The following is a 112,591-nucleotide window of genomic DNA, read 5'->3' as shown; positions in this document are numbered from 1 at the left end:
TGGGTGCGCGCCGCCACCGGCTACGTGACCCAGCCCTTCTCCACGCTGTTCCTCAGCCTGATCTTCATGATGATCGTGCCGCTGCTGTTTTCGGCGCTGGTGGTGGGCGTGTCGGAAATGGGCGACGTCGCCTCGCTGGGCCGCATCGGCTGGCGCACGCTGGGCTACACCATCCTGCTCTCGGCGCTGGCCGTGCTGCTGGGCCTGGTGATGGTCAACCTGCTCAAGCCCGGCGTCGGCGTGGACCCCGTCCTGGCCCAGCAGCTGCTGACCGACGGCGCCGAGCGCGCGCAGGCGATCGTGCGCGACAGCCAGACCCAGCCCAGCGGCATGGCCATGCTGCTGTCGATCGTGCCGCAGAACGCAGTGCGCGCGGCCTCCGACAACGGCACCATCCTGGCCCTGATGTTCTTCTCGCTGATGTTCGGCGTGGGTATCGTGGTGAGCAAGGCCACCCCGGCCATCGCGACGCTCAAGCACGGCATCGAGGGCCTGTTCGAAGTCTCCATGACCCTGATCGGCCTCATCATCCGGCTGGCGCCGTATGCGGTGTTCTGCTTCATGTTCAACCTGGCGGTCCTGTTCGGCTGGGACCTGCTGGTGCGGCTGGGCGCCTACGTGCTGGTGGTGGTCGGCGCGCTGGCCGTGCACCTGTTCCTGGTGTATCCGGCGGCGCTGAAACTGCTGGGCGGGTTCTCGCCGGCGAAGTTCTTCCGGGGGGTGCAGGAAGCGATGCTGATGGCCTTCAGCACCGCCTCGAGCAATGCCACGCTGCCGACTGCGCTGCGCATCGCCGACGAGAAGCTGGGCCTGCCGCGACATGTGTCCCGGTTCGTGCTGACCATCGGCGCCACCGCCAACCAGAACGGCACGGCGCTTTTCGAGGGCGTCACCGTGATCTTCCTGGCGCAGTTCTTCGGGGTCGAACTGACCCTGCTGCAGCAGTTCACGGTGATGCTGGTCTGCATCCTGGGCGGCATAGGCACCGCCGGCGTGCCCTCGGGCTCGCTGCCCGTGGTGGCGCTGATCTGCGTGATGGTGGGCGTGCCGGCCGAGGGTATCGGCCTGGTGCTGGGCGTGAACCACTTCCTGGACATGTGCCGCACCACGGTGAATGTCACCGGCGACCTGGCCATTGCGGCCCTGGTGTCCAAGGGCGAGAGCCACCGGCCCGAGCGGTCCGACACGGCCGACGCGGCCGCGCTCTGACCCGGGCGCGCCCGGCCTAGCAGCGGCCGGGACCGGCCGCAACCGCGACAGCGCGCCGACGGGATGGGACAATGCGCGGCCCGCAACCGGCGGGCGTCCGCCCCGATCGCCATGACGACCCCGACCCGCCGCGAACTCGCCAACGCCATCCGCTTCCTGGCCATGGACGCCGTCGAGGCGGCCAAGTCCGGCCACCCGGGCATGCCGATGGGCATGGCCGACATCGCCGAGGTGCTCTGGAACGACTTCCTGCGGCACAACCCCAACAATCCCAAGTGGTTCAACCGCGACCGCTTCGTGCTGTCCAATGGCCACGGTTCGATGCTGGTCTACGCCCTGCTGCACCTGAGCGGCTATGACCTGCCGATCGAGCAGCTCAAGCGCTTCCGCCAGCTGCACAGCAAGACCGCCGGCCATCCCGAGTTCGGCCACACGCCGGGCGTGGAAACCACTACTGGCCCGCTGGGCCAGGGCCTGGCCAATGCCGTGGGCATGGCGCTGGCCGAGCAGCTGCTGGCTCAGCGCTTCAACCGTCCTGAATTCGAGATCGTCGACCACACCACCTGGGTGTTCATGGGCGACGGCTGCCTGATGGAAGGCATCTCGCACGAGGCCGCCTCGCTGGCCGGCACCTGGGGCCTGGGCAAGCTGATCGCGTTCTGGGACGACAACCGCATCTCGATCGACGGTGACACCGCCGGCTGGTTCACCGACGACACCGCGGCGCGCTTCGAGTCCTACGGCTGGCAGGTGATCCGCAAGGTGGACGGCCACGATCCGGTCGAGATCAGCCAGGCCATCCGCACCGCCCAGGCCGAAACCGGCAAGCCGACCCTGATCTGCTGCCGCACCACCATCGGCTTCGGTTCGCCCGGCAAGGCCGGCAAGGAATCCAGCCATGGCGCCCCGCTGGGCAAGGACGAAATCGCCGCCACCCGTGCGGCGCTCGGCTGGCCGCATGCGCCGTTCGAGATCCCGCAGGCCATTTCCGATGGCTGGCGCGCCGGCAATACCGGCCTGGTGCGCGAGGAACAGTGGAACCGGCTGTTCGACGCCTATGCCAAGGCCCATCCCGAGCTGGCGGCCGAACTGGTGCGCCGCTCCCATGCCGAGCTGCCCGAAGGCTTTGCGGAAGCCGCGCAGGCCTACATCGCCAAACTGCAGCTCGATGGACCGGTGGTCGCCTCTCGCAAGGCTTCGCAGATGGCGCTGGACGCGTTCGGCCCGCTGCTGCCCGAGCTGATCGGCGGCTCGGCCGACCTGGCCCATTCCAACCTCACCCTGTGGAAGGGCAGCAAGTCGGTCACCAGCCGCGATGCCAGCGCCAACTACGTGCACTACGGCGTGCGCGAGTTCGGCATGAGCGCCATCAGCAACGGCATCGCGCTGCACGGCGGCTTCATTCCCTACGACGCCACCTTCCTGGTGTTCTCCGACTACTCGCGCAACGCGCTGCGCATGTCGGCGCTGATTCCCACCCGCGCCATCCACGTGTTCACCCACGACTCGATCGGCCTGGGCGAAGACGGCCCCACCCACCAGCCGGTGGAGCACCTGGCCTCGCTGCGCTACATCCCCAACAACGATGTCTGGCGCCCCTGCGACGCCGTGGAATCGGCGGTGTGCTGGCAGGCCGCGATCGAACGCGCGGACGGCCCCAGCTGCCTGGTCTTCAGCCGCCAGAACCTGGCCCACCAGCCGCGCACGCCGCAGCAGCTGGGCGATATCGCCCGCGGCGGCTACGTGCTCAGCGATCCGGGCGAAGCGCAGTTCGACGTGCTGCTGATCGGCACCGGCTCGGAGGTGGAGCTGGCGATGGAAGCCATGCGCCAGCTGGCGGGCGAGGGCATCAAGGCGCGCGTGGTGTCCATGCCCTGCGCGGAGGTGTTCGACCGCCAGCCGCTGGAATGGCGCGAGGCCGTGCTGCCCTCGTGGTGCCGCAAACGCGTGGCGGTGGAAGCCGGCGTCACCGGCTACTGGCGCAAGTACGTGGGCCTGGACGGCGCGGTGATCGGCATCGACAGCTTCGGTGCGTCGGCGCCGGCCGACCAGCTGTACGTGCATTTCGGGATCACGGTGCAGGCCGTGGTGGACGCGGCCAAGGCGATGCGCTGACTCAGCGCTTCAGCGTTCCGGCGATCCAGAACCCGAAAAACATCACCGGAACCACCAGCAGGGACTCGGGCGCGAGCCGCCCGAGTCCGGCCAGCGCAGGCCCGGGGCAATAGCCCGCCAGGCCCCAGCCGACCCCGAACAGCACGGCTCCCAGCAGCAGATCGCGGTCCACCGTGCGCTTGCCCGGCAGCTGCAACGGACCGCAGACCGCACGACCGCGCCGCCGCACCAAGGCGAACCCGGGCACGGCCACCGCCAGCGCGCCGCCCATCACGAAGGCCAGGCTGGGATCCCAATTGCCCAGCACATCCAGGAAGGCCAGCACCTTCTCCGGATCGGCCATGCCCGCCACGGCAAGTCCCAGCCCGAACAGCAGGCCGGCGATTCCGGCGAACACGACCGGCCTAGCCGATGACATGGCGCACCACCGTCGTCGTGGCCACCGCCGTGCCCATGAAGACCACCACCGCCGCCAGCGACCTCGGCGAAAAGCGCGCCAGCCCGCAGATGCCGTGACCGCTGGTGCAGCCGCTGCCCAGGCGCGTGCCGATGCCGACCAGCAGCGCACCCGCCAGCAGCAGGGGCAGGGGAAAACCGCTGCGCGCCGGCGCGACCCCGGGAGCCATCGCAAACCAGAGGCCCGCGCCGATCACCAGGCCGGCCAGGAAGGCCCGGCGCCAACGGCGTTCCGCGCCCGTTTCCACCAGGGCGTTCCAGGCGATGCCGCTGATGCCGGCGATGCGGCCATTGAGCCCCAGCAGCACCGTGGCCGCCAGGCCGATCAGGGCGCCGCCCGCCAGCGCAGGGATCCAGGCGCTCACAGGGCGTCCAGCGGAATCTTGAGGTAGCGCACGCCATTGGCTTCCGGCGGCGGCAGCGCGCCCGCGCGGATGTTGACCTGCACCGAGGGCAGGATCAGGTTCGGCATGGCCAGGGTGGCATCGCGCGCCTTGCGCTGCTTCACGTAGTCGGCCTCCTCCACGCCTTCGCGCACGTGCACGTTGCTGCGCTTCTGCGCGCCGATGGTGGTCTCGCATTCGATCGCGCGCCCGCCCGGACCGTAGTCGTGGCACACAAAGACGCGCGTGTCGTCTGGCAGCAGGTAAAGCCGGTGGATGGAGCGGAACAGCTTGCCGGCATCGCCGCCCGGGAAGTCGCAGCGCGCGGTGCCGCCATCGGGCATGAACAGGCTGTCGCCGGTGAACAGGGCGTCGCCGATCAGGTAGCTGACGCTGTCGTTGGTGTGGCCGGGCGTGGCGATCACGCGTCCGGTCAGCCCGCCGATGGCGAAGACCTCGCCGTCGGCGAACAGATGGTCGAACTGCGATCCGTCGGTGGCGAAGTCGGCTTCCAGATTGAAGATCGGCTTGAACGTCGCCTGCACTTCGCGGATGCCGGCGCCGATGGCGATGCGTCCGCCCAGCGTGCGCTGGATGTGCGGGGCGGCGGTCAGGTGGTCGGCGTGGGCATGGGTTTCCAGGATCCAGTCCAGGTGCAGCCCGCGTTCGCGCACCCAGCGCAGGATCGCGTCCACGGCGGTGGTGCCGGTGCGCCCGGACTTGGGGTCGTAGTCGAGCACCGGATCGATGATGGCGCATCGGGCGGCGGGCAGGTCCGCGACCACGTAGCTCCAGGTGCCGGTTTCCTCGTGCAGGAAGGCTTGGACGGTGGGCGTGTTCATGGGCGTGTCTCCTTGGGGTCAAATTAGCACTTGCTAATTTAGATTGCAATAATATAATTGCGGCATGCCCGTGAAGTCCTCCCCTCGCCAAACCTCCTCCAGCGCCCGCCTGAGCGACATGGCGGCGGCCGCCCAGTCCGCCTCCGCGCTGATGCGGGCACTGGGCAACGAGCAGCGGCTGCTGGTGCTGTGCCACCTGTCCGAGGGCGAGGCCTCGGTGGGCGCCCTGCTGGAACGGCTGCCGCTCAGCCAATCGGCGCTGTCCCAGCACCTGGCCAAGCTTCGGGAAGGCGGCTTCGTGAAAACCCGCCGGGAAGCGCAGCAGGTCTTCTATTCCTTGCCCAAGGGTCCGGCCCGGTCGCTGGTGGCGATGCTGCACAAGCTGTACTGCCCGCGATGACACCGGAACAGGACGAGGAGGCCATGCCTGCGCTGCCGTTGGCGGACATTCCGGGCTTTCGCCGGCTGGAACCGACCTTGGCCAGTGCGGGACAACCCGAGCCGGCCGATTGGCCGAGGCTGGTCGCCGCTGGCTTCCGCGGCGTGCTCAACCTTCGTCCTGGCACGGAGCAGCCCGGTTTTGACGAAGCCGAGGCCGTTGCCGCCCTCGGCATGGTCTACGCGGCGCTGCCGGTGGCCACCAGCGCGGATCTCACGCCTGCGCTCGTGGCCCGTTTCGACGAGCTCCTGCAACGCTTGCCTTCGCCCTGCCTTGTGCACTGCGCCAGCGGCAACCGGGTCGGGGCGCTGTTCGCGCTGCGCGAAGCGTGGCTTCGCGGGGCAGGGGTCGAAGCCGCCGTGGAAAAAGGCCGGCAGGCCGGGCTTTCCGGACTGGAAGCCCCGGTGCGGGCGCTACTCTCGCGTTAGGACCGGCGCGTTTCCGACAGCGCTAATCGCAACAGCCTGCCCTGCAGGCGATCCCCGAAACCGGACGGTGCGTTGAGGCCCATGCGCGCCAGCGCCTCGTCGTCGGCAGGCGACCGGGTTGCGATCGCGCGGGCCAGGGTCAGGAACTTCCGTCCACCGGTCGTGTTCGATTTCAGCCAAGCCAGGGCTTTCGCCAGGCGCTGCTCGACCGGTGTGAAATCGCTGCCCATCGGGTAGTCGGGCAGCACGCCGCTCCGCCGCAGCGGACGCAGCCGCGCGGCCAGGTCGTCGCAATCATTGCGGGCCCAAGCTTGCGGCGGCGCGAAGCCGGCGTCGATCTTGCCAGCGGCCTTCGCGGCCGCCAGCAGCGTGGCCTGGTGGCGGACGTCGGCCAGGCCCAGCATCGCCTGCGCGCAATCGCCGTCGCTGCGGCCGCGCAGGTCGGCGATACCGTACTCGGTAATGGCCAGGTCGCGCAGGTGGCGCGGGATGGTCACGTGGCCATAGTTCCACAGGAGGTTGGAGGCCGCGCCCGCGCCGCGCACCGCGCGCAGCATCAGCACCGAACGCGCGTCGTGCAGGGCATGCGCCATCGCCACGAAGTTGTACTGGCCGCCGACGCCGGACACGACGCGGCCGTCCTCCAGCGCGTCCGACACTGCCGCGCCCAGGCCGGTCATCATCATGCAGGTGTTGAAGAAGCGCGCGTCGCGGCGCTGCTCGCGCTCCAGGGCTTCGTTGTTTCCGTAGAGCTCGTTGATGTGCGACACGCGGGTCATGCCGATGCCGCGCGCCTGCGCCGGCGACAGGCCGCGCAGCCAGGCGTACAGCTCGCTGGAGCCCAGGTAGAAGGCACCGTCGAGGTAGCGTCCGTCGCGTTCGAGCGCGCCGCGGTCCGCGTCGGTGGGCGTGCCGGCGTTGATGCGCGCCATCGCGGCGGGATCGTCCACCACGCGTCGCGACAGGATGCCGGCCTGCGCCAGGCAGCGGAAACCGTCGTTGACCATTTCGCTGGCGCCGTACAGGCCCTGCACGAAGGGCGCGACGCCGCCGGTGGCCTGCACCAGGCGGGAGCTCGCGAGCCCGGGCGAGAGCGCCTCCAGCGCCGCCAGGTAGTCGGCGTTGCGCGTGTGCCGCAGCACCAGCGCGTGGCACAGCGCATCCGACAGCGAGCCGATGCCGATCTGCAGCGTGCCGCCGTCGCGCACCAGGGTGCTGGCGTACAGGCCGATGGCGTAGTCGGCGTCGTTCACCGGCTCGCGCGGCAGCGCAAACAGCTTCGGCGCCGGGCCCGGCAGGTCCAGCACCAGGTCGAAATAGTCCTGCGGGACCGCGCACGGGCCATCGAGCCAGGGCAGGTTCGGGTCGATCTCGGCCACCAGCAGCGGGCGGGGCTTGCCCAGCCGCGCCATCTCGTCCACCAGGTCGAAGGTGAGGTCGGGATTGCAGCTCAGGCTCAGGCGCGTGCCGCCCGGTTCGCGCGCCACTTTCTGCACCAGAGCTTGGGCGCCGCGCTCGGCCACCGCACGCGCCACGTGGGTGTAGTTGAGGCTGACGTAGTCACGCTGGGCCACGTCCGAGCGCAGCAGGGCGCCGGACTGCATGTAGAACTCCTCGACGCGCACGTTGGCCGGCAGCGTGCCGGCGCGCAGGGCCAGCGCGTAGTCGAGCGCCGGGAAGTCATCGCCGAACTGGCGCGACAGGAAGGGCGCCAGGAAACGCCGCTGCAGTCCCTGGCCTGGGGCCGGCGGCGTCAGCGACAGCGCGGTGAGCAGGTGCAGCGACCGCGCCGGGTCGGCGGCAATGCGTCGCGTCAGCGCATTGAGCAGCCGGTGCGGCTTGCCCAGCCCCAGCGGGGCCGCCAGCACCAGGGCCGGCCCAGCATGGGCCAGCAGCCGGTCCACGGCGGCATCGAGGGAGTCGAGCTGGAGCGGTGGGGCCATCGGAAGTGCCTGTGGAATCGAGCCCCAGTATCGCACTGCAGCCAGCGCTTGACATTTTCGATTACGGGCGTAAATTCAGAAAAAATTACGGACGTAATCGGGATGCAGATCAGCGAAGCCGAATCGGTGGTGATGCAGGTGCTGTGGAAACGCTGCCCGCTGGCCGCCGAAGACGTGCACAAGGCGGTCGCCGCCCGCCAGGGCTGGCAGGAGGCGACGGTGAAGACCTTGCTCAACCGTCTGCTCAACAAGGGCGCCATCGCGGCGCGCAAGGAAGGTCGGCGCTATCTCTACAGCCCGGTGCTGGCGCGGGAGGACTGGCTGCAGGCGGAAAGCGAAAGCCTGCTTGATCGCCTCTTCGGCGGTCGCGTGGCCCCGATGGTGGCGCATTTCACCGAGCGGCGCCGGCTGGGCAAGAAGGACATCGCCGAGCTCAAGAAGCTGGTGCAGGAGCTCGACGATGAGCCGTGACCTGCTGCAGCTTCTGATCGAGGGGACCCTGTCCACCAGCGCCGCCATCGTGCTGGTGCTGCTGCTGCGACAGCCGCTGCGTGCGGCCTTCGGGGCCGGCGCGGCCTATGCCGCCTGGAGCCTGGTGCCGGTTGCCCTGCTGGCCGTGGCCTTGCCTGCCGCGGTCGTTCCGGTCGCACCCTCGGCTGGCATCGCACTGCCTGCCATCGCGACCATCGCAGATACCGCAGCGCCGGCGGCGGCGATCGATGTACGTCTCGCGTGGCTGGGGCTGTGGGCCTTGGGCGCGCTCGGCATGGCGGCCTTTCTCCTGCGCCAGCAGCGGCGCTTCACCGCCAGCCTGGGTGCGCTGGTCACGCGTTCCGATGGCCTGCTGCAAAGTGACAGCGCCGCGGGCCTGCCGGCGGTGATCGGCTGGCGGGCGCGCATCGTGCTGCCCGCCGATTTCGAAACCCGGTATGACGCGGCCCAGCAACAGCTGGTGCTTTGCCACGAACAGGTGCACCAGCGCCGGGGCGATCTGCCGGTGAACGCGGGGGTGTCGCTGCTGCGTTGCCTGCTGTGGTTCAACCCGCTGGTGCACCACGCGGCCGAACGCCTGCGCCAGGACCAGGAACTGGCTTGCGATGCCGCCGTGCTCGCGCGGTTCCCGCGTCATCGCCGCGCCTACGGCGAGGCCCTGCTCAAGACCCAGCTCGCCGACCGGCCACTGCCCGTGGGCTGCCACTGGTTTGGTTCCCATCCGCTCAAGGAGCGCATTGCCATGCTCAAACGTCCTCTTCCCGGCCGCACACGCGTCTTTTCCGGATTCATGATCGTGTTTGCGCTGGCCACCGCAGGCGGCTGGTCCGCCTGGGCGGCGCAGCCCGCGCGCGCCATCGTGGTGGCACCGGCCGAGGGCGAGCTGGGCGTGACGATGACGGTCCGCATCGACGGGCAACAGGAAAGGGTGCAGTCGCTCAACCTGCGCGCCGGTGAAGCGCATCGTTTCGAATTCGAGCAGTCGGGTGCCGCCTGGGTGGTGGAGCTGGCCCTCACGCCGCGCGAGGATGGCACCGTGTTCGCCGATGCCGAGATCCTTCGCGACGGTGTCAGCCAGGGGAGTCCGAAGCTGATCTTCAAGCCGGGTGAGCCAGGCGCCGCGATGAGCGTGGGTGAGCAGGATGCGGGCGGCGGATTCCGTGGCATCGCACTGGAGCTGGTGGTTCGCCTGCCTGAGGCCAAGGTGGCGGCGGAGGTCGCCCCGGTGTCCGGGCCGATGCCGTGGACGGCCTCGCTGTCGCGCTGGACCGGGGCTGCCCCGCCTGAGCCGGCGTGCTGAGATCGCGGCTTACGGGCGCGGCGGATCCAAAGCAGCGTTGATCAACTCCGCAAGCCGCGCCCCGGCCTGGCGCACACGCCGCTCGGCCAGTGGACGGTGCTGGTCCAGGTAGGCGTCGGTGATGCGGCGCCGCGGCGGGTAGATCGCCTGGCTCTCGATCAGCGCGCACGATTCCAGCGCCCACTGCAGCGGCCGGTGTTCGGCGCCCACGGTGGGATCGGGCGGCAGCGGCAGTTCCAGCAGCCGTCGGGTGTAGCGGGTGTTGTCGAGCTCAGCGCTTTGCAGCAGCCAGTAGTCCCAGACGCCGTGCAGGTTGGTGCCTTCGCCCTGGCGCGCGCCCTTGCCGCGGTAGTTGAGCTGGAAGTTGTTGCCCCCGCGGTCCGAGGCCAGGCCCGCATGCATGGGCTGGTGCGCATCGCCGACGAAATGCACGATGAACTTGAGGGCGTTGCGGCGGTCCTCGTCACTGCGCCCGCGGTCGGCCAGGGTGGCGGCCTGCGCCTGGATCGCGCCGATCACGCAGTTGCCGTCCGGGCAGTTGCGGGCCGGCACGTAGTCGCAGCCCTTGCCGCTGAAATTGACGTAGTGCCACTTGCTGCTCAGGGTGCCTAACGCATTGCCCGCGCCGCGGCTCTCGGCACGGATCTCGTCGGCCCAGGTGGCCACGCCGGCCAGTGTCGGCACCGGCTCGCCGGCCAGCAGGCGATCAACCTCGCGCTGCGCCGCGGGCGTCAGGTCGCGCTGGGCCAGCTCGCCTACCAGCTGGTGGCCCTGCTTGCTCCAGGCCAGCGCCGCGCCCGAGGCGAGCAGCAGCGCCGAAAGCAGCAGGGACGTGGAAACGGCGCGGGGCAGGATGATTTTCATGGCCGCCGACTTTACGCCAGCGGCCATGGCAGCCGCCACCCGCGGGGCTCAGAAGGCCCAGACGAAGGCCGCGCCGTACACCATCGGGTCGATGTTCACGCTGCCCACGCCGGTGCCATCCACCTTCACATCGGTGTCGATGTCGATCCAGCGCGCGTCCAGGCGCAGCCACTTGCCTTTGCCGACCGCGAAGTCCAGGCCCGCGTGCGCGGCCAGGCCCAGCGAGTTGTCCAGCGAGAGGTCGGTGCCGGCCAGCGGCCCGGTGGTGCTTTCGCTGAAGAAGATCGTGTAGTTCAGGCCCAGGCCGACGAAGGGCTTGACCCGCTCGCCGCCGTTGAAGTGGTACTGCACCGACACCGTGGGCGGCAGGTGCTTGGTGGAGCCGGCGCGCACGCCGTTGAGCTCGATGTCGTGCTGGAAGGGCAGGGAGGCCAGCACCTCGACGCCCCAGTGTTCGCTGAAGAAGTACTCGGCGGTCACGGTCGGGCGCCAGTTGTCGCCGACGTCGGCCTCCAGGGCGCCACCGGCCAGGCTGCCGTTGTCGGAGGTGGGCAGCACGCCGTGGGCGCCCAGGCCGAAGGTCCAGTCCCCGGCCTCCTGGGCCAGCACCGGCGGGGCGAGCAGCAGGGCCGCGGCGGCGGCCAGGGGGGCGAGCTTGGCAAGGATCTTCATGGCATCACTCCTGGGGAAAGTGGCGCCAGTCTCCGCCGGGGCCGCCGGGACCGCCTTGAGGCAGGTCAAATCGCCCGCCGCTGGGAGTGGGGGCCCGGGGTTGCTAAAATGTCGGGCTTACCAGCCCATCCCCGGCCCCGCGCCGGCTCCAGGAGACACCATGTCCATCAAGGTCGCCATCAATGGCTACGGCCGCATCGGTCGCAACATCCTCCGCGCGCTGTACGAAGCCAAGCGCACCCACGAGATCACCATCGTGGCCATCAACGACCTGGGCGATGCCGAGACCAATGCGCACCTGACCCGCTACGACACCGCCCACGGCAAGTTCCCGGGCGACGTGGAAGTGGACGGCGGCGACCTGATCGTCAACGGCGACCGCATCAAGGTCTGCGCCGAGCGCGACCCGTCCAAGCTGCCCTGGGGCGCGCTGGGCGTGGACGTGGTGCTGGAGTGCACCGGCCTGTTCACCAGCAAGGCCAAGGCCTCGGCCCACCTGGCCGCGGGCGCCAAGAAGGTCATCATCTCGGCCCCGGGCGGCAGCGACGTGGACAACACCGTCGTGTTCGGCGTCAACCACGACACGCTCAAGGCCTCGGACACCGTCATCTCCAACGCCTCCTGCACCACCAACTGCCTGGCGCCGCTGGCCAAGGTGCTGCACGAGAAGATCGGCATCGTGCACGGCCTGATGACCACCATCCACGCCTACACCAACGACCAGGTGCTCACCGACGTCTTCCACAGCGACCTGCGCCGCGCCCGTTCGGCCACGCAGTCGCAGATCCCGACCAAGACCGGCGCCGCCGCCGCGGTGGGCCTGGTGCTTCCCGAGCTCAACGGCAAGCTCACCGGCTTCTCGATGCGCGTGCCGACCATCAATGTCTCGGTGGTGGACCTGTCCTTCGTGGCCGCGCGCGAGACCAGCAAGGAAGAGATCGACGCCGCCATCAAGGCCGCGTCCGAGGGTGCGCTCAAGGGCATCCTGGGCTTCAACACCAAGCCGCTGGTTTCGATCGACTTCAACCACGATCCGCGCAGCTCGGTCTACGACTCCACGCTGACCCAGGTGATGGGTGGCACGCTGGTGAAGGTCTGCTCGTGGTACGACAACGAGTGGGGCTTCTCCAACCGCATGCTCGACACGACCCTGGCGCTGATGGCCGCCAAGTAAGCGCCCACGGCCCTGCATTGGAAGCCCCGGCTTGCCGGGGCTTTCTTTTTGCGCCCCTTGGTTTATGGCGCCGGCGTCACCGCGGAAGCGAAGGTCACTTTCTGCTCAGAGAAGCCTTTTATTTCGCAGAAAGTGACCTTCGCTTCCACGGCGCCGCCGGTCCATCTGCCGCGGGTGCTCAAAGGAAGGCCCGTGACCGCGCGCTCCGATGCTTGCGCGTGTGATATCCGGACCAAGGCGGACCATCTCTCCTGCTGACCGCGCGGTTAAGCAGATCCTTACACCTGCCACCAGCATGTCAGCGGGTGCGCGTCCACCTGGACACGCAGCCGACGTGGTCGCGAACTGGATGGACGTCGAGATCGAGACACCTATCCGCCCGGCGGCGGGGGTGGGTTCTGCGCGATCTCGAGACGCGCATCTGGCCGGCAAAGCTGAAAGCCCGCGCTCCCGCGCGGAGCGCCGCACGCGCTTTTTGCTCGTCCCCCCAGTGAGCATTGGACGATAGGCATCCGACGCGGGCCAAGTACGGTCCTTTCAGGTTGCGGCACGGCCTGTGGGATGCCGGGGCGCTTCTCACGCTCGACGCGAACTCACCCCCGCCGCCGCCGCGAATCCCAGACGGCGGTGGCGAGTTTGCCGAGGCAGAGCAGGGCGAAGTAGAGCGCGCCGGCCGCCACGACGCGGTGCGGCTCGTCGACCCAGAGGCCGCCGCTGGCGTCGCCGAGGCCGAAGCGCGGCTGCAGTTCGGCGGCCATGCCGCCGCGCGGGAAGCTTTCCGGGATCGAGGTAATCATCACCGCGGCCAGGTACGCCGCCACCGACGCGGCCCAGGCCGCCATCAGCGAAAACATCTGGTCGTCGGTGGCGACCGGCCGCCGCAGCGTCCATACGATCTTGCCGACCAGCAGCCAGGCAAAGGCCACGAACGGCCACCAGGCGTCGAAGGCCAGCGAGAAGGCTGCGATCATCAGCACGTAGAACAGCGACAGCCCGAACATGCCCAGCACGCGCGTGGACTTCTTCATGTCGCCGGCGTTGGACAGGGCATTGAAGAATCCGGTGCCGTGGATGAGCAGGAACTCCACCAGCATCGTCACCAGCGCGGTCTTCACGCCGATGCCGCCGAACGCGAAGGGAGAGGCCCAGACCCAGGCGAAGCCCAGCGCCGTGATGCCGTCCGGCAGGGCCGCCCAGGCGCTGGCCCCGGGCGACGGCTTCACGTCGCGTCCTGGCCCGCGCCCGCCGCCGAGCGGCGCAGGCGGTCGTGCACCGCCAGCCAGTCTTCGGATTCGGGCGGACGCTCCGCCAGCAGGAGGTTCACGCCGCGTGCGTCGAGCTCGCGCAGTGCGGCATACAGGCCGTGTTCGTAGTCGCTGGCGCGTCGCGGCAGCGCGAGGCCCGGCAGGCCCTCGGGCAAGGTGTCGAGGCAGAGGACTTCCACGCGCTTGCCCAGCACCTGCTGCTGCAACGCCTCCGATTCCAGCGCCGCGCGCGGCAGCATCAGCAGCGGCGTGCGCGGCGCGTAGTGCGCCTCCAGCGTGCCCGAAGCGCGCGGGCTGTCGCCGCTGGCACCCTCGGCGACGAAGCCGACCAGGGCTTCAAGCTGGGCGCGGCCGATGCGGCCCGGGCGCAGGATGCGCGGCAAGTCGCCCGACAGGTCCACGATGGTGCTTTCGATGCCCACCGCGCAGTCGCCGCCGTCCAGCACCACCGGCACCGACTCGCCGAACTCGGCGCGCACGTGTGCGGCCGAGGTGGGGCTGATGCGGCCGAAACGATTGGCCGACGGTGCTGCCAGGCCGCCACCGAACGCCTGCAGCAGCTGCAGCGCCAGCGGATGGTCGGGGCAGCGCAGGCCCACCGTGGACTGGCCGCCGGTCACTTCGTCGGGCACCTGGGGCTGCTTGCGCAGGATCAGGGTGAGCGGCCCGGGCCAGAAGGCCTTGGCCAGCACGCGCGCCGACTCGGGGATGTCCACGGCCCAGTCGTCCATCTGCGCCGCCGAACCCAGGTGCACGATCAGCGGATGATCCGCGGGCCGGCCCTTGAGCGTGAAGATGCGCCGCACCGCGTCGGGCCGCGAGGCATCGGCGGCCAGGCCGTAGACGGTCTCGGTGGGCAGGCCGATGGCCTCGCCGCGGCGCAACGCCGCCAGGGCGGCCTCCAGCTCGGTGTTCATGCCCCGCTCCGGTGTTCGGCCCGCAGCAGGCCGTAGATCCACGAATCGGCGAACTCGCCGCCGACCCGCCAGCGGTTGCGCAGCAGGCCCTCGCGGCGGAAGCCGAAGTGTTCCAGCAGGCGCCAGGACGCCTCGTTGCGCGGATCCACGTCGGCCTCGACACGTTCCAGGGCCAAGTCGCCGAAGGCGTAATCCAGCGCCAGTCCCACCGCAGCGCGCGCCAGGCCGCGGCCCTGGCGGGCCGGAAGCAGTGAATAGCCCAGTTCGGCGCGGGCATTGGGACCATTGAGCGAAAACAGGGCGGTGGTGCCCACCAGCCGGTCTTCCAGGGGCTCGGTCAAGGCCCAGCCGTAAACCGCCGGCGGGCGCATCGGGATGCGTTCGGCCAGCCAGGCCTCGGCCTGCGCGGGGTCGGTCCAGGGCGCGAAGCTCCAGTAGCGGCACACCTCCGGATCCCGGTAGAGCGCAAAGACATCGGCCGCGTCGCGGCTGCGCAGGGGCCGCAGGCGCACGCGGTCGTTCTGAAGTACCGGCGGATCGATCGGTTCGGAAGCCATGCCGCATTCTCCCACGCGCCCACGCGGTTTGCCCCGGGCTGCCCGCGCGGGGGAAAATGCCCGCCATTCCCGCAGACCTTCCCGGAGCACCCCATGTCCATCCTTCGTATGGCCGACCTCGACCTGGCCGGCAAGCGCGTGCTCATCCGCGAAGACCTCAACGTGCCGGTGAAGGATGGCCGCATCACCTCCGAGCAGCGCATCACCGCCGCGCTGCCGACGATCCGCCTGGCGCTGGAGAAGGGCGCCGCGCTGATGGTCACCTCGCACCTGGGCCGGCCCAGGGAAGGCGAGTGGACCGCCGAGGATTCGCTGGCTCCGGTCGCCGCGCGCCTGTCCGAGCTGCTGGGCCGCGAAGTGCCGCTGATGAAGGACTGGGTGGACGGCGTGGACGTGCAGCCCGGCCAGCTGGTGCTGCTGGAAAACTGCCGCATGAACGTGGGCGAGGCCAAGGACGACGAGGCGCTGTCGAAGAAGTACGCGGCGCTGTGCGACATCTATGTGATGGACGCCTTCGGCACCGCGCACCGCGCCCAGGCCTCCACGCATGGCGCCATCCGCCACGCGAAGGTCGCCTGCGGCGGTCCGCTGCTGATGGCCGAACTCGATGCGCTGGGCAAGGCGCTGCTGGCACCGGCGCGCCCGATGATCGCCATCGTCGCCGGCTCCAAGGTCAGCACCAAGCTCGAGCTGCTGTCCAACCTGGTGTCGAAGGTGGACCAGCTGATCGTCGGTGGCGGCATCGCCAACACCTTCATCGCAGCCGTCGGGCATCCGGTCGGCAAGTCGCTGTGCGAGGCCGACCTGCTCGACACCGCGCGCCAGATCCTGGCCGATGCCAAGGCACGCGGCGCCGACATCCCCATTCCCACCGACGTGGTGGTGGCGCCGGCTTTTGCCGCCGACGCGCCGGCGACCGTGAAGCCGGTGGCCGAAGTGGGCCCGGACGACATGATCCTGGACATCGGCCCCGACACCGCCGCGCGCTACGCCGACATGATCCGCCTGGCGGGCAGCGTGGTCTGGAACGGCCCGGTCGGCGTGTTCGAGTTCGACGCCTTCGGCAAGGGCACCCAGACCCTGGCGCGCGCCATCGCCGATTCGCCGGCCTTCTCCATCGCCGGCGGCGGCGACACGCTGGCGGCGGTGGACAAGTACGGCGTCGAGGCCGGCATCAGCTACATCTCCACGGGTGGCGGGGCCTTCCTTGAATTCTGCGAGGGCAAGGTGCTGCCTGCGGTGGCTGCGCTGGAGGCGCGGTCGCAGTAGTTTTTTTGCCGCGGATTTACGCGGATGAACGCGGATAAGTGCCGATAGGTGCCGATCAATTGAATGCAGGTCGGTTCCTTTCAAAGGACACTTTCGTATGACTGTGGCCTGTGCAACGAGCACTCCAATCCGACGGTTCAACAGTCCGACCGCTCTATCCGCTCTTATCCGCGTCAATCCGTGGCCAAAACAATGAAAACCCTCTTCTTCGACCTCGACGGCACGCTGATCGATTCGGCCATCGGCATCACGCGCTGCGTGGCCCACGCGCTGCAGGCGATGGGCGAACCGGTGCCGCCGGCGCCGGCCTTGCGGCGCTGGATCGGCCCTTCGCTGCGCGACAGCTTCGGGCCGCTGCTGGGCGATGCGGCCCGCACCGAACAGGCGGTGCTGCACTACCGCGATCGCTTCGAAACCCACGGCTGGGCCGAGCACGAGGTCTATCCCGGCATCGGCGAAACGGTGCTGGCGCTGTCGCAGGCGGGCCACCGGCTGGCCGTGGTCACCGCCAAGAACGAACCGCATGCGCGCAAGATCATTGCGCACCTGCCGTTCGGCCATGTCTTCCAGGACATCATCGGCGCCACCGCCTGTGGCCGCCTGAGCCACAAGCCCGAGCTGATCGGCGAAGCCTTCGCGCGGCTGGGGCGGTCGTCGGGCGACACCTGGATGATCGGCGACCGGCACATGGACATCGAGGGCGCCAACCACCACGGCATCGGTTCGGTGGGCGTGCTCTGGGGCTTTGGCGAAGAGGCCGAACTGCGCGCCGCCGGCGCCACCCACCTGGCCGCGCGGCCCGATGACCTGCGTGGACTTTTCTCGGCCTGAAATCGATTGCAGGACACGTCGGGACAGGTGATGGGCTGTGCTAGCGTTGGCACATCGTCCCCACGCCCGAGCCCCATGAGCAACGTCCTGCGCCGCACCAAGATCCTGGCCACCCTCGGTCCGGCCACCGACGCCCCCGGCGTGCTCGACGAACTGCTGCGCGCCGGTGTCAACGTGGTGCGCATGAACTTTTCCCACGGCACGCCCGAGCAGCACGGCGCGCGCGTGGCCGCCGTGCGCGAGGCGGCGGAGCGGCAGGGCCGCGAGGTCGGTATCCTGGCCGACTTGCAGGGGCCGAAGATCCGCATCGAGAAATTCGCGGCCGGCAAGGTCGAGCTGCGCACGGGCCAGGAGTTCACCCTGGTCTGCCGCGCCGACGCCGAGCCGGGCGACCAGCACCAGGTGGGCGTCAGCTACCTGGGCCTGGTGAACGACGTGCTCGCCGGCGACACGCTGCTGCTCGACGACGGCCTGATGGCGGTGTCGGTCCTGGCCATCGAAGGCGACCGCATCCGCACCCGCGTGCTCACCGACGGTTTCCTGTCCAACCGCAAGGGCCTCAACCGGCTCGGCGGCGGACTTTCGCTCGGCGCGCTCACCGACCAGGACAAGCAGCACATCCGCATCGCGGCGCAGCTGGGCGTGGACTTCATCGCGGTCTCGTTCTGCCGTTCGGCGGCCGACATGGAGGAGGCGCGCGCGCTGGCCCGCGAGGCCGGCAGCGACGCCTTCCTGGTGGCCAAAATCGAACGTGCCGAAGCCATCGACAACCTGGTCGAGATCACCATCGCCTCGGACGTGGTGATGGTGGCGCGCGGCGACCTGGGCGTGGAGATCGGCGACGCCGAGCTGCCCGGCCTGCAGAAAAAGATCATCCGCACCGCGCTCGAACACAACCGCGTGGTCATCACCGCCACCCAGATGCTGCAGTCCATGGTGGACAACCCCATCCCCACGCGCGCCGAAGTGCTGGACGTGGCCAACTCGGTGATCGATGGCACCGACGCGGTGATGCTGTCGGCGGAAACCGCCTCGGGCAACTACCCGGTCAAGTCGGTGGAGGCGATGGTGCGCATCTGCCTGGGCGCCGAGCGCCAGTTCGACCACGACACCGACTTCGAGAAGGCGCCGCGCAACCTGCAGGCCGCCGACCAGGCCATCGCCATGGCCAGCATGTTCCTGGCCGAGCACATCAAGGTGCGCGCCATCATCGCGCTGACCGAATCCGGCGGCACCGCGCGCTACCTGTCCCGGTTCCGCTCGGCGGTGCCGATTTACGGGCTGTCGCGGCATGCGGGCGCGCGCCGCCGCATGGCGCTGATCCGCGACGTGTTCCCGATCGATTTCGACAGCCGCGACCTGCCCACCCGCGAGGCCGCGCGCGGCGCGATCCGGCAGCTGTTCGACGCCGGGCTGCTGGAAGAGGGCGACAGCGTCATCATCACCAGCGGCGACCACATGCAGCTGCACGGGGCCACCAACACCCTGCGCCTGCTCAAGGTCGGACCGGCCGGAAAAGCCGAGGGCCTGGGCGAGCTCTAGCCCCGGGCCCCGCCAAGTCATTGATTGGGCAGGGGGTCGCGGGTTCAGCTATAATCCCGGGTCTTTCAACACACCCCGGGAACCCGACCATGAGCATCGACCAGCTCGCCGAAACCGCCCAGGCCATGGTGGCCGCGGGCAAGGGCATCATCGCCATCGATGAGTCCACCGCCACCATCAAGAAGCGCTTCGAGGGCGTGGGCATCGAGTGCACCGAGGAAAACCGGCGCGCCTACCGCGAGATGCTGCTCACCACGCCCAAGCTGGGCGATTACATCTCCGGCGCGATCCTGTACGACGAGACCCTCCGCCAGAGCACCAAGGCCGGCGTGCCCTTCACCAAGGTCATGATGGACAACGGCATCCTGCCGGGCATCAAGGTCGACCTGGGCGCCAAGCCGCTGGCCGGCTTCCCGGGCGAGCTGGTCACCGAAGGCCTGGACGGCCTGCGCGAGCGCCTGAAGGAATACGCCAAGCTCGGCGCCAAGTTCGCCAAGTGGCGCGCCGTGATCACCATCGGCGAGGACGCGCCCTCGGGCACCTGCATCGAAGCCAACTGCCACGCGCTGGCCCGCTACGCCGCCCTGTGCCAGGAAGCCGGCATCGTGCCCATGGTCGAGCCGGAAGTGCTGATGGACGGCGAGCACGACATCGAGACCTGCTACGAAATCACTGAAGTGACGCTGCGCTCGCTGTTCGGCGCCCTGTACGAGCAGAACATCCTGCTCGAGGGCACCATCCTCAAGGCCAGCATGGTCGTGCCGGGCAAGGACTGCCCCGAGCAGGCCAGCGTCGAGGAAGTGGCCGAGCTGACCCTGCGCTGCCTGAAGTCGGCGGTGCCGGCCACCCTGCCGGGCATCGTGTTCCTGTCGGGCGGCCAGAGCGACGACGACGCCACCGCCCATCTCAACGCGATGAACCAGCTGGGCCCCAAGCCCTGGCCGCTGAGCTTCAGCTACGGCCGCGCCATGCAGTCGGCCGCCCTCAAGCTGTGGTCCAAGGACCTCACCGGCAACGTCGCCGCCGCGCAGCAGACCGTGTACGCCCGCGCCAAGGCTAATGGCCTGGCCGCGCTGGGCAAGTGGAGCAAGGGCGCCTGATACATCGGGCCCTGCTGCGCTGACCCGAAACGCCGGCCCCAGGGCCGGCGTTTTTCATGGCGCGTCCGTCGGCGCCGGCGCCGGCCTGCGGCCCTGCAGCCAGCGGTGTTCGACCACGTGCATGAAGGCATCCGCCGCCGTCTTGAGCCCGCCGAACAGAAGCATCACCAGGGCGGAGCTGCCCCCGGTGCCGCCGCTGAGGATCACCAGGTGCATGGGCACGATGCGCACGTAGGGCAGGAACATCAGCGCGCCGATATTCCGCTTCGTGCGGGTATCCGCGTCAACGTTCAGCCTGTGCGAGCGTTGGTGTCCCAGCCAGAATCCCACGCCGCTGGCCCCGATCAGCAGCCAGTCCAGGCCGGAGATGGCCGGCGACTTGGCCACCAGGAACACGAGATAGCCCGCATGGAACGCGCCGTAATGCAGCACCAGGAAATTCGCGGTTTCGCGCTGGGTCTGCGGCGTGGCCTCGGCCTGACGCCCGTTGATCTTGAAGCCCTCGACGCTGAATTCCTTCAGCGCCAGGATGCGCTTGCGCGAGAACCAGCCGATGATCATGCTCTGGATCCAGAACGGCCACAGCATCAGGGCCAGCGGCCAGTCCTGCGCCATTGCAATCAGCACGGTCACGCCGTTGGCCGCGAGGATGCCCCCCAGCCCGGCCCGCCCGGATGCCTTGCCCGCCCCTTCCGACATGCGTCCCCCGTGGACCGTGCACACTGGCGTTACGCCCGGCTCGTACAATCGAACTCTTGGCCCCGGAGTGTATTCCAAGGCTCCGCCGGGCTCCCCTGCCAAGGATATGCCACCCGATGATGCCTCCGTCGCGCAAGCTGCTGTCCCTGATTTTCGCCGCCGTCCTGCTGCTGGCCGGCTGCGGTTCCGAGGAGGCCGCCGCGCCCAGGAATCCTCCCGCCACGGTGACCACCACGGCCGTCGCCCAGAAGCCCTGGGCCGACACCATCGAAGCCCTGGGCACCGCGCGCGCCAATGAATCGGTGATGGTCACCGCCAAGGTCACCGAAACCGTGGTGCGGGTGAACTTCGAGGACGGCGACCTGGTCGAGGCGGGCAGCGTGCTGGTGGACCTGTCGGGCCGCGCCGAAGTGGCCGGCCTTGAGGAAGCCGCGGCGGAATACCGCGAGGCGCAGCGCCTGTACCAGCGCCAGCAGCAGCTCACCGCCCAGAAGCTGATCCCCGCCAGCCAGCTCGACACCCAGCGCGCGGCGATGGAATCGGCGCGTGCACGCCTGGATGCCACTCGCGCCCGTCTTGCCGACCGCGTGATCACCGCGCCCTTCGCCGGCGTGCTCGGCTTCCGGCAGGTCAGCCCGGGCACCCTGGTCACCCCCGGCACCACCATCGCCAGCCTCGACGACGTGTCCGTGATCAAGCTGGACTTCGCGGTGCCCGAATCCTTCCTCTCGGCCCTGAGTCAGGGCCAGGAAATCACCGCCAGCAGCGCCGCCTATCCCGGCCGCCAGTTCAGTGGCCGCGTCACCACGGTGGACTCGCGCATCGACCCGGTCACCCGCGCCATCACCGTGCGCGCCGAGATCGCCAACCCCGAGCGCGAGCTGCGCCCGGGCATGCTGCTCACGGTGCAGGTGTACCGGCCCGAGCGGCAGGCGCTGGTGATCCCGGAGATTTCGGTGGTGCAGGTGGCCCAGGCCGCGCACGTGTTCCGGGTCAAGGACGACGACACCGTCGAACAGGTGGACGTGAAGCTGGGCGCCCGCCGCGATGGTGAAGTGGAAGTGCTCGAGGGCCTGGCCGCCGGCGACCGCATCGTGGTGGACGGCACCGTGAAGCTGCGCGCGGGTGCCACCGTGACCGAAGCCGAGCCGACCCCGGCGCCGGCCGCCGCGCCCACCGGCGAAACCGCCGCCCCCGACAAGGCCGCCTGAGGGCGCCCCGGAGCCAGCCATGGTCCTGTCCGATCTCTCGATCAAGCGCCCGGTCTTCGCGACCGTCATGAGCCTGCTGCTGGTGGTGCTGGGCGTCATCGCCTTCACCCGGCTCACGCTGCGCGAACTGCCCAACATCGACCCACCGATCGTGTCGGTGCAGGTGGCCTATCCGGGCGCGTCGGCCGCGGTGGTCGAAACCCGCATCACCCAGATACTGGAAGACGCGGTGGCCGGCATCGAGGGCATCGAGACCGTGGAAAGCCGCAGCCGCAACGGCGAGGCCAGCGTCACGATCGAGTTCTCGCTCAGCCGCGACATCGAGGCCGCCGCCAACGACGTGCGTGACGCCATCAGCCGCGTCGGCGACCGCATGCCGGACGAGGCCGATCCGCCGGAGATCGAGAAGGTGGAGTCTGACGCCGAGGTGATCCTCTGGCTGAACATGAACTCCAAGAACATGGACACCCTGGCGCTGAGCGACTACGCCGAGCGTTACGTGGTGGACCGACTTTCCAGCATCGACGGCGTCGCCCAGGTGCGCGTGGGCGGCCAGCAGCGTTATTCGATGCGCGTCTGGCTGGATCGCGAGGCGCTGGCCGCGCGCGGGCTGACGGTCAACGACGTCGAGAACGCGCTTCGCCGCGAGAACATCGAGCTGCCGGCCGGCAGCATCGAGTCGCGCGACCGCGACTTCACCCTGCGCGTGATGCGCGGCTACGAGCAGGCCGAGGATTTCGCCAGCCTCACCCTGGCCAAGGGCGACGACGGCTACCTGGTGCGGCTGGGCGACGTGGCGCGGGTGGAGCGCGGCTCGGCCGAGCGCCGCGCCTACTTCCGCGGCAACGGCCAGCCCAACGTCGGCCTGGGCATCGTCAAGACCTCGACCGCCAACAGCCTGGACGTGGCGCGCGGCGTGCAGGACGCGCTGCCCGCCATCCAGGACACGCTGCCGGAAGGCACCGACATCTTCGTCGCCTTCGACAGCACCACCTTCATCGACGCCGCGGTGAACCGCGTCTACATGACCCTGATCGAGGCCGTGCTGCTGGTGCTGGTGGTGATCTACCTGTTCCTGGGCAGCGTGCGCGCGGCGATCATTCCCGCGGTGACGGTGCCGGTGTGCCTGGTCACGGTGTTCATCGCGCTGTGGGCCTTCGGCTTCACCATCAACCTGCTCACGTTGCTGGCGCTGGTGCTGTGCATCGGCCTGGTGGTGGACGACGCCATCGTGGTGCTGGAAAACGTGCAGCGCCGCGCCGACCTGGGCGAGCCGCCGCTGGTGGCCGCGCGCCGCGGCACGCAGCAGGTGGCCTTCGCCGTGATCGCCACCACCGCGGTGCTGGCGGCGGTGTTCCTGCCGGTGGGCTTCATGGAAGGCAATACCGGCCGGCTGTTCCGCGAGCTGTCGGTGGCGATGGCGGCGGCAGTGCTGATCTCGGCCTTCGTCGCGCTGACGCTGACGCCGATGATGTGCTCCAAGCTGATCCGCCCGCACGAGGAGCCCAAGGGCCTGAACAAGTGGGTGCAAAAGCGGCTGACGGCGCTGGGCGACGGCTACCGCGGCGCGCTCAAGCGCACGGTCGGCCGGCCGCTGCTGTCGGGCGTGCTGCTGCTGGGCAGCCTGGGCCTGTCCTTCTTCCTGGTGCAGCGCATCCCCGCCGAGCTGGCGCCGCCCGAGGACCGCGGCTCGTTCTTCGTCAGCGTGGTGGGCCCGGAAGGCGCCGGCTACGACTACACCGTGGCGCAGATGCAGCAGGTGGAGCAGAAACTGTTCAAGTACGTGGGCGAGGGCCAGTCGATCGATCGCGCCAACACGCGCGTGCCGGGCGGCTTCGGCGCTGGTGGCGAAATGCACACGGGCCAGGTAATTGCGCTGCTCAAGCCCTGGAACGAGCGCGAGGACAGCACCGCCGACCTGGTGGAGAAGATACGCAAGGACATGGCGTCCCTGCCCGGCGTGCGCGCCAATCCGCAGGTGCGCAGCGGCCTGGTGCGCAGCGGCGGCCAGCCGCTGCAGGTGGTGCTGGGCGGGCCGGACTACGCAGAGCTGGCGCAGTGGCGCGACCGCCTGCTGGCCCGCATGGAGCAGAACCCGCAGATGTTCTCGGCCGACTCGGACTACAAGGAAACCCGGCCGCAGCTGCGCGTGGAGATCGACCGCGCCCGCGCCGCCGACCTGGGCGTGTCGGTGCAGGAAATCGGCCGCACGCTGGAAAGCATGATGGGCTCGCGGCGCGTCACCACCTACGTCGAGGACGGCGAGGAATACGACGTCATCCTGCAGGCGCAGAAGGAAAACCGCAGCTCGCCTTCCGACCTGAGCAACCTGTACGTCCGCTCGCAGGTCAGCAACGAGCTGGTGCCTCTCTCAAACCTGGTCACGCTGAGCGAGCTAGCCGAGCCGGGCCAGTACAACCGCTTCAACCGGCTGCGCGCCATCACCGTCACCGCGGGCCTGGCCCCGGGCTACACCCTGGGCGAGGCGCTGGAATGGATCCGCCAGGTCGCCGACGAGGAGCTGCCCGAGCGCGCCCAGATCGACTACAAGGGCGAGTCGCGCGAGTACCAGAGCGCGGGCAGCGCAGCGCTGTTCACCTTCCTGATGGCCCTGCTGGTGATCTACCTGGTGCTGGCGGCGCAGTTCGAGAGCTTCCTGCATCCGCTGGTGATCCTGCTGACCGTGCCGCCGGCGGTGCTCGGGGCGCTGTTCGGCCTGTGGGCCTTCGGCAGTTCGCTCAACCTGTTCAGCCAGATCGGCATCGTGATGCTGGTGGGCCTGGCGGCTAAGAACGGCATCCTGATCGTGGAGTTCGCCAACCAGCTGCGCGACGAGGGCATGGCCATCGCCGAGGCCATCGTCGAATCCGCGGCCGTGCGCATGCGGCCGATCCTGATGACGTCCATCGCCACCATCATGGGCGCCGTGCCCTTGGTGGTGGCCGGTGGCCCGGGTTCGGCCAGCCGCGCCACCATCGGCATCGTGGTGATCGCGGGCGTGGCGTTCTCGACCGTGCTGTCCCTGTTCGTGGTGCCGGCCTTCTACATGCTGCTGGCGCCGTTCACGCGCTCGCCCGAGGCGGTGTCGCGCAAGCTCGAGCAGCTTGAGCGCGAAACGCCGGCGGTGGGGGGCCATGCTTGATGTCCTGGCGTTCGCCAGGACATCCCCACGATTCGCTGTGCGAATCGCGGGCCCCGGCTCACACTTTCCAATCCCCGCGCCTTCGGCGCGCCCCCTTACCAAGGGGGAGGTAACTCCAGCATTCGCTGGAGTTACCCCACGATTCGCTGTGCGAATCGCGGGCCCCGGCTAACACTTTCCAATCCCCGCGCCTTCGGCGCGCCCCCTTACCAAGGGGGCTTTCCTCCAGAGGGTTCGGTGAGGGGTGGTCTGGGCCTTGGTCGTTTGGGTTGGGCTTGAGGGGTAGAATCCGGGGGATTCCGGAGGGCTGGCATGGGCGATTCACCGTATCGAGGGCCGCAGGGCAAGCCGCGCGACAAGCGGGAGCGGGAGCGGGATCGGCAGGCGCGGCCGCCCGGTGAGCGCGGCGACGGGGTGCGGAGGCCGACGGCGCGCGACCACGCGGTGGCCGAGGCGGATGCCGATGCGCTGCGCGCTTATTCCGATGCGCCGCGGCCGCCGCGCGAGCAGCGCATCCATGGGCTCAATGCCTGCCTGGCGCTCTTCGCGAAACGGCCGGCCGACCTTCGCAAGGTCTGGCTGCTGGAGTCCCGCATCCCGGCGCTGAAGGCGGTGCTGGCGCACTGCGTGGCGCACCGCATCGGCTACACCGTGGTCGGCGACGAGGACCTGCACAAGCTGTCGGGCAGCGCCCATCACGAGGGCGTGGTGTTCGGCGCTGTTCCCGCTGCCGAGGCCAACTTGTCCGACTGGCTGCGCACGCTGCCGCCCGGGCCGCAGCTGGCGATCTGGCTCGATGGCGTCGGCAACCCGCACAATCTGGGCGCGATCCTTCGCTCGGCGGCGCATTTCGGCGCGGCCGGACTGCTGCTGCCGAAGGAGTCGCCGCTGGCCCTGTCAGGCGCGGCCGCGCGCGTGGCCGAGGGCGGTGCCGAGCAGGTGCCGATGGTGCGGCTGGGCCGCGCTGACAACAGCCTGGCCCAGCTGGCCTCGGCCGGCTTCGTGGCGGTGGCCACGGTGGTGCGCGGCGGCCAGCCGTTGTACGGCAGCGCGCTGCCCCCGCGCCTGCTGCTGATGATGGGCGCCGAGCAGGCGGGCGTGGACCCGCAGCTGGCCCAGGCCTCGACCCTGCGCCTCGCCATCCCCGGCAGCGGCGCGGTCGAAAGCCTCAATGTCGCCGCGGCCACCGCTGTGTTCCTGGGTGAATGGTGGCGCCAGCGGCGCGCGTGAGCGCGGGCGCCGCCGTGCGATGTTCAGACCGGAGCCGGCATAATCTCGCCATGAAAAACATCACCTTGACCGGCCTGCTGATGGCCCTGCTGTTCGCCGCCACGTCGACCTCGGCGCTGGCCGCGACCGCCCGCACCGAGTACGACGTGGTCTACACGGTGCAGTTCCTGCCGGCCTCGGGCGAAGCCCAGGTCAGCCTGCGCCTGGTGCCCGGCAAGGACGGCAGCGGCCTGCGCCAGCTGCAGCTGGCGATGCCCAGCGCGCGCTACAGCCAGGTCAAGGGCGACGGCGAGGTGGTGCGCAAGGGCAGCACCGTCACCTGGACGCCGCCGCGCGACAAACCCTCGCGGCTGGCCTGGCGCTACAAGATCGACCACCAGCGCAGCGACGGCGGCTACGACGCCCGCATCACCGCCGACTGGGTGATCGTGCGCGGCGACGACCTGATCCCGCGCGCCAGCGTGCGCGCCACCAAGGGCGCCGATTCGCGGGCGCGCCTGCGCTTCGTGCTGCCCAAAGGCTGGACCAACGTGGACACGCCCTTCCTGATGAGCCGCGACGGCAAGTCCTTCGTGGTGGTCAACCCCGAGCGCAATTTCGACCGGCCGATCGGCTGGGTGATCGCAGGCGCGGTCGGCACGCGCCGCGAACAGCTGGGCGACATGGAAGTGAGCGTGGCCGGTCCCAAGGGCGACGTGATCCGCCGCAACGACATGCTGGCCTTCTTCAACAACCTGGTGCCCGAGTTCCGCCAGGCCTTCGGCGAGCTTCCGCCCAAGCTGCTGATCGTCAGCGCCGGCGATCCGATGTGGCGCGGTGGCCTGTCGGGTCCGCGTTCGCTGTTCCTGCACGCCGATCGCCCGCTGATCAGCGAGAACGGCACCAGCACGCTCACGCACGAACTGACCCACGTGATCACCCGCATCCGCGGCGCCGACGGCGACGACTGGATCGCCGAGGGCCTGGCCGAGTTCTATTCCATCGAGCTGCTGCGCCGCGCCGGCCTGCTCAGCGAGGCGCGTGCCGACAAGGCCCAGGCCTGGATGGCCAACCATGGCAAGGCGGTGAAGACGCTCACCCGCAACCGCTCGGCCGGGCCGCGCACCGCGCGCGCGGTGCAGCTGTTCAACGCGCTCGACGCCGAGATCCGGGCGCGCACGAAAGGCAAGCGCAGCCTGGACGACGTGGTGCGCGCGCTGATACCGCTGCGCGAGGTCTCGCGCGAGGACCTGCGCGAGCAGGTGCAGCGCCTCACCGGTGCGCCGAGCAAGGTGCTCGCCACGCCCCTGCTCGACTGATGGCGCTGTTCGACCGCTTCCGCCCCGCCCCCCGCTGGCTTCCCGGCGCGCCGTCGGGCGAAGCGCCGGCGTCGGTGGCCTATGACTCGCACGCCGCCTTCATCGCGGTGCTGGACGGCCAGCGTGCGCGTTTCGATGCGCAGTGGCGCCTGCAGTGCGAAGTGGCCGCCGCCACCGGCACCTCGGGCTGGCCCGGCTGGTGCGGCCTGTGCAGCCAGCCCGTGGCCTTCGCGCTGCCGTCGACCGAGCACGGCGCCGCCGCCAACCTGCGCGAAGAGCTGGTCTGCCCCGGCTGCCGCCTCACCGCGCGCAACCGCGCCGCGCTGGCCCTGCTGTGCCACGGGCTGCCGCTGGACAGCGCGCGCGTATATCTCACCGAGCAGGCTTCGGCCGCGTATGTCTGGCTGCAGCAGCGCTGCCCGGGCCTGATGGGCAGCGAGTTCGGCTTCGATGACGCTGGCCACGCCCGACTTACGACCGCCTACCGCGCGCTCGGCGGCCGCGGCGACATCGTGGCGCGCGACGTTACCGCGCTGGACTTCGCAACCGGCTCGCTGGACGCGATCGGCTGCTTCGACGTGCTCGAACACGTGCCCGACTATCGCGCCGCACTGGCCGAGTTCGCGCGCTGCCTGACGCCCGGCGGCCGGCTGGCCCTCACGGTGCCTTTCCTGGAACGCGACGAAGCCACGCTGGTGCGCGCGCGCCTGGACGCGCAGGGCGCGGTGCAGCACCTGTGCGAGCCGGAGATCCACGGGGACCCGGTGAACGGCGGCGTGCTGTGTTTCTACCACTTCGGCTGGGACCTGCTGGCCAGCGTGCGCGCGGCGGGTTTCCGCGACGCGCAGTGGGTGCGCACCTGGTCGCCGCGCGAAGGCCTGTTCGGGCTCTTCACGCTGATGGCGGTGCGCTAGCCGCGCTCAGTTGGCGGGCTTTACCGGCACGGCGCCAAAATCCACGTCGGTTTCCGCGGCCAGGTAGGCCAGCACCGCGTAGGCCGCCACCTGCTGGTCGAGCGCCTTGGGATCGATCTTGTCCAGGGTGTCGTTGGCGGTGTGGTGGTAATCGAAGTAGTCGGTGCCGTCCTGTGCCAGCTGCGCCCAGGGCGCGCCGAGCGCGACGATCGGACCGACGTCCGGACCGGGCGAGCCGCCGGTGGCCTCGGTGGCGATGCCCAGCGGCGCCAGCACCTGGCCGATGCGTTCGATCACCGGCCACGCGGCCGGATCCACGCCGGCACGCAGCGCATAGATGCGGCCCGCACCGAAGTCGCTTTCGGCGCTGAGCTGGTGGCCGGGAATCTGGCCGGCGGCGGCGCGCGCCGCGGCGTAGGCCTTGCCGCCGTACAGGCCCTGTTCTTCGTTGGCATACGCGATCACGCGCACGGTGCGGCGCGGCGCGCGCTCAAGCTCGCCGATCAGCGCGCCGGCCGCCATCGTCAGGCCCACGCCGGCGCCGTCGTCGATCGCCCCGGTGCCCTGGTCCCAGGAGTCGAGGTGGCCGCCGATGGTCACCACTTCATCGGGCAGGTCGCGGCCGCGGATTTCGCCGATCACGTTGTGCGAGGTGTAGTCACCGCGGGTTTCGGTGGCGATGTCCAGGCGCAGTCGCACGGGCTGGCCGCGCTGCACCATGTGGCTGAGCAGGTCGGCGTCGGGATTGGACAGCGCGGCCGCGGGAATGCGCGGCACCTCGGGCAGGTAGCGCATGGTGCCGGTGTGGCCGAAGCGGTCGTTGCTGGTGCCGATGGAGCGGATGACCACCGCCAGCGCACCCTTCTTCGCGGCCTCGACCGCGCCATTGGCGCGCGCGCCGACGGCCGGGCCGTAGCCGCGCCCGTCCTTGAAGCGGACCATGCGGTTGGAGATGTAGGCGATCTTGCCCTTCAGGCTGCCCTCGGGCGCGGCCGACAGCGCGGCCAGGTCGGCGAAGGCCACCACCTCGGCCTCCACGCCGCCGGCGGGCGTGCCCACGCTGCCGCCCAGTGCGGTGATCACCAGCGGCTGCGGAAACGGGGCCAGCACTTCGGCGCGCTCATGCCCGCGCACCCACACCGGAAACGTCACCGGCTCCAGGTAGACCTTGTCGAAGCCCAGAGCTTCGAACTTCGCCTTGGCCCAGGCCACGGCGCGCGCGTCGGCCGGCGAGCCGGCGATGCGCGGACCCACTTCGGTGGTCAGCGATTCCACCAGCGCCCAGGCCTGGCTGCCCTGTATCGCGCGGTCGCGCAGGCCTTCGGCCGCGGCGATGTCGGCCGCGTCCAGGCCGCTGCCGGGCGTGCTGGCGTGGGCAGGCAGCGCAAGCAGCGCGGCGGCGATCAGGCAGGGCAAGAGGCGCATTCGATGGCTCCGGAAAAAAGGACGCCGGCCACGGGGCCGGCGTCGGATGGGCGGGCTGCGCTCAGCGCTTGAGCGCGTCGCGGATCTCGGTGAGCAGCTTGGCTTCCTCGCTCTGCTCGGCGGGCACCGGCGGCGCCTCGGCCTGCTTGCGCTTGAGCGAGTTGATCACCTTCACCGCCACGAAAATGGCGAAGGCGATGATCATGAAGTCCACGATGGTCTGGATGAAGGCGCCGTACTTGATCAGCACCGCCGGCACCTCGGCGCCGGCCGCGTCCACGGTGGCGGCCTTGAGCTCGATGGCCAGGTCGTTGAAGTTGACGCCGCCGACCAGGAAGCCGACCGCCGGCATGATGATGTCGTTGACCAGCGAGGCGACGATCTTGCCGAAGGCGGCGCCGATCACCACGCCGACCGCCAGGTCGACGACATTGCCGCGCATCGCGAATTCCTTGAACTCCGAAACCATGCCCATGGCGCACTCCTGGTGGGTGGGGATGCTGCTGTGGCGAATTTACAACGGCCGGCGCATCAGGCGATATGCCCGGACAGCTCGACCAACCCGTCCACGCCGGCGAGGAAGCGGTCGCCGGGCGAGAGCGCGGCCACGCCCGCCGGCGTGCCCATGAAGACCAGGTCGCCGGCCTTGAGCGCGTACAGCTTCGAGAGCTCGTGCAGCACTTCGGCCACGCTGAACACCATCTCCTGCAGCGGCGACTGCTGGCGCAGTTCGCCATTGACCTGCAGCCACAGCCGGCGCGCGAACACGTCGCCGGCCTCGGCCACCGGCACCAGTTCACTGGTCGGGGCCGAATGGTCGAAGCCCTTGGCGGTGTCCCAGGGCAGGCCCTTGGCCTTGGCCGCGGCCTGCAGGTCGCGCCGGGTCAGGTCCAGGCCCACGCCGTAGCCGTAGACCAGGTCCAGCGCGGTGGCCACGTCCACCAGGCCATCGGCATCGCGGCCCAGGGCCACCACCAGCTCCACCTCGTGGTGCAGGTCGCGCGTGCCGGGCGGGTAGGGCACGGCGCCGCCGTCGGCCACCACCGCATCGCCGGGCTTCATGAAGAACACCGGATTGCCGCGGTCCACGCTGGCGCCCATTTCCTTGGCATGGTCGGCGAAGTTGCGGCCCACGCAGTAGATGCGGCGCACGGGAAAACGGGCCGCGCTGCCGCGCACGGAAAGCGTCGGCGGCGGGGGCAAGGCAATCACGGTGGGAATCATGGCGCGCTCCGGAACGGGAACGCCCAGTCTAGCGATGGCGAAGCGACTTGCCGACCCGGATCAGCGCAGGCCCAGGCGGGTCTCGTTCTTGGGCACGTGCACGAATTCGCCCTCGATCACGCCCTCCGACGCACGAGCGGCCGGCGCGGTGGGGCGCATCAGGCGGCGCACCGCCGCGAACAGCAGCATGCCCAGGCCGATGACCAGGCCGAACACCACCAGCAGCACCAGCAGCGCCAGGCCGAGCAGGCCCACCAGCACGCGCAGCAGCGGGTGCCGCGGCTTGCTGGGGCAGTAACTGAAGAAGCGCTGGAAGCGGAAGGGCATGGGTCGCGTGGCAGAATGCTGGGAGACGAAGTATGGCGAGGCCCGGCGTGGAAAGTGTAAGCGGTTCGTTAATCCTGCCCGGCCTGCCGCCGGAGGGGCTGTCGGAAATCGAAGCTGCCATTGATGGCGAAACCCAGTCGCTGGTGCTGCTGCGGCGCGGCGAGCGCCTGCAGGCCTGGCTGAACGTTTGCCCGCATGCGGGGCGACGGCTGGACTGGGCGCCGGGCAAGTTCCTGGTGGACCAAGGCCGCCTGGTCTGCGCCGCGCATGGCGCCAGCTTCGAGCTGGAACAGGGCCTGTGCGTGGCCGGACCCTGCCGCGGCGCCTCGCTGGTGCCGGTGGCCGTGCGCGTGGCCGGCTAGAACATCAGGTTGACCACCAGCAGCACGATCGCTAGGTAGGCCAGGGTCAGCGGTGCGCCCACGCGCCACAGGTCGCGCGAGCGGTAGCCGGCCGGCCCCGTCACCATCGCCAGCACCGGGTTGGACACGCTGAGGAAATTGTTCGAGGCCGACAGCGCCACGATCAGCGCGAAGGCCAGCGGACTGCCGCCCGCGGCCAGCGCCACGTTGATCGAGATCGGCACCATCACCACGGTGGCGCCGACGTTGCCGATGACCAGCGCGAACGCCGTGGCCAGCAGCCCGATCGCGGCTTCCATCACCCACACCGGCACGTCGGGCCCGAGGCGGTCCAGCGTCATCTGCGCCAGCCAGCCGGCGGCGCCGGTGGAGTCCATGGCCCAGCCCAGCGGAATCAGGCAAGCCATCAGGAACACGGTCTTCCAGCTGACCGCGGCGTAGGCCTCGTCCATGTTCAGCACGCCGGCCAGCATCATGCCGGCGGCGCCGGCCATCAGCGCGATCGGCACCGGCACCAGGGTGGTCAGGGCCAGCGCCATCGCGGCGACGAAGACGCCCACCGCCCACCACAGCTTGTGCGGCCGCTGCTCGCCCTTGGGGTAGTCGGTGACCACGACGAAGTCGCGGCTTTCGCTGGCCTGCGCCAGGTCGGTCCAGATGCTGTGGAAGACCAGCATGTCGCCGGCCTTGAGCGGCATGCGGCGGATGTCCTCGCGCCAGACCTGGTTTTCGCGGTTGATCGCCAGCAGGCTGATGCCGAAGCGCTTGCGCAGCTGCAGCTGGGCCTGGGCCTTGCCGATGAAGGAGGAGTTGGGCGGGATCACCGCTTCGGAAATGCCCGAGCGGCTGGGGTTGAACAGGTCGGCGAAGTTGCGCAGGCGCGCCGACATCTTCAGCAGGTTCTTCTGCGCGTAGTCCTGGATGGCCTCGCGCGGGCCCATCACGCCCAGCACGCTGCCCACCCAGATCATCTGGTCGGCCGGCGGCGACAGCCGCGCCTCGTTGCCGCTGAGCAGGGCCAGCAGCAGCGGCGCATCGCGCTGCGCCTCGGCCTCGCCCACCGACATGCCCACTAGCGGGCTTTCGGCCGACACGCTGAGCTCGAACACGTCGCCCTCGATGCCGTAGGAGCGCGCGAAATAACTCTGCGTGCGGCTGGGCGCCACGCCCTTTTCCTCGCCGCCGCCCAACAGCCGCGGCCCGAAGAAGCGGAAGTACACCAGGCCCAGCGCCAGCAGCAGCAGGCCGATCGGCAGCGGCGCGAACATCGGCAGCGGCTGCAGCGTGGCCGCGCCCGAGGGCAGGTTGCGGTTGGCCGCCACCAGCAGGTCGTTGAGCAGCATCAGCGGCGAGTTGCCGATCATGGTCAGGCCGCCGCCCATCACGATGGCCGCGGCCACCGGCATCAGCAGGCGCGACAGGCTGATGCCGGTGCGGCCTGACACGCGCGAGGCCACCGGCAGGAACAGCGCCATCACCGAGGGGTTCTGCATGAAGCCCGAGATCAGGCCGGCCACACCGGAGGTGAGCAGGATCAGCCGCTCTTCCATTCCCTTGGACACGCGCAGCAGCCACACCGCCAGGCGGTTGAGCGCGCCGGTGCGGTCCAGGCCTGCGCCCAGGATCATGGTGGCGATGACGGCGATCACCGCGTTGCCCGAGAAGCCATCGAACAGCTGGCTGGCCGGCACCAGGCCGGTCAGTCCCAGCAGCACCAGCACCACCAGGGCGGTGGCGTCGGCGCGGATGCGCTCGATCATGAACATCACGATGGTGAAGCCCACCAGGCCCAGCACGAGGATCATGTCGCGCGTGAGGGCGAGGCCGGTCTCCATCGTCGCCTCAGGCCTCGCTTTGGCGGTCGTACAGCAGGTCCCAGACGCCGTGGCCCAGCTTCAGGCCGCGGGACTCGAAGTGCGTCTGCCGGCGCCAGTCCGGACGCGGCACGAAGCCGCGTGCGCCGGCGCGATTGCGCAGCCGCGGCTCGGCGTCCAGCACGTCCCACAGGTGCTCGGCATAGTTTTCCCAGTCGGTGGCCACGTGCAGCAGGCCGCCCGGACGCAGCCGGTCGCACAGCAGGGCCACGAAGGCCGGCTGCACCAGCCGTCGCTTGTTGTGGCGCTTCTTGTGCCAGGGATCGGGGAAGTAGATGCGCACCTCGTCCAGCGAGGCCGGCGCCACTTCATGCTGCAGCACTTCCACCGCATCGTGCTGGTACACGCGCAGGTTGCGCAGGCCTTCGGCCGCCGCGGCGTTGAGCAGGCGACCCACGCCGGGGCCGTGCACCTCCACGCCGATGAAATCACGGGAAGGCTCGCGCGCGGCGGCGAACAGCAGCTGCTCGCCATTGCCGAAGCCGATCTCGAGCACGCGCGGTGCGCTGCGGCCGAAGGCGGCGTCGTAGTCACGCTGCTCGCCGAGGTAATCGAGGCCCAGCGCGGGCCAGTGCAGGTCGAAGGCACGCTTCTGGGCCTCGGTCTGGCGGCCCTGGCGCAGCACGAAGCTGCGGATGGGGCGATGGCGCAGGGCCGGATCCGGGCTGGCCTGGTCGCTGTCGCCGGACATGCCCTGGCCCATGCTCAGAGGAAGTGGCCGTCGATCGGCGAGGAGGCGTTGGCCGTGCGCCGCTTGGCGATGCGGCCGGCCAGGAAGGCTTCGCGCCCGGCCTCGACCGCCTTGCGCATCGCGCTGGCCATCAGCACCGGATTGCGGGCGCCGGCGATGGCGGTGTTCATCAGCACGCCGTCGCAGCCCAGCTCCATCGCGATCGCGGCATCGGAGGCGGTGCCGACGCCGGCATCCACCAGCACGGGCACCTTGGCGTTCTCGACGATCTCCAGGATCGACCAGCGGTTCTGCACGCCCAGGCCAGAGCCGATCGGCGCGGCCAGCGGCATCACCGCCACGCAGCCGATCTCTTCCAGGCGCTTGGCGACGATCGGGTCGTCGGAGGTGTACACCATCACGTCGAAGCCGTCGGCCACCAGGATCTCGGCCGCCTTGAGGGTCTGCACCACGTCCGGGTACAGCGTGCGCTGGTCGCCCAGCACTTCGAGTTTCACCAGCCGGTGGCCGTCAAGCAGTTCGCGCGCCAGGCGGCAGGTGCGCACCGCGTCGTCGGCGGTGTAGCAGCCGGCGGTGTTGGGCAGCAGGGTGTAGCGGTCGGGCGGCAGCACGTCGAGCAGGTTGGGCTCGCCCGGATTCTGGCCGATATTGCTGCGGCGGATGGCCACGGTGACGATCTGCGCGCCGGCGGCCTCGGTGGCGGCCCGGGTCTGCTCGAGGTCGGTGAACTTGCCGGTGCCGGTGAGCAGGCGCGAATGGTAGGTCTTGCCGGCGATCACCAGGGGATCGGCGGGCGAGGGGTCGGTTGCGCGATTCATGGCCTGATTATGGCCCGATTCGGCGTGCGGGTTAACCCTTTTTTAAGGAGGTGTTCAGTTCAGCCGCCGCCAATGGCGTGGATGATCTCGACCCGGTCGCCTTCGGCAAGCGCGTGGCTGGCATGCAGGCTGCGCGGCACGACGTCCAGGTTCACTTCCACCGCCACCTTGCGTTCGCCGTAGCCCGCCTCGCGCAGCAGGTCGGATACGCGGGACCCGGCGGCGATGTCCCGGGGCTGGCCATTGAGCAGGATTTGCATGCCGGGATTTTATCGCGTTGCGGCCCATCGCGCCGGCCCGCATAATCGCGGCGTTCGCGGGTGTAGCTCAATGGCAGAGCTGTTGCTTCCCAAGCAACTGACGAGGGTTCGATTCCCTTCACCCGCTCCATGCCTGGCCTCGCGCCAGCGACCCACCCCCCGGAGGCCGTGATGCCGCACCGCGTCCTGCTGGGCTGGCGCGAGTGGCTGTCGTTGCCCGACCTGGGCATCGTGCAGGTGCGCGCGAAGGTCGACACCGGCGCGCGCTCGTCGGCGCTGCACGTACTCAGCCATGAAATATTCCTGCGCGATGGTGTCGAGCATGTCCACTTCCTGCTCGACAGCGGCGTGCCCGGTGCAGCGCCGCAGCATGCGCAGGCGCCGGTGCTCGACCGTCGCCGCGTCACCGACTCCGGCGGCCATGTCACCGAGCGCATCTTCATCCGCACCCGGCTGTTCCTGGCCGGTGTCAGCTGGCCGGCCGAAGTGAACCTGGCGCAGCGCAAGAACATGCTCTTTCCCATGCTGCTGGGCCGCACCGCGCTGGCCGGCCGCTTCCTGGTCGACCCGGCCAGCTCCTTCCTGCAGGGCGAACCGCCCGAAGGCTTGAACCCCCCGTGAAGCTCGCCATCCTCTCCCGCAACGCCAAGCTCTATTCGACCCAGCGCCTGGTCCAGGCCGGCCGGGAACGCGGCCACGTGGTGCGCGTGCTCGACCCGCTGCGCTGCTACATGCAGATCGCGCCGGGCCAGTTCCTGCTGCGCTACAAGGGCAAGCCGCTGCTGGGCATCGACGCGGTGGTGCCGCGCATCGGCGCCTCGGTCACCTTCTACGCCACCGCGGTGCTGCGCCAGTTCGAGCTGATGGGCGCGTACACGCCCAATGGCTCGGACGCCGTGCTGCGCGCCCGCGACAAGCTGCGCTGCCACCAGATCCTGGCGGGCGAAGGCCTGGGCCTGCCGGTCACGGTGTTCGGCGACAACCCCGACGACACCGGCGACCTGCTGGGCATGCTGGGCAAGCCGCCGCACGTGATCAAGCTCAACGAAGGCACCCAGGGCGCGGGCGTGATCCTGGCCGAAAACGCCGGCGCCTCGCGCAGCGTCATCGAAGCCTTCCGCGGCCTGTACGCCAATTTCCTGGTGCAGGAATTCATTGCCGAGGCCAAGGGCGCCGACCTGCGCTGCTTCGTGGTCGGCGACCGGGTGGTGGCGTCCATGCGCCGGCAGGCGGGAGAGGGCGAGTTCCGGTCCAACCTGCACCGGGGCGGCAAGGCCAGCCCGGTGACCCTGACCGAGGCCGAGACCGACACCGCGCTGCGCGCCGCCAAGGCCATGGGCCTGGGTGTTGCAGGCGTGGACCTGCTGCGCTCCAAAAGGGGGCCATTGGTGCTGGAAGTGAACTCTAGCCCCGGCCTGGAGGGCATCGAGGGGGCCACGGGGGTGGATGTGGCGGGCGCGATCATCGACCACGTGGTCGCCGGCGCCCGGCCCCGGCCGACCCGCCGGGCCCGCCCGGCGGCCCCGGCCCGGAGCCGGAAAAAGAATTAACCAAAGCCTGAGCCGGATTTAACGGGTCTTTAATACCTTCCCCCCTAGGCTTGGCCTGCCGGTAAGCCTGCAAGGTCCTCCTCGTCAGAGCGGCATCCCGCGGATTACGGCAATCGGGGCAGTAGCAACCTTTCGGCCCGGGCAGGCGCCTTCAAACGCGTCCCCCGGGCCATTTTCTTTCGGCGGCTGTACAAGCCGCCGGCCTCTGGCAGAATCAATCGCTCCAACCCCGAACAAAGGAAGCACGTCGATGGTCCGTACGCTGGTCTGCACCCTCCTGCTTGCGGCGGCTCCCGCCGCGGTCGCCAACTATCAGCTTGCGCTGGACGAAGGCAGCTTCGCCGAGCAGCGCAGCGAGATCGAGAAGGGCCTCGCCGACGGCAAGACCTACGCCGAGATCAGCCAGGCCGACCGCGCCAAGGTGCGTGAGTCGCTCGAGCGCATCTCCGGCCGACTGGAAGGCGTCGAGTCGGTCGACAGCCTATCCGAGCCGGCCAAGGTCGCCGTGTTCAACGACCAGGAACTGATCAACACCATCCTGACCCAGGCCGAGGCCGACAGCCGCATGGTCTGCACCCGCACGGCCCGCACCGGCAGCCACCGCAAGACCAACGAGTGCCAGACCGTGGCCGAGCGCCGCCGTCGCCAGGAACTGGACCAGGAAAACCTCCAGAAGATGCAGAAGGGCCGCATGCCCTTGAGCAACTGATTGATGCGAATCCTGGTGGTCGAGGACAATCGCGACATCGCCGCCAACCTCGGGGATTACCTCGAGGACCGCGGGCACACGGTGGATTACGCGGCCGATGGCGTCACCGGCCTGCACCTGGCGGTGGTGAATGATTTCGATGCCATCGTGCTCGATCTCAACCTGCCGGGCATGGACGGGCTGGAGGTCTGCCGCAAGCTGCGCCAGGAAGGGCGCAAGCAGACCCCGGTGCTGATGCTCACCGCGCGCGATTCGCTGGACAACAAGCTCGAGGGCTTCGAGTCCGGCGCCGACGACTACCTGGTCAAGCCCTTCGCACTGCAGGAAGTGGAAGCCCGCCTGGCCGTGCTGGCCAGGCGAGGCAAGGCTGCCCAGCCGCGCGTGCTGGGCGTCGCCGACCTGGAGTACAACCTCGACACGCTGGAAGTGCGGCGTGGCGGCAAGCTGCTGCAGCTCAACCCCACGGCGCTGAAGATCCTGCAGTCGCTGATGGAATCCTCGCCCTCGGTGGTCACCCGCCAGGAGCTTGAAACGCGCGTCTGGGGCGAGGAACTGCCCGACAGCGACTCGCTGCGCGTGCACATCCACGGCCTGCGCGCCGCGGTGGACAAGCCCTTCGACAAGGCCTTGATCCAGACCCGCCACGGCATCGGCTACCGGATCGCCGATCCCGAAGCAGGCTGAGCCATGCGCTACCGGCGCAGGCTGCGCAGCCGGATCATCCTGTCCTTCTTCCTGCTGGGCTTCGGCCTGACGGCGATGTTCGCCACGGCCACCGTGCTGCTGCGCGAGCGGCTGGAGGACCAGCTGATCGGCGAAGCGCTGCTGGGCAACGTGGGCGACTACGCCGAGCAGTTCTACGCCGACCCGGAAAACCCGCTGGTCGAATTCGAGAAGATCAAGGGCATCGTCTTCAGCGAGCGCCGCTTCGGCAACGTGCCGCTGAACTGGCGCAACCTTCCGTCGGGCGTGCACGAGCTGTCCGAGCAGGATCCCGACGGCCGCACCCGCACCTACAAGCTGGCGGTTAAGAAGGACCCGGACTACTGGTTCTTCCTCAGCTACGACATCGCCCAGGAGCGCGCCAGCCAGCAGCAGCTGATGTATGCGCTGATCGGCGTGGTGTTCCTGTTCTCGCTGATGTCGCTGGTGATCGGATTCTGGTCGTCCAAGCGCGTGATCAGCCCGCTGACCGACCTGGCCCGGCGCATGCGCGGCATGGCCGGCAGCGAGCGCCCGGAGAAACTGGCGCCGCACTTCGCCAACGACGAGGTGGGCCAGCTGGCGGCCACGCTGGACGACTACGCCGAGCAGATGACCGCGCTGGTGAAGCGCGATCGCGAATTCAATTCCGACGTCAGCCACGAGCTGCGCACGCCGCTGGCGGTGATCCGCGGCGCCACCGAGCTATTGCTGGCCAACCCCGACCTGCCGGAAAAGACCCGCCAGCGCCTGCTGCGAATCGAGCGCGCCGCGGTGCAGAGCACCGACTTGACCACCGCGCTGCTGCTGCTGTCACGCAACGAGCGCGGCGTCGGCAGCACGCCGCTGCTGCGCCTGTGCCGCCAGCTGGCCGAAGCCAGCCGCACCCAGCTGGGCGGCAAGCCGGTGCAGGTGCACGTGGAAGGCGACCCCGAAGCCCGCGCCGAAGCCCCGGAAGCCGTGCTGGCCGTAGCCTTGGGCAACCTGATCGGCAACGCCTGCAAATACACCACCGAAGGCGAAGTCCGCATCGTGGTCGAACCCGGCCAGGTCCGCATCGAGGACACCGGCCCGGGCCTGAGCGAAGAAGACGCCGCGCGCCTGTTCGAACGCGGCTACCGCGGCTCCGGCGCCGGCGGCACGGTGGGCGGCGGCATCGGCTTGTCCATCGTTCGTCGCCTGTGCGAGCTCTACGGCTGGCACGTGTCGATCGCGCCTCGGCCTGAACTTGGGGCCGTCGCGATTCTTCGGTTTTCGGCGGGGGGGTAGGGTTTCTTTTGCCGCGGATTTTCGCGGATGGCGCGGATTTGCGCGGATGAGAGCGGATTTTTGGACGCGGATTAACGCGGACTGGCGCGGATGGAGCAAACAGATTGGAGTTTGGACGCGGATCAACGCGGACTAGCGCGGATAAAAGCAGTCAGGATTATTGGGAGAGCCTCGCGCCGTCACGGGATATGTCGCCAATCCCCCTTGCCGCCTCGCCCCACCTTCAACGCTCCATCCGCGTCACTCCGCGTTAATCCGCGTCTAAAAATCCGCTCTTATCCGCGCCATCCGCGAAAATCCGCGGCAAAATTCAAACCTTCTCCAGCCACCCGTGAACATCCGGCGTGCGCCCATCGAACAGGCCGAAGAAGAGGTCCTGGATGCGGCGGGTCATGGGCCCGGGCTTGCCCGCACCGACCTGGCGACCGTCGACCGAGCGGATGGGCGTGATCTCGGCGGCGGTGCCGCACATGAAGAGTTCGTCGCACAGATACAGGTATTCGCGCGGGATGTCGCGTTCGACGCATTCGATGCCGTTGGCCTTGGCCAGGGTGATGATCGAGTTGCGGGTGATGCCGTTGAGCAGGGCGGCGCTGATCGGCGTGGTGTGCAGGGCGCCGTCGATGACCAGGAACAGGTTCTCGCCCGCGCCTTCGCTCAGCAGGCCGGTGGAGGCCAGCGCGATGCCTTCGCCAAAGCCCAGGCGGCGTGCCTCGCGCGCGACCAGCTGGCCGCTGAGGTAGTTGCCGCCGGCCTTGGCACCGGCCGGGATGGTGTTGGGCGCGAAGCGCTGCCAGCTGGACACGCAGGCGTCGATGCCGGCTTCCAGCACGTCGGGGCCGAGGTAGGGGCCCATGTGCCAGGCGGCGATGGCCAGGTCGGTGGGCGTGTCGGCCGAGAGGCCGAAGCCGCCGAGGCCGCGGTAGGCGATCGGGCGCAGGTAGGCCTTTTCCAGGCCATTGGCGGTGATCACGTCGCGGCAGGCCTGGGCCAGGGTGGGCACGTCGTAGGGCATGGCCATGTCGTAGATCTTGGCCGAGGCGTACAGGCGCTTGAGGTGGTCGGTGAGCCGGAAGATGGCCTGGCCGTCGGGCGTGGCGTAGCTGCGGATACCCTCGAACACCGACGAGCCGTAGTGCAGGCCGTGCGCCATGACGTGCACGGTGGCTTCGGCCCAGGGCTTGATGCGGCCGTTGTGCCAGATGTGTTCGGGGTACTTCTGCGACATGGCGGACTCCTGCGGACAGGCCGGCAGTTTATCCGTTCAGCGCGTCCGCGGCCTCAGAGCTGGATCCACCAGCAGCCGGCATTGCGCCGCAGCTGGAAGCGGACCTGGGCGCTGCCGGCGTCCTGGGCGCCGGACATCTGCTGCACCAGCAGGGACTCGGGCGGCGGGCCTGCGGCGGCGGTGATGGTGGTGTCCGGGGTGCGGGCGCCGGGGTCCGTCGTGTACGGGCCCGGGCCGGTGTCGGTCGTCGCTTGGGTCGAGTCCGGGTCGGCCGCGGCATTGCTCGCGCCCAGGTTGGCGTTGAGGCCTGCCCGCGCTTGCGGGCGTCCGGCGTAGCGGTCGTCGGAAGCCGCGGGGCCGTAGCCGGCGGTTCCCTCCGGCCCGCTCGTCGTCGATGCCTCCGCGTAGACCGGAAAGCCGGTCTCGTCCAGCTCGGGCAGCATCGCGGGGTAGACCAGCTGCGCGTTGACCAGCGGCCGCGCGGCGATCGCCTCCAGGCTGTCCATCAGGCTGCGGGCGGTGCCGCTGCCGGTGCCGGTCCAGTGGTAGTAGTTTGCCAGGCGGTTGACGTCGCGGGCCTCGAGCGCGCCGCGCACACCGTCCAGCAGCTGGCCGGGACTGCGGGCGCAGCCGCGCGCGGCGAAGCCGCTGGAGTACGCTCCCGCGTGCGACACCGGCGCCTCTTTCGGGGTGGCATCCATGGCGGCGCAGGCGCGATCGGTGTAGACGGTGTTGCCCTGCGCGTCCACGCAGCGGCGCACCTGGGCCGCCGATCCGGTCGGCGTGGCCAGGGCAGCCAGGGGCAGCAACAGCAGCAGGGCGCTACGCATCGCTCCAGCCTAGCGCGAAGCTCAGTCCAGGCGCGACAGCACCGCTTCGGTCGGCTTGGCAAGGTTCAGGGTGTAGAAGTGCAGCTCGGGCACGCCGGCATCCAGCAGGCGGCGGCACATGCCGGCCACGATGTCGGCCGCGAACTCGCGCACGCTGTCGGCATCGTCGCCGTAGGCCTGCATGCGCTTGCCGATCCAGCGCGGGATCTCGGCGCCGCAGGCTTCCGAGAAGCGCTTGAGCTGGCTGAAGTTGGAGATGGGCATGATGCCGGGGATGATCGGCGTGCCGATGCCGGCCTTGCGCACGTCCTCGACAAAGCGGAAGTAGGCATCGGCGTTGAAGAAGTACTGCGTGATCGCCGAATCCGCGCCGGCCTCGACCTTGGTCTTGAAGTGGCGGATGCAGGCCACGGCGTCTTCCGACTGGGGGTGGGTTTCCGGGTAGCAGCCGACCTCGATGTGGAAGTGGTCGCCGTGCTCCTCGCGGATGAAACGCACCAGGTCGGAGGCGTAGTGCAGGTCGCCGGCGCGCGCCATGCCCGAGGGCAGGTCGCCGCGCAGGGCCACGATGCGGTCGCAGCCCTGGGCGCGGTAGTCGGCCAGCAGCTGGCGGATCTCGTCGCGGGTGCCGCCAACGCAGCTCAGGTGCGGCACGCCATTGAGGCCGTGGTCGTCGCGCAGCCGGCGCACGGTTTCCGCCGTGTAGGACAGGGTGGAACCGCCGGCGCCGAAGGTGACGGAGACGAACTCCGGCGCGTAGCCCTTGAGCTTGCGCACGGTGCGGTCGAGCTGGGCACGCTGGTCGTCGGTCTTGGGCGGATAGAACTCGAAGCTGTACTGGGGCATGGCGGCGAAGGATGGCGGGACCTGCCCCCAATATATCTCTTTGTCGGGATGAAAGGATAAAGTCCAATCCGGGGTCAGAGTGCATTTATGTGGCACCGCCACATAAATGCACTCTGACCCCGGATTGGCTCCCGGATTGGCCGCGGGCCGGCTGGGCAGGGGCGCTGGCGCATGACATGCTCCCGCCGAATGACCGACGGACAGGCCAAGGCGCAGCCCGACAGCACCCAGCAGCAGCGGGCGGAGGACCTGCACGAGCGGGCCCTGATCGGGGGCCTGTTCTACGTGCTGTCCTGGCTGCTGGTGTCCTGGCAGGGCGGGGCCTGGACGCGGCATCCCGGCCTGGCGGGGCTGGTCACCGGGATCCTGCTGGCGCTGGCCCTGGTGCGGCTGGTGATCCGGCGCTGGTCGCAGGGCCGGGCCGACCGTGCCGCCGCCAGCCTGCGCGCGCAGTGGACCGTGCTGCTGGCGACGGCGGCGCTGTGGGGCGGGCTGTCGGGCTGGGCGCTGTGGGACCGCACGTTCGCCAACGCCGACAATGTGACCCTGCTGGCCACCGCTGCCCTGGCGATGGCCTTCGCACAGATCTTCGCGGTGAACAAACAGATCGCGCTGGTCGGCACCGGCATGCTGTTCCTGCCGATGCTGAGCATCGTCGCACTGCGCTACGAGCAGCCGGGCGTGGCCATGGTGCTGGTGCTGAACCTGATCTACCTGGTGGCCGTGATCGCGCGCAGCCACCGCGAGTACGAGGGCAAGCTGGCCCTGGAGTCCGCACTGCGCGAACAGCGCGACCGCTTCGCCACCCTCAGCCGCACCGATGCGCTGACCGGCCTGTCCAACCGCGGCCACTTCCAGCAGGGCCTCGAGCAGCAGGTGGCGGCCGCGCGCGCCGACGGCAGCGCGCTGGCGGTGGCCTTCCTGATCGCCGACCTGGACCACTTCAAGTCCATCAACGACCGCTACGGCCACGCCGCCGGCGACCGCTGCCTGCGCGAGGTGGCGACGCGGCTGCGCGAGTGTTTCGTCGGCAGCGAGGCGCTGGTGGCGCGGCTGGGCGGCGAGGAATTCGGCGTGCTGGTGGCGGGCGAAGATGTGGCACGCATCGCGCACCTGGCCGAGGCCTTCCGCGCCAGCCTTGAACGCGCGCCGATCGCGCTGCCGGACGGCTCGCAGTTCGAAGTGACGGTCAGCGTGGGCCTGGCGCAGTTTTCGCCCGAGACGCACCGCGATGGCGATGCGCTGTACGCCGCCGCCGACGAGGCGCTGTATCGGGCGAAGAAGGGCGGCCGCAACCGCATCGAAGCGGCGTAGCGCAGGCGGCGCGTCTGGCGGCGGCGCGAGCCGGCGGCGCACTCGGACGCGGGTGTTACTGCGCCGCCTCCAGCCGCGACTGCATCGCCTGCGCGGCGGCACGGTTGGCCGCGATCATCTTCGCGGCCACCGCCTGGTTGCTCATCCAGAAGCGCAGCTCTTCCATCAGCCGGGGGTCGCGCAGGTAGGCGTCCAGCACGGCCTGGGCCTCGGCTTCGGTGACCGGCGCGTCGCAATCGAGCAGCTGCTGGTTGCCGTACTCCTCTTGCCGGTGGCAGTGGGCCCAGATGTGCCGCGAAACCCGCGACGGCGTCAGGCCGCGCACGATCTTCCGGTACTCGGGGATCATGCCCAGGATGTAGTCGGTGTCGGCGCTGTTGCCTTCGCGGTAGTAGGTGGACAGCGCACCGCGCAGGCCCTGGTCGCGGATCAGGCCCAGCTCGCCGCCGCTGCGCAGCTCCTGGTAGGTGGTGTCGTCGCTGGCGTAGAGCCACATCTGGCTGGCCTGGTAGAAGGCCAGCGCGGTTTTCCAGGCCGAGCCGTCCACCAGCGTGCCGTCTTCGGCGTAGGCCACCGCCTGGTCGCCGTAGTCGGCCACCTTTTTCCAGAAGGCTTCGCGAAGGTCGATGGACTGCAGGTCGGTGCCGAGGTTGTCCTGGAGGCGGGCCAGGTAGGCCTGGGCGCGCACGTCCTCGAGCCGCGTCTCGTTCCAGTTGGCCACCTGGATGCCGATGAACACGCCCACGATCACGATCACCAGATCGATGCCAATCGCCGTCCAATTCTGCTCCCGGACGTGCTCGATGACGCGGCGCAGGCGCATGGCGCAGTCCCCCAGACTTGGCTGCGTCGGATCATCCCACGGCCGGTCCGATCGCGGCACAATGGCCGCATGAGCATCGCCATGACCGAGTTCGCCCGCGTGCGCCTGTTCCCCGCCGACGGCCGCCGCACCGCCATCCAGGACATCACTGCCGAGGCCTTCACGGCCCGGCTCAACGCCGAGGCCCCGGCGCGGGTGATTCCGGGCTATGCGCCGTTCTGCGTGCTGCATGCGCACCGCAACTGGACCACCACGCGCTGCTCGGTGATCCCGATCACCGACGCCAACCGCCACCAGCTGCGCAGCGCCTACGAGGCCCGCACGCGCGAGGAGCTGCCGGTGCTGGTGCGCTGGTTCGAAGGGCTGGAGCCGCCGGTGGCCGAGTACCTGGTGCCCATCCTTTACAGCCGCGAACAGCTGGCGAAGGAGGGCACGCCCATTGACGCCGACTGGGGCATCGTCGGCTGCCTGTACACCATGACGCCCGACGAGATCCCGATGGTGCCGATCACCATGATGCGCAATGCGCTGGGCGTGGAGGAGGGCGGCAGCGGCGTGCCGATGGACCGCGAGGCCTATCGCCGCAGCGTGGCCTTCTGGTCGCAGCACGCCAACTGGCGCTGAGCGCCGCGCTCAGGGTTCGGCGTGCCGGCGCAGCAGGTTGAAGTAGGACTTGTTGATCAGCTCGACCGCACGGGCGCTGCCCTCGAGGCCCGCCAGCTGTTCGCGCGCTTCGGACAGGTCGTGCAGCATCTCGCGCACGCTGGGCTCGCGCACCAGGCTCTGGATCCAGCCCACCACCGCCAGCCGCTCGCCGGATTCCACCGGCCGTACGCGATGCAGCTGGCCGGTGGGATAGCAGATGGCCGAACGCGCCGGCAGCTTGAACGCGGTCTCGCCGCTGCCTGACTCGAAGGCCAGCTCGCCGCCCTCGTAGGTGTCGGGCTCGTTGAGGAACAGGGTGAAGGACACGTCGCTGCGCACGTGGTTGGGCTCGGCCATGATCGGCGCGTCCACGTGCAGGCCGTAGTGCATACCGGGCTGGTAGCGGCTGACCAGCATGGTGGCCAGGCGCCGCGGCTGCGCGCCGCTCATGAAGGCATCGCAGCGGCCCAGCGCGGCCATCACCAGGGTGGCGATGCGCTTCATCACCGGGTGGTCCCAGGGGATCTGCTCGTTGTGCTTGGCCTTGCGCAGCAGCTCGCCCGCGGTGGCCCGGCCGTCAGTGAACTCGGCCAGCGAGGCCAGCCGCTTGATCTGGCTGAGCTCGTCGGGGGTGATGAGTTCGGACACGGTCAGGATCAAGGCGGGCCCCGGGGTACGGATTCGTGAATACCCCCGGAGTCTAGTTCTTTCGGCCCGGAAAGCAATGCGGTTTGCAAGCCCCAATGGTCACGAGGGCAAATCCGGGGTCAGAGTATCTTCAGGTTCGGAAGCCCCACGCGGATCGGCGCGAGGGCTTCCGAACCTGAAGATACTCTGACCCCGGATCGGATAAGGAATGCGTTGGTTTTGGGCTGTGGTCAAAAATGGAATGCCCCGCCAAGGAGTGCGCCCATGCACGGCCCCGACCACGAGACCACCCACGCCTGGCTCCGCATCGAGGACCACGGCAGCCTGGAACACGCCCGCCTGCAGCCCGCGCCTGACGGCTGGCGTGCCGATGGCACGGTGCTGGCCATCGACGCGGGCTCGCCCTTGCGGGTGGATTACCGGCTGACGCTGGATGCCCGCTGGCGCACGCGCGAACTCTGGCTGGAACAGACCTGGCACGGCGCCCGCAGCACCCTGCGCCTGCAGCGCGCCGACGACGACAGCTGGCAGCAGGACGGCCAGCCGGTACTCGCGCTGCAGGGATGCCAGGACGTGGACCTGGGCCTGAGCCCGCTGACCAACACCCCGCCCATCCGCCGGATGCTGGCCGACGGCCTGGACCGCGCCTCGTTCGACATGGCCTGGGTCCAGTTCCCCGGCCCGCGAGTGACCCGCGCCGCGCAGCGCTACACCCGCCTGGACGCAGGCCGCTGGCGCTACGAAGGCCTGGGCAGCCACTTCGAAGCCGAGCTGGACGTGGACCCCGAGGGCATCGTCACCCGCTACGGCCAGCTCTGGCAACGCATCGCCCAGGGCTGAACTCCGGGGTCAGAGTGCCTTCAGTTTCGCGACGCGGCGTCCGGCTCGAGCCTGGCCAGCAGCGCCACTGCGCGCTGGTCCGCCGAATCGATCTGCACGATATGGATGGTGGCCCAGCCCAGCTGCGACTCGATCGTCGCGGCGAGGTGTTTCGACTCCCGCACCATCGCGACCAGCTCGGATTCGTCCACGCGGCCGAAGGCGCCCAGTCCGGCCGCTTCACCCACCCCGCGCGCGGTCAGCGCCACGGGTCGCAGGCCATTGTCCTGCGTCGAGTCCAGGCCCTTCAGCGCCAGTCGGTAGCGCTGGATTTCATGCACCAGCGCGTCGTCGCGGATAAGGCCCAGGTCGCCGGCGCTGAGGAGGGAATCGAAGGCCGTCGTGCTGGGCTGCGGGTAGAGGCCATAGGTGATGCGCGTCCACAGGCCCTGGCGATCCACCGCGTCGAGCGGGGCGGTCGCCGGCACGGCCATCTGCCGGGGCAGGTCGAAGGAGCTGGTGGTCACGCCCGGCACCTGGATGTTGGTGACCGGCTGCCCGCGGGCCAGCGTAAGCACGTGGTTGGCCGCGGCGATGCGACCCAGCGCGACCTGCCGCCCGGCGGCGTATTCAGCGCGGTCCTGGCGAAGGTCGGCGGCGATTTCGCGCAGCAGCCCGGCTTCGCGCAGGCGGTCGCCGCGGTCGGTGTTCCAGTTGGCTACCTCGATGCCGATGTACACGCCGACCACCACGATCACGAGATCGATCGCGACGGCCGTCCAGTTCTGCGTGCGCAGGCTTTCCATCAAGCGGCGATAGCGCATGGTCCCCACCCCTGTTTCCCCGCCCCGATCATGCCACGGGGCAGCAACTCCGGGGTCAGAGTGCCTTCAGGTTTGCGCCGCCGCCGTGGCATGCCGCGACGCGGCGCAAACCTGAAGGCACTCTGACCCCGGACTCGTCATGGGCTGGCTTCGGGCTTGGCCTGCGGCGCGCGCGGTGCGTGGTGGGCGGCGATCTGGCCGGGCGTGAGGCGCAGGAAGCGCGCGGCGTTGTTGTACAGGATGTCGCGCTTCTGGCCCGCGTCCAGGAAGGGCGCCGTGTCGACCGCCCTGATCGCTTCGCCGATGGCGCCGGGCCAGTACATCTGGTCGCTTCCGAACAGGATGCGCTTGCCCAGGCCCGCCTCGACCATGCGCCGCAGCGCCTCGTGGAACTGCGCACGCGGAAACGCCCAGTTGTTGCAGGCGATGTCCACGTAGAGATTGGGGTAGGCGAACATCATCGCGATCATGTCGTCCACGAACGGCGAGCCGTAGTGCATCACGTAGATCCGGAGCTTCGGATACTTGCGCAGCACGGGTTCCAGCAGCAGCGGCGAGCCCATCGCCACCCGGTAGTCTTCATAGCCCGGGAAGCGTGCGGTGGCGGGCGGGCCTTCGCCCAGGTGGATGCCCACCGGGATGTCGAGCTCTTCCGCCAGCGCGAAGTAGTCCGCATAACGCGCGTCGTCGGGGGCATGGCCCCGGTACTGGATGTAGACCTCGCCCAACACCGCAAGCTGCCCCGCGCCGTGAAGCCGCCGCATCTCGGCGACCGACAGGTCGCCATCTGGCTTGGCGAAGCCAGCGCCAGGCAACACCAGGTCAGGAGCCAGCGTCCGCCACTGCGCCACCCGCTCAGGCGATCCCTCGGTCATGGCCAGCCGCACGTCATGCCGACGCAGCTCGGCAAGCGTGCCGTCGCGCAGGTCGTCGTCGTCTTTGGCGGCAAGCAGCGGGTCCTTGCATGCACCCACCTGCGAGAAATCCAGGTCCTCGCGCGGGTCCACGGTGGGTACCGGGGGCGCCCGGTCGCCGGGGCAGGCCGGGGTGCCCGGCGGCAGCTCCAGCGCGTAGGCGTGCAGATGCATGTCGATCACCGGGCCGGGGGTCGCGGCGACCGGGGCGGGCGGCCCCAGCATCGCTGCTGCCAGCAGCCACAGCCAGGACGGGGACGGCTTTGCCATGCGGGAGCTCCGGCGTGGGTTTTCAGTAGCTTGAAAGGGCAATCCGGCGGCAATCCGGGGTCAGAGTATCTTCAGGTTCGCGCCGCCGTCGCGGCAAGTCGCGGAGACGGCAGCGCGAACCTGAAGATACTCTGACCCCGGATTGGAGTTGCCCCGGATTGCCGAAACGGAAACGGGCACCCGAAGGTGCCCGTTTCTTTTACGCGATGAGGCGATGACTCAGTAGCGGTAGTGATCCGGCTTGTACGGGCCTTCCTTCGACACGCCCAGGTACGCCGCCTGGTCGTCGGTCAGCTCGGTCAGCACCACGCCGATCTTCTCCAGGTGCAGGCGCGCCACTTCCTCGTCCAGCTTCTTGGGCAGGATGTAGACCTTGGCCTCGTAGCTGTCCTTGTTGGTCCACAGCTCGATCTGCGCCAGGGTCTGGTTGGCGAACGAGTTGGACATGACGAACGACGGGTGGCCGGTGGCGCAGCCCAGGTTCACCAGGCGGCCTTCGGCCAGCAGGTAGATGCAGTTGCCGTTGGCGAAGGTGTACTTGTCCACCTGCGGCTTGATGTTCAGGCGCACGGCGCTGGACTCGTTGAGCTTGTCCACCTGGATCTCGTTGTCGAAGTGGCCGATGTTGCAGACGATGGCCTGGTCCTTCATCTGCGACATGTGCTCAAGCGTCAGCACGTCCTTGTTGCCGGTGGTGGTGACGTAGATGTCGCCACGGCCCAGGGTGGACTCGACGGTGTTGACCTCGAAGCCCTCCATGGACGCCTGCAGGGCGTTGATCGGGTCGATCTCGGTGACCACCACGCGGGCGCCGTAGGCGCGCAGCGAATGGGCCGAACCCTTGCCCACGTCGCCGTAACCGCAGACCACGGCCACCTTGCCGGCCAGCATCACGTCCATCGCGCGCTTCAGGCCATCGGCCAGCGACTCGCGGCAGCCGTAGAGGTTGTCGAACTTGGACTTGGTGACCGAGTCGTTGACGTTGATGGCCGGCACCAGCAGCTTGCCCTGTTCCAGCATCTGGTAGAGGCGGTGCACGCCGGTGGTGGTCTCTTCCGAGACGCCCTTCCAGTCCTTCACCACGTTGGTCCAGAAGCCCGGGCGCTCGCGCGCAACGCGCTTGAGCAGGTTCTTGATCACCTGCTCCTCATGGCTGCCCGACGGGGTGTTGACCCAGTCGCTGCCCTTCTCGAGCTCGTAGCCCTTGTGGATCAGCAGGGTCACGTCGCCGCCGTCGTCCACCACCAGCTCCGGGCCCTTGCCGCCCGGGAAGCTGACCGCGTCCAGGGTGCAGTCCCAGTACTCTTCCAGGGTCTCGCCCTTCCAGGCGAACACCGGGGTGCCGGTGCGGGCAATGGCCGCCGCGGCGTGGTCCTGGGTGCTGAAGATGTTGCAGGACGCCCAGCGCACGTCGGCGCCGATGTCCTTCAGGGTCTCGATCAGCACGGCCGTCTGGATGGTCATGTGCAGCGAGCCGGTGACCCGGACGCCCTTGAGCGGCTTGCTGGCCGAGTACTTCTTGCGGATGGACATCAGGCCCGGCATTTCCTGCTCGGCGATGTCCAGCTCCTTGCGGCCCCAATCGGCCAGGGACAGGTCGGCGACCTTGAAGTCGTGCTTTAGGTTGGTGACGGCGTTCATATAGGTATAGCTCCGTTGTTGGCGACACCGGCCGGGCCAGGGGCCTCGGGAGTCGCGCGTTAACGGGCGCGGTTGGTGCGGGAACCTTCGCCGAGCCTGATCCCTTGCCCCCTTGCGGGGCCGGGCTTGCAGCGCCCCTCGGCGGGGTGGGCCTTTGGGGCCGGGCGGCATTATAGCGGACTGGCGTGAAGGCGGCGATTGGCCTGTTTGGCGTGTTCATGTACGTATGCTTCGACAACGGGCGCCCACCGGGGCGAAACATGGGGCAGAGGATGCTGATCTACCAATCGACCAAGACTGGATTCCTTTCGGACTGTCAGGACAGGGTGATCGAAGACGTCGTCGCGGCCGGATACATGGAACGCACCGGTCGCTACGCGCCCGAGGGTGACTTCCGTGCTTGGAGGGGTTCATTGCCGTCGATGCAGCGCGTGCTACATGACCCCGACATTCCCGATGACGCCGGCGTCGCCATCGAATATGGCATCCCCGGGTCCAGCAAGCGCATCGACTTCCTGATTTCCGGGCGCGGAGAAGACGATGCGGCCAGCCTGATCATCGTCGAGCTCAAGCAGTGGTCCTCCTCAAAACTCAGTGACAAGGACGGACTGCTGATCGCTAACCGAGGCGGTTATGCGGAGGTCGAAGGCACGCATCCAAGCTATCAGGCCTGGTCGTATGCTGCGTTGTTGCGAGGCTTCAACGATGCGGTGCACGACCCGGCGATCGGCCTGCAGCCCTGCGCCTACCTGCACAACCATGCTGACGATGGTGTTATCAATGATTCGCGCTACAAGCCCTACCTCGACCGGGCGCCGGTGTTCCTGCGTGGTGAGTCCGAACTGCACCGGCTGCGCGCGTTTGTTCGCACGCATCTTGCCAAGGGCGATGGCGGCGCACTGCTGTGGGCGGTAGAGAACGGCCGGCTGCGGCCCTCGAAGATCCTTGCCGACAGCTTGGCGAAGATGCTGAAGGGTCATCCGGAGTTCGTGCTTATCGACGACCAGAAGGTCGTCTACGAGAACGCGCTGGCCGCGGCCCGTGCTGCCGGTCCCGGCCACAAGCGGGTGGTGATCGTCGACGGCGGCCCCGGAACCGGCAAGTCCGTGGTGGCGCTGAACCTATTGAGCCGGCTGAGCGGCGAGGGCAAGGGGGTGCGTTACATCTCGCGCAATGCCGCGCCGCGCAAGGTCTACGAGAGCAAGCTGACCGGCGAGTTTCGCGCCACGCAGATTCGCGGCTTCTTCGGCGGTCCGAACTTCCACGATGCCCCCGCAGGCGCCTTCGACGTCCTGGTCGTCGATGAGACACATCGGCTCACCGCAAAGGGCGGCTTCTACGGCAACCAGGGCGAGAACCAGCTGAAGGAACTGATAGCTGCGGCCCACTGCGGCGTCTTCTTCGTCGACGATCGCCAGCAGGTGACGTTGGCCGACATCGGTACCCGTGCCGAGGTTGAGCGCTGGGCGCAGGCGGCGGGCGCCGCCGTGCATCGCTATTCGCTGAAATCGCAGTTCCGGTGTTCGGGATCGGACGACTATCTGGCGTGGCTCGACACCTCGCTTGGCCTCGACGACACGCCGGTTGACTTCGATCCGGCTTCGTTCGACTTCCGCGTCGTGGATTCGCCCGTTGAACTGCACCGGATGATCGAGCAGCGAAATGGCGACAATCGTGCCCGCATCGTTGCCGGCTACTGCTGGGATTGGGCCAGTAAGAAGAACCCGGAAGCGTTCGACATAGTGATTCCGGAATTCGGCTATGCGCGCCAGTGGAACCTGACCGAGGACGGCAGCTTGTGGCTGATAGCGCGGACGTCCGTCGAGCAGGTCGGCTGCATCCATACCTGCCAGGGGTTGGAGGTCGACTACGTAGGTGTCATCATCGGCCCGGACCTGCTGTATCGGGGCGGACGACTGATCACGCGGGCGGAAGGTCGTTCGAAGCATGACCGGTCGATTCGTGGCTGGAAGAAGCAGGCGAAGTCCGATCCCGCGGGCACTGAAGAGCGGGTCGGCCGCATTATCCGCAACACCTACCGCACATTGATGACCCGCGGAATGAAGGGCTGCTACGTCTTCTGCACGGATCCTCCGACCCAGGAGTATTTCCGAAGTCTGCTGCAGCGAACCTGACTCGATTTTCTTGCCTGAGTGTCCGTAGAGACGTCGGCCCGTTACGTTACTGGCTACTTGGGATGCCAGAGCTCGACCCGGCCTGGAGCAGTCGGGTTGATTTCCAACTCTTTCGCCGAAGCGCGATAGACCTTGGCGATGTAAGGGCGCTGATGCTTTGCAACGAAGTCCATGATACGGGCTTGTGTTGCGAAAATTGACGATGCCAGCGCAGGGAAAGACGCGGCGCCGATCACGGTTGGCGGTGGTGCGCAAGGATGCGTCGCATACGGCATGAATTGCACTGCGGTGGGCGGCGACCTCAGCCAGCCGCCGGCACCTGGAAGAAGTACCGGCAAAGGTGGAAAAACACCGGCGCCGCAAAACACACAGAATCCAGCCGATCCAGCATGCCGCCATGCCCTTCGATCATCTGGCCCCAGTCCTTGGCGCCGAGGCTGCGCTTAACGGCCGACAGCGCCAGCCCGCCAAAGAACCCCGCCATCACGATCACCGTGGACATCGCCGCCGCCTGCCACGGCGAAAACGGCGTGGCCCAGTACAGCGCGGTACCCACGCCTACGGCCAGCAAGCCGCCACCCACCAAGCCCTCGACCGTCTTGGACGGACTCACCTTCGGCGCCAGCTTCGTGCGCCCAAACAGCTTGCCCACCACGTACTGCAGCACGTCGCTGATCTGCACCACCAGCAGCAGGTAGAACAGCAGCATCAGGTTCTCGCCCAGCCCGCCTTCCAGATCCAGCAGCAGCAAGGCCGGCGCGTAGCTGATGAAGTACACCGTGATCAGCACGCCCCACTGCAGCTTGGTGATGCGCTCCAGGAACTGTTCGGTATCACCCTGCAGCGCGGCCAGGATCGGCAGCCCCAGCATGCCGTACACCGGGATGAAGATGGCGAACAGCCCGTACCAGTCGCTGTAGATCAGCCAGTACTGCACCGGCAGCAGCACGTAGAACGCGGCGACCAGCGCCCAGTGATCGCCCGCCCGCGTCGGCGTCAACGTCACGAACTCGCGCAGCGCCACCAGCGACGCAAACGCAAACAGCACCACTGTCGCCCCCGCACCCAGCCAGAAGCACGTTGCCAGCACCGCCACCATCCACCACCAGGCCACGATGCGCTGGTTGAGGTTGGTGATGGTGTTGCTGGGATTGCCGCGCTGGCGCAGGTGCAGCACGCCGCCGATCAGCGAGGCCACCACCAGCAGCGCAACCACGCCGCTGAGCAGCTGGAGGATGGGGTTGGAGAAATCCAGTTCCAGGGACGGCATCGTCGGGCCTCAGGCCAGGGCGACCACGGCGGCCCGGGCGCGTTCCAGGAACGCCGCCTTGGTTTCGCCGGGCACGTGGGACAGCGGCGCGCCGAAGCGCACCGCACAGGTCAGCGGCACCGGGATGTGGGCGCCCTTGGGCATGGAGCGGTAGAGGTTTTCCAGATACACCGGCACAAGCTCGACGTCGGGGTGGCGCATGGCCAGGTGGTAGAGGCCGCTCTTGAACTCGGCCGGCAGGCGCTCGCCGCGGCGGGTGCCTTCGGGGAACAGGATCAGCGAGTCGCCGTGGTTCAGGGCCTCGCTCAGCGGGGCCAGCGGGTCGCTGTCGGGGTCGGTGCGCTCGCGGTCGATCAGCAGGGCACGGAAGGTCGTGTCGGCAAACCATTTGCGCAGGCCCGGCTTGCCCCAGTAGTCCTTCGCGGCCACGGGGCGGGTGATGCGGCGCAGGAAGCCGGGCAGGGCGGACCACAACACCGGCGTATCCAGGTGGCTGGTGTGGTTGGCGAAGTAGATGCGCGTGTTGGGCAGCGGCTGGCAGCCCAGCCAACGCGGGCTGGCGCCGACCAGGCCTCGCAGCAGCAGGATGAGCGGGGTGCCGAGCATCAGGCCTTGGGCCCCGCGGCGGCGGCGCGTTCGCGCAGCAGGCGCGCCAACTTCAGCGTGCGCGTCACGCAGGTCACGGCCGAGCCGACCACGATGATCCACAGGGCCACCTGCAGCGCGTACCAGGCCTCGCCCCACCACGGCCACAGCGCCGCCACCAGCAGGCCCACCGTCATCACGAACATGCGCTTGGGCTTGGACTGCACGCCGCTGAAATCCTGCGCAAAGCCCAGCGCGCCGCCGGTGGTGCGGATGTAGGCGGTGACCGCTGCGAGCAAGGCGCCGGCCCAGCCGAGGATGGGTTCGCCGGCGGCCATGCCCAGCGCGACGATGAACACCGAATCGGCGATGCGGTCCGGCAGTTCATTCCACAGCGGCCCGGTCGGCCCACCCAGCCCGCCTTCCACCGCCACCATGCCGTCCAGCAGGTTGCACAGCAGCCGCAGCTGCACGGCCACCGCGCACAGCACCAGCCCTGCGGGGCCGGGCACGTGCAACAGCGCCGCCATGCCCGCGAAGGCGATCGGAATGCTGATGGCCGAAATCAGGTCCGGGCTGACACGGGCCTTGGCGAGGGCCGCGGCCAGGGCGCGCGCCCAGCCGGCGCTGCGAGTGGCCAGGGGACGGCGGGACTCGGTGGGATTGGGCATGCGGGCAAGATGCCAGATCGGACGTCGTCCCGGATAGATGGCCTCGAAGTAGGATGGCCGCATGCGCCCCCCATCGCGACTGCTGTCCGTCCTGGCCTCCGGCTTCTTCGTTCCCGCCACCACCCTGCTGGTCGGCGTGCCGATCGCCCACGCCTTGTCGCATGCGCAGGCGCGCGACCTGACGCGCGGCGCCGCGCCGCACCGCGCGCTGGAGGTGCCGCTGGTGGACCGCAAGGCGCCGGGGTTCGCGCTGGCCTTCGACGCCGGGGGCGTCGAGGCGGCCCTGCGGCAATGGCCCGGGCTGACCGTGCGACTGCCCCCGTCGGGCAACCTGGCCGGCCAGAAGAAGGGCGAGCGCCTGGAATGGCGCGTGGTGTCCGACCGGCCGGCGGGGCAGCATGTACAGCTAGTTCGCCAGGGCGGCCGCTACACGCTGACGCTGGACTACGTGGCCACCGAATCCGGCATCGTGCCGCTGCGCTCGCGCGAGCTGTCGTTGGCGCATGCGGTGCAGGGCATGGCGCTGGGCCTGCTGGTGGCGCTGGTGTTCCAGCGCGGCATGCGTCGGTGGCAGCAGGGTCGCACGAGGCCCGGAGTGGGAGCGGCCTGAAAAACCCCGGCGCCCGGCACGCCAGCCGCAGGCCAAGTCCTGCGGGTTAGCATGGGGCCGCCATCCCCGCCGGAGCTGGTGACCATGCCACGCCTGTCCATTGACGAACTCGTCGCCATCGAAGACGAGGAGGATCTCAACGAGGCCTTCTTCTGGATCGACTGGCGATCCATGGAAAGCGAAGTGGTCGAAGCCTTCGCCGAGCGGCTGGATGCAGGCGACGAGCTGGGCTTCCGCGAAGAGGACTGGCGCACGATCCCGATCTACAACGGCGTGGAATACCCGGTGCCCCTGACGCAATCGGGCAGCGACCGCTACGTGATGATCTTTTCGCTGATGGAGATACTGAAGGACCGCTACACCGTGCTGCGTGATGCCAACTGCTGCGGCGACACCCATGGCTTCCTGCTGCTCAGCCACGAAGAGGCGGCGGACCTGACGAGTCGTTTCCCGAAGTGGAAGCGAAAGCACCTGGACACGATGACGCCGGGCGTGGATGGCTTCAGCGGACTGGACGTGCCCTGGTACGGCCATGAGGCCCACGCGCCGAAGTTCACCCAGGAGCGGGCCAGACTGGATGCGGAAAGCGCGCGTGTGCGTGAGCGGTCGCATCGCTTCGCGCAGGCCGTGGCCGATGACTACGCCGTGGGCGGCGAGGGCGAGGAAGGTCTGCTGTCCGTGCTTTCGCGTCAACATGCCGCAGCGGGCGCCTACGCGGTGGGCAGCGTGCTTTGCGCCCTGGCCGCCGCGATGGGTCTGGGCGTGGCCGCGTCCGCAACGCGCACGCTTTGGATCGCCGCGGGTCTGTTCGCGCTGGCCGGCGTGCACCACGCCGTGCTGGCCTGGCACGTTCGCGGCGGCTACCGTCCTAAGCTGTGGCAGCGGATCCTGCCGGCCGTGGTCATCATCGGGCTGATGCTGGTTGCACCGCGCTTGTTGCGGGGCGGCTGAGGGCGCAAAAAGAAACGGGCCGCTTTCGCGGCCCGTTTGCTTGAAGCCTGGGACAGGTCCCGGTTACTTCTTGAGGCCCGCCGCCTTGCGCAGCGCCTCGGCCCGGTCGGTCTTCTCCCACGAGAACGTCGTCGCGGTGTGCTTCTTGCCCGCGGCGTCGGTGTAGGTGATGTCCTTGGGCTTGCGGCCGAAGTGGCCGTAGCTGGCGGTCGGCTGGTAGATCGGGTGCAGCAGGTCCAGCATCTTGGTGATGCCGTACGGGCGCAGGTCGAAGTGGGCGCGGATCAGCTTCTCGATCTTCTCGTCGCTGATCTTGCCGGTGCCGAAGGTGGTGACCGAGATCGAGGTCGGCTCGGCCACGCCGATGGCGTAGGACACCTGCACTTCGCAGCGGTCGGCCAGGCCGGCGGCGACGATGTTCTTGGCGACGTAGCGCGCGGCGTAGGCGGCCGAACGGTCGACCTTGGACGGATCCTTGCCCGAGAACGCGCCGCCGCCGTGGCGGGCCATGCCGCCGTAGCTGTCCACGATGATCTTGCGGCCGGTCAGGCCGCAGTCGCCCACGGGGCCGCCGATCACGAACTTGCCGGTCGGGTTGATGTGGATCTTCGACTTCGGCAGGTCCTTCAGCCACTCCTTGGGCAGCACCGGCTTGAGGATGTGCTCGTACACGGCCTCGACCAGCGCCTTCTGCTTGATGTCCTCGTCGTGCTGGGTGGACAGCACCACGGCATCCAGGCCCAGCACCTTGTTGCCTTCATAGCGCAGGGTGACCTGGCTCTTGGCGTCCGGGCGCAGCCACTTGAGCTTGCCGCTCTTGCGGACCTTGGCCTGCTGCTCGACCAGGCGGTGCGAGTAGTACAGCGGCGCCGGCATGAATTCCGGGGCCTCGTTGCAGGCATAGCCGAACATCAGGCCCTGGTCGCCCGCGCCCTGTTCTTCCGGCTTCTTGCGGTCCACGCCCTGGTTGATGTCGGGCGACTGCTTGCCCAGCATGTTGATGATGGCGCAGGTGTGGCCGTCGAAACCCACGTCGGAGTTGTCGTAGCCGATGTCGTTGATCACCTTGCGGGCCAGCGACTCGATGTCCACCCAGGCCGAGGTGGTGACTTCGCCGGCCACGATGGCGGCGCCGGTCTTCACCATGGTCTCGCAGGCGACGCGGGCGCGCTTGTCCTGAGCCAGGATGGCGTCGAGGACGGCGTCGGAAATCTGGTCGGCGATCTTGTCCGGGTGGCCTTCGGAAACCGACTCGGAGGTGAAGAGGTAGCTGGACATCGTTGCTTATATCCTTTGATTGCGATGAAAGGATGGAGTGAGGGGCGGCATGATACACGGCCGGGGGCCCAGGTGCATCCTGCACCGCCACGTGTTGCCCTGTCGTTAAGGCCCGGCCGGCCGGCGCTTTCACGCCTCGCTGGCCCGCGGGCAGGCTAGCCTAGGCCGATGGATTCCCTCAGCCAGATCGTGCTCGGCGCCGGCATCGCGGCCGCCCTCGTGCCCGCGCGCCACCGGCGCGCCGCGCTGCTGGCCGGCGCGGCCCTGGGCACGGTGCCGGACCTGGACGTGATCCCGCTGGCGCTGCTGGCGCCCGACCCGGTGGCCAACATGACCTGGCACCGCACGGTGTCGCATTCGCTGTTCGTGCTGGTGCCGGCGGCGGTGCTGCTGTGGGCCTGGCTGCGCGGGCGCGGCGGCCGCGTGGCCGAGGCGCCGCGGCGCTGGCTGTGGGCCATCGTGCTGGCGCTGACCACGCACCCGGTGCTGGATGCCTTCACCGTGTACGGCACGCAGCTGTTCTGGCCGCTGCCGGTGCGGCCTTCGATGTGGTCCAGCGTGTTCATCATCGATCCGCTGTACACGCTGCCGCTGCTGGTGGCCTGCGTGGTGGCCGCGTTCGCGGGCGTGCGGCCGGTCGCGCAGCGCGCGCTGGTGCTGGGCCTGGCGCTGAGCACCGCGTACCTGGGCTGGTCGCTGGTGGCCAAGGCGCTGGTGGAGCGCCAGGCCGAACGCGCGCTGGCGGCGCAGGGCCTGCAGGACGCGCCGCGCTTCTCGGTGCCGCTGCCCTTCAACACGCTGCTGTGGCGCGTGGTGGTGATGACGCCGGAAGGCTACCTGGTCGGCGACCGCTCGCTGGTGGCCGACACCGGGCCGATGCGCTTCACCGCCTACCCGTCCGACGTGCAGTCGCTGGCCGAGGTGGGCGATTACCTGGCGGTGCGCCGGCTGCTGTGGTTCAACCACGGCTTCATGAAGGCGCAGGTGGTGGACGACTCGCTCGTGCTGAGCGACCTGCGCATGGGCGTGGAGCCCGACTACACGTTCCGCTTCGAGGTGGCGCGTCGCGAGGGCGACGGCTGGCGCGAGGTCGTGCCGGTGCAGCAGACCTGGCCCTGGGACGCGGCCGAGCGTTTGCCGCTGCTTTGGCGCAGGATATGGGACGCGTCCGCCGACCTTTCCGGATCCCCGCCATGAGCCAGAACGCGCTCGACCTGTCCAACCTGCCCGAGGAAATCCGCGGCCGGGTGGAGATGGCCCTGATGAAGCTGCCGCCCGACCAGCGCCAGCAGTTCCTCAAGCACGGCTCGCCGCTGCTCAATCGCATGATCAACAAGATCGAGCAGAGCGCCGGCACGCGGCCCGGCGCCGGCCAGCACACCGGGCGCGGCGGCCCGCCGCCGCTGCCGTCGCGCATCGAGACGCCCACGCGCGGCGAAACGCCGTCGCGGCCCGTCACCATTGCGCGGCAGGCGCCCAGCGGGCACTACAACCAGACCATCCAGCCGGGCGATCGCGCGGGCTTCGGGCTGCTGTGGGTGGTGCTGCCGGTGGTCGTGGCGCTGGGCTGGCTCTGGCTGCGCTGAAGTTCACGCAGGCCCGCACGGGTCACGCCGCGGCGGTATCCCAGGCCACCCCCGCTTCCAGCGCATCGAAGTAGTCGCGGGTCAGGCGCAGCTGGTCCTGCGCCGACTCGGCGCGGTTGACCACGTGGCGGAACGAAGCGTTTTCCGGCCGGTCCTTCGCGTACCAGCCCAGGTGTTTGCGGGCGATGCGCACGCCGGCCACTTCACCGTAGAAGGCATGCAGGTCGGCCAGGTGGCCCAGCAGCACGTCGCGCACTTCGGCGATGCCGGGCTCGGGCAGGCGCTGGCCGGTGGCCAGGTAGTGCGCCACTTCGCGGAAGATCCAGGGCCGGCCCTGGGCCGCGCGGCCGATCATCACCGCGTCGGCGCCGGTGTGGCGCAGAACGAAGGCCGCTTTTTCCGGTGAGTCGATGTCGCCGTTGGCCAGCACGGGAATGCGCAGCGCGGCCTTCACCGCGGCGATGGTGTCGTACTCGGCCTGGCCGGTGTAGTGCTGGTCGCGGGTGCGGCCATGCACGGCCAGCGAGGCGATGCCGCTGTCTTCGGCGATGCGTGCGATGGTGAGCGCGTTGCGGTGCTCGCTGTCCCAGCCGGTGCGGATCTTCAGCGTCACCGGCACGTCCACCGCCTGCACCACGGCCGACAGGATGCGCGCCACCAGGGCCTCGTCGCGCATCAGTGCCGAGCCGGCCCAGGTGTTGCACACCTTTTTAGCCGGGCAGCCCATGTTGATGTCGATCAGCTGGGCGCCGTGGTCGACGTTGTAGCGCGCCGCATCGGCCAGCACTTCGGGAATCGTGCCGGCGATCTGCACGCTGATCGGGTCGGGCTCGCCGGCGTGGTCCATGCGGTGCAGCGATTTGCTGGTGTGCCAGAACTTGGGGTCGGAGATGGTCATCTCCGACACGCACAGGCCCGCGCCCAGGCGCTTGCACAACATGCGGAAGGGCTTGTCGGTGACGCCGGCCATCGGCGCCAGCACCACGTTGGGCGCGATGGTGTAGGGGCCTAGCTTCATCTCAGGCCTGCCGCACACGTTCGGCGTGGTTGGCCAGGTGCATCAGGTGTGCGCGCGTGTACTGCGCCTTGTCCAGCGCGCCATAGGCGAAGTGCGGCGACAGCGGGCCGGTGTGCGCTTCGAAGGCGGCCAGCGCGGCGTCGAGCCGCTGCGCGGCGACCGCGAGGTCGGTGGCGACCAGGGCAGGCGCACCGGGGATCGGCTCTTCCAGGTCGTGCTGCATCCGGCCCACGCGGGTGAAGGTGGCGAAGGCCAGCGACCCGGCCGTGTGCTGGAACGCGGCCGAGTTGGCCTGCGGGAATCCCGACAGCGAGTACTCGATGCTCTGCGCGCAGTGTTCGAACACCTGCGCCACCGGCCATCCCGCGGTGGCGCTGGCCTGCCCGCTGCCGATGGCCTGCACCCAGCGGCGCGCGTGCGCGATCGTGGCGAAACCCGACACCGGCGCCGCCGGGCCCGACAGCCACAGCGCGCCGCCCGCGCCCAGCGCCGCGACAGTAAGCGTGCCGGCGGTGGCCAGCCTGACGAAGGTGCGGCGCTTCATGACGGAAAGCGGGCGGCCACGTCGGCACGACGCGGCATGGCCAGGGCGGCACCGGCGCGTTCGGTGGACAGCGCCGCGAAAGCGGTGGCAAAGCGCACGGCCCGTTCGAAGCTGCCGTCGGCGCGTGCCAGGGCCGCGGCCAGGGCGCCGCTGAAGGCATCGCCGGCGCCGGTGGTGTCCACGGTGGCGACCTTGTGGGCGGGCAGCCGGTAGTGCGCGTGCGCATCGCCGCGCAGGTGTTCGCCGTGCGACACGAAGGCGCCGTCGGCGCCCAGCGTCAGCACCACGGTGGCGCGCGGTGCGAGGGCGCGGCACAGCGCGTGCAGCTCGGCATCGGGCAGGCGCGCCAGCGTGTCCGCGTCGACCTTCCGGTCTTCGTGCCGGGCCACCATCGCCGCGAATTCGGTTTCGTTCGGCGTCAGCACGTCGGCTGCGGCCAGCATTGCATCGGTGGTGGGCGCATTGGCCGGTGCAGGGTTGAGCAGGGCCATCGCGCCCGCCGCCCCTGCCGCGTCGAGCGCGGCCTGGACGGCGTCGGCGGCCACCTCGAGCTGCGCCAGCACCACGTTCGCCGCGCGCAGCGCGATGCCCTGCGCCTGCACGAACTCCACGCCCAGCTCGGCGTTCGCGCCCGGCGCGACCACGATCACGTTGCGGCCTTCCGCGTCCACGAAGATGCCTGCGGTGCCCGTGGACAGGCCGGCGTGCACTTCATCGCGCAGGTCGATGCCTTCGGCGGTGGCCAGCGCACGCGCGCCGGCCGCGGTGTCATCGGCCCCGAGCGCGGCGATGAAGACCGTGTCCGCCCCGGCGCGCACGGCGGCCACCGCCTGGTTGAAGCCCTTGCCGCCGGGCCCGCCGCTGAAACGGCCCAGGCGCGTGGCGCCAGGCTGGGGCAGGGCGTCGCTGGTCCAGACGAAGTCCTGGTTGTACGAACCAACGACGACGACGCGACCGGCCAAGGCTCAGGCACCCAGGGTGGTGAGCACGCCGGCGATGGTGGCGGTCATGAAGGTGGCCAAGGTGCCGCCCAGTACCGCGCGCAGGCCGAACTTGGCCAGGTCCTGGCGACGTTCCGGGGCCAGGCCGCCGATGCCGCCGATCTGGATCGCGATCGAGCTGAAGTTGGCGAAGCCGCACAGCGCGTAGGTGGCGATCAGCTTGCCCTTGTCGGTCAGGGCCACGCCTTCGACATTGCCGTTCACGATCTCGGCCAGCTGCAGGTAGGCCACGAACTCGTTGAGCACGATCTTCTGGCCGATCAGGCCGCCCACGGTGGTGGCGTCCTGCCAGGGCACGCCGATCACCCAGGCGATCGGGGCCAGCACGTAACCCAGCAGCGTGGCCAGGTCGGTCGGACGGCCCAGCGCGTCGGCCAGGCCGGTCACTTCGCCGACCCAGGTCAGCGGCCAGTTCAGCAGCGCGATCAGGGCGATGAAGGCCAGCAGCATGGCGCCGATGTTCAGCGCCAGGCGCAGGCCGTCGCCGGCACCGGCGGCGGCGGCGTCGATGATGTTGCTGGTGGTCTTCTCCACTTCCATCTTCACCGTGCCGCGGGTGAGCGGATTGCCGGTTTCCGGGATCAGCAGCTTGGCGATCACCAGGGTGGCGGGCGCGGCCATGATGGACGCGGCCAGCAGGTGCTTGGCGTAGTAGGCCGATTCCACCGGGTCGCCGCCGCCCAGCATGCCCACGTACGCGGCCAGCACGCCGCCGGCGATGTGGGCCATGCCGCCGATCATCATGGTGATCAGCTCGGACTCGGTCATGCGGCCGATGTAGGGGCGCACGGTCAGCGGCGCCTCGGTCTGGCCGATGAAGACGCTGGCGCAGACGCTGGTGGTCTCGGCGCCCGACACGCGCATCACCTTGGTGATGGCCAGGGCCATGATGCGCACGATGAACTGCATCACGCCCAGGTGGTACAGCACGCCCATCAGCGCGGCGAAGAAGATGATGGTGGGCAGCACCTGGAAGGCGAAGATGAAGCCGAACTTGGTGGTGTCCATCAGGTCGCCGAAGATGAAGCGCGACCCCTCGCCCACGAAGCTGAGGATCTTGACGAAGCCGTCGCCCAGCCAGTTGAAGACGTCGCGCCCGCCGGGCACCAGCAGCACCAGGGCCGCGAAGGCGATCTGCAGGGTGATGCCGGTCACCACCAGCTTCCAGTCCACCGCGCCGCGGTTGTTGGAAAACAGCCAGGCGATGCCGATCAGCACGGTGAGGCCGAACAGGCCGAAAAGGACGTCGATCATTGTTATGTGAATCCCCGGGAGATGCGGCAGGGTAGTGCAGGCCCCCCGCCCCGGCAAGGCGGACTCAGCGGTCGTCGCGGGCCACCACCCGGTTGCGGCCGTCGGCCTTGGCCTTGCCCAGGCGCTGGTCGGCGCGCTTCATCAGGCCCGACAGGTCGTTGGCGTCCAGCGGGCAGCTGGCCACGCCGGCGCTGAAGGTCAGCTTGCGCGGCTCGAAGCCGGGCTCGGGCACGAAGGGCTCGGCCTCGAGCTTGCGCCGCAGCACCTCCAGCCGCTCCCAGGCCGCGCCGATGGGCAAGTGCAGCAGCAGCACGAACTCCTCGCCGCCGACCCGGATCAGGGGTTCCTCGCGGCCCAGTTCCCGGCGCAGCACCTTCACCGCGTGGCGCAGGGCGCGGTCGCCGGCCAGGTGGCCGAGTTCGGCATTGATGTGGCGGAAGTGGTCCAGGTCGATCAGGGCCAGGCTGAGCGTGTGCCCGCCCTCGCGCGCCTCGGCCACCAGCGGCGGCACCCGAGTGTTGAGGTAGCTGCGGTTGGGCAGGCCGGTCAGGCCGTCGGTGCCCGACAGCTGGGTCAGGCGCTGGGCGCGGAAGACCACGATGGCGGTGACCAGGGTGACCGAGAGCAGCAGCACGAAGCGCTGCAGCTGGGTCGAGGTGCTGACGGTGCCGTACATCGCCGACACCATCGGCCCGGAATGGAACATGGCCATGCCCAGCCACAGCAGGCCGGTCTGGGCCAGGGCCAGGCTGCCGGCGAACAGGGTGACGCGCACATCGTGGCGCAGCGCGGTGGCGAACACGGCCAGCGGGTAACAGCACCACACCACGGCGCTGTTGAGCGCCGCGGCCGGTGAATCCACCAGGCCCAGCAGCAGCAGGACCAGGCTGACCATGCTCACGTCGAAGCTGGCCGACACCAGCGGCAGCCAGCGGTAGCGGCGCCGGCGCAGCGCCAGCCGCAGCCACAGCGTGCTCAGCAGCAGCACCAGGCCCGCGCCCACGAAGCCGGCCGCCGACTCCAGCCGTGTGCCGCCGGCCAGCATGTTCAGCAGCGGCAGCAGGATCAGCAGCGAGGCCACGCCCAGCCGCAGGCGGGCGACCAGCAGCTCGCCGCCGGCACCGACCTCGAGCAGGATTTCATCCGGCCGCTCGCGCAGCGAAGCGGCCACGTCTTCAAGCGTCTCGCGCAGGGTACTCACGCCGGGGGCCGTGCCTGTCCGCCAAACCCCGAGAATATCCCGATAACCGTGAAAACATACCAGGTATGTTTTCAGCCTGGATGAGACTCGCGGCGGACGTCACCGAATACATACCTGGTATGTTTTCAGGGTGGGTGAGACGGGGTCAGGCGGGGAGGCCGCGGAGGGCGACCCAGAGGCCAAGGGCGGCGAAGACGGCGGCGGCGGTCCAGCGGGCGGCCTTGAGCGGCAGCCTGGCGGCGAACTTCGAGCCCAGCAGGACCACGGGCACGTTGGCCACGGCCATGCCCAGGGTGGTGCCGGCGATCACCTGCCACAGCGGCGAGTACTGCGCGGCCAGCACCACGGTGGCGACCTGGGTCTTGTCGCCGATCTCGACCACGAAGAAGGCCAGCACGGTGGCGATGAACGGCCCGAAGCGCGCGGGTTTGGCCTCGTCGTCCTCCAGCTTGTCGGGCACCAGCGCCCAGGCCGCGACCGCCAGGAAGGACAGCACCACGCCCCAGCGCAGCACCTCCGGATGCAGCCAGGCGGTGAGCAGGGCGCCCAGCCACGCAGCCAGGCCATGGTTGGCGACGGTGGCCACCAGGATGCCGGCGATGATCGGCCAGGGTTTGCGGTAGCGGGCGGCCAGCAGCAGGGCCAGCAACTGCGTCTTGTCGCCGATCTCGGCAACGGCGACGGCGAGGGTGGAAACGAGCAATGCGTCCAAGGAACACTCCGGGGCCGGGACGCAGGGCGGACGAAGGCCAGCATTCGCGGCCCGGCCCGGGTGCGCGACATGCCGGCCTTCGGTCTTGCCCGCAAGCGCTGGGCTTGCCCGCGCACCATGGCGATGGTCGCCAAGTGTGTTGATGCGCGGTCCCGCGGGGCGGGTGGGCTACTCCCCGAAGCCAGGGAAAGCGGGGGGATTATAGCGTGGGGTGACCGTCAGGGGGCCGCGGCAAGGCCCGCGCAGAAGCCGCCATTGGGCAAGCCTTCAGGGGTGATGGGCACCGCCCAGTAATTCATGGGTGGCGAGAATCGACGGCCATCGAAGTGGTCGCGGACGCTGCTGCGATCACCGCACCGCTGGCTTTTGCGGACGGGTCGGCTGAGGCGGGCCCTTCGTCCGGCGCCGACGCCTTTCGCCACACCACCAGGCCCAGCAGGATCGCGCCTGCCACGATCATGGCCCAGGCGCGCAGGGGAGGGGACTTCACCGTAGAGACGTCCGCTGCGGGGGGGAAGCGGAAGTAGACCTGCTGCGCGTGATTCCATCAAGACCGCATGCCGAGCGCTCACGCGCGCAGGCCGGCACGACGTGAGCGCCCGGGCATCGGGCCCGGGCGCGGGGACTTCAGTCCGTCGTGGTGTCGCGCGTCCTGATCACGACGTGCTGCACGCCCTGTTCGTCCACCCAGCGCTGCTGGCTCACCACTTCGACGTCGCCCTCGGCGAAGGCCAGCGTGCTGCCCGCCGGCGGCGCGGGCGGGGCAGGCGGCGCAGGTGGTGCACCGGTGGGCGGTGCCGGTGGCGCCGGCGGTGCACCCGTGGGAGGCGATGGCGGCGCAGGCGGCGCCTTGGGTGCGCGTGCCGGCGGTGCAGGCGGAGCGGGCGGTGCAGGCGGGGCCGGCGGCGCGAACCAGCGAAGGGTCGGCGCCTCGGGCACCACCACCACCACGGTGCGGGCCTTGCGGTCGCGCAGCACGTCCACGCTGACCTTGTCGCCGGCGTCCTGTTCGCGCAGTTCGGCCATGGCCTCGCGCGGGGTGCGCACGGGTTGGCCATCGATCTTCTGGATCACGTCGCCCGGCTCCAGCGTGGCGAGGGTGTCGCCGCCGCTGAGCACCAGCACGCCGCGGTCGGTGCCGAAGTAGCGGCCCAGCTTCGCGTCCACCGAAGCCAGGTTCAGGCCATTCCAGCGGAAGGCCTGCGACAGCGTGGGGATTTCGCAGTCGTCATTGCCGGGCGTGCAGCCCCCCTTGCCGAGGCGCGCGATTTCCAGCTCCACGCGCGGGTCCAGCAGCGGCAGCGCGTTGGCGCCCTCGCGGCGGAAAGTGAAGGCCATCGGCGCTTCCTTGCCGCTGTAGACGGTGAAGCTGCGGATCGTGTCCACGGTGACGCTGGCATTGGCGGACTTGCCTTCGCGGGCGTAGCCCAGACGCAGGACCTGGCCCGCCTTGAGATCCTGCAGCAGTTTGCGCGCGCTCACGATGGCCGCTTCGCCTTCGCCGCTGATGGCCTGGCCATCCACGCTGCGCAGTACGTCGCCGGTGCGCAGCCCCGCCTTGGCTGCGGGGCTTTCCGGGGTGACGGCGGCGATGCGGACACCGGGTCCGTCCTGACTCACGGCCATCACCACGCCGATGCCAGGACGTTCGACCTGGATGCGCTCGGCATGCAGCCGCGTGCCGCCGGCCTCCTGCAGCCCCAGCTCACGGCTCAACTCAGCCACGCGCTGGGCATTGCGCGCCAGCTCCGCGCGCGCCTTCGCCAGCTCCGCCTGGCGGGCGGCGTCGGCTTCGGGCGTGTCCGCCGCCAGGCCGGGCAGCGGCAGCAGGGCGACGGCGATCATCAGGGCAACAAGACGCAGTTTCATCGGTGGGTCCTCGTGCGGAAGGTGGGCGGGCTCAGAACGTGGCGACCAGGGCGCCATCCAGGTTCTGGCCCTGGGAAACCAGGGATTGGGTGGTGGCCTGCAGGCCGGCGTAATCGCGCAGCAGCGACACGCGGCGCTGCCACAGCTGTTCGCGCGAAGGGCGGTCGAGCGTGGGGTCGGCCAGTCGGCTGTCGAGCAGCTGCAGGCCGTCCTCGAACTCCAGGCTCAGCATCGTCGCGTTGGCCGAGCCCAGGTCGGGATTGGACACGCGCGTGATGAAGCCTTCGAGCTGGGCCGATTCGGCCATCAGGGCTTCCAGCCCCGGGGTCTGCACAGGCGTGTCGGCGACGACGGGCGTGGCCGGCGCGGGAGGCGGCGTGATCAGGCGCGGCATCACTGCAGCAACCGCCAGCACCGCGGCCGCGGCCAGCAGCAGCGGCCAGCGCGCGCGATGGCGAGGCTGCCGCGCGGCGATGCGCTGTTCCAGCAGCGGCCAGGCGCTGCGCTCGGGCGCTTCCTGCGGCAGGCCGGCGAAGGCTTGGGCGACCGTCAGCTCCGGCGCGCGCTCGGGGAGGCGGGCATCAGGCATGGGTGATCTCCTTCTCTATGTTCAGCAGCTCGCGCAGCTTTCGGGTGCCGCGCGCGAGCTGGGATTTGGAAAAGCTGGTGCTGCGGCCCATCAGCCCCGCGATTTCGTCGTGGGTATAGCCCTCGGCGTGGTACAGCCAGAGCACGCTGCGGGTGGCGTCGTTCATGCGGCCCAGGGCGCGGGTGAGCAGGGCGGCGTCGGCGGCGGCCGGCGGCAGCATCACGTCGTGGCCTTCGAGCTCGGCGTCCACCGCTTCCTCGGTCAGCGGCAGCCGGCCGCGGCGGCGCAGGCGCATCAGCGCCTCGTTCACCGCGATCTGCCGCAGCCAGCCCCAGAACGGCGACTCGGCGCGGAATTCGCCGATTCGGTCGAACAGCTTGAGCATCGTGTCCTGCAGCACGTCCTGCGCTTCCTCGCGCTCGCCGGTCAGGCGCAGGGCCAGGGTGAACACGGGCCGCTCGAACTTGCGGTAGATCTGCTCGAACGCACTGGCCTCGCCGCGGCGGGCGCGGGCGAGCAGGGTGTCGGGCACATCGATGGCGAAGGACGAGAGGCTGCTCACATCGGACTAGGATGCGGCGGACGGGAAAAGGGTCGCAGCGGCATGCGCATGCGGCCAGACTGGCCCCGCCACGGGGGCCTCGCAAGTGCAGGCGGTAGCGGCCGCACGGTGGGGTACGGCCGCGGCCAGGCCATCGGGCCCGGGGCCACGGCTTCCCAGGCAAGCCTCAGAAGGAGAGACGCACCCCGAGGAATCCGCTGCGCGGCTGGCCCGGACGCGCCCCGGCCGGGCGGCGCGCCACGACGTAGGTTTCGTCGGTCAGGTTTTCCACGCGGGCGTACAGCTCGACCTGCTCGGTCAGACGGTAGGCCGCGCTCAGGTCCCAGACCAGGGCCGAATCGGTGCGCTCCGCGGCCGGCACGTCGCCGCGGCCGGCCACGGTGCGCATGTCGTCGAGGTAGTTGGCGGCCAGGTTCAGGCGCCAGCGTTCGCCGACCACGCCGGCTTCGGCATGCAGCAGGTGCTCGGGCAGGTAGGGCAGGCGGTCGCCGCTTTCGATGGTGCCCCACTCTTCGAAGCTGGAGCTGAAGCTGTTGCGGAATTCGGCCCGGGTGTAGGTGTAGGCCAGCGACACCGGCCACGACAGCGCGCCGCCTTTGCCGAAGTCATGCGACAGGCTGGCCTCCAGGCCGCTCACGCGCGCCTCGCCACCGTCGAACTGGTCGCCGATGTTGCAGTTGCCGCCGCTGGAGCCGGTGCAGGTGCCGACCAGGTTGGAGTAGTCGTTGACGAAGGCCACCAGTTCCATTGCCAGTGCGTCGCGGCCGTACCGCAGCCCGAACTCGCCGTTGACGCTCTTCTCCGAGGTGGAGCCCGAGGCCGGGCCCGGCGGATTGAAGCCGCGGTGCACGCTGCCGAACAGGGTCACGCGGTCGTTGAGCAGGTAGGTGGCGCCGAAGCCGGGGATCACCGCGCTGACGTCGGTTTCGTTGACCGACAGCACCCCGTCGCGGCGGCCGGTGGCGGTGGAGTAGTTGGTGCGGCTCAGGTCGATGCGCTCGTAGCGCACGCCGGGCGTCAGTATCCAGTTGCCGAAGCTGACGGTGTCCTGCACGTAGACCGCCAGTGCCTCGGCGTCGCCGACGCGGTTTTCCTGGGTGCCGGGGGCGCCGTCGCGGGTCAGCACCAGGCGGCCGTCGACCATGCGGTAGCGGTCGTCGTCCTGATAGCGGTCTTCCTGGTCGCGGTGCAGGCGCAGGCCGAACTCCAGCGCATGGCTCACGCGGTCGCCCGAGAGGTCCATCGACAGCTCGGTCTGCAGGCCCTGGGCGTAATAGCGGCGGTTGTTGTTGCGCAGGCGCAGCGCGTCGGCCGGGCTGTCCTGGCCGGTGAGCCAGCCGTACTGCGCGGCGTACAGTGTTGGGTTGGCCAAAATGCTGCTGATGCCGATGTAGCTGCCGTTGCCGGGGTTGAGCACGTCGTTGAGCTTGTACCAGTTGCGTGCGAATTCGGTGCGGTAGGCCACCGTGGTCAGGTCCACGCGACCGGACAGTTCGATCAGGTGGCGCAGCTCCCACAGGTGCTGCTCGGTCTGGATGTTGTCCAGGCGCGAGGCGGCGTAGCGGCGGTTCGGGTCGCGGTCGAAGTCGGCGTCGGTCAGGCCCAGGTAGGTTTCCTGGCTGTCCTGGGTGTTGCGGCCGAACTTGAGGTCCACCTGCTGGTAGCGGGCGGCGTCGGGCGCGCTCACCCAGCGCAACTTGCCGACGAAGTCGTTGAGGCCGAAGCCGGCGTCGCCGCCGCCATCGATGGTCTTGAAGCCGTCGCTCTGCTGGCGCACGCCTTCCACCAGCACGCCGAAGCGCTCGCCCATCACGCCGGCCCAGCCGTGCGCGAGCAGGGTGGCATCGCTGCCCACCGACAGGTCCACTTCGGCCGAGGCCTCGCTCGGGATCGGGGTGGACAGCAGGTTGAGCGCGCCGCCGGTGGTGCGCGGGCCGGCCTGCACCGAAGCCGAGCCCTTGCGGACTTCGACCGCGTGGATGCGGCTCATGGTCGGGAAGTAATAGGCGGCCGGGGCGGCGTAGGGCGCGGGGGCGATCAGCACGCCGTCCTCCATCACCGTGATGCGGCTGTTGCGGTCGGTGCCCGAGCCGCGGATGCCGATGTTCGGGCGCAGGCCGTAGCCTTCCTCTTCCACCAGGTAGACGCCGGGCACCTGGCGCAGCACGCGGTGGATGTCGCGGTAGTCGAACTTCTCCAGCGTGTCCTGGTCGAGGTAGTGCGCCGAGCCGGAAGCCTTCTTCACGTCCTGGGCCTGGCCGAAGACGTTGACGCTGTCGAGCCGGACCATGGTCTGGCCAGGGTCTTCAGAGGCCTGGGCGGCGATCGGGGTCAGGGCAAGGGCAATGGCGCAGCGGAGCAGTCGGGACATTTTCATGGGGATTCGGGCCGCCGGGATCGGGCCTGGGCGGGCGAATGGTATTGCAGGCGAGAATGATTCGCAATAACGATAAACCGCGCAGGCACCAAATACCCGCCGGGCGATAGACTGTGGGCATCACCCTGGGGGAGCGGCAGACATGGACATCCTGGCAATCATCATCGTCATCGCCGGCATCATCGTGCTGATCAAGACGGTGCGCATGGTGCCGCAGGGCTACGAATGGACGGTGGAGCGCTTCGGCCGCTACACCCACACCATGAGCCCGGGCCTGCACTTCCTGATCCCGATCATGCAGAACGTGGGCCGCAAGGTGAACATGATGGAGCAGGTGCTGGACGTGCCTTCGCAGGACGTCATCACCCGCGACAACGCCGTGGTGAAGGTGGACGGCGTGATCTTCTTCCAGGTGCTCGACGCCGCGAAGGCCGCCTACGAGGTGAGCAACCTCGAGCAGGCCACCATCGCCCTGGTGATGACCAACATCCGCACCTCGATCGGCTCGCTGGACCTGGACGAGTCGCTGAGCAAGCGCGACGAGATCAACGCCAAGCTGCTGAGCGTGGTGGACGTGGCCACGCACCCCTGGGGCATCAAGGTCAACCGTATCGAGCTCAAGGACATCCAGCCGCCGCGCGACCTGGTGGATTCGATGGCCCGGCAGATGAAGGCCGAGCGCGAGAAGCGCGCCAACATCCTGGAAGCCGAGGGCCAGCGCGCCGCCGAGATCCTGCGCGCCGAGGGCGACAAGCAGTCGGCCATCCTGGAGGCCGAAGGCAAGCGCGAAGCCGCCTTCCGTGACGCCGAGGCGCGCGAGCGCCTGGCCGAGGCCGAGGCTAACGCGACGCGCATGGTGTCGGACGCGATTTCCAACGGCAACGTGCAGGCCATCAACTACTTCGTGGCCCAGAAGTACATTGAGGCGTTCAAGGCCCTGGCCGAGGCGCCGAACCAGAAGTTCGTGATGATGCCGATGGAGTCGAGCGGCATCATCGGCTCGCTGGCGGGCATTGCCGAGCTGGCCAAGGAAAGCCTGGGCATGCAGGGCCGTCCGGCCGCAACCCCGGCCGCCAAGCCGCAGCCGCAGCCGCAGCCGCAGCCGCCGCGCCTCGGGGGCTGATCCATGCGCACCGAGCTGATCGTCTGGGCCTGCCTGTCGCTGGTGCTGATCGCGCTGGAGGCGATGGCGCCGGGCGTGTTCATGCTGTGGCTGGGCTTCGCGGCCGCGGCGGTGTTCGCGATCCTGCTGTTCATGCCGCTGCCGGTGATCGGGCAGGCGCTGGCCTTCATCGGCCTGTCCTTCGTCTCCATCTTCCTTTACATGAAGTTCTTCCGAGGCGAGGAGAAGGAGAGCGACCAGCCGCTGCTCAACCGTCGCGGCGAGCAGCTGGTGGGGCAGGTGTACGTGCTGGACCAGGCCATCGTCGACGGACGCGGCCGGCTCAAGATCGGCGACGCTTTCTGGGCCGCCGAAGGTCCGGACCTGCCGCAGGGCACGCGGGTGCGGGTGGTGGCGGCGCGCAGCATGTCGCTGCAGGTGCAGCGGGCCGACTGAGGCTGCGGGAGGGGAAGGGCACGCTCCCTTCCCTTTACTGATGAGAATCATTAGCATTTGGGCATTCCGCTGACGGAGAGCCCCATGACGCGTACCGCCCTGTTCCTGCTGCTGGCCGCCCTGGCCGCCCCCGCCGTGCAGGCCGCCGAGCTGGTGGTCTATACCGAGCGCAAGGAACCGCTGGTCAAACCCATCTTCGACCGCTACACGCAGGAAACCGGCAACACCGTGCGCCTGCTGTCCGACGGCGCGCCGGTGCTGATCGAGCGCCTCGCGGCCGAAGGCGCCAATACGCGCGCCGACATTTTCATGGCCGTGGACGCCGGCAACCTGTGGCAGGCGGCCGAGCGCGGCCTGCTGGCGCCGACGAAATCGCCGGCGCTGGAAGCAGCCATCCCCGCCAACCTGCGCGATCCGCAGGGCCGCTGGTTCGCGCTGTCGCAGCGCGCGCGCACCATCGTCTATTCCACGGATCGGGTGAAGCCGGCCGAGCTGTCCACCTACGAGGCCCTGGCCGACGCGAAGTGGAAGGGCCGCCTGTGCCTGCGTTCGTCCAAGAAGGTCTACAACCAGTCGCTGGTGGCCACCATGATCGAGCGCCTCGGCGCCGAGCGCACCGAAGCGATCGTGCGCGGCTGGGTCGCCAACCTGGCCACCGCGCCCTTCGCCGACGACACCCTGCTGGCCAATGCCATCGCCGCCGGCCAGTGCGATGTCGGCGTGATCAACACCTATTACTTGGGCCGCCTGCAGCACGACACCGCCGGTTACCCGGTGCAGGTGTTCTGGGCCGACCAGCAGGGCGCGGGTGCGCACGTGAACGTGTCGGGCGCCGGCATCGTCGCTGCCTCGCGGCACAAGGAAGAGGCGCGCAAGTTCCTGGAGTGGCTGGCCTCGGACGCGGTGCAGGCCGACTTCGCGGGCGTGAACTTCGAATACCCGGCCAAGCCCGACGTGAAGCTGGACCCGGTGGTCGCGGCCTGGGGCCGGTTCAAGGCCGACCGCGTCAACGTCTCGGTGGCGGGCCATCGCCAGGCCGAGGCCGTGCGCCTGATGGATCGCGCCGGCTGGCGCTGAGCCCATGACCCCCGGCGTCGCGCGCCGCACCTGGCCGCGGGTGCTGGCCTGGGCTTTGGCGCTGCCGATGCTGCTGCCGGCGCTGTGGCTGGCGTCGGCGCTGGGCGTGCCGCAGCCCGAGGTGTGGCCGCACCTGGTGGATCAGGTGCTGCCGCTGGCGCTGCGCAACACGCTGTCCCTGCTGATGCTGCTGTCGGTGTTCGCGCTGGTGCCGGGCGTGGGTTTCGCCTGGGCCAGTGCCCGCTACGAATGGCCGGGCCGCCGCTTCTTCGACTGGGCGCTGGTGCTGCCGATGGCGTTGCCCGGCTACGTGGTGGCCTTCGTCTACGTGGGCCTGGCCGATTACGGCGGTCCGCTGCAGACCATGTGGCGTGCGCTCGGCGGCGCGCCCGCGTCCTTCCCCGAACTGCGCAGCGTGCCCGGCGCCGCGGCGGTGCTGGCGCTGGTGCTGTATCCGTATGTCTACCTGATCGTGCGCGCGGCCTTCCTGCGCCAGGGCAGTGCGGCAATGGATGCGGCGCGCTCGCTGGGCCACGGTCCGCTGGCGGCCTTCTTCCGCGCCGCGCTGCCGATGGCGCGGCCGGCGTGGGTGGCAGGCCTGACGCTGGTCCTGCTGGAAGCACTGGCCGACTTTGGCGCGGTCAGCATCCTGGGCGTGGATACGCTGACCACCGCCATCTACAAGACCTGGTTCGGGCTGTACTCGCTGACGGCGGCGGCGCAGCTGGCCTTCGGCATGGTCGGCCTGGTCGCGCTGGTGCTGGTGCTGGAACGCGTGGCGCGCGGCCGCGCCCGCCACGCGGGTCCGCAGCTGATGGCGCCGCCGCGGCGGCCGCTGCGCGGCTGGCGCGGCTGGTCGCTGACGCTTGCGGCGGCGGCCACGGTCGGCCTGGGATTCGTGGTGCCGCTGCTGCAGCTGGGCGCGTGGTCGTGGTCGATGCGCGGGTCGCTGCCCGAGGTGGGCGAGGCGGCCTGGAACACCGCGTGCCTGGCCGCGATGGCGGCCGCGCTGGTGCTGGCGGTGGCGATGGCCTTCGCCTGGCTGGGCCGGCGCAGCGGCGGTGATCGCGCGGTGCATGCCGCCGGCTTCACCGCCGGCCTGGGCTATGCGGTGCCCGGCACGGTGCTCGCCGTGGGCGCGATGTGGATGCTGGTGGCCGCCGAACGCGCCGTGCCCTGGCTGTCCGGCCTGGCGCTGAGCTCGAGCCTGGTGGCGGTGCTGATGGCGCTGTCGGTGCGCTTCTTCCGCGTCGGCCACGAGGCGACCGAGTCGGCTTTCCAGGCGCTGCGGCCGTCCCTGCTCGAATCCGCGCGCCTGCTCGGCGTGCCACCGCTGCAGCGCCTGCGCCGCGTGGTGCTGCCGCTGCTGCGCCCGGGCCTGGTCGCGGCGGTGCTGCTGGTGCTGGTGGAAACGGTAAAGGAATTGCCGGCCACCCTGATGCTGCGTCCCTTCGGCTGGGACACGCTGGCGGTGAAGATCTACAGCCACACCACCGAAGGCCTGTGGGCGCAGGCCGCGTGGCCGGCGCTGTGGCTGTGCGCGGTGGGCCTGCTGCCCGTGTGGTGGCTGGTGCGCCAACAGCGGTAGGCCGTCCGCGTTCGTGCTTCGGTCGCTTTGGACCGGAGCGCGCACGTCCGTGTCGGCGGTGGGCGGCTCTGCGATAATGCCGGCTTCCGGTCAGCCAGGGTCCTCCATGAGCAGCAAGACGGTCTTGAACGAAACCCATCGCGCGCTGGGCGCCAAGATGGTCGACTTCGGCGGTTGGGACATGCCGATCAACTACGGGTCGCAGATCGAGGAGCACCACCAGGTGCGCCGCGACGCCGGCATGTTCGACGTCTCGCACATGACCATCCTGGACCTGCGCGGCGAGCGCGTGCGGCCCTTCCTGCGCCAGCTGGTGGCCAACTCGGTGGACAAGCTCAAGGTGCCGGGCAAGGCGCTGTACGCCTGCATGCTGGACGAGAAGGGCGGCGTGATCGACGACCTGATCATCTATTTCCTGGCCGAGGACTTCTTCCGCCTGGTGGTCAACGCCGCCACCCGCGACAAGGACCTGGCCTGGATCCGCGCGCAGGCCGCGCCCTTCGGCATCGACATCCGCGAGCGCCGCGACCTGGCCATCATTGCCGTGCAGGGTCCGAACGCGCGCGCCCGGGTGATCGGGCTGCTGGGTGCCGACGCGGCGCAGGCGGCCGGCAAGCTGGCCAAGTTCGTCGCCTGCGAGGCCGACGGGCTGTTCGTCGCGCGCACCGGTTACACCGGCGAGGACGGCTTCGAGATCATGGTGCCCGAGGCGCAGGCGGTGGATTTCTGGAACCGCCTGCTGGCCGCCGGGGTCAAGCCGGCCGGCCTGGGCGCACGCGACACGCTGCGGCTGGAAGCCGGCATGGCGCTGTACGGCCAGGACATGGACGAGCAGGCCACGCCCTACGAAGCCGGCCTGGCGTGGACCGTGGCGCTGGACGAAGGCCGCGACTTCACCGGCCGCGCCGTGCTCGAAGCGCAGAAGGCCGCGGGCGCCGCCCGCCAGATGATCGGCCTGGTGCTGGACGAGAAGGGCGTGCTGCGCCACGGCCAGGCGGTGTTCACCGCCGCCGGGGAAGGCGAGATCCTTTCCGGCACGTTCTCGCCGACCCTGGGCAAGGCGATCGCGCTGGCGCGCGTGCCGGCCGGTGCCACCGGCGACACCGCCGAGGTGGACATCCGCGGCAAGCGCCTGCCGGTGCGGGTGGTGAAGTATCCCTTCGTCCGGGACGGCGCCGCCCAGCCCGGCGTGCTCGGATGACGGCGGCGGATGCCACGACGCCTGCACCCCGCTAGACTACCCACACCCCCCAGCCGCACACCGACCACCGAGGCCTGTCATGAGTGAGATTCCCGGCGACCTGAAGTTCCTCAAGTCCCACGAGTGGGCCCGCGTCGAAGACAGCGGCCGCATCACCGTCGGCATTTCCGACCACGCCCAGGGCCTGCTCGGCGACCTGGTGTACGTGGAGCTTCCCAACGTCGGCGACACCCTGGAGCAGGGCGGCGCGGCCGCCGTGGTCGAGTCGGTCAAGGCCGCGTCCGACGTGTACTCCCCGATCGCCGGCAAGGTGGTCGAGGTCAATTCGGCGCTGTCGGACAAGCCCGAGACGATCAACGAGGACGCCTACGGCGAAGGCTGGATCTTCGTCCTGGAAGCCAGCGAGCCGGACCAGCTCAACGAGCTGCTCTCGCCCGACGACTACGCCCAGCTGCTGGAAGACGAAGGCCACTGAGCCCGGCGTCCGACCGCTGCGCAGCACCCACCGGCCGCCTCGAGCGGCCGGTTTTTTTTGCGGGTGGCGGTGGTGGCGACGGTGGAAGTTCGCGCAGTTCGGGGTTTTGCGACGCGCAAAACCGGCTTTCGCGCGGCGCCGGCGGAGGACGTTTCCGGCGGCCGGAAGTGGTCGCCGACGCCTTCGCAAAACGCGTCGGCGCGTCGACGAAAACGCCGACGCCGACAAGTGCGGTTCGCGCGCAGCGCTTTTTTCCAGCGCTTTTTTATCGCGATGATTTTTCCCGCGTGCCGACGCCAAGAGTTCGTACGCACCGCCCGCGCGATTTCCGAGTCGCCGGTCGGCCGCCACCCCTTGAACTTTTTTTTGCAAAGTTGTTGACATCAAGAATTCCCCTGATTAGCTTTCGCCCAGCAGATGTCAACTGCGGAAGCGAGTGATCAGGAACGATTCGACAACGCGGGCCACAACACCGAACTCCACCCCGACCCAGTCGACGGTGGATCAGGGCAACCATCCCTCCGCGAAACGTAAACCTGGCTTCCGCGACACCACCCCATTCCACGCCCGGACCGGTCATGGTCCGGGCGTTTTCATTTCCGGCGCACCGCGCCGGACCCCATCCGTCCGCTGCGCCTTGCGCGCGGTGGCGGTGCGTCGCGGGAATCGTCCCGTGGCGGTGCCTTTGTGACTGGGCAGTCCAAAAGCCAACTGACGAGGAGTTGACCATGGCTACGAAGAAAGCTGCGAAGAAACCGGCCAAGAAGGCCGCCAAGAAGACCGTGAAGAAGGCCGCTGCGAAGCGTCCGGCCGCCAAGAAGGCTGCCAAGAAGACCGCCAAGAAGGCTGCCAAGAAGGTCGCGCGCAAGCCGGCCAAGAAGGCCGCTAAGAAGGCTGTGAAGAAGACCGCGAAGAAGGCGACCAAGAAGGCCGCCAAGAAGGCCACCCGCAAGGTTGCGGCCAAGAAGGCGGCGGTGAAGAAGTCGGCCAAGAAGGCCACCCGCAAGGTCGCCGCCAAGAAGGCGGCAGTGAAGAAGACGGCCAAGAAGGCCACCCGCAAGGTCGCGGCCAGGAAGGCCGCCGCCAAGAAGACCGTTCGCAAGGCGACCCGCAAGGTCGCGGCGAAGAAGGCTCCGGCCCGCAAGGCCGCGAAGAAGGTCGCCAGGAAGTCGGCGCCCCGCAAGAAGACCGCCCGAAAGGTTGCCAGGAAGCGCTAAAGCCTGAGGCTGTCCCGATGTAACACCCCGACCCCCCGCCGCCCGGCGGCGGGGGGCTCCGGGCAAGCTCCCACCGAATCCCGATAAGCGCAAAGAATAAAGAAATGGCCATCAAGATCAGCAAGAAGATCAAGTCCTACAGCGTGCAGAAGCCCGAAGACAAGGCCAAGGAAGCCGCCGCGCCCGTCGCCGCGCCCGCGCCTGTGGTCGTCGAGTTCGCCGGCGCCGACATCATCCAGATGCACGAGAAGGTCGAGCGCCCCGAGGTGCTGATCGGCTCCACCTACAAGATCAAGTCGCCGCTGGTCGAGCACGCCATGTACGTGACCATCAACGACATCGTGCTCAACCCCGGCACCGAGCACGAGCTGCGCCGCCCGTTCGAAGTGTTCATCAATTCCAAGAACATGGACCACTTCCAGTGGATCGTGGCCCTGACGCGCATCATGAGCGCGGTGTTCCGCAAGGGCGGCGACGTCACCTTCCTGGTGGACGAGATGAAGGCCGTGTTCGACCCGCGCGGCGGCTACTTCAAGGCCGGCGGCGTCTACATGCCGTCGATCGTCGCGGAAATCGGCTCCGTGGTCGAAGAGCACCTGAAGTCCATCGGCATGATCATCGACCCGGAACTCAGCGACGCCCAGCGCCAGCTGATCGCCGAGAAGCGCGCGGCCTACGAGAACCGCGCAAAAAAAAAGTCTGAGTCCAGCAGTCTGAGCGGCGACGTCGCCGGAGCCGGCACCGACAGCGCGAACCGCGCTGACGAGGCGGTGCAGGTTACCGGCGACGGCGCCTCTTTCCCGCCCAGCGCGACCATGTGCTTCAAGTGCAACACCAAGGCCACCGTGATCATGGATGGCTGCGCGACGTGCCTGAATTGCGGCTACAGCAAGTGCGGCTGAGCGCCCGAGGCCCGCGGTCACGCAGCTGTGGGGAGACGTAATTCCTGCAAGGACAGATCGAAATTCGTGCAAGTTGAGCACGTAATTCCCGCAAGCCGGGCCTGATCTCACCGCCGCGACACCGCGAGGGGCCCCATTAGGGCCCCTTCTCTATTGCGCGAGGCTGGAGCGAAAGCCTCTAGGGAGAAACCTCAGGCTAGGCTATCCTCTTGTTTTTGCGGGTGCTTTTCCCCTGATGGCCATTAAGAAATCTGAGCTTTACTCTTCTCTCTGGGCCAGCTGCGACGAGCTGCGCGGCAGCATGGACGCCAGCCAGTACAAGGACTACGTCCTTGTGCTGCTGTTCATCAAGTACATCAGCGACAAGTATGCCGGCCAGCCGTATGCGCCGATAACCATTCCTAGGGGTGCCAGCTTCAAGGATATGGTGGCGCTGAAGGGCAAGCCCACGATCGGCGATGACATCAACAAGAGGATCATCTTTCCGCTGGCCAAGGCCAACAAGCTCTCTGACCTACCGGACTTCAACGACGCCGGTAAGCTTGGAAGCGGTAAGGAAATGGTCGAGCGTCTGACCAATCTGATTGCGATCTTCGAGAACAAGGCACTGGACTTCTCGAAGAACCGCGTTGACGGCGACGATATCCTCGGCGACGCCTACGAATACCTCATGCGCCACTTCGCCACCGAAAGTGGCAAGAGCAAGGGCCAGTTCTACACGCCAGCCGAGGTCAGCCGGATCATGGCGCAGCTGCTCGGCATCAAGAGCGTCAAGACAAACGCTGCGACCACCGTGTACGACCCGACCTGTGGCTCGGGCTCGCTTCTGCTCAAGGTCGGCGATGAAGCTGGCACCCCAGTCACGCTGTATGGCCAGGAAAAGGACGCGGCCACCTGCGGCCTAGCCCGCATGAACATGATTCTGCACAACAACCCAACCGCCTTGATTGTGCAGGGAAGCACCCTGGCCGATCCCAAGTTCAAGGATCGCGAGGCCCTCAAGATTTTCGATTACGTCGTCGCCAATCCGCCTTTCAGCGACAAGCGATGGAGCACCGGTTTCGACGCGTTGCATGACCCCTATGGCCGCTTCGAGGCCTTCGGCGTGCCTCCGGCCAAGCAGGGCGACTATGCCTACCTGCTACACATCGTCCGTTCGCTCAAGAGCACGGGCAAGGGCGCTTGCATCCTGCCTCACGGCGTTTTGTTTCGCGGCAACGCCGAGGCCGAGATCCGCAAGGCACTCGTCCGCAAGGGCTACATCAAGGGCATCATCGGGCTGCCGGCCAATCTGTTCTACGGCACCGGTATCCCCGCTTGCATCGTCGTGCTTGACAAGCAGGACGCCGCCGCGCGCAAGGGCATCTTCATGATCGATGCCAGCGTCGGATTCATCAAGGAAGGCCCCAAGAACCGCCTGCGCGAGCAGGACATTCACAAGATCGTCGACGTCTTTACCCGCCAAGACGGCAGCGACCCGCGTTACGGCCGCATGGTCGGCTTTCACGAGATTGAGAAGAACAACTGGAACCTCAACCTGCCGCGCTACATCGATGGCCAACAGGCTGAGGACCGCCAAGATATAGAGGGCCACCTCAAGGGCGGCATCCCAGTGGCGGACATCGATGCCCTGCAGCCGTACTGGGAGGTCTGCCCTAAGCTGCGAATCGCAATGTTCAAGCCAAACCGCAAGGGCTATGTGAATCTCGCGGTAGACAAGGCGGCGATCAAGTTCACCATCTATGGGCACGCGCAGTTCACTGCCTTCGTGGACGGCATGAACGCTCATTTTAAGCAATGGCGCGATGCTGAAGCCAAGCGACTCAAGGCGCTCAAGCCCGGCTTCCATCCCAAGGAACTGATCCACGCATTGGCCGAGCGCCTGCTCGATCACTATCGCGATAGGCCCCTGATGGATGCCTACGCCGTTTACCAGCACCTGCGCGACTACTGGGCAACGACAATGCAGGACGACGCCTACCTGATCGCCGGCGAAGGCTGGAAGGCGCAGCCATACCGGATAGTCGAGACTAAGAAAGGCAAGAACGGCAAACCCGACAAGCAGGTGGACAAGGGTTGGACCTGCGATCTTGTGCCGAAGGCATTGATGGTGGCGCGCTACTTTTCAGAACAGCAGGGCGCGATCGCCGCGCTGGCGGCGGAGCTGAAAACAAATGCCGCGCGCATGGCAGAGCTGGAAGAAGAGCACGGCGGCGATGAAGGTCTGTACGCGGAGGTAGACAAGGTCAACAAGGCCAACGTCGCCGCCCGACTGAGGGAGATCAAGGGCGACAAGGACGCGAAGGACGAGGCGAACGCCTTGAACGCATGGTTGAATTTCTCCAACAGGGAGGCCGAACTCAAAAAGCGCCTTAAAGAGGCGGAGGCCGCACTCGACGCGGCGGTGTTGGCGCGGTATCCCAAGCTTGGCGAAGCCGAGATCAAGAAGCTGGTGGTGGAAGACAAATGGCTGGCTGCACTGGACGTCGATATCCACGGCGAGATGGAGCGCATCAGTCAGCGGCTCACCGAGAGGGTGCGTGAGCTGGCCGAGCGCTATGAGACTCCATTGCCCAGGGTTGCGAATCTCGCCGCCGAGCTGGAGACCAAGGTGCATCGGCATCTGGAGAAGATGGGGTTCGCATGGGCGCTCTGAAGGGATACAAGCCGTCGGACGTCGGACTTATCCCTGATGACTGGGAAGTTAAGCCTGTCGGTCAGATGGGAGCTGTAAGGGCCGGAAAAGCCTTGGCCGCTAGTGCCCCCGGCACGCAGCGACCCTATCTCCGCACAAAAAATGTCTTTGATGGGCGGATTGACCTAGATGACGTTTTGTTTATGCCGATGTCTGAGGCGGAGTTTTCACGCAACAGTCTGAGATACGGCGACGTCTTGTTGAACGAAGGCCAAAGCATTGATTTGGTTGGCAGGTGTGCGATGTACCGGAATGAATACCCTGAGCCATGCGCAATGCAGAATCAGCTAGTGAGGTTCCGGGCTGCTGAAGGCACATCTGCGGGTTACGCAGAGCAGGTCTTTCGACATTGCCAGAAGACGGGGGTCTTTAGCAGGATCGCATTGCAGACCACCTCCGTGGCTCATCTAGGCGTTAGCAGATTCGAAAAGCTCCAGCTGGCGTGGCCGCGAAGCGTCTTGGAACAAGAAGCAATCGCCGAGGCGCTGTCCGATGCGGATTCACTGATCGAATCCCTGGGGCAGTTGCTCGTCAAGAAGCGACAGATCAAGCAAGGTGCTATGCAGGGGCTGCTCAGCGGCCGCCGACGGCTGCCGGGATTCAGCGAAGTATGGCAAGAGAAAGCACTAGGAGAATTGTTCTCCGTCAGTGGTGGTCTATCGGCCTCGCGCGAACAGCTGTCTACGACAGGCCACTGTTACCTGCACTATGGGGATATCCACACAACGGCAAGAACGTGGATCGATCTCGAAGCTGAGCACCTCGATATCCCAAGACTTGACGTTCCCCTTGGCAAAGTCTCTTCGACTGCCTTGCTCGACGACGGCGACGTGGTTTTTGTCGATGCCTCGGAGGATGAGGATGGAGCCAGCAGGCACGTTGTTGTGGTGAACCCAAGCGCAAAGCCATTCATTTCCGGGCTCCACACAATTGTCGCCAAGGCAAGCGGAGAAGTGCTGGACAAGGTGTACCGTCGCTATTGCTTCCAGGCTCAAGAGGTAAGGCAGCAGTTCCGGTTCTATGCGGTAGGCACAAAGGTGTCGGGTGTAAGTAAGTCGAACATCGTGAAGATCGTCCTTTCCGTGCCACCGTTACCGGAGCAATCGGCTATCGCAGACATCCTTTCCGACATGGACGCCGACCTCGCCGCCGTCGAGACCAAGCTCACTAAAGTCAAGCAGATAAAGCAGGGCATGACGCAGCAGCTGCTGACGGGACGAATCCGGCTGCCCGTCGATGTAACAGGGGTCTAGAAATGAACGTCGAGCGCTATCCGGAAGCCTTGGCAGTAAAAAGGGAGGATTTCTCCGACTGCGGATGGCGCGAAGTACTGGGAGGCAGCTCAAGAGAGGGCTATAGCACCATGTGGCAGACTCTATCGTCTGCCGCAAGGCAGGCCATGGAACAAGGTCGGGATACCCATGGCAAGGTGTTATGGCTGCTGGCCGATGCCTGCTCAATGATGCTATCGCCTCGCAGCATCAACGAGCCCTTCAAGCCCATTATGGTCATGGACGGAAGACGGTCGTCAGTTCCGGACGACCTGAAAAGCGAGGATGTCGCCTTCTTCGCGGAGATCGTCGATGAGATCGACGATGTACGTCTGAAGGCGAGGCTGGCGGATCTAGTGTGGGTTACGGGCAGGCCCCGCGAAGTTCGGTTCGCACTTCTGGCAATCGATGCCTATCGCTCGATTCCGTTGGATACAGAAACCTGGGTTCGTGATGGCCGAGAGTGCTGGGAGCGCGCAATTGGCCTGGCTCGAATGGTGCGACTAGCGGCTGGAGACCGGCTGCAGGCGATTGAGGCGGCGATCCTTGCGTCACTCCTTTCCGCGACCGGTGAAGATGGCTATCTGGCGCTCTGGCTCGCGGAGCTTCTCAAGTCAAATCGACTTGGGGGTGATCGCTGCAAAGAAGTGGCGGCGAGCTTGGAAACGTTGGCTCGCCATTTTGAAGGTGTGGGAGATCTGCATCGTGCTGTCGACTATTGGCGGATGGCAAGCGAGTGGTTCCAACTCGCAGGAAGTATCGAGAAGGCGGCGGACGCGACTGTGTCGCAGGCCGAGTGCCTGGCAAAGCAGGCAAACGCTAGGGTTTCCTCCGGAAGCCCCAGCCACATGGCTGCGGCATCCTTCTACGAGGACGCCATCCAGGTCTATCGAACGATCCCCAGGGCGGAGCGACCCCGCCATCGTGTAGATGGGCGCATCGATGAACTGCGAACCCTACTCACCCAATCTGGGGAGAGGTCGCTGGACGAGATGGGAACCATCCGGTCACCAGAGATTGACATCACAAAGCTGGTGGAGCACGCACGCGATTGTGTAAGGGGAAAGAGCGCAAACGATGCGCTGATGGCCTTGGTCAACTTGCACCCTGGGGTTGATGTAAAGCAGGCTCGCAAAGATGCGCTGGAATCCTTGCGCAGGCATCCGCTTCAAGCATTTCTAGGGGCGACTACGCTCAGTCGGGACGGTCGCGTGATCGCAAAGCGGCCCGGACTAAGCCTGTCAGGTGATCCGACCCCTGAAGACGAAATCGTTATCCGTAGCCAGATGATTCATGACTACGAGATTCTTCTTGGCCTCGCTGTGCAGGGTGAAATACTTCCTGCCTTGGAAGTCGTCTTGATGGAGCACCGCCTACGCGAAGCCGATTTCATAGCGCTGGCTGCAGCTTCTCCGATTGTTCCCAGGGGTCGGGAGCGGCTGTTCGGGATGGGCTTGTTTGCCGGTTACGAGCGTAGTTGGGCATCCGCGATCCACCTGCTTGTGCCCCAGATCGAGAACATGGTTCGGATGGCACTGAAGCAGGCCGGCGTGAAGACCACGACGCTGGACAGCAACGGGATCGAGAATGAAAGCGGAATGAGCACACTTATGGATTCGCCCGAGGCGGCCAAGGTCTTTGGCGACGACCTGGAATTCGAGTTCAGAGCGCTTTTCTGCGACGCCAACGGTCCAAACCTCCGCAATACAATTGCACACGGCCTGCTGGACGATGACCTAGATCGATCCATCTACGTGGTTTACGCCTGGTGGTTGGCCTTGAAGCTCGTGTTCAATTCCTTCCTTGTGGCAACGCGAAGGAACAGGCCTGAGTCTGCCGATGGCGAGCAGAAGTAAAGGCCATCGGCCAAGAAGAGGGAGACTCAATTGCCATGAAGAAGTACTACCGCCTGATGCTTGGCCGGAAAGGCACCCACACGGCCGAGTGCGTTGCCGGCAGCTTCGTCGGGGTCGATTTTGGCCTAGAGCAGGATCTGACTGGCCAGTTGCCCGACGAATGGCGTGCCTTCAATGCTCGCTTCGTTCCGGTATTGCAGGCAGGTAACCCCGAGCTCACCCGTATTGGCGCAGGCCTCGCCTGCGGGGCCATCTGGACCGTGTGCAAAGGCTTGCTGCCTGGCGACTGTGTGCTCAGTCCGGACGGCAGCGGCCATTACGCCGTGGGCATCATCGAGGGGGATTATCGCTATGCGCCGGGCCAGATTTTGCCGCACCGCCGCGGGGTGCGCTGGTTGCAGGCCAGGGTCGCGCGGGCGGATATGAGCGAAGCGCTCCGCAATTCGACGGGCTCTATCGGAACAGTCTCGTTGATCAGCAAATACGCGGCAGAGCTGGAAGCCTTAATCGGTGGCACCGCACCACCCGCCCTGGTGGCCACAGATCCGGATGTGGAGGACCCCGCCACCTTCGCTCTGGAAAGTCATCTTCAGGAATTCTTGGTCCAGAACTGGCCGCAAACGGAGCTGGGCCGCGTGTACGACATTTACCAGGAGAACGGTGAACTGGTAGGCAACCACCTGCGAACCGACACCGGTGAGTTGGACATTCTGGCAGTCAGCAAGGACAAGAAGACACTTTTGGTGGTGGAGTTGAAGAAGGGGCGGGCAAGTGACCAGGTCGTCGGCCAGACGCTGCGGTATATGGGATTCGTCCAAGACGAGCTTGCGGAGGCAGATCAGACCGTGCGTGGCGTCATTATCGCTTTGGAAGACGACCAGCGCATCCGGCGTGCCCTCCGGATGGCGCCCGCGATCGACTTCTTTCGCTACGAAATTAGCTTCAAGCTAATGAAGGCCTGAGATGAACGATGTCGGCAAGCCGGAGCGTGTAACTCAGGACCGCATCGTCGAGCTGTTCCGCGATCAGCTGTCTTGGCGCTACCTGGGTGATTGGTCGGACAGGTCCGGCAACAGCAACATCGAGGAAGGCCTGCTCAGCGACTGGTTGGGCAAGTGCGGAAAGGACTCCGCGCAGATCGCCAATGCCCTGCATCGACTGCGAACCGAAGCCAACAACCACGGACGCAGCCTGTACGGCAACAACCAAGCGGCCTATGGCCTGCTACGTTACGGTGTTCCAGTAAAGACCGAGGCCGGGAAGGCGACAGAGACGGTACACCTAGTCGACTGGATGCACCCCGAGCGAAACGACTTCGCTATTGCTGAAGAAGTCACCCTGCAGGGCGGACACGAGCGCCGTCCGGACTTGGTGCTGTACGTCAATGGCATCGCCATCGGTGTGATCGAGCTAAAGAACAGCCGGGTCAGCATCGGTGATGGCATCCGCCAGAGCCTGTCCAATCAGAAGCCAGAGTTCAATGAGTGGTTCTTCAGTACGGTGCAGTTCGTCTTCGCTGGTAATGACTCTGAAGGCCTGCGATACGGCACCGTCGGCACTTCGGAGAAGATGTTCCTTCAGTGGAAGGAGGATGAGCAAGACAACTCCGGGTTCAAGCTCGACAAGTACCTCCGCAAGCTCTGTCGCAAGGATCGTCTGATAGAGCTGATGTACGACTTCATACTATTCGACGGTGGCATCAAGAAGCTGCCGCGCGTGCACCAGTACTCGGGACTTAAAGCCGCGCAGACGCATGTGCGCCAAAAGAAGGGGGGAGTCATCTGGCACACCCAGGGCAGCGGAAAGAGCATCGTGATGGTTCTGCTGGCCAAGTGGATACTGGAGAACAACCCCAATGGCCGTGTCGTCGTCATCACCGATCGTGACGAGCTGGATAAGCAGATTAAGGGCGTGTTCGATTCGGTCGGCGAAGATATGCACCGTAGCAGCAGCGGCCGGGACCTTATGGCCCAGCTGGCCCGGGCCAAGCCTCGGCTGCTCTGCTCGCTTGTTCACAAATTTGGCCTTGAGTCTCGCGGCCGCAACGAGAGGGCTTTTGACGGGTTTATCCAAGAGTTGGAGGCGCAGCCAAGCCCGGCCATGGGTGAGATATTCGTGTTCGTCGATGAGTGCCACCGCACCCAAAGCGGCCGACTGCACAGGGTGATGAAGGCGTTACTCCCCAATGCGGTGTTCATCGGATTTACTGGCACACCGTTGCTCAAGAAGGACGCTCAGACCAGCTTGGAAGTCTTCGGAAGCTACATCCACACCTACAAGTTCAGCGAGGCGGTCGAGGACGAAGTGGTGCTGGACTTGGTTTATGAGGCCCGCGACATCGACCAACGGCTGACCTCGCAGTCCAGTGTGGACGAATGGTTCGAGTTGGTTTCCAAGGACCTTAACGACTGGCAAAAGGCCGAGCTGCGTCAGAAATGGGGAACCATGCAGCAGGTGCTCAGCTCCGAGCCTAGAATGCGCAAGGTCATCCAGGACATCACGCTGGACTTCAAGAAGCGACCGAGGCTGAGTAGTGGGCGCGGGAACGCAATCCTCGTCGCCTCCAGTATTTTCGAAGCCTGCCGTTACTACAACCTTTTCCAGACTACGCCCTTCAAGGGGAAGTGCGGATTGGTGACGTCCTATGACCCCCAAGCAAAGGACGTGACGCTTGAGGAAACCGGCGCTAATACCGAGACCGACAAACAGGTCATCTACAACACCTATGCGGTCCTGCTGAAGGACGTGATGGTCAAACCGGGGATGAGCAGGACAGAGACCTATGAGGAGCAGGCCAAATCCTTGTTCATCAAGGAGCCGGCGAACATGAAACTGCTTATCGTGGTCGACAAGCTGCTTACCGGATTTGACGCGCCACCCTGCAGCTACCTCTACATCGACAAGTCGATGCAGGATCATGGTTTGTTTCAGGCAATCTGTCGTACCAACCGGCTTGACGGTGAGGACAAGGATTTCGGCTACATCGTCGACTACAAGGACTTGTTCAAGAAGGTCGAGAACGTCATCGCGGTCTACAGCTCGGAGCTGGACCACAGCGCCGGAGGCGCTGGCCCGGAGATAGTATTGAAGGACCGGCTGACTAAGGGCAGGGAGCGCTTGGATCAGGCATTGGAGCAGCTGCATTTGCTATGCGAGCCGGTTTTGGCGCCCATGGGTGAGCTGGAGCACATCCATTACTTCTGCGGAAACACAGAGATCGGCACCGACTTGAAAGAGCGAGAACCTCGCCGCGCCGCGCTGTACAAGGCTTCCGTGGCGTTGGTGCGCGTTTACGCCAACGTCTTGGATGATCTCGCTGCGGCGGGCTACGGGCCGCAGGAGATCGAGCGTATTCACTCGCGAGTGAAGCACTACACAAGCGTGCGCGAGATCGTTCGCAAGGCCAGCGGTGAAAACCTCGACCTAAAGGTCTATGAAGCCGACATGCGCCATCTGCTCGACACCTATGTTCATGCGGATGAGCCGCGCAAGATATCGCCGTTCGACGGCATCGGCCTCCTCGATTTGATCGTCAATACCGGCATTGCCGATGCGATCAACAGCGAGCTAGGCGGGATGAAAGGCAACAAAGAGGCCATAGCCGAGACAATTGAGAACAACGTCCGCGCGCGAATCCTGAAGGAGCAGATTAGCGACCCGGCCTACTATGATCGGATGTCCACGCTGCTGGATGAGATTATCCGGCTTCGGAAAGAGAATGCGCTCGCCTACGAGGAGTACCTTAAGCGCATCGCGTCGCTTGCGAGGCAGGTTCAGGCTGGTCAGTCCGATGATGCGCCCCCTGCATTGGACACGCCCGGTAGACGAGCTCTCTACAACAACATGACGTTGCCAAAGGCTGAACCGGACGGAGTCCATCAGGCCGAGGAACATCTTGTCTACGTCGACCCAAAGCTGCGATTGACGGTTCTGATCGACCAGGCTATCAAGCGCGACCGACCAGACGGCTGGCGTGGCGTGCAGGCTCGTGAGCAGGTGATAAAGCGGGTGCTTTATGACTTTTTAAAGGACGAGACCGAGGTGGAGCGATTTTTCCTGATTATCAAGCAGCAGGCAGAGTACTGATCGTGAAAAGCTTGGATATCCACGGGTTGCGGGTAGATGTGGTCCGGAAGCCCATAAGGAATCTACATCTTGGCGTATACCCTCCGGATGGCAGGGTTCGAATTGCGGCGCCAGAGGGCATGGGGACAGACGCGATCCGGCTATTCGCGATTGGGAAGCTGCCTTGGATAAGGAGGCAGCAGGCAAGATTCATTGCACAGGATCGCGCTAGCGATCTTGAGTACGTCGATCGAGAGAGCCATTACGTCTGGGGACAGCGGCTCCTTCTCCGTGTGAAGGAAGTGGACGGGCCCGCTGACGTCAGGTTGCACGCTAGGGCCTTGGATCTGCGTGTTAGACCAGGCACCGACGCTGGCAAGCGGAGAGGCGTGCTGGAGGCGTGGTACCGCGGTCAGCTGCGTGACGCGCTATCGCCCCTGTTGGCGAGGTGGGAGAAGCTGCTAGGTGTCCAGGTCCGAAAAATCCATCTACAGCGCATGAAGACCAAGTGGGGAAGCTGCAACCCGAGGCTTGGAAGTATCCGGCTGAACACGGAGTTGGCCCGTAAGCCAGTCGAGTGCCTTGAGTACATCCTGATCCACGAGCTTGTGCATCTGAGGGAGCCTACGCACGGCGCCAGGTTCGTTGGCCTCATGGACCGGGCGCTCCCCCAGTGGCGCGAAACCCGAGATATGCTTAATACGCTTCCCCTAGGTCATGTCGACTGGGTGAAGTAACTGAGGTGGCTAGAGTTGACAGCCAAAGCACTGGAGCGTAAAAGCTCGGATAGCGGAGGCTCTATGTCCAGATGCCAAACCCTCCAAGCGGATGCCGGCGCGTAGGCCAAAGCATCCCGCATTTCCAACCGGCTCACGCAGCCGGCGCCGAGCGACTCTCCCTCTTTTCTACTCAGAGCACTGCGCAACCTATTGCGCGGCGCGACCTTTCGCTGGGGCGCTTAAGGCCCTAGCAGGCTACTGCCCAAGGCCGCTTACTTCCGCCCCAATCCCGGGTGAGGCGGTATCCGGTGTTGCCACGTGGTACCCACAGTGCGGGGGCGCCCCGGCCCGGCGGTCTAGGCGGGACCTGATCTACGAGCTATGGCCCTTCCGGCCTGCAGGAGCCTCGTGGACGCCTCGAAGCCACTGGACCGATCGCGCAAAGAATCGGACAGCGCAGACGATGCGGTTGACGGCCGCGCGCGTGCCAGCGCTGCGACTTCGAGTCGCTCGGGCCTAGGGACCTGCTTCAGTCGCATTGCGGAAGCCGAGCGCGTGCTCGCTGAACCAGGTGAGTCTTCGACGTTCCTGGTAAAACCTTCTCTTCTGGATCCGCTGGAAGATGTTGCTGGGTCTCTCACCGCGTGGACACGTGAGCTGGCCTTTGACAACGACTCGATCGCTCAGCTCGGACTGAAGATCGAGCTGCCTGACCTCGGAACGCTGCGGGCGCGAAAGCTGGTCATACGATCGCGTCGCCTGATGACTGGCAAGTACCCTAGCTGGAAGATGGGCCGACAGGTCCACTGGGAATCGAGGCTGGAGTCGAAGGTCTTTCGATTACTCGACGTTTGCCCGGGTGTCACCAAGTTTGGTGAGCAACCGTTCACCATCCACTACTTCATCAATGGCATCTGGCGCGCCCACGTGCCAGACGTCGCGTTCCTTACGTACGACGGCAAGCTCTGGATTCTCGAAATCAAGAGCAACCTCGACAGGAACATTCAACAGGCGATCATACGGGCAGCGCTGATCTCGCCCCGGCTCAAGTGTCTTGGCATCAACTACATGGTCGCCAGGCAGACACTCATAGAAGCCGGTGCGTCAGTCGAGAACGCCTCGTCGCTGGTTCGATTCGGGCGAGCGCCCGGGTCCGGCATTGCGGAGAAGAAGATTCTGGACCTGGTTTCCGAACGGTCGAATCTATCGCGAGCCAACCTCATCGGTCACGCCCTCGATGGAAGGCACGCCTTCCACACCGCGGCGAACCTGGCAATGAGGGGCGACGTCTCGCTCAACTGGGCAGATGCCAATCGCGAGCCATTACAGCTTCAGACGCTTCGCGACACCAACGCAGAGGAGAGCCTGTCATGGCTGCAGCGTGCCTTAGGCGCTACCAGGTAATTTCCATCGAAGGAAACTTGTCCGTCCTCCACAGCCGTATCGGGGAGGAGTGGCAGTTGAAGGACCCGAAAGACGGCGTTATCACTCGAATATCTCTCTCTGCGCTGAGGCGCTACTACGAGGAAGGGAAGCTGGAGTTCCTGATCAAGGACCGCCTGTCTACCGACATTGCCAAGGAGTTGTACAAGGTCACTCCGCGCGGAAAACCCAGCGAGGTTGACCAGGAAGCGTGGGATCTGGCAACGGCCAAGTTCCGGCTCGTCAAGGAAGTTTGGGCCCTCGACTTGCTTTCGAAGAAGCAAAGGGCGCTGATCCGGGAGCTTTGGCCGAAGCTCACCGAGAAGCTGAAGGTCGTGCCTCTCATTCCCGACCCCACGACGGTCTGGCGTTGGTGGTCAAAGCTAGAGGAGTACGGCTGGGATACACGAGCCCTGCTTCCGCAGAACCATAAGGCCGGCCGAAAACCACAGACGCTGGAAAACCCTGTTCTGGATATGGTGGAGGAGGCTATCGAGGAGGAGTACCTCAACCAGCTCCGCAAGCCGCGAATAGAAGCGTACCAAGCTGCTTGCATTCTCGTCAGAGAGTGGAACAAGGGAAATCCGAAGGCGACCCCATTAGCATTGCCCAAGGCGCGGCAGGTCTACAACCAGATAAAGTCCATCCCGGCGTTCGATCTACACGCTGCTCGCTACGGCCATGCGAACGCAGTTAGGAGGTTCAGGGCTATCAAGGGACCTACCTGTGCCTTGAGACCTCTCGAGCGCGTAGAGCTTGACCATACGGTTCTGGATCTAATCGTCTTAGACGACAAGACGCTCCTGCCGTTAGGGAGACCGACGATTGCCATTGCGATCGATGTCTTCACGAGGTGCGTTCTCGGAATCTACATCGGGTTTGAGCCACCCAGCGTTTCAACTGTTGGTCAGTGCCTCAGGTCGGCGCTTCTTCCGAAGATTGCTCTCACGGAGTCCATTCCCGGGCTCGTCGGCCCCTGGAACATGTACGGCCTTATGGACACCTTGGTTGTCGACCAGGCGTTGGAAAACTACGCCGGTGCAATCGATAGGATGGGTGGATGTCTCGGTATTGAAGTCGCATGGTGTGGCAGCAAGATGCCGGAGCAGAAGGGAACTGTCGAGCGATTCATTGGAACGCTCATGCGTGGATTCTGCCACCAAATCGAGGGAACGACCCGCAGCAACATCAAGGACAAGGATGACTACGACGCGGTGGGAAGGGCTGTGTGCTCATTGTCCGCGGTTAGAAACGGTGTGATCGCGTGGATCGTCGACAAGTACCATTGCCACCCGCATCGCTCATTGCAGATGGCCCCGCGCGGAAAGTGGAGTTCATCCATCTCGGAAGACGACATCCCGCTCGCAACGGATATCCATGTTCTCGAAACCCTGATGCGCGTTCCCAAGACGAAGCCGCTTACCCACAAGGGCATCGACTGCAACAGCGGACTTCTCTATAACTCCGACGAGCTTACCGAACTCCGCAAGGCGTTCGGCGCAGAGCTCGAGGTAACCGTGTACCCGTCGCTGTCCAACCTCGGATCGATCCTCGTTGAGTATGATTCTGCGGGGTTCAGGGCCGAGGTTCCATGCGTCACTTCCGAATACGCGGATGGCCTGACGCTGTGGCAGCACAAGGCAACCAGGCGGTTTGCGAAGGAGCAGGGGCTCGGTGTGGCCACCTTCGAAGACATGCTGAAGGCGAAGCTCCTGCTGGCTTCAGTCATCTACCAAGGTATGGCCGAATCGCCACTCAAAACCCGTGTCCAGGCGGCGAGGGCCCTTCAGAAGACCTTTGCTGATAGGGCGGATGCAGCGTCCGCAGCGGCTCCCTCTTCGCCCTCTGGAGCTCAAGGCGAGACGCCTGAAGCTGACTCGGGCTTCGACGAGGAGTTCAGTGGTGTCGGTGTGGAGACCTACTGATGGCCGCCGACGGTACCCGCGCCATCGCTGACAAGCATCCTTCGAAGATCGAGTGGTCGGCCGATCCTGCGGTCCTGAGGATGCAAACGTTTGTGAATGGGTTCAAGCCCGGCGAGAACCCTTCGGCCATCGACCGCATGTTCATTCAACTGCCCTGGTTCAGGGAAACCAAGGCCTCTGTTGATCGCTCATTGAGAATGGCAAAGGAGGCCAGGAAGGAGAACTGCGTGCGCGGACAGGGCCCTAGTCGCGCTGGAAAGACTTGCGCTGGTCGAGCCCTAATCAGAGAGCATATGCCATGGAGAGACAAAGACGGCCTGCACATGCCGCGGGGATACCTCCGTGTCCCCTCAGTTCCCTCCGTGTCGGTCGTAGGGCAAGAAGTGCTTCGCGCTCTTGGAGACTCGAGCTGGGATCAGCGTAGGAATCCTGTGGAACGATTGGCGAGGATTGGCGAGGTGGCCGAAATGGTTGGACTTCAAGCCTTGATTGTTGACGATCTCCACCACATCGTGGACGCCCGGGGTAGTCGGGTCCAGCACACCGTGGCGGATCTGTTCATCGATATCGGCAACGAAACTGCAGTGCCTCTAGTTTTTCTTGGCTTGAATCGAATGGGAACGATATTCGAAGTCAACGAACAACTTCGAGGGCGAACCGGAGCACCCATCCAGTATCTGAGGCTGGACTGGCGCAACAAGAAGAATCGGGAGCTTTTCACGGATGCGCTTAATTCTGTAACGGCGGTACTCAGAGAATCTATCCCATTCGACAAATCCATGGATGACGGCACATTAATGTTTCGGATGTACTGCAGTACAGGCGGCCTGCTCGGATATCTGGTTCTGATATTACGAGTCGCTGAAGACATGTGTCGGGGAAAGAAGATCCCTCTCGGATTCGAGGCGCTCCGCAGAGCTGTGGGGGTGGTGGTCGGAAAGGAATCCAGCTGGCCAGGAAAACGAGATCCCTTCCACCCGGAGTTTGTAATCGAGGCGACGAAAGAGAGTCTGGACGCCGCCCAGGCGGTCGGAAAGGAATCCGGGCCGGCTGCACGTAAGTCAGGAGCCCCGGGTTCGATCGGAACTAGAAAATAGCGAAGTCGACTAACAATGACGAAGCAGAAGCGACCAGGAGTGAAGCACCGCGCGAGTCGACAACCCTTGGTTTTGACGCCAGCTCCGGACCCTATCGAGTCCCCGATGGGATACCTTTGCCGCCTCGCTGAACTGAATGGACTGCGAGTCCACGCGCTGATCGCACAAGCCATGCTCCGCTCTGAATACGTGCCGACGCTCGGATGGGAGTACTCGCGACTCAGCCCAATTCTTGGCGAACGACGACTTCCAGGAGGGTTTGGCTACCGAGTAGTAGACGGCAGCAAAGGTGCTTGCAAGCTTCACGGGCACGTGATTGCATCGCATCATGTCGACGTCGTGAAGGCCAGAGTCTGTCCGGAGTGCCTCCAAGCTCATGGCCGTGTGCCGATTGTCTGGGATCTCAGGGGCTACGTGGCGTGCCACACACATGCGAGGTTGATGCTCAAGCACTGCCCGGGCTGCCAAAAGAGGATCCCAGCAAGACGTTCGAAGTTGCTTTCGTGTCATTGCGGCTACGATTTTCGCAGTGCGCCCTCCGAACCTGCTTCCGCTGAGCTCGTTGCAATATCTGAGATCCTTTGGGCTAAAACTACGGGCAGCCGCAAATCAATCTCGTTGGCGGCGTCGCTGAAGATGCCCGTTCGAAGCCTCCTTGCTATGGACTTGGACCTGTTGTGCAGGTTGTTCGTTGGACTTGCCGGAGTTATGACAACGATCGCGTGTGGTTCAAGAGTAAAGGGTTCAGAACTTCGAGTGGTTCCTCATCTTCCCCAGATAGGACGGATACTTTCGAATTGGCCTGCAGAATTTCACTCGTTCTGCGATACCTGGGCCAAGCTGCAGGTGCCGAAGACTAGGTACACCGACAATTTCCAGTGGGCGTTCTACTGGCTGTTTTACCTTCTCTACAAGAATGCGCGCGAACGGAAGCACCAGCTTCGTTTTGTCGTTAAGGAGGCACTTGCCTATGGGCGATTGGAATGGCGCGAAATGCCGGTATTTATCAGAGATGCTTCACTCGAACGGTTACTGCCTCCACAACGCTTCATTTCGACAAATGAAGCTGCTGGGATACTTGGCATTCCTGCGTACGGCGCGATGCGCTGGTTCCGGAAGGGCAGGCTCAGCTGGACGGTGGTGGGGAAGACGAGAAAGGGGAGGCTGGTGGTTGACATAGAGAAGCTTCGCCAGGTCAAGTTGTCCCGGCACCCGCTACGCGAAGCTAGGTCAGTCTCTCGTGAGCTCGGAGTTCCTCACAAGCTGCTGAAGGTGCTCCGGCAAGACGAACATCTGCCGGCGGAGTACCTGACAACCGTCGAAGGATCGCTTTCTTCGGAAGACGTCGAGCGCTTCGAGAGGGATGTTTGCAAGCACGCCAGGATTTGCCGTAACAACGCTGGACGGATCGCGGTGACGGAGTACCTGTATTCCACGCTACCGACGTTGGAGGACAAGGTCGCACTTGTTGCTTCGATTAGAGACGGGAGAACGACCGTCTTCTGTTCCGGACACCGTTCGATTCGCTGTCTTTACTTGGAAAGTGATCTGCTATCTCAAGCGAAGAAGAAGAGGCGCGAAGGCAGAGTTCGAAGTCTGCTCCAGCATACGCAGGAGGTCTTCGGGCTAGATTATCGGGAGGCTAGGGCCACGCTGTTTTCGCTAGGGCTCGATCGCAAAGCTCGGCTTTGCACGTCGTCCAAAAAAAAGCTTTCAAAGTTCTTCGAGAAACACGCAACTGCTTCTGAGTTCGCGAGACAACAGGGCGTTCCGATTCGCTTTCTTCACAGTCACATGCCGCATGGATACTTGATTACGCTGCGGTACGACGATTGCGGCGGAAACCTGCCGTGCGTCGTTAATTTCATAAGGCCAGGCGCAAGAAAACGTGCCGAAGCGTGGTGCGCGAGGTTCCGTTTGCAGATCCTGGTCGGCTCAGAGTGATGCTGCCTGTACCAGTCGAGAAGGTCTGGCGGGATATTGTTAACGATACCGGCCTACGCCGCCGCGGCGGAACTGCGTCCGAGCAATCAGCCGGTAGTCCAATCCCTCGTCAATCTCGGCTGGGTGCGTAACTGCGGGATGTTGGACCTCTTCCGGACGCCCGCTGAGCAGCAGCTCTACCAGTGCTTCGTTCATGCTTAGGGGCCGGGGGGCGGCTAGATAGGAACGCAGCCCTTGGGCGATGGCTAGGCGGCCGCTGGAGCAGGCCCGAGCCGGGGGTCCGGACCCGGTCGAGTAAGACGGGCAGGGGGCTCTTCCGGCTTCTGGAAGGCGGCCTCGACTGGCTGGTCGACGCCCCGATCGCCGGGGGCCGGAAGGGCTTCCGGTTGCTTCGCCCTGGGCTCGACGGAGGGTATGCTCGTTCAGGTTCGGGGCGCCGGTAATGACTTCCGGTTTTTTCCCCCATGCTTCGACTGAAGGGGTAACGACCCCATTGCGCGTTCGACGCTGGCCCCTGGGCCTACCGCTACCGCGTAAGGCATCAGATCGGATGGTCCGGTCTTGCATTCGAAGAGGTCGGGAAGCCTGGAGGAAAATAGCCGCATGAAAGCTGACCTAGAACCACCCGACATCGAACTAGGGAAGCCGCCCCAGGGCCGACTCCCCGAAGTGGTAAGCCAAATCGACGCGCTTGAAGCGCTTAGCCGCGATCAGCGACTGGCCCGCCTCAAGCAAGCGGCACGAGATAAAGATTTGCGGGCCGAAGCGTTGCTTTACAGCGTATGTGCAGGCCATGACGCCGGAGACATGGAGCTTCACTGGGCGGCGTTCGAGGCCTTGGTCAAGGCCGCCACCCCGATGATAGCCTCCCGCATGCGCCGGTTGTACGGCATCTCCGATGACGACCTGCTCGATCACCAGCAGCTGATCTTCGAGAGCGTGCTTAAGAGCGTAGAACGCAAGGATCCGGGCTTGGAGTATGGCATCCGACGCTTCTCTTCGTACCTACTGGCTCGTTCGATCGATGCCATGCGCTCGCGGCACCACCCCTGGGCGCGCAACCTCGAGCTGGCTCTGGAAAATCTCGACCAGAACTACGACAGCGAAGGCAAGTTGATCGAGGCTGACCGCGATCCGCCGGACGTGGAGTTCGAGCCCGAAGCCCGTGCCCTGGCCCGCGAAGAACTCGAAGCCCTCCAGCGCCGCCTGTCCGATCTGCCCAAAAAGGCCGTCGAAGCGTACTTGCTCTGGCGCGTGCTGCAACGAACCCAACCCAAAATTGCACAGCAGCTGGGCGTCTCCGATCGCACCGTTCGCGAGTGGGTCGGCAAGGTCGCCAAAGCGCTTGGTGAAAGGAAAGATCTATGAGCCACAAGAATACTCTCGACAACGTCCTCGGGGCCTTCGCCGCAGCGGCAGACCGTCCGTCCAAGACCTTGGTGGACGAATGGACCGAAAAGTACCCTCAGCTCGAGAAGGAGATCGTCGAATTTGCCCTTGAATGGGCGGCGACGGTGCTGGTCGGCAGCGAGCCGCTGGCCGCGGAGGAGGAAGACCACTTGGTGAGCAACACCATGAGCCACCTGCAGCGGGTGAGCCAAAAGCAAGATCACTTCGGAGCAGCGGCCGCAGCGGCGCCAGTGCGATCGGCCGGCGCGACACGTGACCAGATCCAGCGCGTGGAGGCGGCGTTCCGTGCGCGCGGCCAACAGGCCGCGTGGACGATGAGCCTGGGGATCGACGAGTCAATCCTGGCTCTGTTTGAGGAGCACATGATCTTGCCGCCGGTGCCTCAACGTCTGCTCAACGCCTTTTCTTGCGCGCTCAACGAGAGCGTGGAGGCCGTCAGCGCCTGGTTGTTTCAAAGTAACCGGCGAGTGGTCCTGGCGCGCTCGGCGGCCAAAGCACCCACGAGCACGCGCTGGACGTTCAAGCAGGCCGTCGAGAATTCCACACTGTCGGACGAAGCCAAGCAGCAATGGCTTCGTGAGACACTCTAGAGCCTGCTCGCCATGGATGCGTTCACTTCGGTTCGGCTAAAGGCGCAACAGGTGCGCCAGCGTCTGCAGCACAAGACAAGCTGTGGCCATGCCGCCGATCAGTTATTGAAGGCGGCGATGGACGATGCCGAACTCACCGTCTTGCACGTTCCCGCCGACTACCCCTTGCTCGGGGGTGGCATGGGCGCGCTGCAACGCAAGAGTCAGCGCATCATCGTTTCGGCCGCGCTGGACACGGAAGCGAAGGCGTTCGTCCAGGCCCACGAGTTCGGTCATTGGGTGATCGAATCGCCCGCCGATCCGGTGCTGGTGAGCTTCGATGTTGACCCCGAAGGGCCTGAGCAGGCCACGCCCTTGGGCACCGGGCGCGTGGAAGCCTATAGCGCGCTGGAGATTCGCGAGCGCTATGCCAACGTGTTCGCGCGTGAATTCTTGTTGCCGGTCGACCTGGCCCGACAGCTGTTCGTCGAGCGGCAGTGGGCTGCCTCGAAAATCGCCAAGGAGCTTGGAATCGCTCCGGGTTTGGTCTACCAGCAGCTGCAGTACGCCTTGCTGGTTCCCGATCCGCCCCCTGTGCAACCGGACAAAACGCTCGCGGAACTGGATGCCTCGCAGCGCGTCGCCGCCCACCACGTGGGCACCCCGGCGCTGGTGGAGGCCGGGCCTGGCACGGGCAAGACGCGCACGCTGATTGGGCGCATCGAGCATCTGCTCAAGGAGGACGCCGATCCACGTTCGATCTTGGCGCTGACCTTCTCCAACAAGGCGGCACGCGAGATCAAAGAGCGCATCGCACGCACCGTCCCGGCCGCGAACGAGTTGTGGGCCGGGACGTTCCACGCCTTCGGCCTGGAATTGTTGCGCAAGAACGCCGCCCCAGCAGGCCTGCCCGAGCCGGTGCGCGTGGTAGATCCGGCCGACGCCCTCGAGCGCCTGGAAGCGGTGCTGCCCAGCCTGGAGCTGCACTACTACCTGCGCCTGAACGATCCGCTCGCCCAGATCCAGCCGGTGCTGGGCGCGATCTCGCGCGCAAAGGATGAACTGTGCACGCCGGCGCAATACGCCGCGTTGGCGGCGAAAATGGCCCAGACCGCGCAAACCGATGCCGAACGCGAAGCGGCCGAGCGGGCCGACGAGGTAGCGCGGGTCTATGCCCGCTACGAGTCGATGCTCGAAGAAGCGGGGGCGGTGGACTTCGGCGACCTGATCTGGCGCGCCATCCGCCTGCTGGAAGAGCACCCCGAGATACTGGCCGCGGTCCGCGGCCAGTTCGCCCACGTGCTCGTCGACGAATACCAGGACGTCAACCGCGCCAGCTCGCGCCTGCTGAAGTTGCTCGCGGGCGAGGGCAAGCGCTTGTGGGTGGTCGGTGATGTGCGCCAGGCGATCTACCGGTTCCGCGGCGCATCGCCGGGCAACATGCGTCTGTTCACCACCGAATACCCCGGGGCAAAGGTGTTGCCGCTGGAGTGCAACTACCGCTCTGGGCAACGCATCATCGATGCCTACACGACCTTTGCCCGAAGCCTGGACGATCCGGTCTGGCGCGCGGCCACGCAGCTCAAAGCCGATCGCGGGGAAGGCCATCGCCCCCAGCTGCTGATCGCACCGGATCTGGATTCGGAAGTCAGTGCCATCGCGCAGGCGATCGAGGCTCACCGCCAGCAAGGCGTGGCTTACCGCGACCAGGCCATCATCGTGCGAACTCATACCCATGCCGAGCGCATCGCCGTGCGTTTGCAGGCGTTGGGCGTGCCGTCGATGTATCTTGGAGACATCTTCGAGCGCGCCGAAGTGCGCGATTTGTTGGCGATGATTTCGTTCGTGGCCGAACCCAGCCGCGGCGCCTTGCTGCGGCTGGCGGCCACCGGCGCCTACGGCATGCCACTGGAGGACGTGCGCACCTTCTTGCAGCACGCGCGTGCGGCCCAGCGCATGCCGCTGGCGGCGTTGTCAGACCCCGCGGCCGTCGCCGCGTGCTCGCCGGCCGGGCGCACCGCCCTGGAGCGCCTGCGCGATGATCTGGCCGGCGTGTCGTTCGAATCGACCGTTCCGCAAGTTCTCCATCACGTACTGTTCGAGCGTCGCGCCCTGATCGATGAACTGCTAGAAGGGGAGGGCAGCGCTGCGCAGCAACGCCGCCTGGCCGTCTTCCAGCTCCTGCAGTTCGCCGCGGAGCATTTCGACCCGCGCAAGGGAAACTCCAAGAAGAACTTGCTGCGCTGGATCCGGCGCCTGGAGCAGTTCGGCGAAGAGCGGGCGCTTCGGGAGTTGCCGGCAGCTGCCGCCTCGATCGACGCGGTGCGGCTGATGACCGTGCACGCCAGCAAGGGTTTGGAGTTTCCGGTGGTGTATGTGCCGTACCTGGCCGCCGGTAATTTTCCAAAGTCAGGTGGCTACGTCGCCTGCCCACCGCCCACAGGCATGGTGCGGGCGGAGGATGTCAGCGATCGATTTGAGGAAGAAAGCTTGTTTTATGTGGCGCTTTCTCGCGCACGCGATCATGTGCACTTGTCGAGGTCACAAAAACTGGGTTCGCGCAATTCCTCCGAATCTAAGTTCTTGCCGGCCATCATGGGGAAGGTGACGCAAATTGACACGTCACAAGCCGCCCCCTTGGCGATCGCCGATGACTTTCCGGCGCGCCCGGAGCTCAAGCTCGAGCCGGATTTACACGAGTCACGCGAGCTCGATGAGTACGAGCGTTGCCCGCGCAAATACGCTTACTCGCGAAGCTTGGGTCTGCACGCCGGCGGCGATGATGATGGATACGCTCGCTTTCATCGCTCGGTTTACGCCGTGCTGTCGTGGGCCCTCCAGCAGCGGAAAACGCGCGATGTGCCGCTGGAGGAGTATTGGCCGCAACTCGAACAAGTGTGGGCCACCAAAGGCCCGGGCGATCATCCGTTTGCGCCGGTCTACAAAAACGTCGCCGTCCGTCTGCTCACCAAGGCGCAAGAACACTTGCGCGCCCCGGGGGCTACCTCACAGCCGGTGGAAATGGACGTGGGCGGCGTGCGCGTGCGCGTGGAACTGGAACAGGCCGAGCCCGGAAACGGAGGCTTGGTACGCCGGTACAAGACCGGGCGTCGCCCGAAGAAGATAAAGGTGGAGCTGCCCGAAACATTACGCTTGCTCGCAGGCCGGAAGCTCTACGGCCAAGGCGCGCGGCTGCAATACCACTATCTGGGCTCGGACGACGCCGTCGATCTGGATATCACAGGCAAGCAGCTCGACGGCAGCGTGGCCGAGGTGCGAAATATCGCCGCGGCCATCGCGGCCGGCGATTTCCCGCCGAAAATGGGCGACCAATGCCCGCGTTGCCCCTTCTTCTTTTTGTGCCCGGCGATTCCGGCGGGTGCGTTGGCATCCTGATTCGAGGGTGCCTGGCCGCCGCCTCTGGCGACTTTCAAAATAGCCTTCCGGTTTTTTCTCGCACCATGCGACTAGCTGTGTGACGGCGTTGGAATTCCCCAACGACGAATCACACACAAAGGTGGTGTTGCGTGAAAAACATCAAAATTGTATTGCAGCGCGGGGGCACTGCTCAGGTGCTGGTCGGCGACGTGATGGGCCAGCAGACGGTGGGCGAGGTGTTCAAGGCGCTGGGCGTCATCGACATCGGGCAGGACCTCATCCACGCCGAGGATCACGACGGCCCGGTCACGCTAAAGACGCCGGTGCAGGCGCTGGTGTCCGGAAAGGGCGAGGGCGTGCCGGCGCTGGTGCGCTTGCACAAGGGGCGCTGCCGGCGCGTCAGCGTCAACGTCACCTTCAACGGGGTGACCAAGTCGCGCGACTTCCCGCCGGTGACGCGCGTGGGCCACGTGCACCAGTGGGCGACGCACAACGCCTTCGAGATGTCGCCGCGCGACGCGGCCGAGCACGTGCTTGAGCTCGAAGGTGGCGATGAGCGCCCCGACTCGGACACGCAGATCGGCACGCTGACCGATGGTACGCTGTGCGCGGTGGCCTTCGACCTGGTGCCCTTCAAGCGGGTGGAGGGCTGACATGACGTCCTTGGACCAACAGGCCTTCGAGGCCGACGTCAACTCCGGGGCGTTCCTCAACGGCTCGTTTTCGGGCCGTTGGGGACTGGACTCGATTGTCTGGCCGCACGCACTGATTTGGGTGCGTGCCGGCGACGGCAGCCAGCTGCTGCTGCGCTTCGAGCTGACCAACTACCCGCGTAACGCGCCCACGGCCCAGCCGTGGGATGGCGAGGCTAACGCCGCCCTGTCGTCGGCGCGGTGGCCGCGCGGCCACGAGCGAGTCAACGCCGCCTTCAACCCGAACTGGAACGCCAGCGCACTGTACATCCCCTGCGATCGCATCGCGATCCAAGGCCACGAGGCCTGGCGTCAGCAGCATCCGTCGATGCTGTGGGATCCGGCCATGGGCATCCACCGTTACGTGCGGGTCGTGTCCGACCTGCTGGGGTCGCCTGACTATGCCCGCGCCCAGTGAACTGCGAATGCCACGCAGATTGTGGGACGGGCTGGTAGCGCAGTTGCACGCACGCACATGCGGGGAGACCCACGAATCGGGCGCCTTCCTGCTCGGGCAGATGACCGAGAACGGCCGTCGTGTCCGCGATGTGCTGTATTTCGATGACCTGCACCCGGAGGTGCACGCCGGCGGCGTCGTGGAGTTGCCCGCGGCGGCGTTTCGTCGCCTGTGGGCGATTGTGCGCCAGCGCGGCGTGCAGGTGGTGGGTGATGTGCACGTGCACCCGCACAGCGCCCGACAAAGCCGCATCGACCGGCAGAACCCGCTGATCGCCACGCGCGGCCACGTCGCAATCATCTTGCCCAACTTTGCGCGGCCGCGAATCCGCCGCTGGTCGGTGGGCGTGTACGTCTACGAAGGCGACCACCAATGGCAGGCGGTGGGTGAGATCGGCCGCCGTTTCTTGGTGTTGGAGGATGACCATGAGTGAGTCGATGGAGGAGCTGGGCGAGCGCCTGAGCCGCGTTCTCAAGATGGTGCTGGACACCGGCGAGGCGGCCTCCGAGGCCGAAGCGCTGGCGATCTTTGCGCGCTATCGCGTGCAGCTGGTCTTTGGTCCCGACCTAGGTGAGATGGCGCAGGCCGCCCTGCTCACGGCCGCTGCGACCGCGTTGCCGTGCCTGCTGGGCGGCGTGAGCTACCTGGGGCCAGAGCAACCGCTGCGTGCGCGCTGGCGTGGGCATCCGGATGCACCGGCGCCCGCGGGTTTGGCCGCGACGCTGGAAGCCTTCGGTGTCACGCGCGCAAGCGCTCGGGATCCCCAAGTGCCATGCCTAGTGATCGGACGGGCGCACGCCGAGGGCTTTGGCGTGCGCGCCAGCTTCGATGGCTGGACCGCCGCGGTGCTGCCGCTGGACGAAGAGCCCCTGGCCGAGCAGAGCAACTGCGTCGCCGCGGCGGTGCTCGCTGCCGCGATGGCAGTGAGCGAGATCTTTCAGTTCTTCCGCGGCACGCAGCCCCTGGCCTGCCATCGGCGCATCGGCTGGTCGTTGTGGGATCCCGCGGTGCCGTGGGCGGCGGCCGCGCCTGGTCCGGCGCTGACGGTGCTGCCGCAATCGGCCTGGCTGGTGGGCGTCGGTAACTTGGGACAGGCCTACCTGTGGACCTTGGGCCTGCTGCCCTACGGCGTTGACCCGTGCGAGCTGGTGCTGCAGGATTTCGATCTGGTTTCGCTTGCGAACAAGAGCACCTCTTTGCTCAGCCGCGAGATGGATGTGGGACGCCGCAAGACGCGAATGGCGGCGGACTGGGCCGAGCACCGCGGCTTCCGCACGACGCTCATCGAACGGCGCTTCGCCGCCGACTTCACAGTGGCCAGCGACGAGCCGGCCGTGGCGCTGATGGGCGTGGACAATCCGGCGGCGCGACGGCTCGTCGAGCAGGTGGGCTTTCCCCGGGTGATCGAAGCCGGCCTCGGACGCGGCCCCGGGGATTACCTCGGCATCACGGTACACACGTTCCCGGCCTCGCGGCCGGCGCTGGATTGCTGGATGGACCCGGCGACCGTGCCGGGCGACATGAATCCAGTCCCCTTCAACCAAGCGGCCTACCAGCAGTTGCTGGCCGACAGCGGCGATCGCTGCGGGGCACTGCGCCTGGCCGGGCGCAGCATTGCTACGCCTTTCACCGGGGCGGCCGCGGGCGCGTTAGTGATCGGCGAGCTGCTGCGGCTGTGTCATGGCGGGGCGCGAGTGGAGTACGCCGCGCTGCATCTCGCTCGGCCAGTCGAGCGCACGGTCGTGGCCGGGGCGCCGTGGCCGGTCAGTAACCCCGGGCTCGTCGCAGCCGCGCCGTCGGTGTAGGCGAGCCTGGAGCTAACGCAGCTGCCTGTACACCGCCGCGCCGGCGAGCAATCCAACGTGTCTATGGGGCGGGGCAAGGTCGGACATACGACGCGCGCCCGTCCTCGCGGCGATCCGACGCAGGTCCGCCAACGCCCTGCTAATCTAGCCAGGGGTCCCGCACATCTCGGGACGAAATGCAGGCGGCCACGGGGCCGAGGAGGGGCACGTTGAAGGTCATCTACACCGGGCGTCCGAGTCGGCGCACCAACTCGCCTCCGGAAATGTCTGGCGATGTCCTTGAGCTGCTGTCCAACGACTGGGACGACTTCGGGTTCAAAACCAGCTTCCCCGTCGTGTGTCGCATCAAGAACAAGCTCGTTGAGCTTGGCATGATTCGCCTGCTGGTCGAAGACGAGCACAACTCGGCCACGTACCTCAATCGCCTGTTGCGCGAAGGTTGGAATGGCGTATTCCCCATTCCCCACGTCAATTACGTTTCCCTGCCGTCGGAGATTTCTTTCTACGAACAGCTTATGGGCCTGCTCGGCGCCAGCAAGACGACACGCGTCGCCAGGGAGCTTCGCGACGCCAGTCATTTAGTAAACTTCGACGGCGACCATCGAGCTCTCAAGCTGGTCGAGAGCAAGGGCTTTCAAGATTCTCTGCAGCGCGAGAGAGGCAGCCAGAAAGCTTACCTGGACGGTTGGAAAGTCCTGGACAGCCAGGCGATTTCGGTCATGGATCTTGGGTTCTCGTTCGACGACGTGTGCGGCGGACAATCGGTGCTCAACTTAAAGTTCCAGGGCGACGGGCTACTTCCGCACGATGTTAACGCATTGATTGGCCCCAACGGTGTGGGTAAGTCGCGCGTGCTTCACCAGATCGTCGAAGACTGGATGAGCCCGTCCAAGAACCCCGAGCGCGGCTTCACGAAAAAGCCCAACCTCAGCCAAGTCGTCGTGGTTTGCTACAGCCCGTTCGAAACCTTTCCCGTCGACCTCGAGGGCAAGAGCCTGCAGGACAAGGATGCGTATCGCTACTACGGACTGCGTGGCCGTGGTGAAGCACGCGAGGGCAGCCTGGGCAAGATTCGCCTGTCACACACATTTCCCAAGCGCAATTCGGCTGCCGCGCTGATCGAGTGTTTGGCGGATGATCAGCGCTACGGCGCGATTCCCGGCTGGGCCAAGAAGGTTCATACGGTCGAAAGCACTTTGCGCGTGGCGTTCCCATTCGATTTCGCGGCGGTGCAGGTTGACCCGCGGCGGCGCACGAGCCACCTGTATCGAGACGGCACAACCGCGGATCCGCTCAGTGTGGACTTGGGCGACGACAGCGCCTCCCGCCGCCGCTACATCCCGATAACGTCTCGAAACATCGAAGAGATCGACCACGAGAAGCTGCGCGATCGGGTGCTGTTGGAGGAGGGCGTGACGTTCTTCCACCAGGGCGCCCCGGTCCACCTTAGTTCCGGACAAAGATTATTCGCGTACATCGTGATCAATGTTCTCGGTGCAATCCGTCGCAATAGCCTGTTGCTTGTGGACGAGCCGGAACTGTTCCTGCACCCAACGCTGGAGATCCAGTTCGTTGATCTGCTTAAGCGGATCCTGACGAAGTTCAACTCCAAGGCATTGCTTGCGACGCATTCGGAGGTGACGGTGCGCGAGATCCCCGCTCGGTGCGTGCACGTGTTCGAGAAGACCGACGACGGCCTGGTTATCAAGCAGCCCCCCTTCCAGACCTTCGGCGGCGACGTCCAGCGCATTTCATCCTACGTGTTCGGAGACAAAGCGGCATCGAAGCCGTTCGAGAAGTGGATCAAGGATAGGATCGAAGAACTGGGGTCTGGCCAGGAACTGCTCGATCAGCTAGGCGACCAGGTCAACGAGGAGCTGGTCATCCAAATTCGGGCGCTGGATCGCAACGCATGGTGATGCGATTACCGCGGCCGGTGTTCTGCAGCTTGCAGATGGTCACCGATGTCATCGCGCAGCGTCAGCGAGGCGGCAACGCCGCGTTCTTCAACGGTATCGCTGCCGAGTGGCGCCAGCGCGTGCAGGACTACGACACCCATGGTGGGTCGCCGCAGCACGTTGCGGCGTGGCCGGCGATACAACCGCGTCGTAACACCTTTCTAAACTTGTACCTGTCGCCGGCGACTGATTCGGTGCAAGCGCCGGTGCTGCAGGACATGCGGCGGCGGCATGGGCTGAACTATTGCCCGGCGTGCGGGGAGCCCGGAAAACCCAACACGCTCGATCATTACCTGCCCAAAACGATCTATCCGCATTTCTGCATCACGCCGCTCAACTTGTTTCCGATGTGTGACGCGTGCCAAGAGCTCAAGGACACCAAGATCGGCGACGCGGCGAACCCGCGATTCTTCTTGCACCCGTACTTCGACGTGTTCGTTGCTAATCAGGTGCTCGAACTGGTGATCGCTGCCCCCTACGACACGCCCACGTTTCGCTTGGGCACGCACCCCGGGCTGACAGGCCCTCAAACCGCGCTTGTGACTTGCCATGTGCGGGAACTGCACATCGAGCAGCGCTTCACGGGTTACTTCACCGGCCAGTACGTGCGCTTGTTGCGTCAGGCTCGCCTCCTGCGCGATTCCAACCAGGACGTGCGGGCGGTGCTTACCGGGTTTCGCGATGCGATCGCGCCAGTCGAGGTGAATGTGTGGGACCATATCTTCTATTCCGCGACGGTGGCGAACGCCGATTTGATGGATTACTTGGCGGACGGCCCGCTGCCAGCCTTCCGGTAGTGTCGCCGGCGCGGCGGGTGCGCGCCGGCGAAAGTCCCAGTGGTCGGCGGCCGCTCAACACGCACGCTCGTTCAATGCTGGAGCTAGGAAAACGTAGGTCGCTCGGCTACGACAGTCTCAACGCACAACACTGGAAGGCCTTGCATGAATTCGGATGAGCGCAAGGCGCCCTTGCAGGAATTCGCGGATCTCCCTTGCATCCGCTGAGAACAGGGCGCTCGTAAGGGGTTGATTTTGCAAGGGCTCGACTTGCAGGAATTCGCGGCTCCCCACAGCAGCTGCAGCTGACGCCACGGGCCACCACGTCCTCATCGCCCGTCGGCGCTTCATAGCCGGGGATCCCCGGCTCGCTTTCCAGCGCCATCAGGAGCGCAACGCGCGCGCCGATACTGTCCGCCTTCCGGGTAGGCGGCTGGTATCCGCCGCAAGGCGCCGGCACACTTCGCGCTGATTTCCGGAGTGCCTGCCATGCGACGCCACGCTGCGACTTTTTTCCTTCTGATCGCACTTTCTGCCGGAGCGGTGGAAACGGCCGACCCCGCGACCGCGGCCATCGAGCTGTCCGAGCGGCACGTCGCCAGCAACCAGTTCGCCAAGGCGGTGCGGGTATTGGCGCCTTTCGAATCCCTGCAGCGCGCCGACGTGGACTATGCACTGGCCTATGCGCTCTATTCCGAAGCGGTGAACGGCGTGCCAGTGGAGGATGCCGGGGACGTGGACATCACCCGTGCGCAGGCCCTCGCCGAGCGCGCCGCCGCGAAAGGCAGCGGCTTTGCGCTGAACCTTCTCTTCGTGATGCACAGCAACGGGTTCGGCCTGCCGGTGGATGAAGACAAGGCACTGAACTACCTGGAACGGGCCGTGGCTGCTGGCGACGTCGGTGCAAAGATCAATTATTCGGTCCGCCTCTACCGCGGGATAGCGCCCCTGGACCGTGACCGCGACAAGGCATGTGCCTTGTTCACCGAACTCCAGGCGCTGCCGGACGCCGATCCCATCAGCGGCTATTACCTGGGGCTGGCGCATTTCGGCGGGCACTGCGGATTTCCCGAGGACCTCAGCAAAGGCATGGCCATGATCGAGGCCGCTGCCCGCAGCGAGGTCCGCGAAGCGCAGTCCGACATGGGCAAGAGCCTTGAGTTCGGTTGGACAGGTACGAAGGACCTGAAGCAGGCACTGGCCTGGTACCAACTCGCTGCAGACTTGGGCGAACCCTATGCCGAATGGCGCATTGGCATGACCTACGTGAATGGCGAGGAGCGCGCGAAGGATGCCGCCGCCGCCGTGGCCTGGTTCCAGCGGTCGGCGGCATCGGAACACCCCTTGGGCCTGGGCAGCCTGGCGGTGATGGCCGCCACCGGCGACGGCATGGTGCAGGATTTTCCCCTGGCACGATCGCTCTACCAGCGCGCCGCCGCCGCCGGGAATTCGCATGCCTATCGTGGCCTGGCCGTCATGCACCTTCGCGGGGAAGGGGGTCCCGCCGATCCCGTGCGTGCACGCGTGCTTTATTGGCAGGCCATCCATGCCGGCAACCAGGAAGAGCCCGCCCTGCTCGAGCTCATCGAAGGGCAGATGAATGCCCGTCAGCGCCGCCAGGCACGGCGGGACATCGAGGCGCTCGGGGGCGAGCTCGAGTCTGGCGGCAAGGCAACGAAATGACACTGGGGCGTACTTCTGAACGGGTAGTGGAAGGCGCTTGACGGCCGCGGATATTCAGGCAACCTCGTGCAACACACGACGGGATACGCCATGAAGTCCAGACTTGTTCTCGCCCTGCTGCTCGTCCTGGCCCTCCCGGCCGAAGCCCGCGATGAACCCGTCGAGCGCAGCTACCGGATGCGCGTCTCAGTGGATGCGGCGGGCAAGGTCACGCAGGCCGAGCCGCACGGCGACATCCCGGCGCTGCTGTTGCCCACCCTGCAGGCGGTCGCGACCTCGGCGGAGTTCGAGCCCGCCACCGTGAACGGGATCGCCAAGCCCAGCCGCACCAGCGTGTACATCAGCGTCCAGCTGACACCGAAGGGCGACCAGATGGAGGCCCGGGTCACCGGAATGAACGCCGGTGGCGGCGTGCTTAACAGCGTGCCTCCGGCCTATCCGGCCGGCGCCTTCCGTGAGAAGTACAGCGCCTACATCTGGACGCGCGTCAGCTACGACGAACAGGGGCGACTCGACCCCGACCGTTCAGGCGTGGAGTCGGTCCAGTTCACGCGTGGACCGGGCACCCGCATCAACCAGCGCCTGGCGGCCGACCTGGAGCCGAAGTTCCGCAAGGCGGTCGAGGACGCGATGGCGCGCTGGACCTTCCTTCCCGACGAGGTGGATGGCCGCAGCATGCCCGCCACCGTCTTCGTTCCCACGACTTTTTGCGTGGTGAAGCGCGGCGCGAGCTGCAGCACGCTCTGGACGGACGACATGCTGACGCCGCCCGCCACGCCGACGGCGCAGGACGACACCATCCGGCTGGCAGTGATGCGACCGCAGTCGCTTCCTGCCGCCGGGGGCTGAAGCAGCGGATCCGGCTGGCGGGGCCCGCCGATCCACGGAAGTGCGCGGGAGTCGGCGTCGGGTGAGCCCCCATACACGCCGCCTTTATGCCTCCGCCGGCCACAATGCCCTCACGGCGGTCTCACACCGTCACGTCCGACGGTGTCTGTGTCGCTTCCGCGCGCACCGGCCCGGATTCCCCACCGACCGGAGATTCCCGATGAACCTGTTCAAGTCGCCCCTCGTGCTCGCCATCGCGGCCAGCCTGCTTGTCGCCTGCGGTGAAACCGAAAGCCGCAGCGCCGCCGATGCGTCCACCGCCCCAGCCGCCACCGCGCCGGCCACCGCCACGCCCGCGCCCGCCGCCGTTGCTGCGACCGATGCGGCCACGGCCGGCACGGCCGCAATGACCCAGGGCCACACCTTTACCACCACCGAAGTGGCGAAGTTCAACGCGCCCTGGGCCATGACCTTCCTGCCCGATGGTCGCCTGCTGGTGACCGAGATGGCGGGCGCGCTGCGTCTGTACGACCCGGCCGCGAACACCACCGGCACCGTCACCGGCACGCCCGAGACCGGCCGCGTTTCGCAGGGCGGCCTGGGTGACGTGGTGCTGCATCCGCAGTTCGCCGACAACGGCATGGTCTACCTGAGCTACGTGGAAACGGGCGAGGGCGGCCTCGGCGGCGCCGTGGCGCGCGCGAAGCTGGTGATGGACGAACAGGGCGGCGGCAAGCTCGAGAACCTCGAGGTGATCTGGCGCCAGTCGCCCAAGCTGTCGGGCGAGGGCCACTTCGGCTATCGCATCGCCTTCGACCGCGACGGCATGCTGTGGATCAGCTCCAGCGAGCGCCAGGCCTTCGATCCCGCGCAGGACATGGCCAGCAACCTGGGCAAGATCATCCGCCTCAAGGACGACGGCACGCTGCCGGCCGACAATCCCTTCGCCGACCGCAAGGACGTGGGTGCGCAGGCCTGGTCGCTGGGCCACCGCAACATCCTGGGCCTGGCCTTCGACGCCAACGGCCAGCTGTGGGCGCACGAGATGGGCCCCAAGGGCGGCGACGAGTTCAACCGCATCGAGAAGGGCGTCAACTACGGCTACCCGATCGTCTCCAACGGCGACCACTACGACGGCCGCGAGATTCCCGACCACGAAACGCGTCCCGAATTCGTTCCGCCCGCCATCACCTGGAACCCGGTGATCTCGCCGGCGGGCCTGGTGATCTACAGCGGCACGCAGTTCCCGGCCTGGCAGGGCAATGCCTTCATCGGCGGCCTGTCGTCCAAGGCCCTGGTGCGCGTGGCCTTCGACGGCAACGGCGGCGCCAGCGAGGCGCAGCGCTTCGACATGCAGCGCCGCATCCGCGAGGTGGAGCAGGGGCCCGACGGCGCGCTGTGGCTGCTCGAGGACGGCAACAAGGACGGCCAGGGCTGGCTGCTCAAGCTCACCCCCTCGCCGCTGTGACCGCATGAACATCCTCGGTTACGCCGCCGCTGCGGCCGATACGCCGCTCGCTCCGTTCCGCTTCGACCGTCGCGAGCCGCGCGCGGACGACGTGGTGATCGACATCCTGCACTGCGGCGTCTGCCACTCCGACCTGCACCAGGCGCGCAACGACTGGCGCAACAGCCGCTACCCGATGGTGCCGGGCCACGAGATCATCGGCCGCGTCGCCAGCGTCGGCGCCGAGGTGACGCGCTTCAAGCCCGGCGATGCGGTCGGCGTGGGCTGCATGGTCGATTCCTGCCGCCACTGCGGCGCCTGCCGCAGGGGCCTGGAGCAGTACTGCGAAACCGGCAGCACCCTGACCTACAACGCGGTGGACAAGCGCGACGGCCTGCCGATGTACGGCGGCTATTCGCAGCGCATCGTCGCGCCCGAGGCCTTCGTGCTGCGCATCCCCGACGGCCTGGACATGGCCGGTGCGGCGCCGCTGCTGTGCGCGGGCATCACCACCTGGTCGCCGCTGCGGCACTGGCAGGTCGGTCCCGGCAGCAAAGTGGCGGTGATCGGCCTGGGCGGGCTGGGCCACATGGCGCTCAAGTTCGCCAATGCGCTGGGTGCCGACGTGACCCTGTTCACCCGTTCGGCCGGCAAGGAGGAGGACGCGCGCCGGCTGGGCGCGCACGCGGTGGTGCTGTCGGGCGAGCGCGCGCAGATGAAGGCGGTGGCGGGTCGCTTCGACCTGATCATCGACACCGTGCCCTACGCGCACGACCTCAATCCCTACCTGTCCACGCTGGCGCTGGACGGCACCCTGGTGCTGGTGGGCTACCTGGGCGCGCTGGATCCGGCGGTGTTCTCGGTGCCCCTGGTCACGGGCCGGCGCTCGGTTGCGGGCTCGGCCATCGGCGGCATCGCCGAAACCCAGGCCATGCTCGATTTCTGCGGCGAACACGGCATCACGTCCGACATCGAGGCCATCGCCATGGCCGACATCGAGGCCGCGTACGCGCGGATGTTGCGCAGCGATGTGAAGTACCGCTTCGTCATCGACCTGGCCACGCTGCGGGACTGAGCGGGGCCGGTTCGCCGGCCGGCGCGGGCAGGCGTATCGTGGGGCCACCGAACAGGCCGTCGACAGGGGGCAGCCATGGCAAGGGGATATGCATTCATCCTGGGACTCGCGGTGGCCGCCGCGGGCCTGCCGGGTCCAAGCCCGGCGCAGGCGCCGGCCGCCGCCGGCAGCGCCGAGGTGCGCTGCCAGCTGCCGCCGCAGATCCGGCGCCTGGGCCGCAACACCACCTACCTGGCCGCGGGCCGCATCGTGCAGACCTCGCCCGAGGATTGCCGCGTGCGCGGTGGCCAGGCCAAGGGCGGCGCCGTCGCGGCGGCTCCCGCGGCCGCAACGCCTGCCGACGGCACGATGGCGGTGATGATCGGCGGCGAAGCCGGCAAGCCCGCCTGCCCGGTCTCGGGCGAGATCATCGGGCTCAAGGCCGGCAGCACGCTGTCGGTGCGTGCCGGTCCGTCCACCGCGCATCCGCGCCTGGACCGGCTGGGCAACGGCCGCCGCGTCTTCGTCTGCGACGGCTCGGCCGACGAGGCCTGGCTTGGCGTGGTCTATGCCGATCGCGGCCAGGACTGCGGCGTGGCCAAACCGCGCGCGCAGGCCAGCGCCTATGCCGGCCCGTGCAGGGTGGGCTGGGTCAATGCCGGCTGGGTGCGCACCGAGTGAGGCGCGCGCGTGGGGTGCCTTGCCGGTCGCGCGGACGCCGCGCATGACGCCCGCCTACGATGCGGACTCCGCGCTCGACGCCCAACTGGTGGCCGACCTGCTCACCGGCGCCGGCATCGCCGCGCACGTGTTCGGCGCGGCGCTGTCGGGCGCGGTCGGCGAGCTGCCGCCCGGCGGCCTGGTGCGCGTGTGGATCGAAGACGACTCCCGTCTGACCGAGGCGCAGGCCCTGATCCACGACTGGTCCGGCGCGGCCATTCCCGACGAGGCCGAGCTTGAGCGCCTCGCGCTGGCGGCCATCGACGGCGGCGAGGGTGAGTTCT

103 protein-coding genes, 1 tRNA gene, 1 pseudogene and 2 riboswitches (2 of these 107 running past the window's edge) are annotated in these 112,591 nt (G+C 67.1%); of the genes and pseudogenes, 65 read left to right on the top strand and 40 right to left on the bottom strand.

The annotated features are described in order from the left end of the window. Together ACOQFR_RS06150 and tkt are read left to right on the top strand one after the other, a co-directional pair. A protein-coding gene (locus tag ACOQFR_RS06150; RefSeq protein ID WP_421379690.1) for a dicarboxylate/amino acid:cation symporter crosses the window boundary here: on the top strand, positions 1–1,209 show its 3' portion. The gene continues 108 nt to the left of window position 1, outside the view; 1,209 of the gene's 1,317 nt are visible here — the last part of the coding sequence; its start codon lies beyond the left edge, outside the window; it ends in the stop codon at positions 1,207–1,209. A 111-nt stretch (positions 1,210–1,320) separates the two neighbouring features. Beyond that, complete coding sequence (gene tkt, locus ACOQFR_RS06145) at positions 1,321–3,324, top strand: transketolase (RefSeq protein ID WP_421379687.1); 2,004 nt, start codon at positions 1,321–1,323, stop codon at positions 3,322–3,324. Position 3,325: 1 nt separating this feature from the next. On the opposite strand, the gene ACOQFR_RS06140 is transcribed toward tkt, so the two are convergent. From ACOQFR_RS06140 to ACOQFR_RS06130, 3 genes are read right to left on the bottom strand one after another with little or no spacing between them, the layout of a single operon-like run. Beyond that, positions 3,326–3,742 (bottom strand): DUF6691 family protein, encoded by a 417-nt coding sequence (locus ACOQFR_RS06140; protein ID WP_421379685.1) that lies wholly within the window; start codon positions 3,740–3,742, stop codon positions 3,326–3,328. Next, positions 3,729–4,145, bottom strand: coding sequence for a YeeE/YedE family protein (locus ACOQFR_RS06135; RefSeq protein ID WP_421379682.1), 417 nt, complete (start codon positions 4,143–4,145; stop codon positions 3,729–3,731). The genes ACOQFR_RS06140 and ACOQFR_RS06135 overlap by 14 nt, the downstream gene beginning before the upstream one ends. Then, a complete protein-coding gene (locus ACOQFR_RS06130) occupies positions 4,142–5,005 on the bottom strand; it encodes an MBL fold metallo-hydrolase (RefSeq protein WP_421379679.1) in 864 nt (287 codons plus the stop codon). Before ACOQFR_RS06130 ends, ACOQFR_RS06135 begins: the two co-directional genes overlap by 4 nt. A gap of 118 nt (positions 5,006–5,123) precedes the next feature. Here ACOQFR_RS06130 and ACOQFR_RS06125 point away from each other — a divergent pair, with 118 nt between their 5' ends. After that, positions 5,124–5,405, top strand: a complete 282-nt coding sequence (locus tag ACOQFR_RS06125; protein WP_421379796.1) for an ArsR/SmtB family transcription factor — start codon at positions 5,124–5,126, stop codon at positions 5,403–5,405. A gap of 23 nt (positions 5,406–5,428) precedes the next feature. Further along, positions 5,429–5,872, top strand: a complete 444-nt coding sequence (locus ACOQFR_RS06120; protein ID WP_421379676.1) for a beta-lactamase hydrolase domain-containing protein — start codon at positions 5,429–5,431, stop codon at positions 5,870–5,872. Here ACOQFR_RS06120 and ACOQFR_RS06115 read toward each other — a convergent pair. After that, positions 5,869–7,815 carry an acetyl-CoA hydrolase/transferase C-terminal domain-containing protein gene (locus ACOQFR_RS06115; protein ID WP_421379674.1) on the bottom strand — a complete coding sequence of 649 codons (1,947 nt, stop codon included), beginning with the start codon at positions 7,813–7,815 and terminating at the stop codon, positions 5,869–5,871. The genes ACOQFR_RS06120 and ACOQFR_RS06115 overlap by 4 nt on opposite strands. 102 nt (positions 7,816–7,917) lie before the next feature. Here ACOQFR_RS06115 and ACOQFR_RS06110 point away from each other — a divergent pair, with 102 nt between their 5' ends. Both ACOQFR_RS06110 and ACOQFR_RS06105 read left to right on the top strand, forming a co-directional pair. Beyond that, the gene (locus ACOQFR_RS06110; RefSeq protein WP_421379671.1) at positions 7,918–8,286 is read left to right on the top strand and encodes a BlaI/MecI/CopY family transcriptional regulator; all 369 of its coding nucleotides are present in this window, start codon (positions 7,918–7,920) and stop codon (positions 8,284–8,286) included. After that, positions 8,276–9,607: a M56 family metallopeptidase gene (locus ACOQFR_RS06105; RefSeq protein WP_421379668.1), complete on the top strand. Its 1,332-nt coding sequence runs from the start codon at positions 8,276–8,278 to the stop codon at positions 9,605–9,607. Before ACOQFR_RS06110 ends, ACOQFR_RS06105 begins: the two co-directional genes overlap by 11 nt. A 9-nt stretch (positions 9,608–9,616) precedes the next feature. On the opposite strand, the gene ACOQFR_RS06100 is transcribed toward ACOQFR_RS06105, so the two are convergent. Together ACOQFR_RS06100 and ACOQFR_RS06095 are read right to left on the bottom strand one after the other, a co-directional pair. Then, positions 9,617–10,471, bottom strand: a complete 855-nt coding sequence (locus tag ACOQFR_RS06100; RefSeq protein ID WP_421379665.1) for a S1/P1 nuclease — start codon at positions 10,469–10,471, stop codon at positions 9,617–9,619. 48 nt (positions 10,472–10,519) lie between these two features. After that, positions 10,520–11,143, bottom strand: coding sequence for an OmpW/AlkL family protein (locus tag ACOQFR_RS06095; protein WP_421379662.1), 624 nt, complete (start codon positions 11,141–11,143; stop codon positions 10,520–10,522). Between the two features lie 160 nt (positions 11,144–11,303). Here ACOQFR_RS06095 and gap point away from each other — a divergent pair, with 160 nt between their 5' ends. Beyond that, a complete protein-coding gene (gap, locus tag ACOQFR_RS06090) occupies positions 11,304–12,317 on the top strand; it encodes a type I glyceraldehyde-3-phosphate dehydrogenase (protein WP_421379659.1) in 1,014 nt (337 codons plus the stop codon). Positions 12,318–12,910: 593 nt separating this feature from the next. Here gap and ACOQFR_RS06085 read toward each other — a convergent pair. From ACOQFR_RS06085 to ACOQFR_RS06075, 3 genes are read right to left on the bottom strand one after another with little or no spacing between them, the layout of a single operon-like run. Continuing rightward, positions 12,911–13,540, bottom strand: a complete 630-nt coding sequence (locus tag ACOQFR_RS06085) for a hypothetical protein (RefSeq protein ID WP_421379657.1) — start codon at positions 13,538–13,540, stop codon at positions 12,911–12,913. Then, a complete protein-coding gene (locus tag ACOQFR_RS06080; protein ID WP_421379654.1) occupies positions 13,537–14,499 on the bottom strand; it encodes an L-threonylcarbamoyladenylate synthase in 963 nt (320 codons plus the stop codon). The genes ACOQFR_RS06085 and ACOQFR_RS06080 overlap by 4 nt, the downstream gene beginning before the upstream one ends. Then, positions 14,496–15,056 carry a GNAT family N-acetyltransferase gene (locus tag ACOQFR_RS06075; RefSeq protein WP_421379651.1) on the bottom strand — a complete coding sequence of 187 codons (561 nt, stop codon included), beginning with the start codon at positions 15,054–15,056 and terminating at the stop codon, positions 14,496–14,498. Before ACOQFR_RS06075 ends, ACOQFR_RS06080 begins: the two co-directional genes overlap by 4 nt. A gap of 93 nt (positions 15,057–15,149) precedes the next feature. Here ACOQFR_RS06075 and ACOQFR_RS06070 point away from each other — a divergent pair, with 93 nt between their 5' ends. The 4 genes from ACOQFR_RS06070 to ACOQFR_RS06055 all read left to right on the top strand — a co-directional run bounded on the left by ACOQFR_RS06070 (position 15,150) and on the right by ACOQFR_RS06055 (position 19,798). Beyond that, positions 15,150–16,325, top strand: a complete 1,176-nt coding sequence (locus tag ACOQFR_RS06070) for a phosphoglycerate kinase (RefSeq protein ID WP_421379648.1) — start codon at positions 15,150–15,152, stop codon at positions 16,323–16,325. Positions 16,326–16,517: 192 nt separating this feature from the next. Continuing rightward, complete coding sequence (locus ACOQFR_RS06065; RefSeq protein ID WP_421379646.1) at positions 16,518–17,156, top strand: HAD hydrolase-like protein; 639 nt, start codon at positions 16,518–16,520, stop codon at positions 17,154–17,156. 75 nt (positions 17,157–17,231) lie between these two features. Then, complete coding sequence (gene pyk, locus ACOQFR_RS06060; protein WP_421379643.1) at positions 17,232–18,698, top strand: pyruvate kinase; 1,467 nt, start codon at positions 17,232–17,234, stop codon at positions 18,696–18,698. Positions 18,699–18,787: 89 nt separating this feature from the next. Then, on the top strand, positions 18,788–19,798 hold the full coding sequence (locus ACOQFR_RS06055; RefSeq protein WP_421379640.1) for a class I fructose-bisphosphate aldolase: 1,011 nt from the start codon (positions 18,788–18,790) through the stop codon (positions 19,796–19,798). Between the two features lie 54 nt (positions 19,799–19,852). On the opposite strand, the gene ACOQFR_RS06050 is transcribed toward ACOQFR_RS06055, so the two are convergent. Beyond that, positions 19,853–20,497: a DUF6498-containing protein gene (locus tag ACOQFR_RS06050; RefSeq protein ID WP_421379637.1), complete on the bottom strand. Its 645-nt coding sequence runs from the start codon at positions 20,495–20,497 to the stop codon at positions 19,853–19,855. A gap of 116 nt (positions 20,498–20,613) precedes the next feature. On the opposite strand from ACOQFR_RS06050, the gene ACOQFR_RS06045 reads away from it, so the two are divergent. The 5 genes from ACOQFR_RS06045 (at position 20,614) to ACOQFR_RS06025 (ending at position 28,292) form a co-directional block, all read left to right on the top strand. Then, positions 20,614–21,708, top strand: coding sequence for an efflux RND transporter periplasmic adaptor subunit (locus ACOQFR_RS06045; protein ID WP_421379635.1), 1,095 nt, complete (start codon positions 20,614–20,616; stop codon positions 21,706–21,708). Between the two features lie 19 nt (positions 21,709–21,727). Then, a complete protein-coding gene (locus tag ACOQFR_RS06040; protein ID WP_421379633.1) occupies positions 21,728–24,850 on the top strand; it encodes an efflux RND transporter permease subunit in 3,123 nt (1,040 codons plus the stop codon). Between the two features lie 312 nt (positions 24,851–25,162). Then, positions 25,163–26,080 carry a TrmH family RNA methyltransferase gene (locus tag ACOQFR_RS06035; protein ID WP_421379629.1) on the top strand — a complete coding sequence of 306 codons (918 nt, stop codon included), beginning with the start codon at positions 25,163–25,165 and terminating at the stop codon, positions 26,078–26,080. Between the two features lie 50 nt (positions 26,081–26,130). Then, positions 26,131–27,378 carry a hypothetical protein gene (locus ACOQFR_RS06030; RefSeq protein ID WP_421379627.1) on the top strand — a complete coding sequence of 416 codons (1,248 nt, stop codon included), beginning with the start codon at positions 26,131–26,133 and terminating at the stop codon, positions 27,376–27,378. Beyond that, positions 27,378–28,292, top strand: coding sequence for a class I SAM-dependent methyltransferase (locus tag ACOQFR_RS06025; protein ID WP_421379624.1), 915 nt, complete (start codon positions 27,378–27,380; stop codon positions 28,290–28,292). The genes ACOQFR_RS06030 and ACOQFR_RS06025 overlap by 1 nt, the downstream gene beginning before the upstream one ends. A 6-nt stretch (positions 28,293–28,298) precedes the next feature. On the opposite strand, the gene ACOQFR_RS06020 is transcribed toward ACOQFR_RS06025, so the two are convergent. The 4 genes from ACOQFR_RS06020 to ACOQFR_RS06005 all read right to left on the bottom strand — a co-directional run bounded on the left by ACOQFR_RS06020 (position 28,299) and on the right by ACOQFR_RS06005 (position 31,268). Then, entirely contained in the window at positions 28,299–29,717 is a 1,419-nt protein-coding gene (locus ACOQFR_RS06020; protein ID WP_421379621.1) for a M28 family peptidase, read from the bottom strand. Positions 29,718–29,778: 61 nt separating this feature from the next. After that, positions 29,779–30,192, bottom strand: a complete 414-nt coding sequence (gene mscL / locus ACOQFR_RS06015) for a large-conductance mechanosensitive channel protein MscL (RefSeq protein ID WP_421379618.1) — start codon at positions 30,190–30,192, stop codon at positions 29,779–29,781. A 56-nt stretch (positions 30,193–30,248) separates the two neighbouring features. Further along, on the bottom strand, positions 30,249–30,941 hold the full coding sequence (locus ACOQFR_RS06010) for a fumarylacetoacetate hydrolase family protein (protein ID WP_421379615.1): 693 nt from the start codon (positions 30,939–30,941) through the stop codon (positions 30,249–30,251). 60 nt (positions 30,942–31,001) lie between these two features. Continuing rightward, positions 31,002–31,268, bottom strand: coding sequence for a hypothetical protein (locus tag ACOQFR_RS06005; protein ID WP_421379612.1), 267 nt, complete (start codon positions 31,266–31,268; stop codon positions 31,002–31,004). Between the two features lie 32 nt (positions 31,269–31,300). Here ACOQFR_RS06005 and ACOQFR_RS06000 point away from each other — a divergent pair, with 32 nt between their 5' ends. After that, entirely contained in the window at positions 31,301–31,630 is a 330-nt protein-coding gene (locus ACOQFR_RS06000; RefSeq protein ID WP_421379609.1) for a Rieske (2Fe-2S) protein, read from the top strand. On the opposite strand, the gene ACOQFR_RS05995 is transcribed toward ACOQFR_RS06000, so the two are convergent. From ACOQFR_RS05995 to thiS, 4 genes are read right to left on the bottom strand one after another with little or no spacing between them, the layout of a single operon-like run. Further along, positions 31,627–33,465 carry an SLC13 family permease gene (locus ACOQFR_RS05995; RefSeq protein WP_421379606.1) on the bottom strand — a complete coding sequence of 613 codons (1,839 nt, stop codon included), beginning with the start codon at positions 33,463–33,465 and terminating at the stop codon, positions 31,627–31,629. The two genes, ACOQFR_RS06000 and ACOQFR_RS05995, sit on opposite strands and share 4 nt — an antisense overlap. 7 nt (positions 33,466–33,472) lie before the next feature. Further along, on the bottom strand, positions 33,473–34,195 hold the full coding sequence (trmB, locus tag ACOQFR_RS05990) for a tRNA (guanosine(46)-N7)-methyltransferase TrmB (RefSeq protein ID WP_421379603.1): 723 nt from the start codon (positions 34,193–34,195) through the stop codon (positions 33,473–33,475). 14 nt (positions 34,196–34,209) lie between these two features. Beyond that, the gene (locus ACOQFR_RS05985) at positions 34,210–35,013 is read right to left on the bottom strand and encodes a thiazole synthase (protein ID WP_421379600.1); all 804 of its coding nucleotides are present in this window, start codon (positions 35,011–35,013) and stop codon (positions 34,210–34,212) included. A gap of 59 nt (positions 35,014–35,072) precedes the next feature. Continuing rightward, positions 35,073–35,273, bottom strand: coding sequence for a sulfur carrier protein ThiS (gene thiS / locus ACOQFR_RS05980; RefSeq protein WP_421379597.1), 201 nt, complete (start codon positions 35,271–35,273; stop codon positions 35,073–35,075). Between the two features lie 56 nt (positions 35,274–35,329). On the opposite strand from thiS, the gene ACOQFR_RS05975 reads away from it, so the two are divergent. The 6 genes from ACOQFR_RS05975 (at position 35,330) to ACOQFR_RS05950 (ending at position 39,503) form a co-directional block, all read left to right on the top strand. Next, positions 35,330–35,403 (top strand) — tRNA-Gly (locus ACOQFR_RS05975). Positions 35,404–35,444: 41 nt separating this feature from the next. Then, positions 35,445–35,894, top strand: coding sequence for an ATP-dependent zinc protease (locus ACOQFR_RS05970; protein WP_421379594.1), 450 nt, complete (start codon positions 35,445–35,447; stop codon positions 35,892–35,894). Beyond that, a complete protein-coding gene (gene rimK, locus ACOQFR_RS05965) occupies positions 35,891–36,823 on the top strand; it encodes a 30S ribosomal protein S6--L-glutamate ligase (RefSeq protein WP_421379592.1) in 933 nt (310 codons plus the stop codon). Before ACOQFR_RS05970 ends, rimK begins: the two co-directional genes overlap by 4 nt. Positions 36,824–37,073: 250 nt before the next feature. Continuing rightward, complete coding sequence (locus ACOQFR_RS05960) at positions 37,074–37,532, top strand: hypothetical protein (RefSeq protein WP_421379590.1); 459 nt, start codon at positions 37,074–37,076, stop codon at positions 37,530–37,532. A 3-nt stretch (positions 37,533–37,535) separates the two neighbouring features. Next, entirely contained in the window at positions 37,536–38,216 is a 681-nt protein-coding gene (locus ACOQFR_RS05955) for a response regulator transcription factor (protein WP_421379587.1), read from the top strand. Between the two features lie 3 nt (positions 38,217–38,219). Next, positions 38,220–39,503 (top strand): ATP-binding protein, encoded by a 1,284-nt coding sequence (locus ACOQFR_RS05950; RefSeq protein WP_421379585.1) that lies wholly within the window; start codon positions 38,220–38,222, stop codon positions 39,501–39,503. A 310-nt stretch (positions 39,504–39,813) separates the two neighbouring features. Here ACOQFR_RS05950 and ACOQFR_RS05945 read toward each other — a convergent pair whose 3' ends face one another. From ACOQFR_RS05945 to metF, 3 genes are read right to left on the bottom strand one after another with little or no spacing between them, the layout of a single operon-like run. Next, the gene (locus ACOQFR_RS05945) at positions 39,814–40,731 is read right to left on the bottom strand and encodes a branched-chain amino acid transaminase (protein WP_421379582.1); all 918 of its coding nucleotides are present in this window, start codon (positions 40,729–40,731) and stop codon (positions 39,814–39,816) included. Positions 40,732–40,784: 53 nt separating this feature from the next. Further along, positions 40,785–41,561, bottom strand: a complete 777-nt coding sequence (locus tag ACOQFR_RS05940; RefSeq protein ID WP_421379580.1) for a DUF4124 domain-containing protein — start codon at positions 41,559–41,561, stop codon at positions 40,785–40,787. A gap of 21 nt (positions 41,562–41,582) precedes the next feature. Then, the gene (gene metF, locus ACOQFR_RS05935; RefSeq protein WP_421379579.1) at positions 41,583–42,407 is read right to left on the bottom strand and encodes a methylenetetrahydrofolate reductase [NAD(P)H]; all 825 of its coding nucleotides are present in this window, start codon (positions 42,405–42,407) and stop codon (positions 41,583–41,585) included. A gap of 189 nt (positions 42,408–42,596) precedes the next feature. Here metF and ACOQFR_RS05930 point away from each other — a divergent pair, with 189 nt between their 5' ends. Beyond that, positions 42,597–43,721: a diguanylate cyclase domain-containing protein gene (locus ACOQFR_RS05930; RefSeq protein ID WP_421379577.1), complete on the top strand. Its 1,125-nt coding sequence runs from the start codon at positions 42,597–42,599 to the stop codon at positions 43,719–43,721. A 55-nt stretch (positions 43,722–43,776) separates the two neighbouring features. Here ACOQFR_RS05930 and ACOQFR_RS05925 read toward each other — a convergent pair whose 3' ends face one another. After that, positions 43,777–44,544: a hypothetical protein gene (locus ACOQFR_RS05925; RefSeq protein ID WP_421379575.1), complete on the bottom strand. Its 768-nt coding sequence runs from the start codon at positions 44,542–44,544 to the stop codon at positions 43,777–43,779. 69 nt (positions 44,545–44,613) lie between these two features. Between ACOQFR_RS05925 and ACOQFR_RS05920 the strand changes: the two genes are divergently transcribed. Then, positions 44,614–45,168, top strand: a complete 555-nt coding sequence (locus ACOQFR_RS05920) for a DUF3228 family protein (RefSeq protein WP_421379572.1) — start codon at positions 44,614–44,616, stop codon at positions 45,166–45,168. 9 nt (positions 45,169–45,177) lie between these two features. On the opposite strand, the gene ACOQFR_RS05915 is transcribed toward ACOQFR_RS05920, so the two are convergent. Beyond that, positions 45,178–45,837, bottom strand: coding sequence for a Fe2+-dependent dioxygenase (locus tag ACOQFR_RS05915; RefSeq protein ID WP_421379569.1), 660 nt, complete (start codon positions 45,835–45,837; stop codon positions 45,178–45,180). Between the two features lie 264 nt (positions 45,838–46,101). On the opposite strand from ACOQFR_RS05915, the gene ACOQFR_RS05910 reads away from it, so the two are divergent. Next, positions 46,102–46,677, top strand: a complete 576-nt coding sequence (locus ACOQFR_RS05910; protein ID WP_421379566.1) for a putative glycolipid-binding domain-containing protein — start codon at positions 46,102–46,104, stop codon at positions 46,675–46,677. Positions 46,678–46,697: 20 nt separating this feature from the next. Here ACOQFR_RS05910 and ACOQFR_RS05905 read toward each other — a convergent pair whose 3' ends face one another. From ACOQFR_RS05905 to ahcY, 3 genes are all read right to left on the bottom strand, one after another. After that, complete coding sequence (locus ACOQFR_RS05905) at positions 46,698–47,480, bottom strand: hypothetical protein (RefSeq protein WP_421379564.1); 783 nt, start codon at positions 47,478–47,480, stop codon at positions 46,698–46,700. 137 nt (positions 47,481–47,617) lie between these two features. Then, positions 47,618–48,664 (bottom strand): amidohydrolase family protein, encoded by a 1,047-nt coding sequence (locus ACOQFR_RS05900; protein ID WP_421379562.1) that lies wholly within the window; start codon positions 48,662–48,664, stop codon positions 47,618–47,620. Positions 48,665–48,883: 219 nt separating this feature from the next. Further along, entirely contained in the window at positions 48,884–50,305 is a 1,422-nt protein-coding gene (gene ahcY, locus ACOQFR_RS05895) for an adenosylhomocysteinase (RefSeq protein WP_421379560.1), read from the bottom strand. A 57-nt stretch (positions 50,306–50,362) separates the two neighbouring features. Continuing rightward, positions 50,363–50,451: riboswitch (S-adenosyl-L-homocysteine riboswitch) on the bottom strand. 126 nt (positions 50,452–50,577) lie between these two features. Here ahcY and ACOQFR_RS05890 point away from each other — a divergent pair. After that, the gene (locus ACOQFR_RS05890) at positions 50,578–52,440 is read left to right on the top strand and encodes a DNA/RNA helicase domain-containing protein (protein ID WP_421379558.1); all 1,863 of its coding nucleotides are present in this window, start codon (positions 50,578–50,580) and stop codon (positions 52,438–52,440) included. Between the two features lie 301 nt (positions 52,441–52,741). On the opposite strand, the gene ACOQFR_RS05885 is transcribed toward ACOQFR_RS05890, so the two are convergent. From ACOQFR_RS05885 to ACOQFR_RS05875, 3 genes are read right to left on the bottom strand one after another with little or no spacing between them, the layout of a single operon-like run. After that, positions 52,742–53,710, bottom strand: a complete 969-nt coding sequence (locus tag ACOQFR_RS05885) for a phosphatidate cytidylyltransferase (protein WP_421379555.1) — start codon at positions 53,708–53,710, stop codon at positions 52,742–52,744. 9 nt (positions 53,711–53,719) lie between these two features. After that, the gene (locus ACOQFR_RS05880) at positions 53,720–54,316 is read right to left on the bottom strand and encodes a lysophospholipid acyltransferase family protein (RefSeq protein ID WP_421379552.1); all 597 of its coding nucleotides are present in this window, start codon (positions 54,314–54,316) and stop codon (positions 53,720–53,722) included. Further along, a complete protein-coding gene (locus ACOQFR_RS05875) occupies positions 54,316–55,029 on the bottom strand; it encodes a CDP-alcohol phosphatidyltransferase family protein (protein WP_421379550.1) in 714 nt (237 codons plus the stop codon). The genes ACOQFR_RS05880 and ACOQFR_RS05875 overlap by 1 nt, the downstream gene beginning before the upstream one ends. Here ACOQFR_RS05875 and ACOQFR_RS05870 point away from each other — a divergent pair. After that, positions 55,028–55,576 (top strand): hypothetical protein, encoded by a 549-nt coding sequence (locus tag ACOQFR_RS05870; RefSeq protein WP_421379548.1) that lies wholly within the window; start codon positions 55,028–55,030, stop codon positions 55,574–55,576. The genes ACOQFR_RS05875 and ACOQFR_RS05870 overlap by 2 nt on opposite strands. An 84-nt stretch (positions 55,577–55,660) precedes the next feature. Next, entirely contained in the window at positions 55,661–56,527 is an 867-nt protein-coding gene (locus ACOQFR_RS05865; RefSeq protein WP_421379546.1) for a hypothetical protein, read from the top strand. A gap of 63 nt (positions 56,528–56,590) precedes the next feature. On the opposite strand, the gene metK is transcribed toward ACOQFR_RS05865, so the two are convergent. Continuing rightward, positions 56,591–57,805, bottom strand: a complete 1,215-nt coding sequence (gene metK / locus ACOQFR_RS05860) for a methionine adenosyltransferase (protein ID WP_421379544.1) — start codon at positions 57,803–57,805, stop codon at positions 56,591–56,593. A gap of 168 nt (positions 57,806–57,973) precedes the next feature. Here metK and ACOQFR_RS05855 point away from each other — a divergent pair, with 168 nt between their 5' ends. Beyond that, positions 57,974–59,002 carry a metal-dependent hydrolase gene (locus tag ACOQFR_RS05855; protein WP_421379542.1) on the top strand — a complete coding sequence of 343 codons (1,029 nt, stop codon included), beginning with the start codon at positions 57,974–57,976 and terminating at the stop codon, positions 59,000–59,002. Then, positions 58,999–59,391, top strand: coding sequence for a hypothetical protein (locus tag ACOQFR_RS05850; protein WP_421379540.1), 393 nt, complete (start codon positions 58,999–59,001; stop codon positions 59,389–59,391). Before ACOQFR_RS05855 ends, ACOQFR_RS05850 begins: the two co-directional genes overlap by 4 nt. Before the next feature lie 22 nt (positions 59,392–59,413). On the opposite strand, the gene dusB is transcribed toward ACOQFR_RS05850, so the two are convergent. The 10 genes from dusB to ACOQFR_RS05800 form a co-directional block, all read right to left on the bottom strand. After that, entirely contained in the window at positions 59,414–60,409 is a 996-nt protein-coding gene (gene dusB / locus ACOQFR_RS05845) for a tRNA dihydrouridine synthase DusB (RefSeq protein ID WP_421379538.1), read from the bottom strand. A 1-nt stretch (position 60,410) separates the two neighbouring features. Further along, positions 60,411–60,953 carry a DUF1569 domain-containing protein gene (locus ACOQFR_RS05840; protein WP_421379536.1) on the bottom strand — a complete coding sequence of 181 codons (543 nt, stop codon included), beginning with the start codon at positions 60,951–60,953 and terminating at the stop codon, positions 60,411–60,413. Continuing rightward, on the bottom strand, positions 60,950–61,915 hold the full coding sequence (locus tag ACOQFR_RS05835; RefSeq protein WP_421379534.1) for a ribokinase: 966 nt from the start codon (positions 61,913–61,915) through the stop codon (positions 60,950–60,952). The genes ACOQFR_RS05840 and ACOQFR_RS05835 overlap by 4 nt, the downstream gene beginning before the upstream one ends. A gap of 3 nt (positions 61,916–61,918) precedes the next feature. Beyond that, the gene (locus ACOQFR_RS05830) at positions 61,919–63,208 is read right to left on the bottom strand and encodes a NupC/NupG family nucleoside CNT transporter (protein WP_421379532.1); all 1,290 of its coding nucleotides are present in this window, start codon (positions 63,206–63,208) and stop codon (positions 61,919–61,921) included. 64 nt (positions 63,209–63,272) lie between these two features. After that, positions 63,273–64,409 carry a GGDEF domain-containing protein gene (locus ACOQFR_RS05825; RefSeq protein ID WP_421379530.1) on the bottom strand — a complete coding sequence of 379 codons (1,137 nt, stop codon included), beginning with the start codon at positions 64,407–64,409 and terminating at the stop codon, positions 63,273–63,275. Positions 64,410–64,554: 145 nt separating this feature from the next. Then, positions 64,555–65,121: a TMEM165/GDT1 family protein gene (locus ACOQFR_RS05820; RefSeq protein WP_421379528.1), complete on the bottom strand. Its 567-nt coding sequence runs from the start codon at positions 65,119–65,121 to the stop codon at positions 64,555–64,557. Between the two features lie 91 nt (positions 65,122–65,212). Next, a riboswitch (yybP-ykoY riboswitch) is annotated at positions 65,213–65,310 on the bottom strand. 438 nt (positions 65,311–65,748) lie between these two features. Further along, positions 65,749–66,990, bottom strand: a complete 1,242-nt coding sequence (locus ACOQFR_RS05815; RefSeq protein ID WP_421379526.1) for a PDZ domain-containing protein — start codon at positions 66,988–66,990, stop codon at positions 65,749–65,751. Between the two features lie 31 nt (positions 66,991–67,021). Next, positions 67,022–67,579 (bottom strand): hypothetical protein, encoded by a 558-nt coding sequence (locus ACOQFR_RS05810; RefSeq protein ID WP_421379524.1) that lies wholly within the window; start codon positions 67,577–67,579, stop codon positions 67,022–67,024. Continuing rightward, complete coding sequence (locus tag ACOQFR_RS05805) at positions 67,572–68,141, bottom strand: RNA polymerase sigma factor (protein WP_421379522.1); 570 nt, start codon at positions 68,139–68,141, stop codon at positions 67,572–67,574. Before ACOQFR_RS05805 ends, ACOQFR_RS05810 begins: the two co-directional genes overlap by 8 nt. Positions 68,142–68,307: 166 nt before the next feature. Then, complete coding sequence (locus ACOQFR_RS05800; protein ID WP_421379520.1) at positions 68,308–70,512, bottom strand: TonB-dependent receptor family protein; 2,205 nt, start codon at positions 70,510–70,512, stop codon at positions 68,308–68,310. A 148-nt stretch (positions 70,513–70,660) separates the two neighbouring features. Between ACOQFR_RS05800 and ACOQFR_RS05795 the strand changes: the two genes are divergently transcribed. From ACOQFR_RS05795 to ACOQFR_RS05630, 34 genes and pseudogenes are all read left to right on the top strand, one after another. After that, positions 70,661–71,641, top strand: coding sequence for an SPFH domain-containing protein (locus tag ACOQFR_RS05795; RefSeq protein ID WP_421379518.1), 981 nt, complete (start codon positions 70,661–70,663; stop codon positions 71,639–71,641). A gap of 3 nt (positions 71,642–71,644) precedes the next feature. Beyond that, positions 71,645–72,076, top strand: a complete 432-nt coding sequence (locus ACOQFR_RS05790; protein ID WP_421379516.1) for an NfeD family protein — start codon at positions 71,645–71,647, stop codon at positions 72,074–72,076. A gap of 84 nt (positions 72,077–72,160) precedes the next feature. Continuing rightward, positions 72,161–73,153, top strand: a complete 993-nt coding sequence (locus ACOQFR_RS05785; RefSeq protein ID WP_421379514.1) for an extracellular solute-binding protein — start codon at positions 72,161–72,163, stop codon at positions 73,151–73,153. A gap of 4 nt (positions 73,154–73,157) precedes the next feature. Further along, the gene (locus tag ACOQFR_RS05780; protein ID WP_421379512.1) at positions 73,158–74,741 is read left to right on the top strand and encodes an ABC transporter permease; all 1,584 of its coding nucleotides are present in this window, start codon (positions 73,158–73,160) and stop codon (positions 74,739–74,741) included. Positions 74,742–74,847: 106 nt separating this feature from the next. Further along, on the top strand, positions 74,848–75,942 hold the full coding sequence (gcvT, locus tag ACOQFR_RS05775) for a glycine cleavage system aminomethyltransferase GcvT (protein ID WP_421379510.1): 1,095 nt from the start codon (positions 74,848–74,850) through the stop codon (positions 75,940–75,942). 79 nt (positions 75,943–76,021) lie between these two features. Continuing rightward, the gene (gene gcvH / locus ACOQFR_RS05770) at positions 76,022–76,417 is read left to right on the top strand and encodes a glycine cleavage system protein GcvH (RefSeq protein ID WP_421379508.1); all 396 of its coding nucleotides are present in this window, start codon (positions 76,022–76,024) and stop codon (positions 76,415–76,417) included. 578 nt (positions 76,418–76,995) lie between these two features. Then, positions 76,996–77,634, top strand: coding sequence for a hypothetical protein (locus ACOQFR_RS05765; protein ID WP_421379506.1), 639 nt, complete (start codon positions 76,996–76,998; stop codon positions 77,632–77,634). Positions 77,635–77,738: 104 nt separating this feature from the next. Continuing rightward, entirely contained in the window at positions 77,739–78,536 is a 798-nt protein-coding gene (locus ACOQFR_RS05760) for an NrdJb (protein WP_421379504.1), read from the top strand. A gap of 235 nt (positions 78,537–78,771) precedes the next feature. Then, complete coding sequence (locus ACOQFR_RS05755; protein ID WP_421379502.1) at positions 78,772–81,192, top strand: N-6 DNA methylase; 2,421 nt, start codon at positions 78,772–78,774, stop codon at positions 81,190–81,192. After that, positions 81,180–82,484 (top strand): restriction endonuclease subunit S, encoded by a 1,305-nt coding sequence (locus ACOQFR_RS05750; protein WP_421379500.1) that lies wholly within the window; start codon positions 81,180–81,182, stop codon positions 82,482–82,484. The genes ACOQFR_RS05755 and ACOQFR_RS05750 overlap by 13 nt, the downstream gene beginning before the upstream one ends. A gap of 2 nt (positions 82,485–82,486) precedes the next feature. After that, a complete protein-coding gene (locus ACOQFR_RS05745; RefSeq protein ID WP_421379498.1) occupies positions 82,487–84,358 on the top strand; it encodes a DUF4209 domain-containing protein in 1,872 nt (623 codons plus the stop codon). Between the two features lie 35 nt (positions 84,359–84,393). Then, a complete protein-coding gene (locus tag ACOQFR_RS05740) occupies positions 84,394–85,320 on the top strand; it encodes an endonuclease NucS domain-containing protein (protein WP_421379496.1) in 927 nt (308 codons plus the stop codon). Between the two features lies 1 nt (position 85,321). Further along, complete coding sequence (locus ACOQFR_RS05735; RefSeq protein ID WP_421379494.1) at positions 85,322–88,444, top strand: type I restriction endonuclease subunit R; 3,123 nt, start codon at positions 85,322–85,324, stop codon at positions 88,442–88,444. 2 nt (positions 88,445–88,446) lie between these two features. Beyond that, entirely contained in the window at positions 88,447–89,160 is a 714-nt protein-coding gene (locus tag ACOQFR_RS05730; RefSeq protein WP_421379492.1) for a M48 family metallopeptidase, read from the top strand. A gap of 390 nt (positions 89,161–89,550) precedes the next feature. Continuing rightward, on the top strand, positions 89,551–90,546 hold the full coding sequence (locus tag ACOQFR_RS05725; RefSeq protein WP_421379490.1) for a hypothetical protein: 996 nt from the start codon (positions 89,551–89,553) through the stop codon (positions 90,544–90,546). Continuing rightward, positions 90,513–92,489, top strand: coding sequence for a hypothetical protein (locus tag ACOQFR_RS05720; RefSeq protein ID WP_421379488.1), 1,977 nt, complete (start codon positions 90,513–90,515; stop codon positions 92,487–92,489). The genes ACOQFR_RS05725 and ACOQFR_RS05720 overlap by 34 nt, the downstream gene beginning before the upstream one ends. After that, the gene (locus tag ACOQFR_RS05715) at positions 92,489–93,586 is read left to right on the top strand and encodes a TniB family NTP-binding protein (RefSeq protein WP_421379486.1); all 1,098 of its coding nucleotides are present in this window, start codon (positions 92,489–92,491) and stop codon (positions 93,584–93,586) included. Before ACOQFR_RS05720 ends, ACOQFR_RS05715 begins: the two co-directional genes overlap by 1 nt. Positions 93,587–93,601: 15 nt before the next feature. After that, positions 93,602–94,012, top strand: a pseudogene (locus tag ACOQFR_RS05710) (TniQ family protein); the annotation flags it as partial. Positions 94,013–94,246: 234 nt separating this feature from the next. Next, positions 94,247–95,530, top strand: coding sequence for a hypothetical protein (locus ACOQFR_RS05705; protein ID WP_421379802.1), 1,284 nt, complete (start codon positions 94,247–94,249; stop codon positions 95,528–95,530). Between the two features lie 603 nt (positions 95,531–96,133). Then, positions 96,134–96,898 carry a sigma-70 family RNA polymerase sigma factor gene (locus tag ACOQFR_RS05700; protein WP_421379484.1) on the top strand — a complete coding sequence of 255 codons (765 nt, stop codon included), beginning with the start codon at positions 96,134–96,136 and terminating at the stop codon, positions 96,896–96,898. Further along, positions 96,895–97,530, top strand: coding sequence for a hypothetical protein (locus ACOQFR_RS05695; protein WP_421379482.1), 636 nt, complete (start codon positions 96,895–96,897; stop codon positions 97,528–97,530). Before ACOQFR_RS05700 ends, ACOQFR_RS05695 begins: the two co-directional genes overlap by 4 nt. A gap of 12 nt (positions 97,531–97,542) precedes the next feature. Then, positions 97,543–100,905, top strand: a complete 3,363-nt coding sequence (locus tag ACOQFR_RS05690) for a UvrD-helicase domain-containing protein (RefSeq protein WP_421379480.1) — start codon at positions 97,543–97,545, stop codon at positions 100,903–100,905. A gap of 131 nt (positions 100,906–101,036) precedes the next feature. Next, the gene (locus ACOQFR_RS05685; protein ID WP_421379478.1) at positions 101,037–101,540 is read left to right on the top strand and encodes a hypothetical protein; all 504 of its coding nucleotides are present in this window, start codon (positions 101,037–101,039) and stop codon (positions 101,538–101,540) included. A 1-nt stretch (position 101,541) separates the two neighbouring features. Then, positions 101,542–101,997 (top strand): DUF7665 family protein, encoded by a 456-nt coding sequence (locus ACOQFR_RS05680; protein ID WP_421379476.1) that lies wholly within the window; start codon positions 101,542–101,544, stop codon positions 101,995–101,997. Continuing rightward, on the top strand, positions 101,981–102,469 hold the full coding sequence (locus ACOQFR_RS05675; RefSeq protein ID WP_421379474.1) for a Mov34/MPN/PAD-1 family protein: 489 nt from the start codon (positions 101,981–101,983) through the stop codon (positions 102,467–102,469). Before ACOQFR_RS05680 ends, ACOQFR_RS05675 begins: the two co-directional genes overlap by 17 nt. Continuing rightward, a complete protein-coding gene (locus ACOQFR_RS05670) occupies positions 102,462–103,841 on the top strand; it encodes a ThiF family adenylyltransferase (RefSeq protein ID WP_421379472.1) in 1,380 nt (459 codons plus the stop codon). Before ACOQFR_RS05675 ends, ACOQFR_RS05670 begins: the two co-directional genes overlap by 8 nt. Positions 103,842–104,050: 209 nt before the next feature. Next, the gene (locus ACOQFR_RS05665; RefSeq protein ID WP_421379470.1) at positions 104,051–105,760 is read left to right on the top strand and encodes an ATP-binding protein; all 1,710 of its coding nucleotides are present in this window, start codon (positions 104,051–104,053) and stop codon (positions 105,758–105,760) included. After that, positions 105,754–106,596 (top strand): hypothetical protein, encoded by an 843-nt coding sequence (locus ACOQFR_RS05660; RefSeq protein WP_421379468.1) that lies wholly within the window; start codon positions 105,754–105,756, stop codon positions 106,594–106,596. The genes ACOQFR_RS05665 and ACOQFR_RS05660 overlap by 7 nt, the downstream gene beginning before the upstream one ends. A gap of 468 nt (positions 106,597–107,064) precedes the next feature. Then, positions 107,065–108,258: an SEL1-like repeat protein gene (locus ACOQFR_RS05655; protein WP_421379466.1), complete on the top strand. Its 1,194-nt coding sequence runs from the start codon at positions 107,065–107,067 to the stop codon at positions 108,256–108,258. A gap of 90 nt (positions 108,259–108,348) precedes the next feature. Further along, the gene (locus tag ACOQFR_RS05650) at positions 108,349–109,107 is read left to right on the top strand and encodes a hypothetical protein (protein WP_421379464.1); all 759 of its coding nucleotides are present in this window, start codon (positions 108,349–108,351) and stop codon (positions 109,105–109,107) included. Positions 109,108–109,312: 205 nt separating this feature from the next. Further along, positions 109,313–110,554: a PQQ-dependent sugar dehydrogenase gene (locus tag ACOQFR_RS05645; protein ID WP_421379794.1), complete on the top strand. Its 1,242-nt coding sequence runs from the start codon at positions 109,313–109,315 to the stop codon at positions 110,552–110,554. Positions 110,555–110,558: 4 nt separating this feature from the next. Continuing rightward, positions 110,559–111,608, top strand: a complete 1,050-nt coding sequence (locus ACOQFR_RS05640; RefSeq protein ID WP_421379462.1) for an NAD(P)-dependent alcohol dehydrogenase — start codon at positions 110,559–110,561, stop codon at positions 111,606–111,608. A 75-nt stretch (positions 111,609–111,683) separates the two neighbouring features. Beyond that, positions 111,684–112,268 (top strand): hypothetical protein, encoded by a 585-nt coding sequence (locus tag ACOQFR_RS05635; RefSeq protein ID WP_421379459.1) that lies wholly within the window; start codon positions 111,684–111,686, stop codon positions 112,266–112,268. 43 nt (positions 112,269–112,311) lie between these two features. Further along, a protein-coding gene (locus ACOQFR_RS05630) for a putative signal transducing protein (protein ID WP_421379457.1) crosses the window boundary here: on the top strand, positions 112,312–112,591 show its 5' portion. It continues 8 nt past the right edge of the window; 280 of the gene's 288 nt are visible here — the first part of the coding sequence; its start codon is at positions 112,312–112,314; its stop codon lies beyond the right edge, outside the window.

The sequence above is a fragment of the Arenimonas sp. MALMAid1274 genome, from assembly GCF_049195245.1.
Taxonomy (GTDB): Bacteria; Pseudomonadota; Gammaproteobacteria; order Xanthomonadales; family Xanthomonadaceae; genus Arenimonas.
Note: the sequence above shows the minus strand (reverse complement) of the source record. Positions and strands in the feature narration are given on the sequence as shown.

Bases quoted from the DNA above. Each gene is read 5' to 3' on its own strand.
- tkt (WP_421379687.1), top strand. From the start codon at position 1,321: ATGACGACCCCGACCCGCCGCGAACTCGCCAACGCCATCCGCTTCCTG.
- ACOQFR_RS06140 (WP_421379685.1), bottom strand. From the start codon at position 3,742: ATGTCATCGGCTAGGCCGGTCGTGTTCGCCGGAATCGCCGGCCTGCTG.
- ACOQFR_RS06130 (WP_421379679.1), bottom strand. From the start codon at position 5,005: ATGAACACGCCCACCGTCCAAGCCTTCCTGCACGAGGAAACCGGCACC.
- ACOQFR_RS06125 (WP_421379796.1), top strand. From the start codon at position 5,124: ATGGCGGCGGCCGCCCAGTCCGCCTCCGCGCTGATGCGGGCACTGGGC.
- ACOQFR_RS06120 (WP_421379676.1), top strand. From the start codon at position 5,429: ATGCCTGCGCTGCCGTTGGCGGACATTCCGGGCTTTCGCCGGCTGGAA.
- ACOQFR_RS06115 (WP_421379674.1), bottom strand. From the start codon at position 7,815: ATGGCCCCACCGCTCCAGCTCGACTCCCTCGATGCCGCCGTGGACCGG.
- ACOQFR_RS06110 (WP_421379671.1), top strand. From the start codon at position 7,918: ATGCAGATCAGCGAAGCCGAATCGGTGGTGATGCAGGTGCTGTGGAAA.
- ACOQFR_RS06105 (WP_421379668.1), top strand. From the start codon at position 8,276: ATGAGCCGTGACCTGCTGCAGCTTCTGATCGAGGGGACCCTGTCCACC.
- ACOQFR_RS06100 (WP_421379665.1), bottom strand. From the start codon at position 10,471: ATGAAAATCATCCTGCCCCGCGCCGTTTCCACGTCCCTGCTGCTTTCG.
- ACOQFR_RS06095 (WP_421379662.1), bottom strand. From the start codon at position 11,143: ATGAAGATCCTTGCCAAGCTCGCCCCCCTGGCCGCCGCCGCGGCCCTG.
- gap (WP_421379659.1), top strand. From the start codon at position 11,304: ATGTCCATCAAGGTCGCCATCAATGGCTACGGCCGCATCGGTCGCAAC.
- ACOQFR_RS06080 (WP_421379654.1), bottom strand. From the start codon at position 14,499: ATGAACACCGAGCTGGAGGCCGCCCTGGCGGCGTTGCGCCGCGGCGAG.
- ACOQFR_RS06075 (WP_421379651.1), bottom strand. From the start codon at position 15,056: ATGGCTTCCGAACCGATCGATCCGCCGGTACTTCAGAACGACCGCGTG.
- ACOQFR_RS06070 (WP_421379648.1), top strand. From the start codon at position 15,150: ATGTCCATCCTTCGTATGGCCGACCTCGACCTGGCCGGCAAGCGCGTG.
- ACOQFR_RS06065 (WP_421379646.1), top strand. From the start codon at position 16,518: ATGAAAACCCTCTTCTTCGACCTCGACGGCACGCTGATCGATTCGGCC.
- pyk (WP_421379643.1), top strand. From the start codon at position 17,232: ATGAGCAACGTCCTGCGCCGCACCAAGATCCTGGCCACCCTCGGTCCG.
- ACOQFR_RS06055 (WP_421379640.1), top strand. From the start codon at position 18,788: ATGAGCATCGACCAGCTCGCCGAAACCGCCCAGGCCATGGTGGCCGCG.
- ACOQFR_RS06050 (WP_421379637.1), bottom strand. From the start codon at position 20,497: ATGTCGGAAGGGGCGGGCAAGGCATCCGGGCGGGCCGGGCTGGGGGGC.
- ACOQFR_RS06045 (WP_421379635.1), top strand. From the start codon at position 20,614: ATGATGCCTCCGTCGCGCAAGCTGCTGTCCCTGATTTTCGCCGCCGTC.
- ACOQFR_RS06040 (WP_421379633.1), top strand. From the start codon at position 21,728: ATGGTCCTGTCCGATCTCTCGATCAAGCGCCCGGTCTTCGCGACCGTC.
- ACOQFR_RS06035 (WP_421379629.1), top strand. From the start codon at position 25,163: ATGGGCGATTCACCGTATCGAGGGCCGCAGGGCAAGCCGCGCGACAAG.
- ACOQFR_RS06030 (WP_421379627.1), top strand. From the start codon at position 26,131: ATGAAAAACATCACCTTGACCGGCCTGCTGATGGCCCTGCTGTTCGCC.
- ACOQFR_RS06025 (WP_421379624.1), top strand. From the start codon at position 27,378: ATGGCGCTGTTCGACCGCTTCCGCCCCGCCCCCCGCTGGCTTCCCGGC.
- ACOQFR_RS06020 (WP_421379621.1), bottom strand. From the start codon at position 29,717: ATGCGCCTCTTGCCCTGCCTGATCGCCGCCGCGCTGCTTGCGCTGCCT.
- mscL (WP_421379618.1), bottom strand. From the start codon at position 30,192: ATGGGCATGGTTTCGGAGTTCAAGGAATTCGCGATGCGCGGCAATGTC.
- ACOQFR_RS06010 (WP_421379615.1), bottom strand. From the start codon at position 30,941: ATGATTCCCACCGTGATTGCCTTGCCCCCGCCGCCGACGCTTTCCGTG.
- ACOQFR_RS06005 (WP_421379612.1), bottom strand. From the start codon at position 31,268: ATGCCCTTCCGCTTCCAGCGCTTCTTCAGTTACTGCCCCAGCAAGCCG.
- ACOQFR_RS06000 (WP_421379609.1), top strand. From the start codon at position 31,301: ATGGCGAGGCCCGGCGTGGAAAGTGTAAGCGGTTCGTTAATCCTGCCC.
- ACOQFR_RS05995 (WP_421379606.1), bottom strand. From the start codon at position 33,465: ATGGAGACCGGCCTCGCCCTCACGCGCGACATGATCCTCGTGCTGGGC.
- trmB (WP_421379603.1), bottom strand. From the start codon at position 34,195: ATGTCCGGCGACAGCGACCAGGCCAGCCCGGATCCGGCCCTGCGCCAT.
- ACOQFR_RS05985 (WP_421379600.1), bottom strand. From the start codon at position 35,013: ATGAATCGCGCAACCGACCCCTCGCCCGCCGATCCCCTGGTGATCGCC.
- thiS (WP_421379597.1), bottom strand. From the start codon at position 35,273: ATGCAAATCCTGCTCAATGGCCAGCCCCGGGACATCGCCGCCGGGTCC.
- ACOQFR_RS05970 (WP_421379594.1), top strand. From the start codon at position 35,445: ATGCCGCACCGCGTCCTGCTGGGCTGGCGCGAGTGGCTGTCGTTGCCC.
- ACOQFR_RS05960 (WP_421379590.1), top strand. From the start codon at position 37,074: ATGGTCCGTACGCTGGTCTGCACCCTCCTGCTTGCGGCGGCTCCCGCC.
- ACOQFR_RS05955 (WP_421379587.1), top strand. From the start codon at position 37,536: ATGCGAATCCTGGTGGTCGAGGACAATCGCGACATCGCCGCCAACCTC.
- ACOQFR_RS05950 (WP_421379585.1), top strand. From the start codon at position 38,220: ATGCGCTACCGGCGCAGGCTGCGCAGCCGGATCATCCTGTCCTTCTTC.
- ACOQFR_RS05945 (WP_421379582.1), bottom strand. From the start codon at position 40,731: ATGTCGCAGAAGTACCCCGAACACATCTGGCACAACGGCCGCATCAAG.
- ACOQFR_RS05940 (WP_421379580.1), bottom strand. From the start codon at position 41,561: ATGCGTAGCGCCCTGCTGCTGTTGCTGCCCCTGGCTGCCCTGGCCACG.
- metF (WP_421379579.1), bottom strand. From the start codon at position 42,407: ATGCCCCAGTACAGCTTCGAGTTCTATCCGCCCAAGACCGACGACCAG.
- ACOQFR_RS05930 (WP_421379577.1), top strand. From the start codon at position 42,597: ATGACCGACGGACAGGCCAAGGCGCAGCCCGACAGCACCCAGCAGCAG.
- ACOQFR_RS05925 (WP_421379575.1), bottom strand. From the start codon at position 44,544: ATGCGCCTGCGCCGCGTCATCGAGCACGTCCGGGAGCAGAATTGGACG.
- ACOQFR_RS05920 (WP_421379572.1), top strand. From the start codon at position 44,614: ATGAGCATCGCCATGACCGAGTTCGCCCGCGTGCGCCTGTTCCCCGCC.
- ACOQFR_RS05910 (WP_421379566.1), top strand. From the start codon at position 46,102: ATGCACGGCCCCGACCACGAGACCACCCACGCCTGGCTCCGCATCGAG.
- ACOQFR_RS05905 (WP_421379564.1), bottom strand. From the start codon at position 47,480: ATGCGCTATCGCCGCTTGATGGAAAGCCTGCGCACGCAGAACTGGACG.
- ACOQFR_RS05900 (WP_421379562.1), bottom strand. From the start codon at position 48,664: ATGGCAAAGCCGTCCCCGTCCTGGCTGTGGCTGCTGGCAGCAGCGATG.
- ahcY (WP_421379560.1), bottom strand. From the start codon at position 50,305: ATGAACGCCGTCACCAACCTAAAGCACGACTTCAAGGTCGCCGACCTG.
- ACOQFR_RS05890 (WP_421379558.1), top strand. From the start codon at position 50,578: ATGCTGATCTACCAATCGACCAAGACTGGATTCCTTTCGGACTGTCAG.
- ACOQFR_RS05885 (WP_421379555.1), bottom strand. From the start codon at position 53,710: ATGCCGTCCCTGGAACTGGATTTCTCCAACCCCATCCTCCAGCTGCTC.
- ACOQFR_RS05880 (WP_421379552.1), bottom strand. From the start codon at position 54,316: ATGCTCGGCACCCCGCTCATCCTGCTGCTGCGAGGCCTGGTCGGCGCC.
- ACOQFR_RS05870 (WP_421379548.1), top strand. From the start codon at position 55,028: ATGCGCCCCCCATCGCGACTGCTGTCCGTCCTGGCCTCCGGCTTCTTC.
- ACOQFR_RS05875 (WP_421379550.1), bottom strand. From the start codon at position 55,029: ATGCGGCCATCCTACTTCGAGGCCATCTATCCGGGACGACGTCCGATC.
- ACOQFR_RS05865 (WP_421379546.1), top strand. From the start codon at position 55,661: ATGCCACGCCTGTCCATTGACGAACTCGTCGCCATCGAAGACGAGGAG.
- metK (WP_421379544.1), bottom strand. From the start codon at position 57,805: ATGTCCAGCTACCTCTTCACCTCCGAGTCGGTTTCCGAAGGCCACCCG.
- ACOQFR_RS05855 (WP_421379542.1), top strand. From the start codon at position 57,974: ATGGATTCCCTCAGCCAGATCGTGCTCGGCGCCGGCATCGCGGCCGCC.
- ACOQFR_RS05850 (WP_421379540.1), top strand. From the start codon at position 58,999: ATGAGCCAGAACGCGCTCGACCTGTCCAACCTGCCCGAGGAAATCCGC.
- dusB (WP_421379538.1), bottom strand. From the start codon at position 60,409: ATGAAGCTAGGCCCCTACACCATCGCGCCCAACGTGGTGCTGGCGCCG.
- ACOQFR_RS05840 (WP_421379536.1), bottom strand. From the start codon at position 60,953: ATGAAGCGCCGCACCTTCGTCAGGCTGGCCACCGCCGGCACGCTTACT.
- ACOQFR_RS05830 (WP_421379532.1), bottom strand. From the start codon at position 63,208: ATGATCGACGTCCTTTTCGGCCTGTTCGGCCTCACCGTGCTGATCGGC.
- ACOQFR_RS05815 (WP_421379526.1), bottom strand. From the start codon at position 66,990: ATGAAACTGCGTCTTGTTGCCCTGATGATCGCCGTCGCCCTGCTGCCG.
- ACOQFR_RS05810 (WP_421379524.1), bottom strand. From the start codon at position 67,579: ATGCCTGATGCCCGCCTCCCCGAGCGCGCGCCGGAGCTGACGGTCGCC.
- ACOQFR_RS05800 (WP_421379520.1), bottom strand. From the start codon at position 70,512: ATGTCCCGACTGCTCCGCTGCGCCATTGCCCTTGCCCTGACCCCGATC.
- ACOQFR_RS05795 (WP_421379518.1), top strand. From the start codon at position 70,661: ATGGACATCCTGGCAATCATCATCGTCATCGCCGGCATCATCGTGCTG.
- ACOQFR_RS05790 (WP_421379516.1), top strand. From the start codon at position 71,645: ATGCGCACCGAGCTGATCGTCTGGGCCTGCCTGTCGCTGGTGCTGATC.
- ACOQFR_RS05785 (WP_421379514.1), top strand. From the start codon at position 72,161: ATGACGCGTACCGCCCTGTTCCTGCTGCTGGCCGCCCTGGCCGCCCCC.
- ACOQFR_RS05780 (WP_421379512.1), top strand. From the start codon at position 73,158: ATGACCCCCGGCGTCGCGCGCCGCACCTGGCCGCGGGTGCTGGCCTGG.
- gcvT (WP_421379510.1), top strand. From the start codon at position 74,848: ATGAGCAGCAAGACGGTCTTGAACGAAACCCATCGCGCGCTGGGCGCC.
- gcvH (WP_421379508.1), top strand. From the start codon at position 76,022: ATGAGTGAGATTCCCGGCGACCTGAAGTTCCTCAAGTCCCACGAGTGG.
- ACOQFR_RS05765 (WP_421379506.1), top strand. From the start codon at position 76,996: ATGGTCCGGGCGTTTTCATTTCCGGCGCACCGCGCCGGACCCCATCCG.
- ACOQFR_RS05760 (WP_421379504.1), top strand. From the start codon at position 77,739: ATGGCCATCAAGATCAGCAAGAAGATCAAGTCCTACAGCGTGCAGAAG.
- ACOQFR_RS05755 (WP_421379502.1), top strand. From the start codon at position 78,772: ATGGCCATTAAGAAATCTGAGCTTTACTCTTCTCTCTGGGCCAGCTGC.
- ACOQFR_RS05750 (WP_421379500.1), top strand. From the start codon at position 81,180: ATGGGCGCTCTGAAGGGATACAAGCCGTCGGACGTCGGACTTATCCCT.
- ACOQFR_RS05745 (WP_421379498.1), top strand. From the start codon at position 82,487: ATGAACGTCGAGCGCTATCCGGAAGCCTTGGCAGTAAAAAGGGAGGAT.
- ACOQFR_RS05740 (WP_421379496.1), top strand. From the start codon at position 84,394: ATGAAGAAGTACTACCGCCTGATGCTTGGCCGGAAAGGCACCCACACG.
- ACOQFR_RS05735 (WP_421379494.1), top strand. From the start codon at position 85,322: ATGAACGATGTCGGCAAGCCGGAGCGTGTAACTCAGGACCGCATCGTC.
- ACOQFR_RS05720 (WP_421379488.1), top strand. From the start codon at position 90,513: ATGGCTGCAGCGTGCCTTAGGCGCTACCAGGTAATTTCCATCGAAGGA.
- ACOQFR_RS05715 (WP_421379486.1), top strand. From the start codon at position 92,489: ATGGCCGCCGACGGTACCCGCGCCATCGCTGACAAGCATCCTTCGAAG.
- ACOQFR_RS05705 (WP_421379802.1), top strand. From the start codon at position 94,247: ATGGACTTGGACCTGTTGTGCAGGTTGTTCGTTGGACTTGCCGGAGTT.
- ACOQFR_RS05700 (WP_421379484.1), top strand. From the start codon at position 96,134: ATGAAAGCTGACCTAGAACCACCCGACATCGAACTAGGGAAGCCGCCC.
- ACOQFR_RS05695 (WP_421379482.1), top strand. From the start codon at position 96,895: ATGAGCCACAAGAATACTCTCGACAACGTCCTCGGGGCCTTCGCCGCA.
- ACOQFR_RS05690 (WP_421379480.1), top strand. From the start codon at position 97,543: ATGGATGCGTTCACTTCGGTTCGGCTAAAGGCGCAACAGGTGCGCCAG.
- ACOQFR_RS05680 (WP_421379476.1), top strand. From the start codon at position 101,542: ATGACGTCCTTGGACCAACAGGCCTTCGAGGCCGACGTCAACTCCGGG.
- ACOQFR_RS05675 (WP_421379474.1), top strand. From the start codon at position 101,981: ATGCCCGCGCCCAGTGAACTGCGAATGCCACGCAGATTGTGGGACGGG.
- ACOQFR_RS05670 (WP_421379472.1), top strand. From the start codon at position 102,462: ATGAGTGAGTCGATGGAGGAGCTGGGCGAGCGCCTGAGCCGCGTTCTC.
- ACOQFR_RS05660 (WP_421379468.1), top strand. From the start codon at position 105,754: ATGGTGATGCGATTACCGCGGCCGGTGTTCTGCAGCTTGCAGATGGTC.
- ACOQFR_RS05655 (WP_421379466.1), top strand. From the start codon at position 107,065: ATGCGACGCCACGCTGCGACTTTTTTCCTTCTGATCGCACTTTCTGCC.
- ACOQFR_RS05650 (WP_421379464.1), top strand. From the start codon at position 108,349: ATGAAGTCCAGACTTGTTCTCGCCCTGCTGCTCGTCCTGGCCCTCCCG.
- ACOQFR_RS05640 (WP_421379462.1), top strand. From the start codon at position 110,559: ATGAACATCCTCGGTTACGCCGCCGCTGCGGCCGATACGCCGCTCGCT.
- ACOQFR_RS05635 (WP_421379459.1), top strand. From the start codon at position 111,684: ATGGCAAGGGGATATGCATTCATCCTGGGACTCGCGGTGGCCGCCGCG.